This is a genomic window from Aliterella atlantica CENA595, assembly GCF_000952155.1.
Lineage (GTDB): Bacteria > Cyanobacteriota > Cyanobacteriia > Cyanobacteriales > Chroococcidiopsidaceae > Aliterella > Aliterella atlantica.
Genome location: NZ_JYON01000002.1, coordinates 173,014 through 288,356, shown reverse-complemented (window position 1 = coordinate 288,356; position 115,343 = coordinate 173,014). Strand labels below are relative to the sequence as shown.

105 protein-coding genes and 1 tRNA gene (1 of these 106 running past the window's edge) are annotated in these 115,343 nt (G+C 42.1%); 73 read left to right on the top strand and 33 right to left on the bottom strand.

The window, feature by feature from the left end; genetic code table 11:
* Nucleotides 1-34: 34 nt before the first annotated feature.
* Complete coding sequence (locus tag UH38_RS26645; protein ID WP_160295928.1) at nucleotides 35-205, bottom strand: hypothetical protein; 171 nt, start codon at nucleotides 203-205, stop codon at nucleotides 35-37.
* A 135-nt stretch (nucleotides 206-340) separates the two neighbouring features.
* On the opposite strand from UH38_RS26645, the gene UH38_RS03820 reads away from it, so the two are divergent.
* Nucleotides 341-1,891: a YcjF family protein gene (locus UH38_RS03820; RefSeq protein WP_045053286.1), complete on the top strand. Its 1,551-nt coding sequence runs from the start codon at nucleotides 341-343 to the stop codon at nucleotides 1,889-1,891.
* Between the two features lie 37 nt (nucleotides 1,892-1,928).
* Here UH38_RS03820 and UH38_RS03815 read toward each other — a convergent pair whose 3' ends face one another.
* From UH38_RS03815 to psbO, 4 genes are all read right to left on the bottom strand, one after another.
* Entirely contained in the window at nucleotides 1,929-2,201 is a 273-nt protein-coding gene (locus tag UH38_RS03815; protein ID WP_045053285.1) for a hypothetical protein, read from the bottom strand.
* Complete coding sequence (locus UH38_RS03810; protein ID WP_052672241.1) at nucleotides 2,201-3,265, bottom strand: hypothetical protein; 1,065 nt, start codon at nucleotides 3,263-3,265, stop codon at nucleotides 2,201-2,203. The genes UH38_RS03815 and UH38_RS03810 overlap by 1 nt, the downstream gene beginning before the upstream one ends.
* 408 nt (nucleotides 3,266-3,673) lie before the next feature.
* A complete protein-coding gene (locus tag UH38_RS03805) occupies nucleotides 3,674-4,459 on the bottom strand; it encodes an RNA polymerase sigma factor SigF (RefSeq protein ID WP_045053284.1) in 786 nt (261 codons plus the stop codon).
* Nucleotides 4,460-4,858: 399 nt separating this feature from the next.
* Entirely contained in the window at nucleotides 4,859-5,695 is an 837-nt protein-coding gene (gene psbO, locus UH38_RS03800) for a photosystem II manganese-stabilizing polypeptide (protein ID WP_045053283.1), read from the bottom strand.
* A 543-nt stretch (nucleotides 5,696-6,238) separates the two neighbouring features.
* Between psbO and UH38_RS03795 the strand changes: the two genes are divergently transcribed.
* On the top strand, nucleotides 6,239-6,604 hold the full coding sequence (locus tag UH38_RS03795) for a hypothetical protein (protein ID WP_045053282.1): 366 nt from the start codon (nucleotides 6,239-6,241) through the stop codon (nucleotides 6,602-6,604).
* Here UH38_RS03795 and UH38_RS03790 read toward each other — a convergent pair.
* Nucleotides 6,601-6,840 carry a DUF4327 family protein gene (locus UH38_RS03790; RefSeq protein WP_045053281.1) on the bottom strand — a complete coding sequence of 80 codons (240 nt, stop codon included), beginning with the start codon at nucleotides 6,838-6,840 and terminating at the stop codon, nucleotides 6,601-6,603. The genes UH38_RS03795 and UH38_RS03790 overlap by 4 nt on opposite strands.
* Nucleotides 6,841-6,852: 12 nt before the next feature.
* Nucleotides 6,853-7,218, bottom strand: a complete 366-nt coding sequence (locus UH38_RS03785) for a hypothetical protein (RefSeq protein ID WP_045053280.1) — start codon at nucleotides 7,216-7,218, stop codon at nucleotides 6,853-6,855.
* A 224-nt stretch (nucleotides 7,219-7,442) separates the two neighbouring features.
* Between UH38_RS03785 and UH38_RS03780 the strand changes: the two genes are divergently transcribed.
* Complete coding sequence (locus UH38_RS03780; protein ID WP_045053279.1) at nucleotides 7,443-7,736, top strand: hypothetical protein; 294 nt, start codon at nucleotides 7,443-7,445, stop codon at nucleotides 7,734-7,736.
* Here the strand turns inward: UH38_RS03780 and UH38_RS03775 are convergent.
* Together UH38_RS03775 and UH38_RS03770 are read right to left on the bottom strand one after the other, a co-directional pair.
* Nucleotides 7,733-8,404 carry a response regulator gene (locus UH38_RS03775; RefSeq protein ID WP_045053278.1) on the bottom strand — a complete coding sequence of 224 codons (672 nt, stop codon included), beginning with the start codon at nucleotides 8,402-8,404 and terminating at the stop codon, nucleotides 7,733-7,735. The two genes, UH38_RS03780 and UH38_RS03775, sit on opposite strands and share 4 nt — an antisense overlap.
* A 3-nt stretch (nucleotides 8,405-8,407) precedes the next feature.
* Nucleotides 8,408-9,919, bottom strand: a complete 1,512-nt coding sequence (locus UH38_RS03770; RefSeq protein ID WP_045053277.1) for a sensor histidine kinase — start codon at nucleotides 9,917-9,919, stop codon at nucleotides 8,408-8,410.
* A gap of 191 nt (nucleotides 9,920-10,110) precedes the next feature.
* Between UH38_RS03770 and UH38_RS03765 the strand changes: the two genes are divergently transcribed.
* Entirely contained in the window at nucleotides 10,111-11,544 is a 1,434-nt protein-coding gene (locus UH38_RS03765; protein WP_045053276.1) for a bifunctional orotidine-5'-phosphate decarboxylase/orotate phosphoribosyltransferase, read from the top strand.
* A gap of 136 nt (nucleotides 11,545-11,680) precedes the next feature.
* Here UH38_RS03765 and UH38_RS03760 read toward each other — a convergent pair whose 3' ends face one another.
* The 4 genes from UH38_RS03760 to UH38_RS03745 form a co-directional block, all read right to left on the bottom strand.
* A complete protein-coding gene (locus UH38_RS03760) occupies nucleotides 11,681-14,149 on the bottom strand; it encodes an ATP-dependent Clp protease ATP-binding subunit (RefSeq protein WP_045053275.1) in 2,469 nt (822 codons plus the stop codon).
* Between the two features lie 274 nt (nucleotides 14,150-14,423).
* The gene (locus tag UH38_RS03755) at nucleotides 14,424-15,122 is read right to left on the bottom strand and encodes a pirin family protein (RefSeq protein WP_045053274.1); all 699 of its coding nucleotides are present in this window, start codon (nucleotides 15,120-15,122) and stop codon (nucleotides 14,424-14,426) included.
* A 131-nt stretch (nucleotides 15,123-15,253) separates the two neighbouring features.
* Nucleotides 15,254-15,700 carry a MarR family winged helix-turn-helix transcriptional regulator gene (locus UH38_RS03750; protein WP_045053273.1) on the bottom strand — a complete coding sequence of 149 codons (447 nt, stop codon included), beginning with the start codon at nucleotides 15,698-15,700 and terminating at the stop codon, nucleotides 15,254-15,256.
* A gap of 65 nt (nucleotides 15,701-15,765) precedes the next feature.
* A complete protein-coding gene (locus UH38_RS03745) occupies nucleotides 15,766-16,632 on the bottom strand; it encodes a hypothetical protein (RefSeq protein ID WP_045053272.1) in 867 nt (288 codons plus the stop codon).
* A gap of 358 nt (nucleotides 16,633-16,990) precedes the next feature.
* Here UH38_RS03745 and UH38_RS03740 point away from each other — a divergent pair, with 358 nt between their 5' ends.
* From UH38_RS03740 to trhO, 5 genes are read left to right on the top strand one after another with little or no spacing between them, the layout of a single operon-like run.
* Nucleotides 16,991-18,016 (top strand): extracellular solute-binding protein, encoded by a 1,026-nt coding sequence (locus UH38_RS03740; protein WP_045053271.1) that lies wholly within the window; start codon nucleotides 16,991-16,993, stop codon nucleotides 18,014-18,016.
* Nucleotides 18,013-19,653 (top strand): ABC transporter permease, encoded by a 1,641-nt coding sequence (locus UH38_RS03735; protein WP_045053270.1) that lies wholly within the window; start codon nucleotides 18,013-18,015, stop codon nucleotides 19,651-19,653. The genes UH38_RS03740 and UH38_RS03735 overlap by 4 nt, the downstream gene beginning before the upstream one ends.
* Nucleotides 19,646-20,695 (top strand): ABC transporter ATP-binding protein, encoded by a 1,050-nt coding sequence (locus UH38_RS03730; RefSeq protein WP_045053269.1) that lies wholly within the window; start codon nucleotides 19,646-19,648, stop codon nucleotides 20,693-20,695. The genes UH38_RS03735 and UH38_RS03730 overlap by 8 nt, the downstream gene beginning before the upstream one ends.
* Nucleotides 20,696-20,746: 51 nt before the next feature.
* The gene (locus tag UH38_RS03725) at nucleotides 20,747-21,214 is read left to right on the top strand and encodes a hypothetical protein (protein WP_045053268.1); all 468 of its coding nucleotides are present in this window, start codon (nucleotides 20,747-20,749) and stop codon (nucleotides 21,212-21,214) included.
* A gap of 45 nt (nucleotides 21,215-21,259) precedes the next feature.
* Complete coding sequence (gene trhO / locus UH38_RS03720) at nucleotides 21,260-22,150, top strand: oxygen-dependent tRNA uridine(34) hydroxylase TrhO (RefSeq protein ID WP_045053267.1); 891 nt, start codon at nucleotides 21,260-21,262, stop codon at nucleotides 22,148-22,150.
* Here trhO and UH38_RS03715 read toward each other — a convergent pair.
* Nucleotides 22,125-22,799: a class I SAM-dependent methyltransferase gene (locus UH38_RS03715; protein ID WP_045053266.1), complete on the bottom strand. Its 675-nt coding sequence runs from the start codon at nucleotides 22,797-22,799 to the stop codon at nucleotides 22,125-22,127. The two genes, trhO and UH38_RS03715, sit on opposite strands and share 26 nt — an antisense overlap.
* Nucleotides 22,800-23,007: 208 nt before the next feature.
* Between UH38_RS03715 and UH38_RS03710 the strand changes: the two genes are divergently transcribed.
* The 31 genes from UH38_RS03710 to UH38_RS03550 all read left to right on the top strand — a co-directional run bounded on the left by UH38_RS03710 (nucleotide 23,008) and on the right by UH38_RS03550 (nucleotide 65,020).
* A complete protein-coding gene (locus UH38_RS03710; protein ID WP_045053265.1) occupies nucleotides 23,008-23,547 on the top strand; it encodes a vitamin K epoxide reductase family protein in 540 nt (179 codons plus the stop codon).
* Between the two features lie 187 nt (nucleotides 23,548-23,734).
* Nucleotides 23,735-25,090 carry a TrpB-like pyridoxal phosphate-dependent enzyme gene (locus UH38_RS03705; protein WP_045053264.1) on the top strand — a complete coding sequence of 452 codons (1,356 nt, stop codon included), beginning with the start codon at nucleotides 23,735-23,737 and terminating at the stop codon, nucleotides 25,088-25,090.
* Between the two features lie 1,568 nt (nucleotides 25,091-26,658).
* Complete coding sequence (locus UH38_RS03700) at nucleotides 26,659-27,084, top strand: hypothetical protein (RefSeq protein WP_045053263.1); 426 nt, start codon at nucleotides 26,659-26,661, stop codon at nucleotides 27,082-27,084.
* Between the two features lie 141 nt (nucleotides 27,085-27,225).
* Entirely contained in the window at nucleotides 27,226-27,747 is a 522-nt protein-coding gene (locus UH38_RS03695; protein ID WP_045053262.1) for an acyltransferase, read from the top strand.
* A gap of 77 nt (nucleotides 27,748-27,824) precedes the next feature.
* Complete coding sequence (locus UH38_RS03690; protein ID WP_045053261.1) at nucleotides 27,825-30,608, top strand: N,N-dimethylformamidase beta subunit family domain-containing protein; 2,784 nt, start codon at nucleotides 27,825-27,827, stop codon at nucleotides 30,606-30,608.
* An 11-nt stretch (nucleotides 30,609-30,619) separates the two neighbouring features.
* Nucleotides 30,620-31,603: a hypothetical protein gene (locus UH38_RS03685; protein ID WP_045053260.1), complete on the top strand. Its 984-nt coding sequence runs from the start codon at nucleotides 30,620-30,622 to the stop codon at nucleotides 31,601-31,603.
* Between the two features lie 56 nt (nucleotides 31,604-31,659).
* Complete coding sequence (locus tag UH38_RS03680; RefSeq protein WP_082065296.1) at nucleotides 31,660-32,784, top strand: Gfo/Idh/MocA family protein; 1,125 nt, start codon at nucleotides 31,660-31,662, stop codon at nucleotides 32,782-32,784.
* On the top strand, nucleotides 32,781-33,893 hold the full coding sequence (locus tag UH38_RS03675) for a DegT/DnrJ/EryC1/StrS family aminotransferase (protein WP_045053259.1): 1,113 nt from the start codon (nucleotides 32,781-32,783) through the stop codon (nucleotides 33,891-33,893). Before UH38_RS03680 ends, UH38_RS03675 begins: the two co-directional genes overlap by 4 nt.
* Complete coding sequence (locus UH38_RS03670) at nucleotides 33,890-34,912, top strand: hypothetical protein (protein WP_045053258.1); 1,023 nt, start codon at nucleotides 33,890-33,892, stop codon at nucleotides 34,910-34,912. The genes UH38_RS03675 and UH38_RS03670 overlap by 4 nt, the downstream gene beginning before the upstream one ends.
* On the top strand, nucleotides 34,905-35,885 hold the full coding sequence (locus UH38_RS03665; protein ID WP_045053257.1) for a methionyl-tRNA formyltransferase: 981 nt from the start codon (nucleotides 34,905-34,907) through the stop codon (nucleotides 35,883-35,885). The genes UH38_RS03670 and UH38_RS03665 overlap by 8 nt, the downstream gene beginning before the upstream one ends.
* Nucleotides 35,875-36,849: an SDR family NAD(P)-dependent oxidoreductase gene (locus tag UH38_RS03660; RefSeq protein ID WP_045053256.1), complete on the top strand. Its 975-nt coding sequence runs from the start codon at nucleotides 35,875-35,877 to the stop codon at nucleotides 36,847-36,849. Before UH38_RS03665 ends, UH38_RS03660 begins: the two co-directional genes overlap by 11 nt.
* Nucleotides 36,842-38,008 (top strand): DegT/DnrJ/EryC1/StrS family aminotransferase, encoded by a 1,167-nt coding sequence (locus UH38_RS03655; protein WP_045053255.1) that lies wholly within the window; start codon nucleotides 36,842-36,844, stop codon nucleotides 38,006-38,008. The genes UH38_RS03660 and UH38_RS03655 overlap by 8 nt, the downstream gene beginning before the upstream one ends.
* A gap of 28 nt (nucleotides 38,009-38,036) precedes the next feature.
* Nucleotides 38,037-39,668: a glycosyltransferase gene (locus UH38_RS03650; protein ID WP_045053254.1), complete on the top strand. Its 1,632-nt coding sequence runs from the start codon at nucleotides 38,037-38,039 to the stop codon at nucleotides 39,666-39,668.
* 51 nt (nucleotides 39,669-39,719) lie between these two features.
* Entirely contained in the window at nucleotides 39,720-40,766 is a 1,047-nt protein-coding gene (locus UH38_RS03645; protein ID WP_045053253.1) for a hypothetical protein, read from the top strand.
* A gap of 669 nt (nucleotides 40,767-41,435) precedes the next feature.
* The gene (locus tag UH38_RS03640) at nucleotides 41,436-43,115 is read left to right on the top strand and encodes an ABC transporter ATP-binding protein (RefSeq protein WP_235355045.1); all 1,680 of its coding nucleotides are present in this window, start codon (nucleotides 41,436-41,438) and stop codon (nucleotides 43,113-43,115) included.
* A gap of 160 nt (nucleotides 43,116-43,275) precedes the next feature.
* Nucleotides 43,276-44,439, top strand: coding sequence for a glycosyltransferase family 4 protein (locus tag UH38_RS03635; protein WP_045053251.1), 1,164 nt, complete (start codon nucleotides 43,276-43,278; stop codon nucleotides 44,437-44,439).
* A 55-nt stretch (nucleotides 44,440-44,494) separates the two neighbouring features.
* Complete coding sequence (locus UH38_RS03630) at nucleotides 44,495-45,190, top strand: class I SAM-dependent methyltransferase (protein ID WP_045053250.1); 696 nt, start codon at nucleotides 44,495-44,497, stop codon at nucleotides 45,188-45,190.
* Nucleotides 45,191-45,281: 91 nt separating this feature from the next.
* Entirely contained in the window at nucleotides 45,282-46,340 is a 1,059-nt protein-coding gene (locus UH38_RS03625) for a glycosyltransferase family 2 protein (RefSeq protein WP_045053249.1), read from the top strand.
* 30 nt (nucleotides 46,341-46,370) lie between these two features.
* Nucleotides 46,371-47,504, top strand: coding sequence for a glycosyltransferase family 47 protein (locus tag UH38_RS03620; protein WP_045053248.1), 1,134 nt, complete (start codon nucleotides 46,371-46,373; stop codon nucleotides 47,502-47,504).
* A 99-nt stretch (nucleotides 47,505-47,603) separates the two neighbouring features.
* Nucleotides 47,604-48,881, top strand: a complete 1,278-nt coding sequence (locus tag UH38_RS03615; RefSeq protein ID WP_072044878.1) for a glycosyltransferase — start codon at nucleotides 47,604-47,606, stop codon at nucleotides 48,879-48,881.
* 23 nt (nucleotides 48,882-48,904) lie between these two features.
* Complete coding sequence (locus UH38_RS03610; RefSeq protein ID WP_235355044.1) at nucleotides 48,905-49,990, top strand: glycosyltransferase family 4 protein; 1,086 nt, start codon at nucleotides 48,905-48,907, stop codon at nucleotides 49,988-49,990.
* An 18-nt stretch (nucleotides 49,991-50,008) separates the two neighbouring features.
* Complete coding sequence (locus UH38_RS03605; RefSeq protein ID WP_045053246.1) at nucleotides 50,009-51,304, top strand: glycosyltransferase; 1,296 nt, start codon at nucleotides 50,009-50,011, stop codon at nucleotides 51,302-51,304.
* Nucleotides 51,305-51,363: 59 nt separating this feature from the next.
* A complete protein-coding gene (locus UH38_RS03600; RefSeq protein WP_045053245.1) occupies nucleotides 51,364-52,275 on the top strand; it encodes a phytanoyl-CoA dioxygenase family protein in 912 nt (303 codons plus the stop codon).
* Nucleotides 52,276-52,366: 91 nt separating this feature from the next.
* A complete protein-coding gene (locus UH38_RS03595) occupies nucleotides 52,367-53,398 on the top strand; it encodes a glycosyltransferase family 1 protein (protein ID WP_144405615.1) in 1,032 nt (343 codons plus the stop codon).
* A 384-nt stretch (nucleotides 53,399-53,782) separates the two neighbouring features.
* Complete coding sequence (locus tag UH38_RS03590) at nucleotides 53,783-55,015, top strand: hypothetical protein (RefSeq protein WP_144405614.1); 1,233 nt, start codon at nucleotides 53,783-53,785, stop codon at nucleotides 55,013-55,015.
* A gap of 246 nt (nucleotides 55,016-55,261) precedes the next feature.
* Nucleotides 55,262-56,506 (top strand): glycosyltransferase family 4 protein, encoded by a 1,245-nt coding sequence (locus UH38_RS03585; protein WP_045053242.1) that lies wholly within the window; start codon nucleotides 55,262-55,264, stop codon nucleotides 56,504-56,506.
* Nucleotides 56,507-56,694: 188 nt separating this feature from the next.
* A complete protein-coding gene (locus UH38_RS03580) occupies nucleotides 56,695-57,918 on the top strand; it encodes a glycosyltransferase family 4 protein (RefSeq protein WP_235355043.1) in 1,224 nt (407 codons plus the stop codon).
* Nucleotides 57,919-59,376: 1,458 nt separating this feature from the next.
* Nucleotides 59,377-60,081 (top strand): tectonin domain-containing protein, encoded by a 705-nt coding sequence (locus UH38_RS03570; protein WP_235355042.1) that lies wholly within the window; start codon nucleotides 59,377-59,379, stop codon nucleotides 60,079-60,081.
* Between the two features lie 659 nt (nucleotides 60,082-60,740).
* Complete coding sequence (locus UH38_RS03560; RefSeq protein WP_045053239.1) at nucleotides 60,741-62,936, top strand: GumC family protein; 2,196 nt, start codon at nucleotides 60,741-60,743, stop codon at nucleotides 62,934-62,936.
* 613 nt (nucleotides 62,937-63,549) lie between these two features.
* Nucleotides 63,550-64,461, top strand: a complete 912-nt coding sequence (locus UH38_RS03555; protein WP_082065294.1) for a WecB/TagA/CpsF family glycosyltransferase — start codon at nucleotides 63,550-63,552, stop codon at nucleotides 64,459-64,461.
* 229 nt (nucleotides 64,462-64,690) lie between these two features.
* Nucleotides 64,691-65,020, top strand: coding sequence for a hypothetical protein (locus UH38_RS03550; RefSeq protein ID WP_045053238.1), 330 nt, complete (start codon nucleotides 64,691-64,693; stop codon nucleotides 65,018-65,020).
* Nucleotides 65,021-65,199: 179 nt separating this feature from the next.
* Here UH38_RS03550 and rpsN read toward each other — a convergent pair whose 3' ends face one another.
* Nucleotides 65,200-65,502: a 30S ribosomal protein S14 gene (gene rpsN, locus UH38_RS03545; protein ID WP_072044877.1), complete on the bottom strand. Its 303-nt coding sequence runs from the start codon at nucleotides 65,500-65,502 to the stop codon at nucleotides 65,200-65,202.
* Between the two features lie 125 nt (nucleotides 65,503-65,627).
* Between rpsN and map the strand changes: the two genes are divergently transcribed.
* Together map and UH38_RS03535 are read left to right on the top strand one after the other, a co-directional pair.
* Complete coding sequence (gene map, locus UH38_RS03540) at nucleotides 65,628-66,404, top strand: type I methionyl aminopeptidase (protein WP_045053236.1); 777 nt, start codon at nucleotides 65,628-65,630, stop codon at nucleotides 66,402-66,404.
* Between the two features lie 466 nt (nucleotides 66,405-66,870).
* Nucleotides 66,871-67,674 carry a sulfite exporter TauE/SafE family protein gene (locus UH38_RS03535; RefSeq protein WP_235355041.1) on the top strand — a complete coding sequence of 268 codons (804 nt, stop codon included), beginning with the start codon at nucleotides 66,871-66,873 and terminating at the stop codon, nucleotides 67,672-67,674.
* Nucleotides 67,675-67,683: 9 nt separating this feature from the next.
* Here the strand turns inward: UH38_RS03535 and UH38_RS03530 are convergent, their stop codons facing one another.
* The 4 genes from UH38_RS03530 to UH38_RS03515 all read right to left on the bottom strand — a co-directional run bounded on the left by UH38_RS03530 (nucleotide 67,684) and on the right by UH38_RS03515 (nucleotide 72,255).
* Nucleotides 67,684-68,643 carry a glycosyltransferase family 2 protein gene (locus UH38_RS03530; protein ID WP_045053235.1) on the bottom strand — a complete coding sequence of 320 codons (960 nt, stop codon included), beginning with the start codon at nucleotides 68,641-68,643 and terminating at the stop codon, nucleotides 67,684-67,686.
* A 2-nt stretch (nucleotides 68,644-68,645) separates the two neighbouring features.
* Nucleotides 68,646-69,353, bottom strand: a complete 708-nt coding sequence (locus UH38_RS03525) for a TVP38/TMEM64 family protein (RefSeq protein WP_045053234.1) — start codon at nucleotides 69,351-69,353, stop codon at nucleotides 68,646-68,648.
* 37 nt (nucleotides 69,354-69,390) lie between these two features.
* Complete coding sequence (locus UH38_RS03520) at nucleotides 69,391-70,566, bottom strand: hypothetical protein (RefSeq protein ID WP_052672238.1); 1,176 nt, start codon at nucleotides 70,564-70,566, stop codon at nucleotides 69,391-69,393.
* Between the two features lie 354 nt (nucleotides 70,567-70,920).
* Nucleotides 70,921-72,255 carry a pentapeptide repeat-containing protein gene (locus tag UH38_RS03515; RefSeq protein ID WP_045053233.1) on the bottom strand — a complete coding sequence of 445 codons (1,335 nt, stop codon included), beginning with the start codon at nucleotides 72,253-72,255 and terminating at the stop codon, nucleotides 70,921-70,923.
* A gap of 117 nt (nucleotides 72,256-72,372) precedes the next feature.
* On the opposite strand from UH38_RS03515, the gene UH38_RS03510 reads away from it, so the two are divergent.
* Both UH38_RS03510 and UH38_RS03505 read left to right on the top strand, forming a co-directional pair.
* On the top strand, nucleotides 72,373-73,563 hold the full coding sequence (locus UH38_RS03510; protein WP_045053232.1) for a DUF4336 domain-containing protein: 1,191 nt from the start codon (nucleotides 72,373-72,375) through the stop codon (nucleotides 73,561-73,563).
* A 155-nt stretch (nucleotides 73,564-73,718) separates the two neighbouring features.
* Entirely contained in the window at nucleotides 73,719-74,909 is a 1,191-nt protein-coding gene (locus UH38_RS03505; RefSeq protein ID WP_045053231.1) for a family 10 glycosylhydrolase, read from the top strand.
* A 29-nt stretch (nucleotides 74,910-74,938) separates the two neighbouring features.
* Here UH38_RS03505 and UH38_RS03500 read toward each other — a convergent pair.
* Nucleotides 74,939-75,010 (bottom strand) — tRNA-Thr (locus UH38_RS03500).
* A gap of 198 nt (nucleotides 75,011-75,208) precedes the next feature.
* Between UH38_RS03500 and argF the strand changes: the two genes are divergently transcribed.
* The 14 genes from argF to dndE all read left to right on the top strand — a co-directional run bounded on the left by argF (nucleotide 75,209) and on the right by dndE (nucleotide 89,255).
* Nucleotides 75,209-76,129, top strand: a complete 921-nt coding sequence (argF, locus tag UH38_RS03495; protein WP_045053230.1) for an ornithine carbamoyltransferase — start codon at nucleotides 75,209-75,211, stop codon at nucleotides 76,127-76,129.
* A 138-nt stretch (nucleotides 76,130-76,267) separates the two neighbouring features.
* The gene (gene lexA / locus UH38_RS03490) at nucleotides 76,268-76,873 is read left to right on the top strand and encodes a transcriptional repressor LexA (RefSeq protein WP_045053229.1); all 606 of its coding nucleotides are present in this window, start codon (nucleotides 76,268-76,270) and stop codon (nucleotides 76,871-76,873) included.
* Nucleotides 76,874-76,926: 53 nt separating this feature from the next.
* The gene (locus UH38_RS03485; RefSeq protein WP_045053228.1) at nucleotides 76,927-78,405 is read left to right on the top strand and encodes a DNA phosphorothioation system restriction enzyme; all 1,479 of its coding nucleotides are present in this window, start codon (nucleotides 76,927-76,929) and stop codon (nucleotides 78,403-78,405) included.
* 163 nt (nucleotides 78,406-78,568) lie between these two features.
* Nucleotides 78,569-78,733: a hypothetical protein gene (locus UH38_RS27045; RefSeq protein WP_200892269.1), complete on the top strand. Its 165-nt coding sequence runs from the start codon at nucleotides 78,569-78,571 to the stop codon at nucleotides 78,731-78,733.
* Nucleotides 78,730-80,796, top strand: a complete 2,067-nt coding sequence (locus tag UH38_RS03475; RefSeq protein WP_045053226.1) for an AAA family ATPase — start codon at nucleotides 78,730-78,732, stop codon at nucleotides 80,794-80,796. Before UH38_RS27045 ends, UH38_RS03475 begins: the two co-directional genes overlap by 4 nt.
* A 50-nt stretch (nucleotides 80,797-80,846) precedes the next feature.
* A complete protein-coding gene (locus UH38_RS03470) occupies nucleotides 80,847-81,050 on the top strand; it encodes a hypothetical protein (RefSeq protein ID WP_045053225.1) in 204 nt (67 codons plus the stop codon).
* A 16-nt stretch (nucleotides 81,051-81,066) separates the two neighbouring features.
* Nucleotides 81,067-81,384, top strand: a complete 318-nt coding sequence (locus UH38_RS03465) for a type II toxin-antitoxin system PemK/MazF family toxin (protein WP_326938665.1) — start codon at nucleotides 81,067-81,069, stop codon at nucleotides 81,382-81,384.
* A gap of 92 nt (nucleotides 81,385-81,476) precedes the next feature.
* Entirely contained in the window at nucleotides 81,477-81,629 is a 153-nt protein-coding gene (locus UH38_RS03460) for a hypothetical protein (RefSeq protein ID WP_200892267.1), read from the top strand.
* A 180-nt stretch (nucleotides 81,630-81,809) separates the two neighbouring features.
* Nucleotides 81,810-82,274 carry a DNA phosphorothioation-associated protein 4 gene (locus tag UH38_RS03455; protein ID WP_045053224.1) on the top strand — a complete coding sequence of 155 codons (465 nt, stop codon included), beginning with the start codon at nucleotides 81,810-81,812 and terminating at the stop codon, nucleotides 82,272-82,274.
* Nucleotides 82,275-82,291: 17 nt separating this feature from the next.
* Nucleotides 82,292-84,025, top strand: coding sequence for a ParB N-terminal domain-containing protein (locus tag UH38_RS03450; RefSeq protein WP_045053223.1), 1,734 nt, complete (start codon nucleotides 82,292-82,294; stop codon nucleotides 84,023-84,025).
* Nucleotides 84,026-84,036: 11 nt separating this feature from the next.
* Nucleotides 84,037-85,002, top strand: a complete 966-nt coding sequence (locus UH38_RS03445) for an HNH endonuclease (RefSeq protein WP_045053222.1) — start codon at nucleotides 84,037-84,039, stop codon at nucleotides 85,000-85,002.
* 99 nt (nucleotides 85,003-85,101) lie between these two features.
* On the top strand, nucleotides 85,102-86,673 hold the full coding sequence (gene dndC, locus UH38_RS03440) for a DNA phosphorothioation system sulfurtransferase DndC (RefSeq protein ID WP_045053221.1): 1,572 nt from the start codon (nucleotides 85,102-85,104) through the stop codon (nucleotides 86,671-86,673).
* Nucleotides 86,674-86,800: 127 nt separating this feature from the next.
* Nucleotides 86,801-88,780, top strand: coding sequence for a DNA sulfur modification protein DndD (dndD, locus tag UH38_RS03435; RefSeq protein WP_045053220.1), 1,980 nt, complete (start codon nucleotides 86,801-86,803; stop codon nucleotides 88,778-88,780).
* A gap of 76 nt (nucleotides 88,781-88,856) precedes the next feature.
* On the top strand, nucleotides 88,857-89,255 hold the full coding sequence (dndE, locus tag UH38_RS03430; RefSeq protein ID WP_045053219.1) for a DNA sulfur modification protein DndE: 399 nt from the start codon (nucleotides 88,857-88,859) through the stop codon (nucleotides 89,253-89,255).
* On the opposite strand, the gene recG is transcribed toward dndE, so the two are convergent.
* From recG to UH38_RS03405, 5 genes are all read right to left on the bottom strand, one after another.
* Nucleotides 89,242-91,725 (bottom strand): ATP-dependent DNA helicase RecG, encoded by a 2,484-nt coding sequence (recG, locus tag UH38_RS03425; protein WP_045053218.1) that lies wholly within the window; start codon nucleotides 91,723-91,725, stop codon nucleotides 89,242-89,244. The genes dndE and recG overlap by 14 nt on opposite strands.
* Nucleotides 91,726-91,745: 20 nt before the next feature.
* Nucleotides 91,746-92,543, bottom strand: a complete 798-nt coding sequence (locus tag UH38_RS03420) for a hypothetical protein (protein WP_045053217.1) — start codon at nucleotides 92,541-92,543, stop codon at nucleotides 91,746-91,748.
* Between the two features lie 182 nt (nucleotides 92,544-92,725).
* Complete coding sequence (gene tsf, locus UH38_RS03415; RefSeq protein ID WP_045053216.1) at nucleotides 92,726-93,388, bottom strand: translation elongation factor Ts; 663 nt, start codon at nucleotides 93,386-93,388, stop codon at nucleotides 92,726-92,728.
* A gap of 197 nt (nucleotides 93,389-93,585) precedes the next feature.
* The gene (gene rpsB, locus UH38_RS03410; RefSeq protein WP_045053215.1) at nucleotides 93,586-94,383 is read right to left on the bottom strand and encodes a 30S ribosomal protein S2; all 798 of its coding nucleotides are present in this window, start codon (nucleotides 94,381-94,383) and stop codon (nucleotides 93,586-93,588) included.
* Nucleotides 94,384-94,495: 112 nt separating this feature from the next.
* Nucleotides 94,496-95,422, bottom strand: coding sequence for a glycosyltransferase family 2 protein (locus tag UH38_RS03405; protein ID WP_045053214.1), 927 nt, complete (start codon nucleotides 95,420-95,422; stop codon nucleotides 94,496-94,498).
* 235 nt (nucleotides 95,423-95,657) lie between these two features.
* On the opposite strand from UH38_RS03405, the gene UH38_RS03400 reads away from it, so the two are divergent.
* A complete protein-coding gene (locus UH38_RS03400; protein ID WP_045053213.1) occupies nucleotides 95,658-96,857 on the top strand; it encodes an argininosuccinate synthase in 1,200 nt (399 codons plus the stop codon).
* Between the two features lie 44 nt (nucleotides 96,858-96,901).
* Here the strand turns inward: UH38_RS03400 and UH38_RS03395 are convergent, their stop codons facing one another.
* Nucleotides 96,902-97,534 carry a DedA family protein gene (locus tag UH38_RS03395; protein WP_045053212.1) on the bottom strand — a complete coding sequence of 211 codons (633 nt, stop codon included), beginning with the start codon at nucleotides 97,532-97,534 and terminating at the stop codon, nucleotides 96,902-96,904.
* Nucleotides 97,535-98,304: 770 nt separating this feature from the next.
* On the opposite strand from UH38_RS03395, the gene UH38_RS03390 reads away from it, so the two are divergent.
* On the top strand, nucleotides 98,305-98,652 hold the full coding sequence (locus tag UH38_RS03390) for an STAS domain-containing protein (RefSeq protein WP_045053211.1): 348 nt from the start codon (nucleotides 98,305-98,307) through the stop codon (nucleotides 98,650-98,652).
* Between the two features lie 132 nt (nucleotides 98,653-98,784).
* Here the strand turns inward: UH38_RS03390 and rpsF are convergent, their stop codons facing one another.
* A complete protein-coding gene (gene rpsF, locus UH38_RS03385; RefSeq protein WP_045053210.1) occupies nucleotides 98,785-99,111 on the bottom strand; it encodes a 30S ribosomal protein S6 in 327 nt (108 codons plus the stop codon).
* 143 nt (nucleotides 99,112-99,254) lie between these two features.
* Here rpsF and UH38_RS26640 point away from each other — a divergent pair, with 143 nt between their 5' ends.
* Together UH38_RS26640 and UH38_RS03380 are read left to right on the top strand one after the other, a co-directional pair.
* Entirely contained in the window at nucleotides 99,255-99,398 is a 144-nt protein-coding gene (locus UH38_RS26640) for a hypothetical protein (protein WP_160295927.1), read from the top strand.
* Between the two features lie 28 nt (nucleotides 99,399-99,426).
* Nucleotides 99,427-100,218 carry a fumarylacetoacetate hydrolase family protein gene (locus UH38_RS03380; protein WP_045053209.1) on the top strand — a complete coding sequence of 264 codons (792 nt, stop codon included), beginning with the start codon at nucleotides 99,427-99,429 and terminating at the stop codon, nucleotides 100,216-100,218.
* Here the strand turns inward: UH38_RS03380 and UH38_RS03375 are convergent.
* Both UH38_RS03375 and UH38_RS03370 read right to left on the bottom strand, forming a co-directional pair.
* Nucleotides 100,215-100,694, bottom strand: a complete 480-nt coding sequence (locus UH38_RS03375) for a Tic20 family protein (protein WP_045053208.1) — start codon at nucleotides 100,692-100,694, stop codon at nucleotides 100,215-100,217. The two genes, UH38_RS03380 and UH38_RS03375, sit on opposite strands and share 4 nt — an antisense overlap.
* Before the next feature lie 89 nt (nucleotides 100,695-100,783).
* On the bottom strand, nucleotides 100,784-100,981 hold the full coding sequence (locus tag UH38_RS03370; RefSeq protein ID WP_045053207.1) for a hypothetical protein: 198 nt from the start codon (nucleotides 100,979-100,981) through the stop codon (nucleotides 100,784-100,786).
* A gap of 372 nt (nucleotides 100,982-101,353) precedes the next feature.
* Between UH38_RS03370 and glyA the strand changes: the two genes are divergently transcribed.
* The 8 genes from glyA to UH38_RS03335 all read left to right on the top strand — a co-directional run bounded on the left by glyA (nucleotide 101,354) and on the right by UH38_RS03335 (nucleotide 110,291).
* The gene (gene glyA / locus UH38_RS03365) at nucleotides 101,354-102,637 is read left to right on the top strand and encodes a serine hydroxymethyltransferase (protein WP_045053206.1); all 1,284 of its coding nucleotides are present in this window, start codon (nucleotides 101,354-101,356) and stop codon (nucleotides 102,635-102,637) included.
* Between the two features lie 193 nt (nucleotides 102,638-102,830).
* On the top strand, nucleotides 102,831-103,871 hold the full coding sequence (locus UH38_RS03360; RefSeq protein WP_045053205.1) for a glycosyltransferase family 4 protein: 1,041 nt from the start codon (nucleotides 102,831-102,833) through the stop codon (nucleotides 103,869-103,871).
* A gap of 62 nt (nucleotides 103,872-103,933) precedes the next feature.
* Nucleotides 103,934-105,199, top strand: a complete 1,266-nt coding sequence (locus UH38_RS03355) for a competence/damage-inducible protein A (RefSeq protein ID WP_045053204.1) — start codon at nucleotides 103,934-103,936, stop codon at nucleotides 105,197-105,199.
* Between the two features lie 156 nt (nucleotides 105,200-105,355).
* The gene (locus UH38_RS27040) at nucleotides 105,356-105,496 is read left to right on the top strand and encodes a hypothetical protein (RefSeq protein ID WP_200892266.1); all 141 of its coding nucleotides are present in this window, start codon (nucleotides 105,356-105,358) and stop codon (nucleotides 105,494-105,496) included.
* A gap of 9 nt (nucleotides 105,497-105,505) precedes the next feature.
* Nucleotides 105,506-105,973, top strand: a complete 468-nt coding sequence (gene aroQ, locus UH38_RS03350) for a type II 3-dehydroquinate dehydratase (RefSeq protein WP_235355035.1) — start codon at nucleotides 105,506-105,508, stop codon at nucleotides 105,971-105,973.
* Between the two features lie 10 nt (nucleotides 105,974-105,983).
* Entirely contained in the window at nucleotides 105,984-106,817 is an 834-nt protein-coding gene (locus UH38_RS03345; RefSeq protein WP_045053202.1) for an ADP-ribosylglycohydrolase family protein, read from the top strand.
* Nucleotides 106,818-106,996: 179 nt separating this feature from the next.
* Nucleotides 106,997-109,438, top strand: a complete 2,442-nt coding sequence (locus tag UH38_RS03340) for an HD family phosphohydrolase (RefSeq protein WP_052672237.1) — start codon at nucleotides 106,997-106,999, stop codon at nucleotides 109,436-109,438.
* Between the two features lie 127 nt (nucleotides 109,439-109,565).
* Nucleotides 109,566-110,291, top strand: a complete 726-nt coding sequence (locus tag UH38_RS03335) for a DUF2996 domain-containing protein (RefSeq protein ID WP_045053201.1) — start codon at nucleotides 109,566-109,568, stop codon at nucleotides 110,289-110,291.
* A gap of 17 nt (nucleotides 110,292-110,308) precedes the next feature.
* On the opposite strand, the gene UH38_RS03330 is transcribed toward UH38_RS03335, so the two are convergent.
* Both UH38_RS03330 and UH38_RS03325 read right to left on the bottom strand, forming a co-directional pair.
* Entirely contained in the window at nucleotides 110,309-110,845 is a 537-nt protein-coding gene (locus UH38_RS03330) for an NINE protein (RefSeq protein ID WP_045053200.1), read from the bottom strand.
* Nucleotides 110,846-110,911: 66 nt separating this feature from the next.
* Nucleotides 110,912-111,103: a hypothetical protein gene (locus UH38_RS03325; RefSeq protein ID WP_045053199.1), complete on the bottom strand. Its 192-nt coding sequence runs from the start codon at nucleotides 111,101-111,103 to the stop codon at nucleotides 110,912-110,914.
* Here UH38_RS03325 and acsF point away from each other — a divergent pair.
* The gene (acsF, locus tag UH38_RS03320) at nucleotides 111,102-112,178 is read left to right on the top strand and encodes a magnesium-protoporphyrin IX monomethyl ester (oxidative) cyclase (protein ID WP_045053198.1); all 1,077 of its coding nucleotides are present in this window, start codon (nucleotides 111,102-111,104) and stop codon (nucleotides 112,176-112,178) included. The genes UH38_RS03325 and acsF overlap by 2 nt on opposite strands.
* Nucleotides 112,179-112,181: 3 nt before the next feature.
* Here the strand turns inward: acsF and UH38_RS26635 are convergent, their stop codons facing one another.
* Nucleotides 112,182-112,349, bottom strand: coding sequence for a hypothetical protein (locus UH38_RS26635; protein ID WP_160295926.1), 168 nt, complete (start codon nucleotides 112,347-112,349; stop codon nucleotides 112,182-112,184).
* A gap of 34 nt (nucleotides 112,350-112,383) precedes the next feature.
* On the opposite strand from UH38_RS26635, the gene UH38_RS03315 reads away from it, so the two are divergent.
* Entirely contained in the window at nucleotides 112,384-113,076 is a 693-nt protein-coding gene (locus UH38_RS03315; protein ID WP_200892265.1) for a hypothetical protein, read from the top strand.
* A gap of 18 nt (nucleotides 113,077-113,094) precedes the next feature.
* The gene (locus tag UH38_RS03310) at nucleotides 113,095-114,603 is read left to right on the top strand and encodes a hydroxysqualene dehydroxylase (RefSeq protein WP_045053197.1); all 1,509 of its coding nucleotides are present in this window, start codon (nucleotides 113,095-113,097) and stop codon (nucleotides 114,601-114,603) included.
* Between the two features lie 99 nt (nucleotides 114,604-114,702).
* Here UH38_RS03310 and UH38_RS03305 read toward each other — a convergent pair whose 3' ends face one another.
* Nucleotides 114,703-115,343, bottom strand: partial view of a choice-of-anchor X domain-containing protein gene (locus UH38_RS03305; RefSeq protein ID WP_045053196.1) — the final stretch only. The gene runs 1,255 nt beyond the window's last position; 641 of the gene's 1,896 nt are visible here — the last part of the coding sequence; its start codon lies beyond the right edge, outside the window; it ends in the stop codon at nucleotides 114,703-114,705.

Here is a 115,343-nt window from a genome sequence, read left to right as displayed (position 1 = left end):
AGGGAGACAAATGAAAATCCGCCCTCCACTACGTTCAAGGGCGGGGATTGAAACCCATTGACAGCGCCGATTGCATGGTGGAAGGATCTGCGCCATAGCTATTACTAAGTTGCTGCATAGTATTGAGGTTGCTATCTAGCTGACTTGTACTACCTTGCTGGTCTTGGCTATCTATGGCATTAATAATTTGGTCGAAAAGTCCCATCTTGTTTACGGTGTTACAGAATCTTTTTTAGATTACAGCGATCGCCAACCTTTAGCCAAGCGCAGAAAAGTATGTTCTGCGTTGAGAAAGATTAGAATTAGCATTATCCGCCGTACTTATTATTGATTGCTGTCAATGCCCCTATCGCGCCTACTGACGCTGATTATTGGTATAACCCTGATTTTGGGGTTAATGCTGTGGCTAGTTAATTCTTTGTACTGGCTCTACAGTTATATTGCTTTTACTCAGCCTTTTTTAGCTAATTTGCTGCTGTTGCTGCTAGTTGTCCTGATGGCAGCTTTAGTTACAGCATTTGTTTATTATGCTCTGCTATTTCGTGCTGGCGAACAAAAATCGCGCCGGAAACAGCGCCCAGCGCCGCAAATTCCGGCAGCTAAAACTGAAGCCGCAGGAGAGACTCTCAAAGCGATTAGGCAGCAAGTAGGACAAATTCAAGATGAAGTAGCAAGACAAGCCTTGCTGAGTCGTTCGCGGGAAATTGAAGCGACATTATCGCGCGGAGAATTGCAAGTTGTAGTTTTTGGTACTGGTTCTGCGGGCAAAACATCGCTAGTTAATGCCATTATTGGGCGGATGATTGGCAAAGTTGATGCACCGATGGGGACGACAGAAGTAGGAGAAACTTATAGCCTCAAGCTCAAAGGCATGAATCGGGAGATTTTAATTACCGACACGCCAGGAATTTTAGAGGCGGGTGTAGCTGGAACCGAACGCGAACAATTAGCGCGTCAGCTAGCAACGGAAGCAGATTTGCTTTTATTTGTAGTTGATAATGACCTGCGCCGCTCGGAATACCAACCATTAAGGACGCTAGCAGAAATTGGTAAGCGATCGCTAATTGTCCTCAATAAGACAGATCTATACACTGAAACAGACAAAGAAACTATCTTGGCGCGTTTGCGCGAACGAGTGCGTGCCTTTATTGGTACAAATGATGTAGTGGCAATTTCTGCCAATCCCCAAAGCGCTACTTTAGAAAACGGCGAAATTTTTCAGCCAGAACCGGAAATTATGCCTTTACTGCGACGTATGGCGGCGGTACTGCGGGCTGAGGGAGAAGACTTAGTTGCAGATAATATTCTCTTACAATCGCAAAGGCTAGGAGATGAAGCCCGAAAAATTATCGATTCCCAACGCCGCCGTCAAGCGGAAAAGGTGGTAGAGCGCTTTCAGTGGATTGGTGCTGGTGTAGTTTCTGTGACTCCTTTACCTGTTGTCGATTTGCTAGCAACGGCGGCGGTAAATGCTCAAATGGTTGTAGAAATTGGCAAAATTTACGGCTGCGAGCTAAATTTGGAGCGAGGCAGAGAATTAGCCCTATCTCTAGCCAAAACTTTGGCAAGTTTGGGCATTGTTAAAGGTGCAATTCAACTGTTATCAACAGCCTTGCAATTTAATGTGGCGACTATTGTCGTGGGCAAGGCAATTCAAGGAGTTACAGCCGCTTATTTGACGCGCATTGCTGGCAGAAGTTTTATTGAGTATTTTCGCCACAATCAAGATTGGGGCGATGGGGGGATTACAGAAGTAGTGCAAAGGCAATTTCAGTTAAATCGCCGCGACGAATTTATGCAAGAATTTGTCCAACAAGCGATCGCGCGGGTAATTAAACCTTTAACAGCAAAATCGCCTGCAGAAGTTGAAATCGAGCGGAGCGATCGATGATTATTAAACCTAGATATTTGCGTCTATTTTACTAGCTCTAATCGTCAGTACCATAAAGGTTTTGATAGTATTGCAAAATCGTTTCTATTTTGTCTCTACTACTTTGTAAGTTAGCTGCGGACAAATATTGAATTTGCAAACTTTCAACTTGGCTGTAGCTGTAATTAAACTCAGTAGAAGAAGCAGGCAGCAAATTTATTTTTACTCCCTCTACTTGAGATAAATGAGCCACAATTTCCCTATAGACTGCTAAAGATAAATTAGGAAAGCGAATTTCGTCTTGGGCTTGATTGGTTTGATGCTTTATCATTAATTAGCTTCTACGGCAGGCGTGTTAGGTGGTGGCGGTACAGAAAGGGCATCTGTAGTAATATTTTGCGGTACAAGCGAAGGATTTACTGCTTGCGTAGTAATAATATTTTGCGGTATAAGCGAAGGATTTACTGCTTGCGTAACAGGATTTTCTGGTACTGACGAGGGTAGAGCCGCTGTTGGCGAGGTTTGCCCGTTGTTTTGGTTTGCAGGTTGTTCGCCTACTGCTTTAGCAACTTCGACACCGAACTGCTCTAAAACAACCAAAGGTTCAGCACCTTCATTCATTTCTATTCTTTTTACCAGCACTTGCCCATTAGATAGTCTTTGTCCTACTTGAACGTAGCGGCTGGTTGGCTCATTAGGAACTTGAACAATCGCTTGAGTTGACTCGCCGATTTGAATTACACCCATTACTGTGACATTTTGGGCTAACTCTGGCGCTAATTGTACGGGTGGGGCTGGCGGTAGATTATTGCCTGGCAAACTTGAAGGCGGTGGAGGATTAAGTGGGCTGGTTGTATCTGAAGGGGTAGTTTGATTTGGTCTAGATTGAGTGCCTACACTAACTCTATTAGGATTTGAGCTTCGCGGATTATTAGCAGAACCTGAATTACGGGCTGCAACTGTTGAATTGGGTTGTCTGCGGCTAGAACCTGAACTTCTATTGGTAGAAGTATTAGAGGAAGCTTGCTGGCTATTATTGTTTGACGATGAGTTTGTGGGTGCTGCGCCTGTCTGGGAATTTGGAGGAGCGACACTAACTGGTATAGGTGTTGTTACTGGTGCAAACAGCGCTGCAAAAGGATCTCTTCGTCCTTTTGCTACTTGCTTTACTCGCTGATTGGCATTAGTCGGTTGAATTAAGCTTGGAGCTAAGTACGCAGTACCGCTAGGATTTTGAGCAATTATAGGCGGTTGCGGCTTTACGGGAGATGGACTTACTGCTACTGGCGGTGGAGATGATACTGGGCTAGCGCTTTGGGGATTGTCTGATGACCCACACCCAGTTATCGATAAAGCTATAATGCCGATTAGTGTAGTTGTTGAGGTTTTGAGCATATATTTACTAAGAGTTTCAAAATAATTTGACAAATTTAGATAACCGTTACTTACGCATACTTTATTTCAACCAAGAACTAGCTTTATTTCTACTTCATAAGATTAGTATTATAACTGTTACAGCTATCACAACGATTGTAAACTGTCTGCTATTTTACGACTAACTTAGTAACTTAATTACAACTGCCTAAATTTTAGTTATTGCCGTACCTTTAAACTATAAACTTGTTGACAATCTTGCAACTACTGAAGTTATAAACTTTCATTTGAACTAATCTAACGTCACTGAATATTTTAGTTACTTAATCTTTGTTAAGATCCTCAAAATTCAAGTTAATTGTTAGCTAAAATTATCTAAGCGATCGCACTACTTACTATTAATAACTACCCAGATCGCTGCGAGAAACATTACTCTTCAGGAACTAGCATCAACTGTTTGAGCGAAGCTAATCCTTGTTTGAGGCGACGAGAAACGGTAACAACACTAATACCCAAATGTTCTGCTACTTCTTTTTGGGTCAAATCGTAAAAGAAGACAAACTTCAATACTTCATGAGTCCGCTGTTCTAACTGTACTAAAGCATCTTGCAAGCGGATGCGATCTTCTTGCGCTAGTTGGAAACTAGAATACTGCCGATCGGGTACTGTATCCGCTAACGAACCAGAATCATCATCGCCTTCTTGATTGGGAGTATCCAAACTTAAGGGAGAGCGATTTGTCCAGGCTAATTTTATTTCTTGCCATTCAACAGCGCTAATATCTAAAGCCGCAGCGACTTCAGCATCGGTAGGTTGGCGGTTGTACTTTTCTCGTAAATTGCGGGAAACTCCTACTGCTTGCTGCTGCAAAGCTAACCACCGCCGAGGTATCCGTACCATTACCCCTTTGTCGCGCAGATAGTGTTGAATTTCGCCGCGAATATAAGGAATAGCAAAGGAACTAAAAGCAATTCCTTTAGACAGTTCAAACCTTTCAATCGCTCGAATTAAGCCAATACAGCCTACTTGTAATAAATCGTCGTAGCTTTCGGTGCATTGATTCGTCCAATAATGAGCCTCTTTCCTAACTAACCCGTAGTTGAGTTCGACAATTTCATTACGGATGCGTGCCGAGGGCGATCGCTGATACTCTCTAAGCAGTGTTGCGCTCTCTTGTTTGACTTCAACTTTAGTTTCGGTATAACTTAGCACCATATTGTTTCTTGTTACGTAAATATTGCAGCGTTACTACGGAGATCGGCACAAAGGCATACCGCATAATTTATACGGCAGCTAGTAAAAATTAAATTTTTCTAAAAGTATTGATAAACAGTTGTTTTTCGTGTTAGCTAGTTTCAGTTAATTGAAGTATTTCCTTCGCGGGTGCAACTGTTTCATGCTTAAGGGTATGAAATTCTCTATAGTCTTTACTACCGAAATTCCACTGAACTTTATTAAAGCTGACCTTTGTACTAGCGCAAAACTACTAGGATCGTCACAGTAGAACCTACGTACATAAAATATTTTAATACAAATAAAAAAAGGGCATTTCGCCCTCTTTGTCTAGCATTTATTGGATTGAATGGATGTCTCACATAACTAACTAAGACAGCTTTATGCTTGCGTTGGTTCGACGCGAGCGTAAAATAGACCGCGAATCTTGACTTCTTTAGCCTCGCTTGCTCCCAAATCTGTATCGGAAGGCTGTTCGCTCAGGAAAGTTCCAGCAATTTCACCAGTGTTGCTATCTACTTTGGCAATTTGCAGTGAAATAGTGCCTTGACCGACATCAGCTTGTTTAATATTGGCGCGGGCAAGTTCCTTATCATCAGCTTGACCAGGAAGAGCTACCGCATTATCGTAGCCCGCTGTTACGCCGCGACCTTTAGGATCGAGGAAAGCAGAACCTCGGTAAGAAGGAACTTTGAACGTGCCTTCAAAATCTGTCGAAGTATTAATGCTTGTTAAACCTGGTTGAGATTGGGCAACTAAGCCTTTGATTGTAAATAAGAAAGGTACTCGTTCGCCACCAGGTAATTGCACTGTAATAGCTTGGAAATCTAAACCATCTTCCTCAACAAAAGTTAAACTGCGATCTTCGTTAAGTTTGAGCGGTCCTTGTACTTGGTCGATGGTAGAAGTGTAGCGTGTCAACAATTTTCCGGCAATAAATTCCGCAGTTTGGCGTTTATTGACAGGTTCTTCTTTAACGAAGAAAGTAGTAGGTTCTAAGCACAGTTCAGCGATCCTATAATTTTGACTGCTGTCAAGGGCAATTGAACCGCGAGTTGTTTCTGCCATTTGCGGGCATTTGTTAGCAAGCCCTGTGCCGCGAATTTGATCGTAGGTAAGTACGTCTCTAGTCTCAGATGCCACACTAGCATCACTACAAGCAGTTAATATTCCTAAGCAAATAGCCAGGAATGCAGTAATTAAAGCGCGATACCTCATGGTCAACCTCAATGTTTAAACTCAATATCTAACCTAAAAACAGCCCTAATAATACAATTGAAAAATTCGGGCAAATATTGGATGCCTCGTTACCAATGGATATAGCAGTGCTTGCTGATGTTACCCGTCTTTGAATGTAAGGACGTGCGCCTAGCTAGCAGATGAAACTACATCCTCTGCAACCACTTTTACCTCTCCGTTGAACCTGTGTAATTTAGCTCAAGCGTTGTAGTTAGCAGCATGGTTTGCTTCAGACCCCAATACAAAATTTTACACGGCGATGTTACCTTTACCTTGAACGGCGTTTAGATTAATCTATTGGTTTAACCAAATAATTCGCGCATTCGCGCATTCGTAATTAAATTGGGTGCAAGCCCCCACTAAAATTAAAGATTTTAGTGGTCTGCAGTTAGTGGCGCTTTCTTGCCCCTACTGACTGCAATTACGAATTGGTAATTACGAATTGCCGCTTTGCGGCTTGACTTGCTAGTTTTTGATTTTATTGAGGTCAAGTAGTGACAGGAGAGCGAATAAGGAAACTCAATGGCTAAAAACACCGATCTTGAATCAAAACTAGCCGCTATTGCTACAGATGTAGAAGCTTTGGCACAAAGCTACCAGGGAGATAGTTTAGCTCTTTTGGCTGTGCTGCGACGCTTGGAGGCACTTCACAGAGAGATTCGTGAAGGGCTATTTCATGCCTCTTTGCCAGATAACCGTCATGGACTAGACTCACTACTTAAAGATATTGAGACTGAGGGCGGGTGGCCCTATATTGAGCGGATGAGGCTGCAAGCATTGTTGGTCAATCTGTCACGGACAGACGACCAAAATTCAGATGTAACGCCTGAAGCCATTGCACCCGATCGCAATATGGAAGCCGACTCAGATGGAACTACTAGCTACTAATCGTTACGCCATTCCTCACAGGTTAATAAATCGCCGATGCGATCGCGTAGTAAATATTCGCTCTTTTCTAGCTCGGTGGCAAAGTAAATCCAATCTCGCGGGGGAATGTACTGGCATAATACGCTAATTGGCTGCTGCCTGCTAATGATGCCTTTATGCACTAACTGACTTGCTTCTTCTTGGACTACTCTTAGAGAATATTGAGTTTGAAGACATGGCACTGCATTCAATAACATAGTTTTCATCCCCTAACTACTATGAATTTTGGAAATTAAGTTCGGTGATTTTGAGCCTTTGATTTTTGCTAATGCTGGTAAGTATTCCGGTTTGGGCGTTTTTATTCCCCATATTGTTGCTGGATGTCCAAGGCAACGTTGTCCCATAGCCCATAAATAAACATTAGGGTGAGTTTTCTGCAACCACTCGATCGCCTCTATGTATTGATGTTCGCTTAAGTGACCTGCCATCGCTTCTTCTGAAGTAATACAACCTGCGAGCAGGGCAATTTCGCATAGCGCTAAGTTTGCTCGTCGGTCTACCTCAGAACTCCATTGCTTAACTAATTGATATATCTTCTGGGTTGCGTCCACAAATTTTCCCGTTGCTGCACGCATTTGTTTGCTACAGCAACACATTATTGTTTGTTACGTAGCAACAAACACTATCAAATGGATAGATAAAGATATATGAAGGCGCGTTTGCGGATAGTTTAAATTAGCCAGTTGACTATCCACTCGGTTGTAGTTCTGGGAATATTTAAGCTTTATGCTGGATAGGTTGACTGAATATAAGTATTTGATGCCCTTTGGCAAATAAATCCTATCCGCTTGAATACAGTATGCCAAGGTATCGAATTGTAGTTATTGGCGAGAGCGTGCTTGAGGTGCAGCGCGTCAGTCGTTGCTGCTTGGCGCAAGGAATTGAAGTTTTTCCTTACTATGGAGTGCCGTCGCCAGAGGAAATTAGTTTGTTTTCTCCTCACTTAACTATCTTATGTTCGCTGCCTAATAGTAACTATCCCCAGATAGACAGTGCTTGCGTTGTATGGTCAGAACAACCAATCAATAGCCATCTCCATGTTATTTCTAACATGACAGAACTCTACAATATGTTACAAAGTTTACAAAATTAGATCAAGCCTTCACGGATTGCTTTAGCGGCGGCTTGAACGCGATCGTCAACGCTCAGTTTATTGAGAATCATTCGGACGTAGGACTTGACAGTGCCGAGCGAAAGATAGAGTTTTTGGGCAATTTCTTGATTGGAGTGTCCAGCAGCAATTAATGTGAGCAATTCGCGTTCGCGATCGCTTAATTCTGGCACTGAGTTATGAGCGGACAACTGGCTAGAAGTAACTGCAGGATTGAGCATACGGGAGACTTTGCGGGCAACTTGAGGAGCCAAATAAGCACCGCCATCTTGAATTAGTTGAATTACAGCAATCAACTGTTCCCATTCAATGCTTTTGAGGCAGTAGCCATCAGCACCAGCAGCTAGCATCCCCATGACCTGGGTATCGTTGTCAAACGCACTCAAAGCCAAAACTCTAGTTACCGAGCGATCGCTTTTGATTTGCCAAGTAGCAGTAATCCCATCCATCACTGGCAAATCGATATCCATCAAAATCACATCTGGTTGGAGTTGCACCGCCAGGTTGACAGCAGTAGCACCATCAGCAGCCTCCCCTACCACGTCAAAACCAGGTTCTAGGGCAAATTGACCTTTAATCCCTCGGCGCATCAAAGGGTGATCTTCAACTAACAATAGCCGCACGAGGCGATCGCCCCCGATCTCAGACATGGCTTATTTGTACTCCTGCACATTTCTAGTTGTGCTGCAACTTAAGCTTTGCGCCACAGGGAGAGTAAACCAAAAAGTGCTACCTCGACCAAAATTATTTTCCCCATCAATTACGCCCCCATGAGCCTCGACAATCTGACGGCATAAATACAGTCCCAAGCCTGCCCTGCCGCGCCGTCCGCGCCCCTGCATAAAGCGGTAAAAGAGCCTTTCTTTGTCTTTGGGTGCAATTCCCGAACCGCGATCGCATACGGAAACTTTGATGCGATCGTGCCAAGGAACAACCGCAAGCGTAATTTCTGTGTTGGGCGGGCTTACTCGAACGGCATTATCGAGTAGATTTTGGATTACTCTTTGAATTTCTAAGCGATCGCCGTACACAATCGGCAAAGATGGGGCAATGGCGCTAGCGAGCGCACAATTTTGCTGGTAAATAGCATTAATGCGAGCGATCGCTTGGGCAAAAATCTGTTCCCAGTCCAAAGCTTCCCAATGCAGGTTTTCGCTCCCAGTAGCTTCATAACGCGATACATCTACAAGGGCTTCTACAAGCTCGATTAAGTCTTCATTCGCTTGACGGTATTCTTCGAGAATTTCTTGCCAAGTGTCAGTAACAGTGCCAAAAGCACCGTTTAGCATTGGTTTTAGCGTATTACGAGTAGCAAGTAGGGGAGTACGCAGATCGTGGGAAAGAGCAGAAATTAAATCCTCAAGCTGTTTGGTACGCATTAAACTTGCTACTTGGCGTTTGCGGATTTCAGTTGCCATTGAGTTAAGATTGCGAGCTAATTGCCCAATTTCGTCAGTAGATGAGTATTTAAGTGGGGTTTCCATTTTACCAGCTTGCCAAGCTCCGCCTACCTCAATTAGATGACGCAAGGGAACTTCTACTTTTTTACGCAATAGCCACAGGTTAAAACATATTCCTAATAAGATTGCTAGTATGCTTAAGCCATCAATAACATTATCAATATGGTTAAGTTGGCTCAATCTCTGCTTGTGTCTTGTGAGAATGATGTCTTCATGTAGCAACATATTGCTGACGATCTTCCGCATGGGATCGAACAAAGTTTTCCCTGGTAGAGTAGTTTTGCTAGCATCACCATTGAGAACTTTTTGAATAAACTCGCTGTTCCAGATGTCATGAATGCTCTGGAGTTCTTCAAGCTGCTGAAGTTGAGTAGGATTATCTTGAACGAGCGTGCGTAAGCGGTAGAAAGTTTGCTGAAAGTCAATTTTCGCCCTTTTAAAAGCTACTAAAAATTCTCTGTCCCTAGTAAATAAATAACCGCGTATGGTTGTTTGTTCGTCTAGGGCAGTGCTAAGTAAATGTTCGGTTTCGCGTTCTACTAGCAAAGAATGCGCGATCGCATCAAATACCTGCCTATGCTGAACTTTGAGCAAAATACTCAAGCATTCTTGTCCAATTACCAGCAGCACTAGCAGCAAAAAGCTAGTGTATAAAGGTGCTAATAAACGATTTTTTAGTGGCGATCGCTCTAAAACCCGCAGCAATTAATGTTCTCTGTCTTGAGGAGGAGGTATTAGTTGCATTATCTCTTGCTGTGGTTGTTTATCAAATATGTAATGTTTTACTGTGTAGAAGATTACAGCTATATTTACTGCAAAAATAAAATAATTAAGAGAAATTGGCATCAGCCATTAAGGTTTTCTTAGGGTCGATTCACTTGCCTAGAGCCAAATTTATGAATTTTTTTGATAAGTTAAATGCAGCGATCGCCCGCAATCAAAGTTTGCTATTTGTCGGACTCGATCCTAATCTGGAAATGATGCCAAGTAGAGGAAATACAGTAAGCATTATTACTGATTTATCTGATTGGCTGCAATTTTTAATTGCTCAAACCAGCGATTTAGTCTGCGCCTATAAACCGACATTTGGATTTTACAAGGCTTTGGGCGCTCCAGGATTAGAGTTACTAGATCAGACTTTAAAAGCTATTCCTGCTCATATTCCAGTTATTTTAGATGCCAAACACAGCGACCTCAATACCAGCAGTATTTTTGCCCAGACTATATTTACACAATGGCGGGTAGATGCAGTCACTCTCAACCCTTATGCTGGGCAAGATGGGGTAGCACCGTTTTTAGTTTATCCAGATAAAGCTGTATTTATACTGTGTTGTACTTCTAATCCAGGTGCAATTGCTTTGCAGCAGTATCCTAGTAACGAGTCACCGCTTTATGTGCAAGTAGTCAAAGAAGCACGAACTTGGGGTACTCTAGAACAGCTTGGGTTGGAGGTGGGGACGACTACGCCTGATGTTATGGAGAGGATACGAGCGATCGCCCCAGAAAGAGTTATTCTTGCTCGTAGTATATGGGCAGAAGGCGGAGACTTAGGCAAAATTTTAGCAGCAGGCTTAAATAATAACGGCGACGGCTTACTAATTCCCGTTCCTCAAGATATGCTAGCTAGCACGCAACCAGCTAGCGAAATTACATCTTTGCGCGAGGAAATCAATGCAGCTAGAAATAAAGTTATTGAGTCAGCTTCTAGTTGTTCTATTTGGCTACCAGATGTTTGTCTGCTCAACCAGCACCCTTATCTAGACTTGATTTTGCAACTATACGATCTAGGTTGCATTATGTTTGGTGAGTTTGTGCAAGCATCGGGAGCAACTTTTCCTTATTATGTCGATTTACGCAAGATTATCTCTAACCCGCAAGTTTTTTCGACAATTTTGACTGCTTATGCAGACATTTTAAATACTTTGCAATTCGATCGCATTGCTGGTATTCCTTACGGTTCTTTACCTACGGCTACTGGTTTAGCGCTACGCCTCAATTATCCGATGATTTTTCCGCGCAAAGAAGTCAAAGCGCATGGAACTAGACGCGTAATTGAAGGTAATTTTCAACCAGGCGAAACAGTTGTAGTAGTTGATGATATTTTGATTAGCGGCAAAAGTGCGATCGAAGGTGCAGAAAAAATTGAATCTGTAGGCTTAAATGTACGCGATATTGTAGTGTTTATGGATCACGAACAAGGCGTTAAAGATCGGTTGAAAGAAAAAGGTTATCGCGCTCACTCAGTTTTAACTATTTCAGAAATTACTGAAACGCTGTATGCAGCAGGACGGATTGATGAGGAGCAATTTAGGAGTTTTGAACAAAATTAAAGTTTTTGTACCAACTTTGAGCGCGAACGCAGATACACGCAGATGCACGCAGATGAAAACCCACGCGGCGGGCGTTGCAGATGTTATATACCAAGGTACTAAAAAACCCTGGCATTGCTACCAGGGTTGAAATCTATTATGCGACGGTTGAAAGTACCAAATCTGGTTTCTCAGATTTCATTACTTTAACTTCACCATCTTCAACATCGACGATCGCATTATCGCCAGCTTTGAGTTGACCTGATAGCATAGCTTCAGCTAATGAGTCTTCTAGTAAGCTCATAATTGCTCTACGCAATGGTCTAGCGCCGTAGCTAGGATTGTAGCCTTGCTCGACTACAAGCTCTTTGAATAAGTCGCTTACCTCCAAAGTAATTCCTTGTTCTGCTAACCGATGAGAAACTTCTTGCAGCATAATGTCGGCAATTTGCTTGACTTCTGCCTTCTTGAGTTGAGTGAAGACAATAATTTCATCTAAACGGTTGAGAAATTCAGGACGGAAGTGATTTTTCAGTTCTTCATTAACTAGAGTGCGAATGCGATTGTATTGAGTCTCGGCTGCATTGTCCGAAAACTCGAAGCCAATTCCTCCACCGCCTTTCTCGATTACTTTGGAGCCGATATTAGAGGTCATAATTAACAGTGTATTTTTGAAGTCCACTGTTCGACCTTGAGAATCTGTCAGCCTACCATCCTCTAATAGTTGCAGCAGCAGATTAAATACATCTGGGTGCGCTTTTTCGATTTCGTCGAATAATAGCACTGTGTAAGGTCTGCGTCGTACTGCTTCTGTTAGCTGTCCGCCTTCGTCGTAGCCGACATATCCTGGAGGCGAACCAATCAGCTTAGATACTGTATGACGCTCCATATATTCAGACATATCTAGACGAATCATGGCATCTTCCGAACCAAAGAAGTAAGCCGCAAGTGCTTTGGTCAGTTCGGTTTTGCCGACTCCTGTAGGACCTGAGAAGATGAAACTAGCAATCGGTCTGTTGGGATTTTTTAAGCCTACTCTAGCTCTACGAATCGCCCGCGAAACCGCTGTTACAGCTTCTTCTTGACCGATTAAGCGCTGGTGCAAAGTATCTTCTAAGTGCAATAGTAGTTGCGACTCAGATTCAGTTAACTTGTTGACTGGTACGCCTGTCCAAGAAGAGACGATATGAGCTATTGCTTCTTCATCAACAATTACTGCTGCTTCTTGAGCGTTGTCAGTCTTGAGCGCTTTGAGTTGCTCGTTTATTTCGATTTCGCGATCGCGCAACTTGCCAGCTTTGTCGTAGTCTTGGGCTTGAACTGCGGTTTCCTTATCTTTGACAACTTGATGCAGTTCGGCATTTAATGTTTTAACTTCCGATGGCTGGTGAGAATTGGCTAAACGAGCGCGAGAACCTGCTTCGTCAATAAGATCGATGGCTTTATCGGGTAAAAAGCGATCGCTAATATAACGGTCAGAGAGTTTAGCAGCAGCAAATATTGCCGCATCAGAAATCTTGACTCTGTGGTGCTGTTCGTAAACAGAACGCAAGCCATACAAAATTTCGATAGCTTCTTCTACTGATGGTTCGCCGACCATAATTGGCTGAAAGCGCCGCTCTAATGCTGCATCTTGCTCGATGTGCTGGCGGTACTCATTTAAGGTAGTTGCACCCAAACACTGCAACTCGCCCCTAGCTAGTGCTGGTTTAAGGATATTTGCTGCATCCATACCACCTTGAATTGAACCTGCACCAACTAAGTTATGCACTTCGTCAATGACTAAGATGATATTTCCGGCGGCGCGAATCTCATCCATAATCGCCTTAATGCGTTCTTCAAAGTCCCCGCGATGGCGAGTACCTGCGACTAACGAACCTACATCAAGGCTAATTACCTGCTTGTCTTGTAAAATATCAGGGATATTGTTATCGACAATGCGCTGGGCTAATCCTTCAGCGATCGCAGTTTTACCAACTCCTGGTTCGCCAATCAATACAGGATTATTCTTCGTTCTACGACCTAATATCTGTACGGCGCGTTCGATTTCTTTTTCCCTACCAACTACAGGATCGAGCTTGCCTTCGGCTGCAAGTTTGGTTAAATTTGTGCCAAACTCGTCTAAAGTAGTTGTTTTACCTGTAAAACCCTTGCTTGGGGAGCTTTGCGAGTTTCTGCTAGCGGAGACTGGTTGTTTTTCCAATTCCCGGATCACAGCAGTGCCAACTTCGTCTGAGTCTACGCCTAGATTTTCTATGACTTTTACAGCTACACCTTCGCCGTCATCAATTAGTCCTAATAATAAGTGTTCGGGACCGATGTAGTTGTCACCTAGTTCGCGTGCGGCGGCAAAAGACTTGTCAAATACGCGCTTCATTTTGGGGGTAAATGGTATCTCAGCGGAGACGAAGCGAGATCCGCGACCAATGATTTTTTCTACCTCTACTCGTGCATTTTTAATGTTAATGCCCAAGTCATTTAATACTTTGGCGGCAATGCTAGTACCTTCGCCAATCAACCCCAGAAGCACTTGCTCGCTCCCCACGAGATTGTGTCCCAAGCGACGTGCTTCTTCTTGGGCTAGCATAATGACTTTTACGGCTTCTCTGTTGAAGTGTTCAAACATCGTGGGTTGCCCTCTTGTGGCTGGATAAAAGCAGATGAGTTTTAACTCATCTATAAATAAACTTTTATGTACTTTCTTGCTCTAATGTATCTACCTGTAGCTTAGTTCAGCAGTGGTGAGAGCCGTATGCGGGGGGGAGGGTTTGCCGTCTGGGGAGAAGGCGGGGGGAGCAGGGGAGGCAGGGAAGGTGAGGAGATTTAACCTACTCTATCTTCCTTGTCCCCTTGTAATTACGAATTACGAATTACGAATTACGAATTACGAATTATTTTGCTCATGCCAGGTCGAATAGTAGAATCTCCGCGCCTTTGTCTGTGCTGATGTCTAGTAGTTTAACTTGGCTTGCTGCTACTGCGTCTCCTGCTTGCAGGTGGTAGTCGTTTAACTTGGCTTCGCCTTGCGCTACTTGCAACCAAGCGTAACGGTTGGGGTTGAGCTTGTGGACAATGCGATCGCCTGCTGCTAATACGGAGGTGTATAAATCCACATCTTGATGAATTTTTACTGCGCCTTCACGTCCATCTTTGGCTGCAATTAACCGCAGCTTGCCTAGCTTTTCTTCTAAGGGAAAGGCTTTTTGCTCGTAACTCGGTGTTATGCCTTGCGTGTCGGGTATTATCCAAATTTGCAGCAAGTGAACTGGATCGGTTGCCGAATGGTTGAACTCGCTATGTGTAATTCCTGTACCCGCACTCATGCGTTGGGCTTCTCCAGGCTTGATTACTGCTCCTGTTCCTAAGCTATCTTTGTGTTCTAGCGCTCCTTCCAAGACATAGGTAATAATTTCCATGTCGCGATGACTGTGTGCGCCAAACCCTGCGCTGGGCTGTATCCAGTCTTCGTTAATTACGCGCAAAGCCCGAAAGTTTATGTGCTTGGGATCGTAATAGTTGGCAAATGAAAATGTATGGTAACTGTCTAGCCAGCCATGATTAGCATGACCCCGCTCTTTGCCTGGTCTTAATGTAATCATTTGTTTTTGCCTTTGCTAATTTTGTTTAGATAGCTATTTCTATATTTAGTTTAACATTAAATCATTTAAGTATTAGTTAAATATGTCTTTCTGTATGGTGGGATTTCACTACTAAATAGGTACAGTTACTACTATTCCTGTTTTCCTAAACGCCGACACAAACGCCCTAGTTCTGCTTGTTCGGTGAGGGTAAGAATGCTCATTTCTTTGACTACCGCAGCTACATGAGTAGGGAAAACTTCAGTTATTAGCTGCTTGCCTGTATCTGTGAGCGATACAGAAATGCACCTGCGATCGCCTACTTCACGATCGCGTTTTACTAACTGCCGCTTTTCTAAGTTGTCAATTACTAAAGTAATATTTCCACCGCTTTTAAGCAGTTTTTCCGCTAGTTCGCGTTGGTACATTGAGCCTAAGTGATACAAAGCTTCCAGTACGCCAAATTGAGTAACAGTCAATTTATGAGCGTCTAAGTGGCGGTGCAGACGAGTTGAGACTGATTCTGCTGCTCTAACTAATTTTATATAAGCGTCTAAAGCTGATATTTCTTCTTTTGTCCCTAGATATCGAGTTCCCATTAAATGATTTTATATTTAATTATTCAATGCTAATTTATCTATTAGCTTATCAAGTCTAGAGGCATTTACTCCTCTGAACTAGGGTATTTTTTCCAAATAGTCACTATTGTGCCTGTACCTTGCTTATCTGGAGCTAAAGTTAGGTATAGGGGCGTAGTGTTACTACCTTTTGGAGTTAGTTTATAAAGTCCGCCACCAGGCGCATAAGTACCAAAAGGCTCAACTTGGAAATTAGCGCTTGCTAACTGAAGGCGAAAGAACTCTTCAAAGACAACATCAGGGTTTTTATTCGGGACTTGAGCAATTTGCCCGACAATATCAGGGTAGGGCTTACCGTCAGCTTGAACAAACATTTCTGCAGCAGCGATCGCTTGGTTTGGTTGTTCTACAGCTTGCCAAGTTGGATCGATAGGTATGCCTTGAATATCTGCAATAGCAATTGGTTTACTGTTTGGACTAGGACTTACAGCTACGTCAAGGCTAGGAGTTGGATCGGCTATTTCTTCAGGAGGTGGAAGTAGTTCTTGCTTTTGCGGATCTATTTCTATTGCGCTTGGCGGTGAAAATGGCGCGATCGCTACTGGTTGCTGTTGAGGAGAGACAACTGCTGGAGTTGGCTTGCTAGCTGCGGGTTTTGCGGGCAAAGGAGTGGGTTGTGTGCTTGCTACAGGAGGTTTGCGTGGCGATCGCCTAGAAATTCGAGGTGCTAGTCGCTCTTTCTCGGCTTCGGGCGCAACTGTAACTGGACCAGGTGAAGTTTCAATTTGAGTTAGACGCACTAACTCTTCTGGCTTTTCTTCTACGACAGGCTTGGACTTTTGCTCGGTAGGGAGAGGAATTGCTAACAGCATTCCATGTACGCCTAACGACACTAACCACATTGGTTTCCATACCTGACGTAATGGCGCAGGTAAGTTTTTGCTCTCAATCATGCGGTTAATTTATCCTCCTACCTAGTCTACATACATTACTTCGACCTCAAATATATCGCTTGTCTAGGCTATATTTACACTTCTGTTGACCTATTGCCCACAGTAACGCTATATACTCCTAATAGCGATCGCTCTATATCCTTAATTGTTCTGGCGCTCTTAAACAGCCTAACTATAATTATTTTCAATTAACTTGAGGTATGGTCCAGGTAGAATTTATCTATCGCAACTAATACACTGTACTTATGCGCTCCGAACAATGTATAAAATTTGCAAACTTTTCTTAAATACGCAATAGCTTTAATGGTATTTATTTTAAAAGAAAAGCTTTCATCTTGACAAAGAGTTTTATTTACAAATGAAAAATAAGGGCTTGGTGTCGATAAAATTGAGGAAATTATCAGCAGCACTTACGGCTGTACTTTTAAGTTGGGGAGTAGGGCTAAGTAGCGAAGCGGCGGCAAAGACGCTGACTATCTATTCAGGAAGAGAAGAAAAACTAATTGGTCCCCTGATTGCCAAAGCTGAGAAAGATTTGGGCATGGATATTGAGGTACGCTATGGCGATACAGCAGAACTTGCGATCGCTCTATTAGAAGAAGGTAAAAATAGCCGCGCCGATCTATTTTTTGCTCAAGATGCAGGCGCTTTAGGAGCAGTAGCCAAAGAAAAGCGGACTTTACCAATTCCTGCTGCGTTGCTGGGTAAAGTAGATCCGCAATATCGCTCATCTACAGGGCAGTGGGTAGGAATTTCTGGACGGGCGCGGGTAATTGACTACAATACCAAGCTAGTCAAGCCTAGCGAACTACCGACATCAGTTGCTCAATTAACCGATCCTAAATGGCGCGGTAAAGTAGGTTGGGCGCCTTCTAACGGTTCTTTCCAATCATTTATTACCGCAATGCGCTTGCTCCAAGGCGACCAAAAAACACTCGCTTGGTTGAAAGCAATGAAAGCTAACGGAGCTAAGGATTATGCCAAAAATGCCGCGATCGTAGAGGCTTTGGGTAGAGGCGAAATTTCTTTAGGGCTATTGAATAACTACTACCTGTATCGGTTTAATAAAGATAATCCCAATTTTCCTGTAGCGCACCACTATACTCGTAGAGATGCTGGGGGTATGGTAAATGTCGCAGGTTTAGCAGTGCTAAATACTACCGACCAAAAAAGCGATGCTGAGAAGTTTGTTGCTTATATGCTCGGTACACCCGCGCAAACTTACTTTGTCAAAGAAACTAACGAATATCCATTAGTTAGAGGCATTCAACCATCGCAAAAACAAATTCCTCTCAATCAGCTTCAGCCACCGAAAATTAACTTGAGTAATTTGTCTGACTTGCAGGGAACTATAAATCTACTCCAGGAAGCAGGCGTATTGTGACGTTTAGGGCTGCTTCTCGACCGCCTTTATTTTTGATCGCTATTGCTGCAATTACAGCGATCGCGATCGCTGTACCTTTGACTTATTTAATAATTAGAACTGCGGGTGCAGGCACAGAAGAACTAATAAAGTTGGTGTCTCGCCCGCGTACCTTAACAGTATTGTTCAATAGTATAGGTATGGCAACCGCTGTAACTCTGTTGAGTGCGTTGATTGCCGTACCGATCGCCTTTTTGACAGCCAAAACAGATTTACCCTGGCGGCGGTTTTGGCTAATCGCCACAACTTTGCCCTTGGCAGTTCCGAGTTATGTTGGTAGTTTTGCCCTAATTGCTGCTTTTGGTCCGCGTGGTAGCTTGTTACAACAATTATTAGCTCCTCTGGGCGTGGAAGAACTACCAGAGATTTACGGCTGGTTTGGGACAATATTGGCGATTACGCTGTTTACTTATCCGTACCTGTTGCTAAGTGTGCGATCGGGGTTATTGTTAATCGATCCGGCAACTATAGAAGCAGCGAGAAGTTTGGGCTATAGCCAAGTTTCGACGTTTTTTCGAGTAGTGTTGCCGCAATTGCGTCCTTCGGTAGTAGCTGGTGGGTTGTTAGTTGCTTTGTACGCATTGAGGGATTTTGGCACGCCTTCTTTGATGCGGTTTGATGTGTTTACAAGGGTGATTTTTCAGCAATATCGATCGAGTTTTAATCGCAATCAGGCGGCGGCTTTGGCTTTGATATTGGTGGCTTTGGTGCTGGTAATTTTGTGGCTAGAGTACAAAGTGCGATCGCGCGGGGCTTATTACAGTCGGACTTCGGCGGCATTGCGTCCTCAATCGGCAATCAAGCTTGGAAATTGGAAGTATGTAGCACTGCTGTTTTGCGCGATTATAGTGGGCTTGAGTCTGGTTTTGCCTGTGGGAGTGACTCTGTATTGGCTGTGGCGGGGAGTTACAAGTGATAGTGCTGCTTATGGAACGGCTTCTTGGAGTGCGATCGCCCAGCCTGCTATAAATTCGATTGTAGGGGCGGGATTGGCGGCGATTTTGGCGACGATTTGCGCTTTGCCTGTGGCGATTTTGGCGGTGCGGTTTCCCAGTCGCTTGACTACGGCTATTGAGCGGTGTAGTTATATTGGGTTTGGGTTGCCAGGAATTGCGATCGCTTTGTCGTTGGTGTTTTTTGGCTCTCGCTATTTGCCTTGGTTGTATCAAACTTTGCCGATGTTGGTGTTTGCCTATTTGGTGTTGTTTTTACCTCAGTCGGTGGGTACGGTACGCAGTTCTCTGTTGCAGTTGCATCCACAGTTGGAGGAGTCGGCGCGGTGTTTGGGGCGAAATTCTTGGCAGACTTTAAGGGAAGTTACTTTGCCTTTGATTAGTCCTGGGGTTCTGGGTGGGGCGGTTTTGGTATTTTTGACGGCGATTAAGGAATTACCAGCGACGCTGCTACTAGCTCCGATTGGGTTTGATACTCTGGCGACGGAGATTTGGAAGGCTACGGAGAATGTTTCGTTTAGCGATGCGGCTGTGGGATCTTTGGCTATGTTGGTAGTTTCGATGGGGTCTAGTTTATTAGTGTTGGCGCAAGAAAGACGAGGAAAAAACCGCACAGGCACAGAGAGGGAGAAAGTTTATGGGTGAGGTAATTTTACGATTGGAGGGTGTGTGTAAGCGGTTTGCAGAAATGGGACCTAGGGCTGTTGATGGCGTGAGTTTGGAGTTGCAGCGAGGGGAAGTATTGGCGCTTTTAGGTCCTTCTGGTTGCGGAAAAACCACTTTGCTGCGGTTAATTGCTGGGTTTGAGGGACTAGAAGCAGGCTCGATTGAAATTGGCGATCGCCAAGTTGCGGGTGGTGGTTGTTCGGTTGCTCCTGAGTTGCGCTGTTTGGGCATGGTTTTTCAAGATTATGCTCTGTTTCCTCATTTGACGGTGGCGGAAAATGTTGGTTTTGGGTTGAAGAAGAAGGCTGCAGGGGAGACGGTTGCAGGGCTGTTGCAGTTGGTGGGGTTGGTGGGGTTGGACGAGCGCTATCCTCACGAGTTATCTGGCGGACAGCAGCAACGGGTGGCTTTGGCTCGTGCTTTGGCTCCTCAACCTCAGTTGATTTTGCTGGATGAGCCTTTGAGTAATTTGGATGTGCAGGTAAGGTTAAGGCTGCGGGAGGAGGTGCGCGATATTTTGCAGGCGGCGGGAACTGCGGCGATTTTTGTGACTCACGACCAAGAAGAGGCTTTGGCGATCGCCGATCGGGTCGCTGTGATGCGCTATGGTAAGTTGGAGCAGTTGGGTACGCCGCAGGAGGTTTATACTCACCCTGCTTCTCGTTTTGTGGCTGAGTTTGTGACTGGTGCTAATTTTGTGCCTGCACAGCGTCAAGGCAATTTGTGGGCTACTGAAGTAGGGTGTTTTGCTGTTTCTAATCAAATGGATGATAGCGATAAGGGCGATTTGATGCTCCGCGAGGAAGATTTGATTTTGGAACTGGAGGAAAATAATGCGGCGGCTACAATCCGCACTCGCCGTTTTTTGGGTAGAGAGTATCGTTACTGTCTGGTAACTCCATCGGGTAAGGAATTACACGCCCGTACTACTGCTCAAACTGCTCTACCTGTAGGCGCTAAGGTAAAGTTGAATGTCGATAGCGATGCTGTTAAGGTGTTTCCTGCTCGCGAGATGCATTGATATGTAGCTAGGATATTGATAATTAACTGCAAATTTGTCTGATGACTGTGCATGAGTAAATTATTAGATGTAAACCTTTCATGTGAAATATCCGAGCGCATTCATAGTAAAGCTACTAAATGTTTTGATAATGCTTACCAGGCTGCTCTACTAAGCGAAGAATATACTTATGTACAAGGCTTTTTAGTTCTGGGAAAAGGAGCTTGTACGATTGTTGAGTACAGTTGGCTGGAGTTGGAAGATAAAATTATCGATCCTACTTTGCCTCATCTCAACTTTGATACTCAGGAACTTTACTATTTCCCCGCTCAAAGCTTGAGTGTAAAGCAGCTTAAAGCAGTTATAGAAGAGTCTCAAGAAGATTACCCTGAAGATGACCCTTTACCTATTTATGGTGCTGCTCCTTATGAGTATTATGGCGATTTGATGTTGGGTGGTGTTGATTATTTAAGGGCTTATCAAGCAGCAGAAGCTAAGTGTCAGGAACTCGCAGGTACAGATCCGCATAGTCTAAACTAATAGAGCGATCGCTTTGCACCAAAATTTACCTAAAATACTGTGCAGATGACTCATGTTGTTGCCACATTTTATAAATTTGTTTCTCTGCCTGACTTTGATAAGAAGCAGCAACCTCTGCTGGCTTACTGCCAAATGCAAGGTATTAAAGGGACAATTCTGTTGGCAGCAGAAGGTATCAATGGCACAATTGCAGGTGCTAGCCAAGAAAGTATTGATGCTGTCTTAACTTTTCTTGCCGCTGATGCCCGTTTGGCAGATTTAGAATATAAATTGTCTTATGCTGAATCGCCCCCTTTTGAACGGATGAAGGTGCGATTGAAGCGAGAAATTGTCACGCTAGGATTACCGGAAGTCGATCCTAACGAGCAAGTGGGTACTTATGTTAGTCCTCAAGAATGGAATGCGCTAATTAGCGATCCTGAAGTCACTATTATTGATACTCGCAACGATTACGAAGTAAATATTGGTACTTTTACAGGAGCGCAAAACCCTCAAACTCAATCGTTTAACCAATTTCCTGACTATATTAACCAGAATTTAGATCCTACCAAACATAGAAAAGTTGCTTTGTTTTGTACTGGGGGAATTCGCTGTGAAAAGGCTTCGTCTTTAATGCTGTCTCAAGGTTTTGCTGAAGTCTATCACCTCAAAGGCGGTATCTTAAAGTATTTGGAGGAAGTCCCCGCTGATGAAAGTTTGTGGCAAGGAGAATGTTTTGTTTTTGATGAGCGAGTAGCCGTACAACACGGCTTAGAACCAGGAACTTATGAACTTTGTCGCAGTTGTGGTTATCCTATTTCTCAGGAAGATAAAGCATCTAGTAAGTACGAAGCAGGAATTTCTTGCCCTCATTGTTACGATCGCTTGACTGAAGAAAAAAGATTGCGCCAACAAGCAAAAATCCAACAGTTCAGGCAGAATAAGGACGTTTCCTAGCTAAAGTCAACCCATCTCCAATTGGGACTAAACTTAAGTCTACACGCGAATCTTGATGCAATTTCTGATTCAAGGAGCGCATTTTCTTAGTTCTATTATCTTGCACTTGAGGATCGGCAACTCGCCCCGACCATAAGACATTATCGATCGCAATTACACCACCAGGACAAATTAATTGCAGACATTGTTCGTAGTAGTGTTGGTAGTTGCTTTTATCAGCGTCAATAAAGGCAAAATCAAATGTATCTGTTTCCCCTGCTGCAATTAACCGATTGAGTGTTTCTCGTGCTGGCGCAACGTGCAAGGTAATCTTATCAACCATACCTGCTTTTTGCCACCAAGAACGAGCGATCGCTGCATATTCTGCATTAGCTTCACAAGCTACTACTTTTCCACCTGCTGGCAGGGCTAAAGCAATTACTAGAGAACTATAACCTGTAAATACGCCAATATCTAATGTTTTCTGCGCTCTGATTAACTGCACCAGCAATGCCATAAATTGACCTTGTTCGGGTGCAATCTGCATTTGTGCCATCGCTTGCAATGCTGTTTCTTGACGTAGTTGAGTTAATATCTCTGCTTCGCGCAAAGACACTGACAGCAAATATTCATACAAATGTTTTTCTAGTCCAATCGTTTGAACGGTCATAAGATTTTGTGTCAGATATTACTTACATTCTTTACTTTGTCCGAAAATAGCGAGTTTTAAGTCTTTCTAAAGCCAGTGGTACGCAGCAAGCCCAATTTTGAAAATGGTAGTTATTCTATTTGCGGCAAGCGCAAGGCATAACTTATATGCACCAAATGTATAGTTGCCCTGCGATCGCTCGTATATTTACTATCAAGGATTGCACTTTATGGAGCCAACACAACTAAGTCAAGAACTCAGGGAAGGAAAAGATCCTCACATGAGCCGCAGACGAGCAATTATTGGCTTGTCAATGTTAGGCGGTTCGATGGGACAAGTAGTTACTCTCTACCAAACTGGGATTGTCAAACACCTACCCGATCCTCCAGTACCAATATTTGACGCAGATAAAGTAGATGCATCCAATTATGCTTACAGTAGATTTAACTCACCTGATGGACCAATTATGGTGCTAAATTATGCTCTAACTGCCTGGATAGCTTCGGCTGGTGGTTTAGACAGAGCGCGACGCAATCCAATACTCCCGATCGCAATGGGTGTCAAAATTCTGATAGATGGAGTTGTCTCCGCCGAGTTAGCGCGTGAGGAATGGAGCGAAAACAAAGCGTTCTGCGAGTATTGCCAAGTTGCTACAGTCTGCTCCTTTGCATCTTTAGTGCTGGCTGCACCCGAATTTTTTACTGCTGCTCGGACTCTACTCGGACGTGAGGACAAAAATGCTGCAACTAATAGTACGCACTCATCATAAGTAATTATTTGTACTTGACTTTTAATGTCGCTATCGCCTACCAACAATAATTGGTGGGTTTTCTATATCACTATTAATATATTACCGAGGTGGATTAGTTAGGCAATCTCAACTAAATCCTAAATATATGTATGCTACGCGAGAAAAATTTCCGCGATAATGTGTCTTTGATACAGCACTTCATCTAATGGACACTATCAAGTACATCCTGTCTGAAGATCAAATGCCCTTAGCTTGGTACAACATCCAAGCCGATTTACCTACCCCCATGCCGCCAGTATTACATCCAGGAACAAAAAAGGCGATCGCACCTCATGACTTGGAACCTCTTTTTCCTCCAGAGTTGATTAGGCAGGAAGTAAGTCAGGAGCGCTGGATCGAAATCCCAGATGAAGTGCAAAGTATCTACCGTCAATGGCGACCAACTCCACTTTACCGCGCTAGACGATTAGAAAAAGCTCTCGATACTCCTGCCAAAATTTACTACAAATACGAAGGTGTTAGCCCTGCTGGTAGTCATAAGCCGAATACAGCTATCCCCCAAGCGTACTACAACAAGCAAGCAGGCGTAAAACGCCTAACTACAGAGACAGGTGCAGGACAATGGGGTTCATCGCTTGCTATAGCTGGTGCTTTCTTCGACTTAGAAGTAGTAGTGTATATGGTTAAGGTTAGCTATCAGCAAAAACCATATCGTCGCGCTTTTATGGAAGGTTACGGGGCGCGGGTTGTAGCTAGTCCTAGCGATGAAACTGAGGCTGGGCGGGCAATTTTACAAATGCATCCTGATAGCACTGGTAGTTTGGGTATTGCTATTAGCGAAGCTGTGGAAGTTGCAGCACAATGCGATCGCACTAAATATGCTTTAGGTAGCGTCCTCAATCATGTTTTGCTGCATCAAACTGTAATCGGTTTAGAAACTTTAGCACAACTAGAACAAGCAGGCGATTACCCAGACATTATAGTAGGTTGCACAGGTGGCGGTAGTAATTTTGCTGGAATTACTTTTCCCTTTATGGGGGCAAAACTGCGTGGCGAACAGCAACTTAAATTTGTTGCTATAGAACCCGCTGCGTGTCCAACTTTGACTAAGGGTAAATATACATACGATTTTGGCGATATAGCCCATCTCACGCCCCTGGTGAAGATGCATACATTGGGTAACTCGTTTGTGCCTCAAGGCTTTCATGCTGGCGGATTGCGGTATCATGGCATGGCTCCGTTGCTTAGTCATATTGTGGAACTAGGGTTGATTGAAACTCGCGCGGAACCACAACTTGGCTGTTTTGCTGCTGGTTTAACTTTTGCTCGTGCAGAAGGGATCTTACCTGCACCCGAAGCTAATCATGCTGTCAAAGGTGCGATCGATGAAGCACTGCGCTGTAAGGAATCAGGAAATAGCAAGACGATTTTGTTTAATTTGTGCGGTCACGGGCATTTTGATATGCAAGCATATATGGATTATCAAGCTGGCTTGCTGCGCGATACCGAATACAGCGCCGAGGAAGTAGCTTTAGCGCTTGCAGGTTTACCAGTAATGTAAAAAAAGCGATCTTCCTTATTAGGATCGATTTGAGTTTGATTAGAAAACAAGAGCTATTCTTGTCTTTATATTTTTATGCTTACCCAACATCTGACTTACTTTTGAATTTGTTGAGTAGTTATCTCATTCAATCTTTCAGTATAAATAGTCAAAGCAGTATCGTGGTGCAAGTTTGGAGAATAAAAGGAAGTACCAAATATTACATACCGCTTTTGCCTCGATTTCATCAATTGCTTGGAAACCCCACAAATTATTGATAATAATTTTTAATTGCAAAGATAGTATCTATTATGCTAGCCATTTCTCAAACAAGTTGTAGTTGTGAAAGATCGAGTTCAGTCAAGCAATTCACTTAAATGTATTGCTCAAGTTACTAGCATAGACTTTTTACTATAAACTTGGCGATCGCAGAAAGCTGGGCAATTAGTAAAAGCTAGTATCTGTAAATGCTTCAAGTCCATACTGGACAGTGAGGCGATGTCTAAAGTGGTTTCCTCAGTATTTTTCTTCGAGAACTACATAATTTTATACAATTTTAATATATCTTTAGTATAATTTTTAGATAAATTAGGTATAAAATAAATCTTTAAGATTGAAGAACAGTTGTATAAACTATGACTGCTATCATCATGGTTCATTGCAAGGCTAGCTAAACCAAAGCGATTGGCGAGCTATTTTTTGTCACTTTGCTAATACATTTTTAATATCTTTATATTAGTGAAGATTTAGTGTAGTTAAGATGAACTTATTGAATTTTTTAAATAATTGAAGTATTTATAATGTAATATTCAATTGCAAAGGTTTTAATTTAAAACTTAATTTAAGTGGAGGTCTGGGACTTTTATAAAAGTAAACAATATTTGTATATAGTGTTACAAGCACTCTAAACAGATTGTCAATAAAATTGTTAAACACAGCCTAAAGTAGGTGCTAGAAGTTAAGAAGTAATGCCTGTTTCGAGAAGAGTTACCATGTTTTACTAATTGCTTAGTACAGCAAGCTCTTTATAAATCAGCTTCTTAGCTAGAGTTGATGTTTTTATGATATGTCATCTACCTAAAGATAGAAAAATAGTTGCAACATTATAATTTTTGGTATATACTTGCACGTAGGGTAATAAATGCATCTTTGTTAAGCCTACGCATATTAGCAAATATAACTTTTGCAATGTGAAGCGACATACCTAATTTGGTGTAAAGCTAGATATTTTTCTCTAACGCTTTTCCAATTTTAGTCAAAGTTGGGTAAAGGCTACAAATTAATAATTCATTGCTAAACATAGAATAAAAAACTTGTCCAAAGGAGATTGCAGGTAACTAAGCATTAACTAAAAAATTATTTAGCGCTTTTTTACAGCAGTCTAAGATCGGGGAAATTTATTCTAGCCTTAGCGAGCCAATGCCAAGTGTTGCCATTAATTGGTGATGCTTTTTACAACACGCGCAAGTATAAAATTTGCTATTAAATTGCCAATAATAATTTAGTTATTAGAGGGGCTTCGACGGTCAGTTCGATCTCAGCCTCTCAAACGTAACCTTATTTACTTGTAAATGTGAAAGAGGTCGAAATTGCAGAAAAGGTGTGACAAAAATCGTAAGCGTTCTAAGCGCAGAGGTATCTACTGTCCTTTACATAATTGTTATTTATATAGCGTCAGTCAAAAGTATCCACTTTATGCTAATAAAGTAGAGCATTTGCAGCAACAAGGAGTAGGAAAACGTAGTGCTTTAATGCTGGTAGCAAATCAGTCAGCAGTCACTTTAAGTAACGCATGGTTAGAAGCATTTTGGTGCGAATCTTGCCAAGAAACGAACTGGTATCACATTCGTAAAGTCGATTCCACATATTATGTTTCAGCAGTTCCTCCAGAACTTTGGCAACGAGCGATCGGTGCAATAGATGCAGAAGGCAATCCTTCCGTAGGAGAGTTTACTCGGCGGCAGGCAAGAGCAGCAAGTTACAAGGCTGTGCAAGACATCAAGTTTATCAGCTAGTTTGCTTTTAATTAAAACTAATACATCTTAATTATTTGGCAATAGTCGATCTGGAGCTACTGCCAAATTTCTATAGCTTAAAAATTTTGAGACATAAATAGTAAAAAAATTCAGTTGCAGCCGTAAGCAAGGTGTAAATTAATGTCAGTTAATGATGACGTAGAATTAGGCGATCGCGTGAAAATATTTCATCCTGATTTAGTCAACCTTTATGGTTGCACGATTGGAGATGATACCAAGATTGGGACTTTTGTAGAGATTCAGAAAAATGCCACGATTGGTGCAAGGTGCAAAGTATCCTCTCATACTTTCATCTGTGAGGGTGTCATCATCGAAGACGAAGTATTTGTAGGTCATGGAGTGATGTTTACCAATGACCTTTATCCACGCGCAACTAATGAAAATGGCAGCTTACAGACAGAAGCTAACTGGTCAGTAATTAAAACATTAGTCAAGCACCGTGCCTCTATAGGCAGCAATGCAACTATTTTAGCAGGAATCACAATTGGAGAAAATGCTATTGTCGGGGCTGGGGCTGTGGTAACTCGTGACGTTCCTGACAACACCACAGTAGTAGGAGTACCTGCTCGAATTATCGGTAAGAGCGATCGTCCAAGCATTGAAAATCGCAGCTTGTTAAGTTCGGGCAATGCCTTAGATTAATTCAAAAAACATTTAAGTGTAATTCAAACACATTAAATCGAACATTCTTTTAGTGGAAAAGTGAGTATTTAAACATCATGACAGGGCTAATTGACAGTAATGAGGTACTTATAGCTCAAGCTCAAATCGAGCAGACATTATTTACAACCCAAGTACCACAAATATCAGACAAGACTGACAACGTTCCCTACGAATTGGGAATGAAGTTCCAAAGTACCAAAGCAGGTCAGATTAACGCAATTCGTTATTGGAAAGCACCTAGTGAGACTGGTACTCATGTAGGTAGAATCTGGTCGTCAACAGGTTCGCTGTTGGCAAGCGTTACTTTTACAAGTGAGACGGCATCGGGTTGGCAGCAGCAAGTTCTCAGCACGCCCTTAAATATTCAAGCCAACACAATTTATGTAGTTAGTGTCAATGTCAATCGCTACTACCCCTTAACGCAGAATGGATTAACAAGTTCAATAGTCAATGGCGACCTCAGTTCAGTTGCAGACACTAGAAATGGAGTCTACAATACCAGTGCTGGTTCCTTCCCCAGTAGTTCTTGGCAAAACGCTAACTACTTTCGCGATGTAGCCTTCGTTGCTAGCAATAATCCACCACCACCTTCTCCTACTGGCAACCAGACCATCTTCACAACTCAAGTGCCGCAAATTTCAAATGGCACTGATGGGGTTCCCTACGAACTGGGCATGAAATTTCGGAGTGTAAGGGCTGGTCAGATTACTGCTATCCGTTATTGGAAAGCGCCTAGCGATACTGGCGCCCATGTAGGCAAAATCTGGTCGTCAACAGGTTCTCTTTTAGCAAGCGTGACTTTCGCAAACGAGACAGCTTCAGGCTGGCAACAGCAAGTTCTCAGCACGCCCTTAAACATTCAAGCGAATACAACTTATGTAGTGAGTGTCAATATTAGCAGCCATTACGTTACTACAAGTAGTGGACTGGCAGCTTCAATCGCTAATGGAGACCTCAGTTCAGTTGCAGACGGTAGTAATGGTGTCTATGGTAATGTAGGTTCCCTGCCAACAAATTCTTGGCAAAACAGCAACTATTTCCGCGATGTAGTCTTCGCCGCTGGCAATTTTGCTACCCTAACTAAGGTAAGTGGAGACAATCAAACTGGTACAGCAGGGGCAGCCTTAGCTAACCCATTTGTAGTTCAAGTTAGAGATGGTGCTGGTAATCCCCAATCGGGAGTTACAGTCAACTTTGCAGTTACTAATGGCGGTGGTACAGTTACACCTGCTAGTGCAGTAACTAATGCCAGCGGGCAGGCAAGCACAACGCTGACTTTGGGAACTACAGCTAATGTAGCAAACACTGTAGATGCAACAGCTTCTAGTATTGGCAGCGTCACTTTTACTGCTAGAGGTACTGTAGCAAACCCCAACCCTATCTATTTAGAAAACCAAAATACTGGTACGACTAATTGGAAGCTTGTTAACCGCGCCAACGGTGAAATCGCTGGCTATGCCTCCGCAACCAGTGTCAACAAGGGAGGGACGCTAGATATTAAAGTGTCTCTGGGACAAGCTGGACAGTTTACTGTTGACGTATATCGGTTGGGCTATTACAGTGGCACAGGTGGAAGACTAATGGCAAGCAGCGGTCCACTTAGTGGCAGGACCCAACCCGCCGCCACCCTCGCTCCCAATACCCGCTTAGTCGAATGCAACTGGTCAACTTCCTACGTCGTGCAAGTAAGCACTAACTGGACTAGCGGGCTGTATGTTGCCAAGCTGACCGACCAGGCTACTGGCAAAGTGGCACACGTGTGGTTTGTCGTCCGCGATGATAGCAGCACCGCCAATATCCTATTTCAGAGCAGCGTTTCAACTGTTCTGGCATATAGTAATTGGGGAGGTTACAGTTTGTACGGCTTTAATAGCGTTGGCGGTCAGCGAGCTTTCAAGGTTTCTTACGACCGACCCTTTTCCCAAGCATCCTCTCAACAATCCTACGAAGCGGACACTCCCCTACGCTGGGAATACAATATGATTCGTTGGCTGGAATCTCAAGGATACGATGTCACCTACACCGACAATATGCAGGTACACGCCAACGGACAATTGCTGCTCAATCACAAAGTGTTCCTGTCTGTAGGTCACGACGAGTATTGGTCTAAAGAGATGCGCGACAACGTCGAGGCTGCTCGCAGTGCCAGAGTCAATTTGGGATTGTTCTCAGCAAATAGTTGTTATTGGCGAGTGAGGTTTGAAAATTCCACATCCGCATCCGGTCAAGTGAAACCCAACCGAGTGATGGCGTGCTACAAACAAGATTGGTCATTAGATCCAGTCGCCCAGCAACAGGGACCATCAGCAGCCACCAATAAATTCCGCAGCACCCAGAACCAGCGCCCAGAAAACGCCTTGTTCGGCGTGATGTACGGTAGCGATACATCTAATATTTACGGTGGTTACAATTACGTTGTCACTAACAGTACCGATCCTTACTATGCCAATACCGGACTCAAGAATGGGGATCAACTGTCTCTATTAGTGGGTTATGAATGGGATTTCATTGTGAATAATGGGTCTACTCCTGCGGGGCTAGTCACCTTATCTCAATCAACCGTCCAACCTGCTAGCGTGTTGCCCACCTTCGATGAACCGGCTGGAGAAAAAGGTCTGCCTGCTAACCAAGATTTCACTAAATCCCACTCAGTCCGCTACACAGCTAGTAGTGGAGCTAAGGTCTTTGCCTCTGGAACCATTCAATGGGCATGGGGGTTAGACAGCGATGATGTCATCCCTGCGCGGGCAGATACTCGCGTTAAGCAAATAACTGTCAATATCCTGGCAGACATGGGAGCTAGACCCCAATCTCCAGATGCCAACATAATTGTGCCTTAAGGAATATCTATATGCATATCAGACTAAAACGCAGGAGATTTGGTCAGCTAGCGCTAGCAAGCGCTGCTACAAGTGTACTTGCCAACCTATCGACTAAAACAGTTGCCCAATCGCAACTAAATATTTATGGCTTGCGTCTTACCCCAGCTAGCAGCAGTATAACCGCAGACTTAGCTGATGCAACATCCGCCAACACAACTCCTGGAATCATCTTGCAATCTGTAAATTTGGTCAGCAATCAGGAATTATCAACTACTGAAATTTCTGGACAAACTGTTCAAAATCAACAGGACGCTACTGAAACTGCGAGTCAAGCTTTTGTCATTAGCAAGCCATCCGAACGGGTAACTGGTTTTACTGCGCTATCAGATGGCACATTTATTGCTGCTGTTTCAGCTGCAACTAAAAAGGGTGAGTTTAGTCGCTTCATATTTTTCAGTGAAGATACAAAGAACTACAGACCAAAAGGCTTAAAAGCTAAAAAAATCAAAAAGCACAATACAGTTGAAAGCTTGCTAGCAATCCAAAATGACCAGCTTATTAGTGTTGTTAGTCTCAACCAAGGTCAACCCCCCTTTGAGCTAGCAGTTATCAATCTTAAATCAGGTCAAGTAGATTCTGGTGCTGCTTTGGCTTTACCAAACGTACCGTTGAATCATCGGTTTAGCAATCTTGCTCAATCTACAGATGGCACAATTTACGCTACCACTATGGACGCTGAAGGAGTGCCGATCCTTGTGAATTTAGATTTGCAAAACAGATCGCCACTCACTGGTAGAGGCAAGATTAACAAACTGGTGCGATTGAGCTTCAACAACACCTCTTTAAAAAGTGACGTGATGAGTCTAGCCTTCTCTCCATCAAATCAATTGTTTGCACTTGCCAATCCCCAGTATGAAAGTACAAATTCTCTATTTACCGTCGATTTGCAGACTGGCGAGCTGAAGTTCATTAGAAAGTTTGCAGTGGATAAAATTGCCTTTAAGAAAGCGTAAAAATTGATACCTGTTTGCATTTAATTGCGTAACACTATTTATGTAGTCGTGTTCTAATGACAAATACTTACAACAATACAAAGCAAAGCCTTGCTACTCCTAACCCGATCGCGGTAAGTACATCCAGATCTCAGCAAGAGCGCTCAATTAACACCATCAATATAGGCGTAGTAGGTTATGGCTATTGGGGACCTAATTTAGTCCGCAGTTTTGCTGAAGTGCCAGGATCGCAAGTGGTAGCTGTTAGTGACTTTAGCATCGAAAGGCTAGCTAAGGTGCAATCTCGGTATCCAGCCATCAAAGTCACGACAAATGCTCAAGACCTATTTGCCGATCCCGAAATTGATGCGATCGCGATCGCCACACCAGTCTCTACTCATTTCGATTTAGCTTTATCAGCGCTGCAAGCTGGTAAACACGTATTAGTAGAAAAACCAATGACCGTCTCTTCGGAGCAAGCAAAAATCTTGATCGAAGAGGCTAAACAGCGCAATCTGGTGTTAATGGTAGACCACACCTTTGTTTATACAGGCGCAGTGCGGAAGATGCACGAACTCGTTGCCACAAAAGCAGTAGGTGATATTTATTACTATGACTCTGTTCGCGTCAATCTCGGCTTATTCCAGCACGATGTCAACGTGATTTGGGATTTGGCAGTACACGATCTCTCAATTATGGACTACGTGTTGCCATCAAAGCCTTATGCTGTCTCCGCTACGGGTATGAGCCACGTTCCTGGCGAACCAGAAAACATTGCCTACCTGACATTGTTTTTTGAAAATAACTTGATTGCTCACCTGCACGTTAATTGGCTAGCACCAGTAAAAGTCCGGCGGACACTGCTCGGCGGTAGTCAAAAAATGATCAGCTATGACGACTTAGAGCCAAGTGAAAAGATCAAGGTGTACGACAAGGGAATTACAGTCAATGGCAGTCCTGAGAACGTGTACCAAATGCTAGTCGGTTATCGCACAGGTGATATGTGGTCGCCAAAGTTGGAGCTGACTGAAGCACTGCAAACTGAAGCAGTACACTTTATTCAATGCATCCAGCAAGGCGATCGCCCGATTACCGATGGCGAAGCAGGATTAAGAGTAGTCAGAATTTTGGAAGCTGCTACCGAGTCGATGAAAAAACAAGGTGCCTTAATAGAACTAGACAAAGCAAAGGTAGCAGCATGATTCCATTTGTAGATTTAAAGGCTCAGTACATCAGTGTCAAAGATGAAGTCGATGCTGCTGTGGCTCAAGTATTAGAAACAACCCAATTCGTCTTAGGAAAAGAGGTAGCAGCTTTTGAAAGGGAGTTTGCTAACTACTGCAACGCTGACTATGGTATTGCTGTTAACACTGGTACTAGCGCCCTACACCTATCTTTACTAGCAGCGGGTATTGGTCTTGGCGATGAAGTCATTACCGTACCTTTTACATTTGTCGCCACCGCAGCAGCAATTTGTTATACAGGTGCTACACCTGTATTTGTAGATATCGATCCCGTTTCATACACCATAGATGTAAAGCAGATTGAATCAGCCATTACCGAGCGCACCAAAGCAATTTTGCCCGTACACCTATACGGACAACCTGCTGACATGGAGCCGATTATGGCAATTGCTCGCCGTCACAATTTAACCGTAATTGAGGATGCCGCGCAAGCGCACAGGTCCGAGTACAAAGGACAAAGAGTTGGTAGTATCGGTGACTTAGGATGTTTCAGTTTTTACCCTGGGAAGAATTTGGGTGCTTATGGTGAAGGCGGCATGGTTGTCACCAATAATCCTGAATATGCTCGGACTATCCAAATGTACCGCGACTGGGGACAAGAGCAAAGATACCACCACGTTCTTAAAGGCTACAACTACCGCATGGAAGGTATGCAGGGTGCTATTTTGCGCGTGAAGTTGCGTTACCTAGATCGGTGGACAGAGGCACGTAGGGCAAATGCAGCACTATACGACGAACTATTGGCAAACTTGGATGTGAAAACCCCTGTTGTGATGCCTTACAGCCATCATGTTTATCATATTTATGCATTGCGATCGCCCAAGCGAGATTGGCTGCAACAGCAACTCAACGAACAAGGCATTCAAACAGGCATCCATTACCCAATTCCCGTCCACCTCCAACCAGCTTACTCAGATTTAGGCTATAAGAGCGGTGATTTTCCTCACTCCGAACAAGCAGCCAAAGAAGTCTTCTCTTTGCCAATGTATGCCGAACTCCAATCATCACAGATAGATACAGTTGTAAACACTCTTACTAGCTTGTTAGACGGAGTAAAAGTAGCATGAGCGATCGCCGTCCTGGCTTGAACTCCTACCGTCTTGTAACTTTAATGCGGCAAGCGATCGAGCGCTGCGACCTGCAACTGCATAATACCACCGTATTAACAGAAGCAGCAACCGGAGCCTATGCTGTTACACCTGTAATTGCGGCAATGGCAGGAGCCAAAAAGGTAATTGCTCTAACTCAGAACAGTCGTTACGGGACGATTGAGGATGTTATAGTCCAAACTCAGCAACTAGCGCAAATTGCCGGAGTTGAGGGGCAAATCGAATTTGCCACTAGCAAAACAGCAAACCTTGTTGCTCAAGCAGACATTATTACCAACAGCGGTCACGTCCGCCCCTTGGATGCAGAAACTATCGCACAGATGCAGCCAACAGCCGCGATTGGGTTGATGTACGAAGCATGGGAATTTAGAACGGAAGATTTGGATCTTGCTGCTTGTCAGCAGCGAGGGATTGCAGTAGCAGGCGTAAACGAACGACATCCTAGTGTAGATGTCTTTTCTTTTCTAGGCATCATGGCGGTCAAGCTACTACTAAATGCAGGGATCTCTGTTTATACAAGCAAAATTTTATTGTTGTGCGACAATCCTTTCAGTTTATTCATCGAGCGCGGTCTGGTCAATGCTGGTGCAGATGTCAATACTGTGACAACTTTGGCAGCAGCGCCTACAGACAAACAATTCGATGCGATTGTAGTGGCGCTGCAACCGCAAAACAAACCTGTACTCTCTGCCCAAGATGCACAAGCGATCGCCAAGTATTGGCAAGGGGCGGTAGTAGCTCAGTATTGGGGAGATATTGAGCGTTCTGCCTTAGCGTCTTATCATATACCTGTATGCCCAGAAATAGAACCGAAACCCGGACACATGGGCATTTTACCCTCAGCAGTAGGAGCAGAACCAATTATCCGCTTGCAAACAGGGGGACTTAAAGCCGCAGAAGTAATTTGGCGACAATCTTTGTTACAGTGCGATCGCGAATTCGTGCAACTGCTGTCCCAGGAGTTGGTATATGGTTAGCGTACTGCTGATCGGTCTAGGTTCGACTACCTTGAGCGCTTTAGAGTCTTTGCTAGCTAAATGCAACGTGCAAGGACTTGTAAGAAATGTCGATCTCGAATCTGATGCAGATGCTCCTATAGTTAGTCTAGCTAATGAAGTAGGAATTCCAATTTTCTCGGATGTCTCCCAGCAAAATATTAAATCGCTCGTACTAAAATTCAATCCAGATTGTGTTGTAGTTTCTTCCTACAACCAAATTCTGCCGCCGGAAATAACAGCACTGTCGACATTTATCAACGTCCATTATTCTCCTTTGCCTCATTATCGCGGTCGTGCTAATGTCAACTGGGCGATCATTAATGATGAATCTTGTGTAGGGATAACTATTCATCAAATTGTCCCCGACCTAGATGCGGGAAATATCCTGTTTCAGCAACTTATCCCATTGCACTCTGACGATAACGTAGCCGATCTATATGACAGATTAAATGAAATTCAACGCCAGTATTTAGCAGATACAGTTATTAAAGCTTGTCATGGTTACAAAGGAGTACCGCAAAACAATGCTGAAGCAACTTATTGCTGTACTCGCTTACCAGAAGATGGTGAAATTGATTGGTCAGCTTCTACTAGAAGTATCGACTGTTTGATTCGAGCTTTAGCTACTCCTTTTCCAGGTGCATACACCTACTTTCAGGGGCAAAAACTGCTGATCTGGTCAGCCAAAACAGTTAAGAAGCCTTCAAATTATGTAGGGCGAATTCCTGGGCGAATTATTGGTAGAGCTAAAACAGAAGGTTATGTTGATGTCCTTACAGGAGATGGAGTGCTGAGAATTTTTCAGGTGCAACTTGAAGGGAAAGAAAGGACAACAGCAGCAAATATAGTTAAGTCCGTTAAAAGCACTTTAGGCTTACGAGTATCCGATTTGCTTAATCGTATTCAAACTCTCGAACAGGAAAATTTAAGGTTAAAAGCAAATGCAAAATAAAAGAGTATTAATTACAGGTGGTGCAGGCTTAGTTGGTTCCCACATTGCCGATTTGTTAGTCGCAGAAGGAGCCGCTGAGATTATTGTTTTAGACAATTTTACACGCGGACAAAGGTCAAACTTAGCTCAAGCCCAAGAACGCGGACCCTTAGTAACTGTAGAAGGTGACATTCGCGATCGCCAACTGCTTGCCGATATCATGCAAGGTGTAGATATCGTTTTTCACCAAGCAGCAATCCGCATCACTCAGTGCGCTCAAGAACCGCGTCTAGCAATGGAAGTTTTGGCAGATGGTACTTTCAACGTCTTGGAAGCAGCAGTAAACGCCAAAGTTAAAAAAGTAGTTGCTGCCTCCTCCGCCTCAGTCTACGGCATGGCAGAAGATTTCCCCACCACAGAATCGCACCATCCCTACAACAATCGCACGCTCTACGGTGCAGCCAAAGTTTTTAATGAAGGCTTACTACGCAGCTTTTACGATATGTACGGCTTAGACTATGTAGCACTGCGCTACTTCAACGTCTACGGTCCTCGCATGGATATTTACGGCGTTTACACCGAAGTTTTGATCCGCTGGATGGAGCGAATTGTTGCTGGCGAACCACCATTGATTTTCGGTGATGGTAAGCAGACAATGGATTTTGTTTACATCAAAGACATTGCTAGAGCCAACATCTTAGCTGCTAAAGCTGATGTGACTGATGAAGTATTCAACATTGCTAGCGGTGTAGAAAGCAGTTTAAACGACCTTGCTTATAGTTTGGCTAAGGTGATGGGATCGGATCTACAGCCGCAATACGGAGCAGAGCGCAAAGTTAACGCCGTACAGCGTCGGCTGGCAGATATTCGCAAAGCAAAAGATTTGTTAGGTTTTGAGGCACAGGTATCTCTAGAAGAGGGATTGAATCAGTTGGTTATATGGTGGCGCGAACAAAAACAGGCGAAGGAAACGAGTAATGTCTGAGCAAATGCAAAATATCCCGATCGCCAAACCTTGGATAGGTGAATCAGAAGCAGCAGCAGCAGGAAGGGCGATTATGTCCGGCTGGGTAACGCAAGGACCAGAAGTTGCCGCTTTCGAGCAGGAATTTGCAACTTATGTCGGAGCAAAGCACGCTTGTGCTGTCTCTAATTGCACCACTGCTTTACATCTAGCTCTGTTAACCGTAGGCGTAGAACCTGGCGATGAAGTAATTACTGTCAGTCATTCTTATATCGCTACTGCTAATAGTATTCGCTATTGCGGTGCAATTCCTATATTTGTCGATGTTGAGCCGCACACTTACAACATCAATCCGACTCTAATTGAAGCGGCAATCAGCGATCGCACTCGTGCCATTCTCGTTGTCCACCAGATGGGGATGCCTTGCGACCTTAAAGCTATCTTAGCAGTTGCTCGTCGCTACAATTTGCCAGTCATAGAAGATGCAGCTTGTGCCATTGGCAGTGAAATTCTTTGGGATGGTCAGTGGGAGAAAATTGGCAAACCACACGGTGACATTGCTTGCTTTTCTTTCCATCCCCGTAAAGTTATCACGACAGGCGATGGCGGGATGCTTACGACTAATAATCTCGAATGGGACAAGCAGTTCCGTCTTTGGCGACAACACGGCATGAGCGTCCCCGATACTGTTCGTCACGGAGCCAAACAAGTCATTGTTGAGTCTTATCCGATGTTAGGCTACAACTACCGGATGACCGACATTCAAGCAGCGGTTGGACGGGAACAGCTAAAACGCCTGCCAGAAATAGTAGAGCGCCGCCGCTACTTGCAAGAGCGCTACCACGAGCAACTGTCAGATGTGCCAGGATTGAAATTACCTACCGAGCCAAATTGGGCAAAAAGTAACTGGCAGAGCTATTGCGTTCGCTTACCAGATGGGTGCGACCAACTGCCAGTTATGCAGGCGATGCTCGATGCTGGCATTTCGACCCGACGCGGGATCATGTGCGCTCACCGCGAAGAGGCATATCAAATTGAAGCTTGGTCTTGCGGTAGCGATCGCTTGTTAGAAAGTGAAGGCGCTACCGACCGCGCCATTATTTTACCGCTTTTCCATCAAATGACCGAGGCGGAACAAGATAGGGCGATCGCAGTGTTGAAAACTGCCACTCAAGTTTGAGTGGATTTAAACAGCAAAAGAAGATTGTATGGAGACATTAGCTAACAATACACTTAGAGTTTGGCAAGAACAAGGTCGCCAGCTAATTCCCCAAAATTTTGCGGAGTTTCGCCGCCTGCTGTTGCAAGCAAAAGACTTACAAGAGCGCGGAAACTACGAAGCGGCAGCCGTGTACGCACAGATCGCCGCCAACTACGCTCAATTGAATCATTGTGGTTTTTTCGTCAGCCAAGAGCTTGAGCAACTCTTGGTAAAGATCGGACGCGAGGCTATAACCAGCGATGTTTCGCGCAAAAATACCTCGTCCCATCAAACAGCAAGAAACATCCTCCATGTCTCTACTCATCTTGCTAATATTGGTGGCATATCTAGATTGATGTGGCGTTGGATTAAACAAGATAGTTCGCGATCGCACTGTGTTGCTTTAACTAGGCAAGCACTAAACCAAGTACCTGAGAACTTAAAAGAAGCCGTATGCAACAGCCAAGGTAATATTTATGCATTGGGCGATCGCAGTGGCGGTATTATCTCTCGCGCCAAAAGGCTGCGTGAATGTGCCGCAGCAGCAGATATTGTCGTGCTACATACCTGGGAGTACGATGTTGTACCCACAATTGCCTTTGCCAACAAAGAACAATTTCCCCCAATTATTTATACGAATCATGGCGACCATTGGTTTTGGGTAGGAGCTACTATTAGCGATGCAGTTGCTAATCTCCGCGAGTCTGGAAGGCTGCTTTCTGGGCAGCGCCGAGGTATAGAGGCAAAGCGTAACTTGGTGCTACCAACTATTTTAGAGCCAGCTTATCGCAAGTTGACGCGATCGCAAGCCAAGCAGCAACTAGGAATTGATTCCAACAGCGTCATGCTGCTGTCTATCGCCAGATCGGTGAAGTATAAAACAGTTGATGGCGTTAATTTTGCTGATGCTCATGTTGAATTATTGCAGCAATATAAACAAGCAATTTTAATTGTTATCGGTGCAGGTAGTAGTAACGAAGATTGGTCAGCAGCAATTGAGCAGACACAAGGAAGGATTATGGTTTTAAAAGAAACAAAAGATACTGCTGTCTATTATCAGGCTGCCGATATCTATGTAGACTCGTTTCCTTTTATTTCCATTACATCCATATTGGAAGCAGGTAGCTACGGCGTACCTGCAGTGAGCCGCTACCCGTACTCCTCTCTAGCGTGTGGAGTTCTTGGCTCTGATATGCCTGGTTTGGACGGGAATTTGATTCGGGTGCGCGATATCCAAGAATATACGGCAGCACTATCTGGCTTAATTGAAGATGAACAGTTCCGTCTATCTCTGGGGGAAGCTACCAAAATAAAAATTGCCCAAACTCATTGGGGAGATAATTGGCAAAGTGCTTTGAACGAGCTTTATGCTCATGTTGCGGCTTTACCCAGAAAGACTGCGACTTTAGATATAATTGATGAGACATCTGTAGGTGAGCCGGATGTCTTCTTACCAAGTGTTAATCAAACTAATGTAAAAACAGTTATGCATTGGCATATGCCGTTGCTGCCATTGCCACAGCGGTTAAGCTTATGGCTGAGTTTAGTCAAAAAATACGGTTTTCGTAATAATCCACTCAATACCTTAATGTCCGAAAAATGGCGATCGCACTATTACCAGTGGCGATCGCGCTATTAATTGCCTATACTCTCTTTACTAAAACGCTAAATTTTTAGTTGCACAAATCCTATGTGGAAAAACCTACCACCAATTTATTTTTATATTCCTCATAGCAAACTGCCTAGTGATGACTTACCGCAAAATGCTGATTCCTACTGGCAGTGGCAATGTTCTCAACACGCAATATCCCCCATGCAAAGTGGTGGCTGTTTTTGGACATTGCAAACATATCTTTATCTCAAAGATTATGGTTTTCCCTGTCAATTAGTAAAAACAATGCCAGATGAGGGAATTGTTTTAGCCCATCGCGATTTTCTTGATGACGCTATCCAGCCAGGTCCAAAATCACTAATTGTTTGTTTGCGGGCAGATGTAGATCGGCATCCTTACGCACAACTTCATGTCGTGCAAAATCCCTACCAAGCAATACCCAAGCGTTTCCTGGAACTGTGGGAAAGTCATTTTATTCCTCATTGGGCGCAATCTTCGCTAATTCCTCGCGACCCTCAACGTGGCGACACTTTTGAAAATGTCACTTTTATTGGCAATGAAGTCAATTTAGTTTCTGAATTTCGCGGGGATTTTTGGTACGAGCAACTCGATGCTTTAGGCTTAAAATTTCAGAAAAAACTCACTCATGATAGTTGGCACGATTACAGCGATGTTGATGTCATTTTAGCTATAAGAGAGTTTGGTCGAAAAAATTCCTTTAGTGGTAAACCTGCATCAAAGCTATATAATGCTTGGCACGCTGGTATTCCAGCAATTTTAGGCTATGAATCTGCCTTTCTAGCTGAGAAAAAAAGCGATTTGGATTATTTAGAAGCAGCTTCTTTAACAGAGGTAATTTCGGCTCTCAAACGGCTTCAAGACGATAAAGAATTACGTCGGGCAGTAATTGAAAATGGTTGGATGCGAGCTAAGGAAACCCAACCAGAGAAAATGATTAAAAAATGGCAGTATTTGTTAACAGACATTGCCTTCCCTGCCTATAAAAACTGGTGTTCGATGTCTCATTGGCAACAGCAGATGTTCTTCAAAGCTCGCCACTCATTCTTTTCTGTTCGCCCACTTTATTATAATTTGAAATCACAAATCTCCCAAATGATGACATAAGAAATATTATCATTGCGATATGATTTTTTTTTAGATTAATTGGATTGCTAAATGCTTTAATAACTTACCCAACAAAGATAGTTCTATAGTTAATATATTGCGGTTAGCTTATAAGCTTACATTTTGACATAAATTTATATATAAATCATAAATTATGTAAAAGCTATACTTAAGTATAAGTGACTAAAATATTCATCTTTGTTGATGATAGATTTATTAACAGCAACGTATGTTTGAATATTACCACTAATTTAGTTTCACCTTTCAGACAGCAAGTTACTTATTATTAAATGTAGCAGCACCAGAATATAAAAACTGGTGTTTGATGCCTAGCTGACAGCATCTATTCCATTGATGCGCGCAGCTCGTTTATAAAAGGTCGTCCAGCTTATTACAACTTGAAATCAACAGTATCTAGATTATTAAAGTAGAAAATCAGATATTAATGTATATTCGCTCGGATGAACATACTAAGTTATTCAAGTTAAATGTAGTTTAAAATTTTACTAGATCGCCTTAGCATTAAATCATAACTATATAAATGTAGTATTAATAATGAGTCAATTTTTATCTAAATTTTTATATATTACAAAAGGGCATCATAAATCATTTATAGGAATGATTTTTCTCTTTCTCTTTATCTCTGGTTTTGAAGTTTTCGGAACTGGGATGGTTGGATCGTTTATAGCGATCGCTACCAGTCCAAATTCAATCAAAAATAGTTATTGGTTAAATTTAGCGTATCAACAGTTAAAATTTAGCTCTGAGCAGCAGTTTTTACTTGTAATAGGCTTAGTAGTTATCATTGCCTTTTACGCAAAAGCATTTTTTAGTTTCAATGCTCAAAAAGTAGTTTTTGAATTTGGCTATAAGCTAAAAGGCGAACTATCTTACAAGCTTATGAAAGCCTATATTGAAGCTCCTTATTCCTTTCACTTACGTATTAACTCAGCAACACTGATTCAAAACGTTGTCACCTCAACAGATCAATTTTGCATCGGTTTAGTAATGCCACTATTAACATCTATCTCCAATAGTGTAATTATATTGGCATTGGTACTTCTTTTGGTTGCGACTGATATAACAGCGTTGATTTTCATTGCCATGATTTTGCTGGTTGCATTTGGTTTATTGCATCCAATGAAAGATCGTTTAGCACGTTGGGGTAAGGAAGGGTGGCAAGCTTCTCGCGAGATGATTCGTATTATGAATCATGGCATAGGTGGATTAAAAGAAACTCGCGTACTTGGTTGTGAATCCTACTTTGAGCAACAGATGGAGGAACAAACCAAGAAGTATGCTTTAAATCAAACTTTAGCTGCGGGTTATGGTAATCTGCCACGCTATGTAGTTGAAGCGTTTATGATTAGCTTCTTAATTGGATTTACGCTTTTCTTTATCAACTTTAGTCAGCAAGATAAGCAAAGTCTGACGGCAATTTTAGGAATTTTCGCACTTGCATCAATTCGTTTGCTTCCAGCTACAGGCAATCTAATTTCTGGAGTTAATGTAATTAGAACCAACATTCATGCTCTCGATCGCCTGTTTTTCGATTTTAAAGAATTAGAAAACAATAATCTAGCAGCAGATTTAAGTTGTCGTAAATGCTCTCCCGTTTCTTCATTAACTCGAAATGAACAAACAACTTATTTTAACAAACAAATTATTATAGACAGTATTGTATTTCAATATCCAGAAACTACAAAAAATGCACTAGATGAAATTTTCTTAACGATTAACAAAGGCGAGTCAATCGGACTAATTGGTAAATCAGGTTCGGGAAAAACAACTTTAGTCGATGTATTTTTAGGTCTTTTTAGTCCTCAATCAGGGGATATTACAGTCGATGGGATTTCTATATATGAAAATCTACGAAGCTGGCAAAATATGATTGGTTACGTCCCTCAGTCTATATTTTTGATTGACGATACCCTCGAACGAAATATTGCTTTTGGAGTTCCCGATCGCATAATTGACCGAGATAAATTAAAAAGAGCAATTGAAATGGCTCAACTAAGTGAAGTAGTAGAACAACTACCAAACGGAATCGAAACAATAGTTGGCGAACGTGGCGTGCTTTTATCTGGAGGACAACGCCAAAGAGTGGGGATCGCTCGCGTACTTTATCACGAGAGAGAAATTTTAGTTTTTGATGAGGCGACAGCAGCGTTAGACAACGAAACAGAACATCTTGTTACTGAAGCAACGAAGGCTTTGAGTGGAACAAGAACTATTATTATTATTGCCCATCGCCTTTCGACTATCGAGCATTGCGATCGCATTTACCAAATCGACCGAGGTCAAGTTTTAAGATCGGGTAGCTACCAGGAAGTTGTTCTAGGTCAATAACTAGATAGCATTAATTCATCATTCCCAAAAAATTGTGAAAAGCAATAATATGCACTCTGCCTTAAAGGCAGCAAGTGGTGAAGACTTCATTGATACAAACCTGATTTCGCCCTACAGCATTATTGCAAATTAATATCCTAAAATTTAAAATTCAAAAAGTATGAAGATAGCCTATGTAACTACCTATAATGCACGTAGTTTAAGAGGATCTAATGAGTGGTCAGGGACTGGGTATTATATTGCCCAGTCTCTTGAAAAACAGTCTCTTTCTGTAGAATACATAGGTCCTTTGAAAGAGCCTGTCACTTTGCATGGTGTTCCTAAAATCAAACGCCGCTACTACGAGCTATTTCATAAAAAGAATTATCAGCAAGATGCCGATCCTATAATCCTTAAAAGTTATGCAAGGCAGGTTGCAAAAAAACTGAATAACACAAAATCAGATATTGTTTTCAGCGCCACAGTCAATCCAATTGCTTACCTTGAATGCGATCGGCCAATTGTATTTTGGGCAGATGGAACGTTTGCAAATATCCAGAATTTTTACCCTCTATACACTCATCTGCCTCAACAGGTTATTAAAGACTGGCATCTGATGGAAGAACTGGCTTTACAAAGATGTAAGCTTGCTATCTATTCGTCCGATTGGGCAGCCAAGTCCGCAATCCATGATTACGGAGCCGATCCTTCTAAAGTCAAGGTTGTTCCCTTTGGTGCCAACATTGAAAGCGCACTGACTTTTGAGACTGTTAAGGACGCAATAGAGTCTAGACCTACCAATCGCTGTAAGTTATTGTTTATTGCGGTGGATTGGATCAGAAAAGGGGGAGACGTTGCTTACCAAGTGGCAAAAAAGCTGAATCAGTCTGGTTTGAAAACAGAGCTAACTGTTGTAGGTTGCCAACCGTTGCTAGAAGAAAGTTTGCCAGATTTTGTGAAGGCGCTAGGCTTTATCAGTAAGTCTACCAGTGAAGGGAAAACGCAGATTCAGAAATTATTTCTGGAGTCTCACTTTCTGATTCTACCAACGATAGCCGATTGTACCCCGATTGTATTTTGTGAGGCAAATTCTCTAGGGGTTCCCTGTTTATCAACTACGGTTGGTGGTGTTCCGACAATAATTCACAATGACGTGAATGGTCGGCTATTTGATAAAGATGCCAATATTTCTGATTACTGTAATTATATTACGGATTTATTTGCAGATTATTCAAAGTATAAAAACCTTGCTATGTCTGCGTTTCACGAATATGATTCGCGTCTCAATTGGAGAGTATGCGGTCAGAAAGTTAAAGATTTACTCAGAACGAGCGTACAAAACTAAACCAATTGTTAAAGTATTTTCAGTTGATTTTGAAGCAATTATTAGCGAACTTATTATGAAAAAAATTCTCTTAAACATATTGTCGCGTAATAGCCTATATTCTTTAAGCATAGATTGGCATTTTATTTGCTTAAGACTCCAGAATTATCTGTTCTTGAAAACTCCTAAAAAGATTAAAACAAAAGCTTCTTTTCTTAATATAGGATGTGGCGCACAAGGTCTTGACAGTGCAGAATGGTTCAACTTAGATGGATGGCCAGCAGAAGGAGTTGATTACGAATGCGATCTAAGGAGAAATTTACCTTTTGACGAGCATCGATTTTGGGGAATTTTCTCAGAGCATTTTTTTGAACATCTTGACCCAGCGGATGGAAGAAAATTCCTTGAAGAGTGTTTTCGGATTCTGCGCCCTGGTGGTATTATTCGTCTTTCTGTCCCCGATGGAGAGCTGTATTTAAAAAATTATTTGGAAAATCGAGAATGGATGCTCGAACTAATTAAATATCGAGGATGGATGCTTGAACCAGGAAAGAAATATCACACTCCTATGGAATTAGTAAATGACGTATTTAGACAAAATTTGCAACATCAGTATTGTTACGATTTTGAAACTATTTCCTTGCTACTTTCTGAAGTAGGGTTTAAAAACATTTCTCGAGTTGGCTTTTCTATTGGCTCCTGTAAACAATTGCAAATAGATCGAGAAGAAAGGCAAATGGATTCACTTTATGTTGAAGCAACTAAACATTAAAAAGAGGCTTGACAGTATTCATTCAGCTTTGTTTAATCAAGTCTTTTTCTGCCGCTCGCATTTGCTAAAACGTTAACTTGAGAACGATAGGATGAATGAGAATATAAGTGTTAGTGTAATCGTTAACAACTACAACTACGCTTGCTTTTTGAATGAGGCGATAGACAGTGCATTAAATCAGACTTATCCGCACGTTGAAGTCATTGTAGTTGATGATGCTTCTACAGATAACTCTCGCGAGGCGATCGCTAGTTACGGAGATAGAATTGTTAAAGTGCTACGCCCAGTAAATGGAAAGCAAGCTGCGGCTTTAAATGATGGTTTGGCGATTAGTCAAGGTGAAATTATCATCTTTCTGGATGCAGATGATTACTTATTTCCTCAAGCAATAGAACGCATCCTAGAAGTTTGGCGAGCAGAAACAGCTAAAGTACATTATCGCCTGCAAGTAGTAGATGCAGCGAACCAACCCCTAGGTTACTTCTATCCTCCAAGTACCGTACCTCTGGCGGAGGGAGAAGTATGGCCGCAGCTGATAGAAACAGGAGGCTACAGTAGCGTACCGATGAGTGGTAACGCTTACAGTCGAAATATATTGACCAAAGTATTTCCCATTCCAGAAGAATACAAATTAACAGCCGATGACTATTTAAATATTTCCATTCCCTTTTATGGAAAAGTCGAAAAGATCGAACAGCCTATAGGAGCTTATCGGATTCATAACAGCAATCAGTGGGCGCTAACTGAAGTTTCAGATAGTCGTTTTCGCCGCTTTGTTCGTCACGATATACAAAGCTACGCGCTGTTAGTGAAAAAGACAAATGAATTTAACGTCAAAATTCCTCAAGACTTAGAAAGACGTTCTGTAGGTCGTTTGTGGTCTCGTTTAGCATCTTTACGTCTAAACTCGGAAAAACACCCTGTTCCTGGGGATAATTCTTTGATTCTGATGTCTTGGGGAATTCATGCTTTGTGGAAATACTCCGATCACAATTTACCTAAGCGATTGATTTATAGTATTTGGTTTATTTGTGTAGGAGTGATGCCTTTACAAATAGCAAAGCTAGCTATTACCTGGCTGTACGCTCCTCATCTACGTCCCCAACCAATCGATCTTGTTCTCAAAAAAATTCGGATATTAGTAAGTTAATTTTGTCTACCTCTACTTAACAGGCTGAAAATGAAACTCAAAATCTTCTCCGATCGCAGTTATCTACCCACAATCCCCCTTCCCCGTACTCTAAAGTATGTACCAATCCTTGCTCCTTTTTGGGGTGAAATACCAGAAGACTCTAAACATTTTAAAACTGGACGGTTTGACAAGCTTGTAGAAACAGGTCATTCTTTCCTAGAAATGACTTCTTTAGAAGAAGCCGATATAGCTATTTTTCCTGCCCACTGGCATCTATTTAGCTCGGATGACACGTCCTATAACTTGGCTATTGAGTTTATAGAAAAGGCAAAAGAACTAGGAAAGCCAGTAGCTATCTTTTCACAAGGAGATTGGGATAGCGAACAAATCTTAGAAAATACCATCGTTTTTTATACATCATCTTTTCAATCTAGAAGGAAGCCTAATGAATTTGCAATGCCGGAATGGACTTCAGATTTTATTGGTCAAACCTTTAACGATCAAATTCCCATACGTGAAAAAATGGCAAAGCCTACAGTAGGTTTTTGTGGTTATGCACCGCCCCTGGGAGTCCCATTCGGTCTTGATAAACTCAAGAGATATTTACGCTTTTATGGAGATATATTAGGACTAACAAAAAAGTTTTTTCACACAACAGGTCATACTAATCGCGTGAAAGCTTTAACAAATTTATCTAGGAGCGATTTAGTAGAAACTAACTTTATTTTCAGGCAACACTTTGCATTTTCTAGTAAATTAGAGCTGGAAGATCCCGCTGAACTTGAAAGGCAGACTCAGAAACTAAGGTTAGAATATTGCCATAACCTAATTGATAGTGATTATGTTATTTGTTGTAGCGGGTATGAAAACTATTGTATCCGTTTGTACGAAACTTTAAGTTTTGGACGGATTCCAGTTTTTATCAATACAGATTGTGTTATGCCCTATGATTTTGCTATTGACTGGAAGAAATACTGTGTTTGGGTAGATGAAAGTGAGCTCTCTTCGATTGCAGAAAAGGTAGCTGATTTTCACAATAAACTCTCAGCAAAAGAATTTAGAGATTTACAGTACGAGTGTCGAAAACTGTGGGAAGACTGGATATCTCCTGAAGGTTTCTTTCGTCATTTATATCAACACTTAAACGAGATAGAAACACCTAAAACACCAATTCATTTTTAACAAGACAAAAATTTTGATATTTCAGCAAGGTTAGCGAAATACAATTAGCAAATTCCTTAAAAACTCACCTATCAAGTACAGCATTAACGTAGCATCATCATGTTTAAAACATCCCATAAATCGAGTGCTGTAAATTCTACTAGACTTCCAGATGCTTCGAGTAAACAAAACTCGACATTGCGCGTTCTGTTTGTCAGTCATGCCTACGTAGTTGGTGTAAATCAGGGAAAGCTAAATGCGATCGCCCAAACTGGTAACGTTGAAGTCGGTCTTTTGGCTCCGAGCAACTGGAAAGCATTGGAATGGAATCGACTCATCCCACTAGAAACCCCCTACTTCAATATCCGCACCTACTCGGCTCCTGTCTTGTTTAGCGGGCGTGGAGGAGCGCACATCTACGCTCCCTGGGCGCTGTGGCAAGTGCTAAATGATTTTCGTCCCGACATCGTTCAGGTAGAAGAAGAAGCATTCTCTTTGTGTGCATTTGAATTAGCTATTTGGAGTCGATTCACTGGCAAACCCCTAGCTATCTTTGGCTGGGAAAATATGGAGCGGCAACTGCCCCTTTTGCGTCGCTTGACTTGTCAGTTAGTTCTCAATACTGCTCGCTTGATGCTTTGCGGTAATCAGGATGGAGCAGAAATCGTGCGTCGTTGGGGTTACGCTGGCTTGCTAGAAGTCATGCCACAGATGGGCGTTGACCCTGAATTCTTTGCACCCCGCCAACACAAAACAGGTTCTAGCGATCGCCCATTCCAAATTGGGTTCTTCGGACGGTTAGCTCGCGGTAAGGGGATCGACTTGATTTTCGCTGCTGCTCGCCAGCTATGCGAACAGGGCTGCAACTTTCGCATTCTCATTTGTGGCGCTGGTTCCAGCGAAGCAGAACTGAAGCAGATAGCCCAAGAGCAAGCAATAGCAGATCGAGTCATCTGGCAGGGTGCTGTCTGTCACGAGCAAGCCCCAGAGGTCATTAGCGAATTTGACGTGCTGGTGTTGCCCTCCCGCACCACTCCTGAATGGAAAGAGCAATTCGGTCACGTCCTGATCGAAGCAATGGCGATGGGAATTCCGGTGATTGGCTCGTCGAGCGGTGAAATTCCTCATGCGATTGGGCGAGAAGACTTGATATTTGAGGAAGAAAATATTAGCGGATTGGCAGCAATCTTGAAGCGCATGATGCACGATCCAGACTGGAGACAAGAGGTAGGAAACTACGGCTTGGAGCGGGTAAATCAGATGTATACCCATCAACGCATTGCCGAAAGGTCGATCGCTTTGTGGCAAAAGCTGACTCCCCCGATTGAAAATCATGCTGCATTCACCACTTCGATGAAGGAACCAATACAGAATGAAGCAACAGGGGGATTGAACTGATGCGGATCGCGATCGCGCGCACAATGCCTGAATTCAGCATGGATGTCTATGCCGAAGGCTTGGTGTCAGGACTAAGGGCTATACGTCCTGAATGGGAGATTGTCGAACTATTTCCGCAACCGATAGATCGAAAAAGCCGTTCGTCATTAGTCAGAGTCAGAAAATACTACGAGCGGTTCTGGAATTTTCCCCGCCACGTCACGCAACAGGATACAGATATCGTTCATATTGTAGAAGCAGCAGAGGCACATATGGTCTATTGGCTGCGGAAAACAGCTAAACGAACTGTTGTGACGTGCCATGACTTGATTAACTATTTCTACTCAGACAACCGTGTTGCTTCAGTCCAATTGCCGATGGTCAGCCATCAGATGTGGCTTCATGCCATTCAAGGAATGCGCTATGCCGATCGCGTTGTTGCTGTCTCTGCTGCAACGGCTAAAGATACCGTTCAAATTCTCAATCTCGAACCGGATCGCATTCGTGTGGTTCCAAATGCAGTTGAGGCAGTATTTCAGCCTTTGCCAGATCGGGTGCAGTCAATTCGCCAGCAGTATGCTCTACAACCCAATACATTCTGTTTGCTGAATGTTGGGTCTGACCATCGCCGGAAAAATCTCCTAAACATTCTGCAATCCCTAGCAATTTTAAACCAGGTAGGCTTATCGTTTGTCTTCTGGAAGGTAGGTTCGGACTTTACAGCCGAGCAGAAAGACCTAATTCAACACCTGCAACTGGAACAAGTCGTGCGCTACTTAGGCAAACCAGACAGAGCTACCTTGGTTGATTTCTACAACGCAGCGGATGTATTAGTTTCTCCTTCCCTATTTGAAGGATTTGGCATGACATTGTTAGAAGCGATGGCGTGCGGTACTCCAGCGATTACATCCAATGTTTCATCAATGCCAGAAGTCGTGGGAGACAGCGGGCTTTTGGTCGATCCCAATTCTGTGCAAGCGATCGCGGATGCGGTGCTTCGTCTTTACAAAGATCGTACTCTCTATACCGATTTAGTAAACAAAGGATTCGCCAGAGTCAAGCCTTTTACCTGGCAAAACACGGCAGAGCAGGTCGCTACAATTTACGAAAAACTTTTGCAGCCTGGCTAGAGAAAGGAGGAAGTACCGATGAAAATTTTGTTATCTGCTTATTCGTGTGAACCAGGAAAGGGGTCAGAGCGTGGTGTTGGCTGGAATGTTGCCAAGGCAGTTGCTAAATATCACGAGGTTTGGGTGCTAACCCGACCGGATGAAGGCAAGGAAACCATTGAAACAGAACTGGCTCGTAACCCCGAACCGAATTTGCACTTTGTCTACTTCAACCTACCCATCTTTGACAGTATGTGGAAATGGGGGTTTGGTTTGATGCAACTACATTATTACCTCTGGCAAATTCAAGCCTATTTTGTTGCCCGTCACCTTCACCAGCAAATCGACTTCGACCTTGCCCACCACGTCACCTTTGTCAAATACTCGCGTCCCAGCTTTCTCGCATTCCTTCCCATTCCCCTACTTTGGGGTCCTGTGGGTGGTGGCGAATTTGCCCCGAAAGCATTTTGGCAAGATTTCAATCTCCGCAATAAGATTCATGAAATTGTTCGCTTGCTTGCTTGCTGGGTGTTTGAGTCCGATCCCTTTGTCCGTTTTACTGCTCGACGCAGTGCCTTTGTCAGAGCAACAACTCAAGACACGGCATCTCGAATCTGGAAGTTGGGAGCAAAGCAAGTGCAGGTTGAATCAGAGTCTGGTTTAGCTGGCGAGGATATTGCCCGTCTTGCTCAATTTCCCAGATCGGCTGCATCAGCTAGATTTATCAGCAGTGGCAGACTCTTGCACTGGAAAGGTTTCCATCTTGGTTTACGGGCGTTTGCTCAGGCTCAGATCCCAGATGCGGAGTACTGGATTCTGGGAGATGGTCCTGAAAGGAAACGACTGCAAAAGCTGGCTGATGATTTAGGAATCTCCAAACAAGTCAAGTTCTGGCAAAATCTGCCACGAGAAGAAGTTCTACAAAAGCTGCGTATGGGGACAGCACTCATTCATCCTAGCTTACATGACTCTGGTGGCTGGGTTTGTCTAGAAGCAATGGCAGCAGGGCTTCCCGTCATTTGTTTAAACTTGGGAGGACCCGCAGTTCAAGTTACCAATGATACTGGCTTTAAAGTAGCTGCTTCCACACCTGAGCAAGCTGTTCGAGAGCTATCGAAAGCAATTACTTGGTTAGCAGGCGATCGCGATCTGCAACAGCGCATGGGGGAAGCAGGACGCAAAAGAGTCAGAGAAAGTTTTAATTGGGAAGCTAAGGGGCGTGACTTGGCAAATCTTTACCAGGAAATTGTCACTCAATCTCAGCTTGAAGACCTACCGTTACAGTCGGCAGCAAGAACTACTTTTCTGAGCGATCGCTCCTCTTCTCACCCATAATTGCGATCGCTCTAATTCTTATACATAGCACATCTGAAACAGCGAAAGGAGATAATTTTATGGAACCAAAAAACTACTATCAAGAAAATGGCTATATTGTTTTCCGCAACTTGATTCCTATCGATCTAATCGATCGATTACTAGAGTTGTATACGAAAAAAATTGTTCTCTCCCGCTATCCATTCTTTCGACAAAGTACAAACCAGTATGAAGTTAATCGTTTAAATGAATTTGGTTATGTCGAACAGTCTTTCCTAGATATTCACGACTACGAAAAGTTTCCTGAGTTTAGCAATATTGCCAAGGAAATATATTGTGGCGATTCGATTCAAGATGCTCTACGACAAATTACGGGTTCGCATAGTTTTAATCTAATGCAAACCATGCTATTTGATGCAAATACTGAAACTCAGCCTCACCAAGACTGGTGGTATCTGGATACCGTTCCGAACGGGCATCTTGTTGGTTCTTGGATTGCTTTGGAAGATATCGACGAGCGAGCAGGAAGATTCTATGTAGTACCGAAGTCAGTTGAGAATCCTGACTTTCATAGCGATACTCCGAATTTATCCCATAGTGAGTGGTTGCAACGTATTAAAGCTTACGTTGATTCTAATCGGGACGATATTAAAGCACCTGAATTAAAAAAAGGAGATGTTCTATTTTGGAGTTCTAAAACCGTTCATGGCGCTTTACCAACTCAAGATACCCGTTGCTCTAGAAAGTCATTGACTGGACACTATATTCCATCAGAGTATAAATTTGGCAACCTTTTTACCACTAAAGACTACATTGCTTATCAAACTTATAAAGGCGTAAGTTTTTATCGCAATCAGCCAGACTATTCCTTAACTAATGTCGTTAAGACAAAGATTAAGAACTTTGCTTATGACTCTCCCGCTCTGTTAAAAATCATGCGACAAGTACAAGCAGGGTTGGGAAATATCAATGCCAAAGAAGTGAGTAAGTGACGGTTTAACTCATAAGCTACATCACAGTTAGAATTCTAGAAAATGAGAGCATATGATTATAAAACAAGTCACTAACCAGTACTTCGTCTGTTTGAAAGAATCTCCTCTCAGCCCAATTCCTTTGATAGATATTCAAGTAGAACGGCATCTGCCCTGCGACTGCGTGTACTTTGGTAAAGTCTTTGAGGCAATGGAGCAAAGGCTGAAAGTTGAGGGCTTAACAGTATATCTAACATGGGATGTCGAGCGATTACCATCCTACGGAGACAATGTAGTTGCTATTGTACTGGGAGATGAATTTAGCCGTATCCCCCGCTATATTCATCAGGTGCGGGCTGTTTTCAAAACTCTAAGTATGCAACCGATAATTGGTAGCAATTCCTTGCTTAAACCTTCTTACCTAAATCTGATGTCTTTCATGCAGTTTTTGCGGGTTTGGGTTGTTCGCACTCCAAGTTTACTAAACGCTTGGTTCCATCGCATAAAAAGCAACAAAGTTGCACCAATTTATGATGTTCCACTTGGCTACTACAATCAAGCAAGTTTACCAATTAAGCCGATTCTAGAACGCCAGTACGATTTTTTCTTTGCAGGTAGTTTGGTTACCGAATCTTATCCAATTTGGTCGCGGCGGCGGTGGTTGCGAAACCCAAAAGATCTTGCTCGCGCAGAAATGCTATCGGCTTTAGAAAAACTTCAAGCCAAGTACCCAGAATTCAAAATTGCTATAGGCACAACTGATAATTTTGGAGTAGAAGCTAAGTTTCCAAAAGATACGCGAAGCTACTCTGAAAAGCTAATGGATGCAAAAATTTGCCTTGCTCCGCGCGGCAGTTTGTTTGAAACGTTTCGTTTTTTTGAAGGGTTAAGATACGGTTGCATCATTATTACAGAAGCCTTACCTCATCGCTGGTTTTATCAAGGTTCTCCAGCCATCCAGCTATCAACATGGAGCGAGTTAGAACAGAAAATTACAAAAATAATGCAAAGCCCAGAACTGAAAGAATCCAAGCATGAAGCATCTATACAGTGGTGGCAAGCCAAGTGTTCGGAAGTAGTTGTAGGCTATTATATGGCAGAGCAAATTAATAAAAGTAATAGTAGTTTTGAAAAAGAGAAATAAGATAATACAAAACTCATTGATGCTTATGAACTAAATAAGAAATCATCATTTTTTATATTTTAATAATTTAATAAAAACAGTAAATACATCGCTTTTCAAGGACAACAGCAAGGGTTGAGCGACGTGAAAAATATTAGCGATTGACACAGTTATTTATGTGAGGATTTAGGCGAACTTCCAAATTTTACCTTGTTGCTTCAAACATTCATAATGGAGATCCCTGTTATGCATCCGCACTCACCTATAGCTAGGAAATCGAAGACAAAGGGATGGATAGGGAACTCAACCTTAATTATCATTGCCTTTTCTGTAGTTTTTTACTCCAGAATTTTTTGTTCAATTACTGGTGCTCCTTCAATTCTTAACCTCGCGCACTTCGCAATTGTGCCATTTGTTCTAGGGATTGTGTTATTTACAAGTCGGGCAAAGGATCGCAATCAGATTGCGATCGCATATTCTTTCATATTCGGACTTTTCACTCTTTTGGTTGTAGTATTTGCTAGTGCTTTGTGGAACAGTACGGGCTTAATCAATGCCATAGTTTCTTATATGATGCTGGGCGAACCATTCATGTTCCTGCTGGCGATCGTTTGCATTCCTATGTCCTATCAATCAATTACACGCATCAAGAAGTGGTTGCTGTGGTCAGCTTTAATTAACTTCGGACTTGCTGCTGCCCAAAAACCCCTAATTGATGCTGGAAAACTTTATGCAGAAGGATTTAATGGGACGGACGGATGCGGTGGAGTCTTTTTCGTGAGTGGAGCTGGGAACTATATATCTGCCTCGGTATCAGTTGCTTTTGCCCTATACTTTTTTACTGATAAAAAGACTTTTCCGCTCTGGATTCGTATAGCTGCTCTTGTAGCAGCCTTTTGGCATGTTTTATTTTCTGATTCCAAACAACTTCTACTTGCCTATGCTGTCGCCTGGGTTTTATTGATCGTGCTTAACACGAAGAATCTAGCTAAAACTATAAAACTTCTCAGTACGATTATTGTCGTCGGCTACGCCTTTCTTTGGTGCGTCCAAAACTTAGAAGCCTTTGCTAGTTTTACAGCTTGGGCAAGACCAGAACTTTACGGACCTGATGGCGAGGCTTGGTATGCCAAATTCTACTCGGTGCGATCAATTTTAGCCTATTATCAATCGCCGCTAAATTCGTTGTTTGGTCTAGGTCCTGGACATACAGTTAGTCGTCTGGGAGCATGGTTTTTGAGGGATTATTGGTCAATACTTGGTCCTCTAGGCGCTACTACTAGCCTAATTGGCGAGCAAGCAATTGAGTTTGTCAACAGTTTCTGGCTTTGTTATAGTTCTAGTCTATTTAGTCCTATATTTGGTTGGGCGGGACTTTGGGGAGATTTAGGACTTTTGGGTTTAGGAGCATATCTGTTTTTAACTTATTTAGCTTGGCAACACTTTGGTCTAAATGATTTTTTGCGAGTTACTTTACTAGCTGTTTTAGTCCTTGGTTGTATTTTCACTCAGATGGAAGAACCAGGGTTCATGCTTTCGATCGCATTTATGCTAGGACTGCCCTGGCAAGAACGGCGCTTGTTGAAACAAACACAAAGGGCTACTAAATCATCAAACCAAAAATGGGTAGCGACATAACACGAAAATTATCGAATATATGTTGCCAATCGCCAACGCTGTTTAGCTAGCAATAGAAGTTGATTATTGACTTGGTTAATTATGCCTACACAGAAATTGTGAATTAGGTAGAGCTTGGCAATGCCCAAATAAATGCAAATCCAGCCAGTCTATTAAAATTCGACTTTTCTTTAACTCAATCCTACTTCACTATCTCCGAAGACGCTCAAAATAATTCCTCAGCATATTGGTTAATTTAATACAAGTATGAATATTTTAATATCTGCTTACTCATGCGAACCAGGAATCAGTTCAAAATTGGGTATAAATTGGCATATTATTCGTGAGATTGCTAATTATCATCAGGTTTGGGTACTTACCCGACTGGGTAAAAGTTGGGAAGCAATTGAGACAGAGCTGGCACGCAACCCTATACCAAATCTTCACTTTGTTAGCGTCACTCTGCCCTTTTGGCAAGATATCCAGAGGCAACAGACTAAGGAAATGCAACTCCACTATTACCTTTGGCAAATTCAAGTGTATTTTGTTGCCCGTCGCTTACATCAGAAAATTGGTTTCGATCTGATTCACGATGTCAGCTTTGGGAATTACTTCAATCCTAGTTTTCTATCGCTGATGCCACTGCCTTTAGTTTGGGGTCCAATAGGTAGTGGAGAATCTGCACCAGCATCCTTTTGGCAGGATTTTAGCTTGAGAGCCAAAATCTACGAAATTGTCCGTAGCACTAAAGGCTGGCTAAAAGAGCGAGATCCATTCCTACATCTGACAACTAAAAGGAGTGCAGTAATTAGAGCAACAACTAAAAATATAGCTGAACGGCTCTACAAACTAGGTGCAAGTCAAGTGCAAGTCATACCAGAATCAGGGTTATCTGAGGAAGATATAGCACGTCTAGCTAAATATGAAATACCCGATGGGCAAACAATTAAGTTTATCAGTATAGGTAGACTCCAGCATTGGCAAGGCTTCCATCTGGGTTTACGCGCCTTCGCTCAGGCAAATCTACCAAATGCAGAGTATTGGATTGTAGGAGAAGGAGAAGAATTAAAGCGGTTGCAAATCCTAGCACAAGACTTGCAAGTTGCTCATAAAGTCAAATTTTGGGGTAAATTATCACGTGAAAAAACTTTGGATCTATTGAGAGATTGCCATGTGCTAGTTCATCCCAGGTTACATAGTTCTGGAGGATGGGAGTGTATAGAAGCAATGGCAGCAGGTCGTCCTGTTCTCTGTCTAAATTTGGGAGAACCTGCGATTCAAGTGACAAATGAAACAGGTATTAAAATTCCTGCAAATGAGCCTTATCAAGCTGTACGCGACCTAGCAGCAGCAATGCTTCAGTTAGCTAAAGAACCAGAACTGAAAATAAAGATGGGTCAGGCAGGGCAAGCGCGAGTAAGCCAACATTATAGCTGGAAGGTTATGGGCAAACAGTTGAACCAACTTTACACAGGGATTGTCCATCAGGCAAATACTCAAAAATCACTATAACTGTGCAAAGTTTGCAAGTTTTGTCGCATTAAAGATATCCTAATTTTTCAGCTAAATTACATCATGTAAATAATATTTTTTGTTTTAAAGAATGTTGTAAAACTCTTGTCCTCTTACCAGCCTTCCAATACTAAATATAATTCTCTGTAGCTGATATCAGACAAACTTTTGATAGCGAAAACATACATTTGTCAGAGCTACAAGCTGCAAGAGCTAAGTCTAATTTTGACAACCAATTTGATACATATAAACTTAATATGCATATTATAATTGTTGCTTTACACAGACCTTCAAAACCAACTGGTGTTTGCAGACATGCAGCAAATCTTGCTCAATGTTTAGCTGATACTAACGAAGTTGCACAAGTTACATTAATTATAGGAGCCTGGCAGCAGGACTATTTTGAAACATTATTTAGTTCTAAAAAAATCAAGTTGATTGGTGTAGATATTAAAAATAATTCGTTGATAAGAAATCTATGGTTTCTATTCGGTTTACCCGTCTTAGTCAACAGTCTGCACGCAGATATAGTTTATATGTCATTTCCATTTCCGTTTTTACGTCCGTTGTTCTCATTACCTGTTGTCTCTACAATTCATGATTTATATCCTTATGAAAATCCAGAGGTTTTTGGATATCCAAATGTCATATTTAACCGTTTATTTTTGCAGCAGTGTATAGCAAACAGTGATGGGCTTGCTTGTGTATCTAAATCAACACTTAGTAGTTTAAATAAGTATTTTCTTAATACTTGTTTAAGCAAGCATATCACTGTAATTTATAATTATGTTAATTTTAATTTAATTAGTTGCGAACAACCTAATAAAACAAATCTTAAGGAAGACGAGCCTTTCTTGCTATGCGTAGCTCAACATCGTAAAAACAAAAATATCGCTCTGTTAATTGAAACATTTTCTCTATTAAATAAACAGCAATATTTGTCAGATTCAACTAAATTAGTTATTGTTGGTAGCACTGGACCTGAAACTGACAGTTTGTATGCCCAAATTTCTGCTCTTTCTCTTCAAGAACGAGTGTTGCTAGTTAACTCAATACAAGATAAGGAATTATGTTGGCTGTATCAAAATTGTAAAATTTTTGTAGCTCCTTCTTCTCAAGAAGGTTTTTGTTTACCTCTAGCAGAAGCTATGTATTTTTCATGTAAAATAGTTTGTTCTGATATTCCTATATTTAAGGAAATTGGCTCTCATAGCTGTTCTTATTTCGATCTCAGAGGCGATGCTGTCAGTAATCTTTCGCAAGCTATTGTTTGGACTTTAAAACTACCATTAAATCAAACTAATGACGATTTTCGTTTCTCGAAATCCACTGTAGCTAGTCAATATCTTAAGTTTTTCTCTTCAATAACTAACAATGACACATTACCTCCATATTTTATGCAGCCAGAATAAAATAGCGTTCGTAACTTATAAATTTGAGCTTGCAATACTCAAATACGTCCAATCAAGATACAAAATATATATTTATACATAACATGGAGAAGAAAAGCAGGCTATTAGGTATTGACTTATGCCGAGGTTTAGCTGCTTTTGTAGTTGTTGTCGTCCATTCAGGTGATGAAACTTGGGGAGTTCCTGTAAGATACTGGGCATTACAATTTAGACTATTGTTTTATTTTGCTGTTCCATTTTTTCTAACTGTATCTTTCTTTTTTACAACTCAAAACTTCAGTAAAAATGTTTTTTGTCAATTTTAGAAAACGAAATTTCAACGCATCCTTATTCCCTATGCAGTTCGGAGTATATTTTATATAGTTTTTGGGGCAATTTTTTATCTACTTACTAATCGAAGCGATTGCCTTAATCAGTTGTGGCAAGCTCCAATTGCAGTTATCTTCTTTGGCAGTGCATTATATCATCTCTACTTCTTACCACTTTTGTTTTCAGGAGCATTATTAGTTTTCTTAACAAATAAATTACTAACACGCGAAAATGGAACTATAGCTATAGCTTTTCTAGCTGTTTTTAGTATCATTACTAATGAGATAATTGCCCAATCGGGTAATTTGTTTCAATTAAATTCTCCACTTGCATTTCCTAGCTTATTAAATTTACTTGAATACAATTCTATAAATTATCAGATAGCTAGATTCATATTAATGAAGGTTGCTTGGATGCTAAATTTTCTGTTGTACATATGTGTAGACCTAATTTTAAATTATTCGCTCGGACAGATTAACTAATCATTTAAAAAAAAAGCAGCATTTTGTGCTTTTTTACAATAGTTACAATTAAAATATATTTAGATAAGAGTTCATCATAGGTGAGTTAAGTCAACTTATTATAGCTTTTTTCTTGCTTACTTTTGGCATTTATCTGTTTCCTCATTTAACAGAAACTAAGATAATAAAAAGTATAGGTAACTGCTCCTTCGGCATCTATTTAATTCATCCGGTCTTGAAAAGAGTAATTGCAATCACTGTAGATTTTATACTTCCTCAAATTACTGTTAAAGTAACTGTTGTATCTATGCTGTGCTTTTCTATTTCCACGTTTTTGCTAAGTTGGCTAGTTGTACTACTACTGATGCAGAACAAACAAATGTCTAAGTATATGTTTGGAACCTAAATATACTTAATTGGCAGACATTGAAAACGCAGTAGGCGATTTCTACTTGTTATGTCATTAGTGAAACTCAATGCCGACAGGACCTTATATACTTGCGCGATCGCACAAGATCGAGGTAATAGTTAAGTTGCATGGCTGAAGTTATACCTCGACAAAGAAATCTTACCAAGCAAACACTCAATTAAATAGACAGTTTACTAAACCCAAACATTTATGATGCGCGTTCAATTACTACAAGCGCTGATCCCTGCAATCAGTCTGTCTGTAATAACTACCCAATGTATGAATCAAAAAGCACAGGTACAAAACTACTTCCCAGGAGCCTGTGCTACTGATATTGGAGTTGGCGATCGCGGTCTTCCTTGGGTATTGGGTTGCGGTCCACCAGTGGGAAAAGGCGACTATTACATATTCTCGTGGAACGGTTCAAAATGGGATATGATTCCAGGCGTTGCCGTGAGGATAGCAGTTGAACCAGACGGCACTCCCTGGATTGTAAATGGAGGAAACCAAATTTATAAAGGCAATGCCGATGGCGACTGGCAACAAGTTCCTGGATGTGCCAAAGATATTGCAGTCGGACAAGATAGCGCTGTTTGGATACTAGGTTGCAAATCAACTGGAACTGATGGCTTAGAAGTATATGCTCGCAGCGGTTCGGCATGGAATCTTGTTAGTGGTGCTGCTACTAAAATAGCTGTCACTCCCGATGGTACTCCTTGGATAATTAATGCCCAGGGACAAATCTATAAACGCAGCGCCAATAGTTGGCGACAGATTCCTGGATGTGCCAAAGATATTGGAGTAGGAGAAAATGACTCTGCTTGGATATTAGGTTGTACTTCTGCTGGTGCTGGTGGCTTTGAAATTCAATCTTGGGACGGTTCCAAGTGGCAGACGATTCCTGGTTCTGCAACTGGCATAGCAGTCGAAGCAGATGGCACTGCTTGGGTGATCAATGTAGAGGGAAAAACTTTTCGCCTATAGTATTTGTTCCCTGTCCCTAGTATGTTTATTTAACAACATTACTAACTTCAGCACCTCGAACACCTTGCTAGAAGCGATTTACCTTTGGTGCTATATCAAGCTTAAAGCTGGGTCGTACTATACCTCGATTGCGGATGCTCGAACGTTCAATCCATTTTGGGCAACGTGCGATACTTCTTGAGACAAAGCAAGCTATAACTATATTATACACTAGCAAGTGGTATCAAACATTACTGGAGGTAAAGCAGAGTTTTCATGTAGTTGCTAGCAGCCAGCGAGGCTATAATCAAGTTTTCAACCATACTTTCCTTATTCCTGTATTTAGCGATCGCGCTTGTTGAATCTGGCAATAACATTTTTGCAATAGCTTCAAGTATAAGGAATCTACAATTCCATAGCTTATTTTACAGATGTTGAGGCTGTAGCAGGTAAACCTAAATGCTCAGACTTCAATTTGCAGCTTAATTGGGCTATCGACACAAATAGAGAAATTCCTGGAATTATAGTAGGATTTGCAGGCAGCACTGCAGATATAGAGGCATACGAGCAGGGTGGGGTGATTTAGCAAACTAAGTCTAAGCTCAAGCTGTAATGCGATCGCCTCAGGTACGTCAAGAGCAGTAATCAAGTACAGTTGAACAAGTAGCCTCAATTTTAAAATGAGAAAAAAATACTCTCGGCAGTTATCAATTCAGCCCCATAGCAAGCAATCTCTACTCTCTGCTACAAACCAGTTTACAGAGGAAAATGAAGGTGGCTTAAACTTAGGCGAGTTGGTAGTAATAGTCCGCCGGAGGATAATGTTAATTATCGTTGGGACAAGTGCAATTGCTGCTGTAGCTGCGATCAAGGCTTTGGATAGTCCTCCCATTTATGTATCTAAGCTGGAATTGTTAACTGAGCCTGTCACTGCTGAAGACAAGGTAGTATCAGGAGTACAAGACGACGAAGATAAAGAGTCACAAGATAGTTCTGATAACAAGTTGGATGAAACCAAGCTCAAGGTTTTGCAAAGTGCAAAACTGATGTATCCGATCGAGCAGAAAGTTCAGATGTACTACCCAGGAAGCAGTACGCTGCAACTAGATGTCAAACTGCTGCCAAATACTCAAATTTTAGAAGTTAGTTATCAAGATCCCAACCCAGAAAAAGTTCGGTTTGTGCTTAGTACAGCAGCGGAAGCTTACTTAATCTATAGCTTGAAGGAGCGCCAAACAGATACTGATTTAGGGATTAAATTTGTTGAAGAGCAACTACCACAACTCCAGCGCAAAGTTACAGTCCTCCAAGAGAGATTAGAACTTTTCCGCCAGCGTTACAATATGGTTAACTCTGAAGCTCAAAGTCAACAGCTCTCCGAGCAACTCGATCAAATTGCTCAAAAACAGCAAGATTACCAAGCAAGATTAGTAGAAACTACAGCTTTCTACAATAGCTTGCAAAGTCAATTGCAACTGCAACCAGATATAGCAGAAGCAGTCTCAGCTTTAAGCGAATCTCCTCGCTATCAAAAGTTACTTAACCAACTCCAAGACGTAGAAACTGCAATTGCTGCAAAATCAGCTCAGTACAGAAGTGATAGCCCAAATGTCCAAGCCTTAACAACTCAAAAACAAAATTTACTGAGTTTAATAGAGCAAGAAGAACGCCGCATTGTTGGGGCTAAATTAGCTAATACAACCGGAGAGTCTCTAAATTTGGCTTCTCCAAATTCGGCTCGCCTGCGAGAAATTCAAAAATTGCTTGATGCTTACAAGCAAGTTCAGGTACTACAGTCCCAAAATCAAGCTATTAATATTGCTGAGAGTTCTTTAAGACAAAGGGTTAAACAGTTTCCAGGCATTGTTCGCCAAGAAGACGATCTAGAGCGACAATTGAAAATCGCCAATGATAATCTCAACCAGTTTTTATCCAAACGCGAAGAGTTGAGGATAGAAGCTGCTCAAAAGCAAGTGCCTTGGCAAATACTTACTCCGCCTACAGAACCTCAAAATGCCACGCCTAGTGTTAAACGCAATCTAATTTTGGGTATAGGTTTAGGCTTGTTATTGAGCATTGGTATTGCACTGGCAATCGACAAGCTCAACCACGTGTTTTACAACTCTAAGGAAGTCAAAGACCAAACTAAGCTGCCTATATTAGGAAAAATTCCTTTTGTTAAGTTTAATAAAAACGGCAAGCCTTTGCCTAAGTCTAATTTGGCTAATTTTTGGGAATCTTTTCGCTCTTGCTATGCAAATATTTACTTCCTGAGTTGCAATACGTCTATTCGCTCTTTGGCAATTGTTTCCGCAACGGCTGGAGATGGTAAAACAACAATCAGTTTACACTTGGCTCAAACAGCGGCAGCAATGGGTAAACAAGTGCTATTAGTAGATGCGAACTTGCGTACTCCTTGCGTTCATACAATGTTAGGTTTGCAAAATACACAGGGGTTAAGCAATTTGCTTGTTGAGGAACTTGATTTTCAAAAGGTTGTTAAGCAATTTCCTTCTAGTCTTAGTCCAGAAGATATTGCCGAGTCTGAAGCTGCAAAGACCAGATTGCTATTCGAGCAAAACTTATTTGTCTTGACTGCTGGTACCACTCCTCCAGATCCTTCAATTTTACTAGGATCTCCTAGAATGCAGAGTTTAACCGCACAATTTCATCAAGCATTCGATTTAGTTATCTATGACACTTCCCATTTACTTGATTTTGCGGACAGCAGCCTCTTAACTAAATATGTAGATGCAAGTATCTTGGCAGTAAGAATAGGTAAGACTAATCGTGCTGATTTGACGAAAGCAGTAGAACAACTAAGTTTCTCCTTTACACCAATTTTAGGTGCGATCGCTAACGCCACGCAATCATAAGCCGCTAAGTTTTACCTACTTAATAACAAATTGATATTTGCCAAAAGCTGTTGTAATTAAGCTTTAAACATGATATTGTTTAAACATTTGTTTTCGGCAACAAGTAAGGAAATTTTTGAGTAGATAATGTATTGAGAAAAATAATCAATAAAAATGAAAAACTTGCATTGTTAATTTTAATGATTGATGTTGATTGTCATCCTTCAAAAGATATATAGTTAATAATGAAGTTGAAGTTTAAAAGATCGGCTTTAGTTAAATAAATATTGTATGCATCTCCTAAGAGGTCAGCCTATACATTCGTGGGCGATCGCAACAAAATATTTATTGAATTTGATAATTGCATTTGTACGCTTCAAGCCTACTTGCAAATTATCCAAACTACATTAAGCTGAAGATGGCTGACTATTATTTAGTCAGATATCGTACATCAGTTTTTTAACAACTAAAAACTGTCTAAGTTCTTAACTATTTATTTATTTAATTAGTGCTAATTTGGCGTTTTTGTTTGTCATATAAAGAACATATTAAACTCAAAACTTTACGAAAACTTTATTTTCAAGTTTGAGAATAAAAATATAATGTCATATTAATAAAGACAAAGTATAAAAACATGAATAATATAAATGAAGTTACGATAGAGCGACAATTATTAGATCGAATAATTGACGAACAAAATAAAAATCAACACTTAGATACTTCAACCAATCTAGAATTAGAACCTGAGAATTTTTTTACACATCTAAATGTAATTGGCTCACCTGTCACCGCTTTACATTTTGAGTCCCAAATAAACTTAATATTTGAATGGGCGATGAGTAAGGTTAGCAAATTTGTGTGTGTTGCCAACACTCATATGCTCATAGAAGCTTATAAGAATCCTAAGTTTGCTGCTGTGTTGAACAATGCAGATATCGTCACTCCTGACGGTATGCCTTTAGTTTGGATGTTGAGACTAATGGGATCGCGTACGCAAAACCGCGCTGCTGGGATGGATATTCTTTTATCTATATGTAAATTAGCTCCGTTGCGGGATGTTAGTGTTTTTTTCTTAGGTTCTGAGGAAAAAACCTTAGAGCAAATGAGAAAGAAACTAGAACAAGAGTTTCCGGCTTTGCGGATCGCTGGTATGGAGCCTTTACCATTTCGTCCCCTTACACCCGCTGAGGATGAAGCGATCGTCCAGCAAATCAACGATAGCGGTGCGGGAATAGTATTGGTGGCGCTTGGGTGTCCAAAACAAGAATACTGGATGGATTTACACAAAGATAAAATCAAAGCTGTGATGATTGGTTTGGGTGGCGCGTTTCCTGTATTTGCTGACCTGCAAAAAAGAGCGCCTTGTTGGATGCGTAATTTAGGTAGTGAGTGGTTGTATCGATTAATTCAAGAACCAATCAGGTTATGGCATCGATATTTTTCCACTATTCCTATGTTTGTATGGCTAGCTTTGAAGCAACTAATAATACTTGTTTATGAAGATCTAACGAAAAGCACCAAATTAACAGTGACCAGTGACCAGTGACCAGTTAATCCCCATGCTTGAAAGAGCGGGGATTTAAATAATGAATCAATTCTTGATTTTCTACTTCTCTTAATTTGGGGCGCGAGCGAATGTGATAGAATACTCTATCCCAAAAGTCGCTTGGCTTGTACCTACTAACTGGTTAGTGTAGTGGTATAGAGCAGCGATCGCATTTGCTACGATAATGTAAAAGCAGTGCGAAAATTCTTTCCCCCGATCGCAAGTCAAAATGGCTGAACCACTCGAAGCTATTACTCTGCCCCCATCTCAAAACCCATTGCAAGAAGGCGAATGGTTGCAAGATGTTTTGCTCAAGTGGCTAGATGCAGAATTTTTGCCGGAGCAAGTCAACCAACAAATTGCCCAGCGGGCAGCGCAAATTTTTGTGCGCCAAAGAATGGAAGGAGAAAACGATTTAGGCTCTCTGGTACTGGCAATCGTCACTGAAATGCAAGCTTTTGACTTTTCTAAGAGCTTTTACGGCGAATTTGCGATCGCAAATGCTGTCAGCGATCTTTTGCTCGAAAGTTTAGGGATCGATCGCTGCTGCGGTCAATAATATACAGTAACCAGTGAGCGGTTAAGAAACAGTAACTAGCCTGTGTTAATTATCTGAAAGATTAACTATCTTATCATCAGCAGTTATTAGTTATCAGCTACTTAGATAAGAGTATTTTCCTCTTGCTCTTTTACCTGGTCACTGGTTACTGGTCACTGGTTAGTGGTCGCTGTTTAACCCTACCAGCTAGACTTAACTACACCTGGTAGCAAACCTTGGTGCGCCCACTCGCGAAAAACGTTACGAGATAGCCCGAAATCGCTGTAAACACCTCTAGGACGACCTGTAACCCAACAACGGTTGCGCAAGCGAGTGCGAGAACTGCTACGGGGTAGCTGTTGGATTTGTCTGTGTAACTCTAGCTTTTCCCGTTGAGTAGTAGCGCTTTCAAACTGTTCGATCAATGCTTGGCGCTTGTCAGCGTACTTGGCAACTATCTTTTCGCGCTTCTTCTCGCGCTCGATCATGCTCTTTTTAGCCATAAATCCTGCAATTATTTTTTGCTTCAAACATACAATTGTACATCTTTTCCAATCAAAAAAAAATGAAGACGCGATCGCACCAGAACGATAGCATTTATGTAGGCAAACAAAGGAAATAAGATTTCATGGGCAGCGAAACAGTAGTTCTTTTATCCCAAAGAGAATTAGCAAAAATGCGTCAAGCAGGAAAATTGGCAGCAGAACTCCTCCAGCACCTCGAACCGATGGTAAAACCAGGGGTAAGCACTCTAGAACTAAATGATGAAGCAGAGCGGTGGACGCAGGAACGCGGGGCAAAAAGTGCGCCTTTAGGCTATCATGGCTTTCCTAAGTCAATTTGTACTAGCGTTAATGAAGTCATCTGTCACGGCATCCCTAACGCCAATCAAATCCTCAAAGATGGCGATATTATTAATATCGATGTTACGCCGATTTTAGACGGCTATTATGGCGACACATCAAAAACATTTTTTGTCGGTACACCTTCACATACAGCTAAAAAATTAGTTGAAGTAACGCAAGAGTGTCTAAACAGAGGCATTGCCGAAGTTAAACCCAATGCGCGGATTGGCGATATTGGTGCAGCGATTCAAGAGTACGCTGAGGCACAAGGCTTTTCTGTAGTGCGCGACTTTGTAGGACATGGAATTAGTAATATTTTCCACACCGCACCTCAAATTCCTCATTACGGTACGCGCGGCAAAGGTAAGCGTTTGCGGGCGGGGATGGTATTTACAATCGAGCCGATGATCAACGAAGGGACTTGGGAAGCTGAGGTGCAAAGCGACAAATGGACGGCGCTGACACGCGATCGCAAACTTTCGGCTCAGTTCGAGCATACTGTAGCTGTAACTGATGAGGGTGTAGAAATTCTTACTTTGCTTGCCAGCCAATCTTTGTAGTTTAGTGGCGATCGCCTAAATTTTCAGTGCGATCGCGGTTGACTTTTAAGGTTTAGTAAGATGTACATCAGCAATTTACTTTATAGCTCAAACAAAGTTCCGCAAAAGTACCAATTACTATTTCTGTATATGCGAATTAAACTAGATATCGATTAACTACATAACAGTTAATTTTGACTCTAACGCTAATAAGCATTAATTAACGCTTTACAAACACCAGGGATGCATCTACCCAGGATTTAAAGCAGCTTATTAGCGCCCTATTTTTACAATTTAAAGCAATTTTTGCTAATGTGCGATCGCTACCTAAATAGCTAGATAATAACTAGAAGAGCTAATGAATCGCTGACTCTTCGTTGCTGCTAGAGACAGCACTATCGCAAGCTGGAATCAATTACGAACAATATGTTGTAAATAGACTTTGATTGCTAGCTCATTGGTGCAAGTAGCTTTTGTTAATTTCGCTATGATTAACAATAAAATCTTCGCGATCATGAGTACAGCAGAATTAATAGTTCTAGCCACTGGTGGATTAGTTTCCGGAATAATGGCTGGATTATTGGGGATTGGGGGCGGCGTTATTTTAGTTCCTATATTAGTAACTTTAAGCTATACACCTATTCAAGCTACAGCCACTAGCAATTTGGCAATTATTATTACCTCTGTTTCTGGTAGCATCCAAAATTGGCGCATGGGATATCTTGACTGGAAGCGAGTAATATACCTTGGCATTCCAGCCGCAATATTTGCTCAGTTAGGAGTATATTTAGCAACCAAAAGCCCGCCTTATATCTTACTGATTTTGTTTGGAATTTTATTACTAATTAATATCTACTTAGTGCAATGGCGCAATCGTTTAAAAACAAGCGATCGCGCTACCCAAACTACATTCAACCCGTTTATTGCCAAAATTACAACTGGAGGAGCGGGAGGATTATTAGCAGGCTTATTTGGTGTCGGTGGCGGTGTAATTATGGTTCCTTTGCAAATGTTGTTGCTCAAAGAAGAAATCAAGCTAGCCATTCAAACTAGCTTAGGCGTTATTGTCATTACTGCCATATCTGCTACCGTCAGACAAGCCTATGAAGGTAATCTACTGCTAATGCAAGGCATAGTTTTAGGCTGCGGCGGATTGATAGGAGCGCAGATTAGCACTCGCGCTTTACCCAAGCTACCAGATCGAGTTGTAAGCGTTATCTTCCGTAGCTTTTTAGGCATATTGTCACTTTATATTTTTTATCGCGCTTGGCTTAGTTATCAAGGCAGCTAGCACTTGAAACTACCGTCTTGCTGTTACCTGCTGATTAACAAAGCCGCCTACTTCCCCGACTGTATAAAGAGGTCTGCCTTTGACTTCTTCATAAATACGTCCTACATATTCGCCCAAAATTCCAACACAAACTAACTGCACCGCACCTAAAAAGAAAATTGCCATCAAAATAATTGTATATCCAGCCAAAGGCGAAGAAGGAGTAAAGATGCGCCAATATAGCACTAATAAAGCCATGATAATAGCTGCGATCGCACTAAACAATCCTACATAAGTAGAAAGCCGTAAAGGCACTTTAGAGAAAGATACTAAACCATTTATCGCCAACGCTAGAGATTTGCGGAAAGTATATTTAACATCTCCAGCAAACCGAGGATCGCGCTCAAACCTAATTGCAGTTTGCCTAAAACCAATCCACGATCTTAGCCCGCGAATATAGCGGTTGCGCTCTGGCATAGAATTAAGCACATCGACAACTTGGCGATCTAACAAACAAAAATCACCTGTATCAGTGGGAATATCGACATCTGCAAGTTTCTTGAGCAAGCGATAGAAACTGTAAGCAGTAAACTTTTTAAACCACCCTTCTTGGCGGCGTTGGCTGCGTTGAGCGTAAACTACTTGAAAGCCTTGTCGCCACATTTCTACCATATCGGGAATCAGTTCGGGCGGATCTTGCAAGTCAGCATCGAGAATAACAATAACTTGACCTCTAGCAAAATTCAAACCAGCAGTTACAGCAATTTGATGTCCGAAATTGCGAGCCAAACTGAGGTAACAAACGCGGGAATCGCGATCGTGCAAATCTCGCATCAATTTTAAAGAGCGATCGCGACTACCATCATTAATTAAAATCAGTTCTACCGCACCATCCATACGATCCATAACTGCACTTACACGGCGATACATTTCTGCGATCGTCTCTTCTTCGTTGTAGATCGGGATAATAAAAGAATATTTAGGGGACATATTTAGCGCTCCTTCAAGTCTTGACGATTAAGTTTTTCTGCTTCCAACTGTTCAATAGCTTTGGCAGGAAAAGTGCGACGGCGGCGATACCAAGTAGAAACTGCAACCAATACCCCTGTCAGTGCTAAAGCTCCTACCAAAGGCAAAACATCCCCTGTAGTAAACGCTTTTAAACCCGAACTGCCAATCAATACGAATGGTAAAACGCTAGGAATTGTACCAATAGTTGTACCCAAAACGTAATCTTTAAAGCTAATCGATGTTAGCCCGGCTGCAAAATTGACTAAACCATAAGGCATAATTGGCACTAAGCGAATGGCGAACATATAAAACAACCCGCCTCGACGCACTTCTGCATCCATCGCTTGCCAGCGTCCAGCAAGCCGTCTGGCTACTGTTTCCCGCCCTACAGTGCGCGTGAAAGCAAACGCAACAATAGCAGCGATAATTGCTCCCAAGCTAGTCCAAAGGGTGCCTAACCAAGGTCCAAAAATTGCTCCACCAGTAAGATTGAGGGCGGTTGATGGTAAAACTAGGACCGTAGCTACCACATATAAAGCAATATAAGCTATCGGCGCCCAAATACCTGCAGATTTCAGCCAAGCCTGAATTTGCGTAGGTTCAATCCCCCCAAGCAGATATATTGCTCCTCCAGTCGCAACGATGCAGAAAATTGTAAGTAGCAATATACCTATCTTCATTTTGGACATCCGCTTATATTCCTACCCATGACAAAATAAAGCTAACTTACGCTACCCATAGCCCCCAAGAAAAGCGCATAGAGAAGTATATAGCGATCGCTGCAAATAATCCCATAGTGGCGTAACCTATACGTGGGTGACGAGCTAGCAATAGCCCTAAAGCAAATGATAGCGATACAATCGCGTAGGAGTAGCGGTTGACAGAATTTACCACTGAGCCAGAGCTAAACAGTAATGCCAAAGAGCATAAGCCGTAAACAAAAGCAACGCGGGGTAACTCAGAGCGTGTCAGCCACAAAACAAACCCACCACCAAAAAACATCAAAACTTTAGTCATCGCCACAAAGCCTGTACTTAAGCCTTGATGCAAAGCTAAATCTCGAACAAATAAATTTATCCAAGGAGTCCAACCAGTACCATTTTGGATTTGCCAGCCTTTTTGAGCGTGGATAAATGCGAGCGGATTGCTAAAATCAATAGTACAATACAGTATAAATAGTAACAACCCGCCACTGGTAGCTATACCCGCAGCATAAGCGATCGGGCGACGACGTTCTTGCCAAGCTACTAAGAAGAAAGCCGGAATCAACGTTATTCCTGTAATTCTGGTTGCTGTTGTCAACGCTCCAAAAATTCCTGCTTTTACGTGCTGCTGGCGATCGAAGGCTTGTAAAGCTAAAGTGCTAAATAAGAGAAACAATCCCTCGGTATAAGTTACTGTTCCATATAAAGAAAACGGACACCAAGCTAGCACGGCTGTCGCCCATCTAGCCGATTTTACTCCTTGGCGCTTTCTTACCCAATGATATAGGACTAGCAATGCACCCAAAAATGCGACGTTGTTGACAATTGTTCCTGCTGCTGCAAAGGAAATTCCTAAACTCATTACAGCGCGAGTAATTAGGGGATACAAGGGAAAAAATGCAATTGAATGTTGAGCGTTATCGTCTGCGTATTGATAACCATAAGTGGCGATTTCGCGATACCAGTTACCATCCCAATCAGCAAAACGCTCCCATCCTGACACTACACCATTAAACTTCGGGTCGCTCAAAACTGCATCTGGTACAATCATTGGTGCGAATAAATACATCGCAGTAACAATTAGCAAGCGGCTAAACAGCCACATAGTGAAGACAAAAATAAAATCGTTTTTAAACTTTTTTTTCAGGTCGATCTTAATATCACTAGGCTTCGTTGGTGGAGCAACTATTGTTGGCATAAGCTAAAAATAGGATAGTCTCGATACAACTAATTTCTTTGAGTTAGGCAAGTATTTTTCGTTACCCTTGAGGACTGTCTTTGTACCAATACTTGCGTCAAGCTAATCGCAATGTTGCTAATTTACAAAAATATGAACTTTTGCTAACAAGTTAGCGGATATTTCCATACATTGCATTGATTTATATTTATGAAATTCAAAAATTTAGCGATAGCTTAAAGCCTAGCTGGATTAAAATGCTGAAAATACGTCAATCCTGCGCTCAAAATTTGCGTATCTATGAAAACTTTTTACAAAATGTAATAAAAGTCTAGCGATCGCAAATTTTAAGCAACTGCGTAGCGCACTAATCTACTACTGAGTTGGTTCTAACTTGTTAGCAATACCTTCGCAACCGCCAGGAATCGTCGCTCTAGTTTGTTCGCCACCCCAAGCACAGCAGTATTGTCGCACCGCTTCAGACATCCTTTGGACATCTGTAAAGTCGGCATCTTCTACAACTGCGCCTGTATATTCCCCAGTTTGATAATTGGGCGGTTGAGTACGACTGCGGGGACTAGCAGTTTCCGCAGCACCATAGAATAGCCGAGTACCTTTAAAGTCTGCACCAACCAACTTAGCATCGTATAAAATAGTCCGAGCCAAGTTAGTTTTGACTAAATCGCACTGACTGAGATTAGCACGCACTAAATTAGCTTCGCTCAGGTCTGTCCAGCGCAAATCCGTACCAGAAAGATCCGCTGCTGCTAGCATTACGCCTAAATCGATCACGCGCACGCCATAAAGCCGATCTTCTGCATAACCGCCATTACCGTTAAGAATCGCTCTACCTAAACGCGAATCCCTTTGCAACGGTGTCAGCAGCTTGGAGCGAGACAAAAAGCGGATAATTTTTGCTTTACCAGAGCCATCGACACTACTAAAAATAGCCGCAGTACGTCCTTCAGCGATCGCTCGCTCTTGGGGCCAATCTTCCAATAACCCCTGCTCGTCTAATACTAAATCGGAAACGCCTTGAAAGTAAGCATCAATTGTCTGCTGTTGAGTGATCAAATTCTGCTGCACAGTGAGCAAATTCTGCTGAATAGTTAAGTCTTTAGAAATAACGTACTGTCGCCAAGCAACATAAACAGCAATCACAGCAATTAAGATTTGCCCCAAAGCACCAAACCACTCAGCTAGCGTGCCAAAAGCATCCCAGTTGATTTGCCTGCCCCAAGCATAAATTTGGTTATTAATCCCTGTAAAGTTAAACAAGCCAACAACAGCAGCGGTTGCACCCAAAAAAGCGACAAACAGCGACCTTTCTTGCGGCGAAACCATCTCCGTTACTACTTTTTGCAACCAAGGGAAAATTACCGCCACAGATAGCAGCAAAGCTAGCAGCGTTCCAGCAACACCAATGAGGAAATTGTTGAGAACAAGCCCGATAAATACTAAAGCGATCGCAATTAAAGTGACAACTATAGCTCGCGGGCTACCAGTGCGATACTGAGTAAATTGCTGGTTTGTCGAACGAGCTTGAGACAAAGCAGCCAAGTTTTGCGGCGATTGCAGCGATGATAAAGCCGCCAAAGCTTGCTGGGCTGCCAGATCTGCCGTACTGATACCGCGATCGCTATTAGGCGATTCAGTTTCTTCTGGGCTAGGGGAGGGGTTAGGCTGAGATGAGTTGGAATCAATTGTCATGCTTTTATTTTGACAGCAGGCTGAGGCAAATAAAATAGTTTCAGCAATGGCAATTTGTCTGAGGTATTTTCAGTACCTCAACCTAACACGATCGTCCGAAAAACGTCAGAACTACTTATGCATTCTACTAAAGATTTTTCTTGGTCTTTTTGGTTCGCATTGCCAATATATCCTTTTAGCCAACGGCGGACAATCCGCAAAGAAGTTGTCAAAGATACTGTCTGGACTTTCGACCAACTTCAGGGCATCTTTTATGTAGTCGTACCTATCCGCATGACTGTTGTCAAGCTAGATGCAGGCGGTTTACTTGTCTATGCGCCCGTTGCACCAACTCCAGAATGTATCCGCTTTGTCGATGAATTAGTTGCCGAACATGGCGATGTGAAGTACATCATCTTACCTACTATCTCTGGGTTAGAACATAAAGTATTTGTTGGTCCTTTTGCTAGGTACTTCCGTAGCGCTCAAGTATTTGTTGCTCCCAAGCAATGGAGTTTTCCGCTTAATCTTCCTCTAAGTTGGCTAGGCATACCTGCTAAACGCACTTCTGTACTGCCTGCAGATAGCAGCCAAATGCCCTTTGCTAGCGAGTTTGAGTATGCAATTCTCGGTCCGATTGAACTTGGATTAGGTAGGTTTGCTGAAGTTGCATTTTTGCACAAAAAATCGCGCACTTTGTTAGTTACAGATATAGTCGTTTCCGTACCAGAGCAGCCGAGTGCGATCGTGCAGTTAGATCCTTATCCTTTGCTGTTTCACGCCAAAGACAATGCCGCAGATATAGTTACAGATACCTGCACTAATCGTTGCAAAGGTTGGCAGCGCATTTGCTTGTTTGCATTATATTTCAGCCCTAGCGTGCTGGAAGTACCTAAGTGGAGAGATGTATTTAGCAAGGCTTTAAAAGCTAGCGATCGCTCAAAAAAAGCCTATTTTGGCTTATTTCCTTTCCAATGGCGGCAAGATTGGCAGCGCTCTTTTGCCTCTTTGCGTCAAGATGGTCGGTTATTTGTAGCCCCAGTATTACAAGCTTTAATTCTCAACCGCGCTCCCCAAGAAACTCTCGCTTGGGCGGATATTGTTGCTAGTTGGGACTTCCAGCGCATTGTTCCCTGTCACTTTGATGCGCCGATCGCTGCTCAACCTCAGCAGTTTCGTCAAGCTTTCTCCTTTTTAGAACGCTCTGGTGTTGTTACAGATTTATCTAGCAGCTATCTCTTACCAGAAGAGGATTTTAAATTACTCCGACAACTTGATGTAGGACTGCAAAAAACTGGTATTGTCCCGCCTGCTGCCGATAAGTTGTAGCGAACAAGACAAATTTAGTACACACAATGTCATAAAAATTCTAAAATAATAACTTTTGGCAATAAATTGGGAATAAATACTTATACAATTGTTGTTAAGAGTAGAAGTGAACTAAACGATATTTGGTGTTTAGGGGTTGATTATTACTTAGATTTATGGTAACAAATTTTGCTTATTTAAGCTGGCGGCGATCGCTTCAACGTTTGCTGCCATTGTTATTTTTAGGTTCGCTAGTAGCAACATTGCTGTTAGGTAGTGGAGGAGCGATCGCGCAGTTACCACGCACCGAAATTCGTGGCGTATGGATGACAGTGAATGATAAAGATATACTCCGCGATCGCGCCAAAGTGCAAGAGGCGATGCAGCAATTGCGGCAGCTAAACTTCAATACAGTTTACCCCGTGATCTGGAATTCTGGCTACGTCATGTACGAAAGTGCAGTAGCCAAGCGCAACGGCATTCAACCTTTTGTCTACAAAGGATTTAACGGACAAGACATCATAGCCGACGTAACCAATCAAGCTCATCGCCAGAGATTGCTAGCTATTCCCTGGTTTGAATTTGGCTTTATGGCTCCCCCAACTTCAGAATTAGCAACATCTCATCCTCAATGGCTAACACAGCGTCAAGATGGTAGCCAAACGTCGATTAGCGCCGCTGGTGAAGTAGTATGGCTCAATCCCTTCCATCCGCAAGTGCAGCAATTTATTACCGATTTGGTGGTAGAGATTGTCAGTAAATACAACGTCGATGGCATTCAATTTGACGATCACATGAGTCTGCCTAAAGACTTTGGCTACGATAAATACACGATCGCCTTATATACTCAAGAAACTCAGAAAAACCCTCCTGCTAATCCTCAAGATCCAGAATGGACGCGCTGGCGGGCAGATAAAATTACTGCTTTTATGGCACAACTCAATCAATCTGTAAAAGCTGTTAGACCGAATTTAATATTTTCTGTATCTCCTGCTCCTTATGATGCAGCTTACAACTCGCACCTGCAAGATTGGCTTGATTGGGTACGTTTAAACATAGTAGATGAATTGATTGTGCAAGTGTATCGTCCTGACGTGCAAAGTTTTACCGCCAAAATTGCCCGCTCAGAAATCCAAGAAGCTCAACAAAAAATTCCTACTGGAGTGGGGATTATTACCGGATTAAGGACTCGCCCAGTATCTATAAGGCAAATTCAGTCGCAAGTAAGGGCTGCTAGAGGGCGCGGTTTGGGGGTTTCTTTCTTCTATTACGAAAGTTTGTGGAATCATGCTTCAGAGTCAGTTGCTCAAAGACAATCTGGATTGCAAGCACTTTTTCCTTCGCTAGCGCTTAGGGCAGCGAGATAAAGCGATCGTCTTTTAACTGGAAACAAAAAAGCTGGTGACAAGATTTGAACTTGCGACCGGCTGATTACAAATCAGCTGCTCTACCCCTGAGCTACACCAGCATAAGAGTCTAGTATAGCTAATTTATAACTTTTTGGCAAGCTGTTAGAGGAAATGTAATTGAGGAACAAGCAAGCAGCAAAAATGTTTGGTAATGTTTTAACACAGTCATTTTGTGACGCAGGTGAGTAAACGGGCAATAGTTTTCGCACTGGGTCAAAAAAGGCTCAAGAATTGTTGTTACTCATCACAATACAAGCATGGCAGCGTTGACAGGACGAGATTTATTGACTTTGGCAGATTTAACGGCTGATGAATTACAAGAACTGCTACAACTAGCAGCACAGCTAAAATCAGGCGAGTTAAACATCCGCTGTAATAAAGTCTTGGGCTTACTTTTTTACAAAGCTTCTACCCGAACGCGGGTTAGTTTTTCTGTCGCTATGTATCAATTAGGCGGACAAGTAATCGATCTCAATCCTAACGTTACTCAAGTAAGTCGTGGCGAACCTGTAGAAGACACGGCTAGAGTTTTAGACCGTTATTTAGATATTCTAGCAATTAGGACATTTGAGCAGCAACAATTAGAAACTTTTGCTCATTACGCCCAAATTCCAGTAATTAACGCACTAACTGACTTGGGGCATCCCTGTCAAATTTTGGCAGATTTATTGACTATTCAAGAATGTTTTGGCAGACTTTCAGACTTAACTTTGACTTATTTAGGTGATGGAAATAACGTTGCTCATTCTCTGCTATTAGGCTGCGCTATGGTAGGCATGAATGTAAGAATTGCGACTCCTAGCGAATATAAACCAGACTCCACAATTGTCGAAAAGTCGCGTGCTATTGCTGCCAACAAAATAGAAATAACTATCACCGAAGATCCCGTAACGGCTGCTAAAGATGCAGATATACTTTATACCGATGTATGGGCAAGTATGGGACAAGAATCAGAAGCATCAGCAAGAATACCTTTATTTCAGCCGTATCAAATTAACGAAGAATTACTGAGTATAGCTAAGAAACAAGCGATCGTTTTACACTGTTTGCCAGCCCATCGCGGCGAAGAAATTACTCACGAAGTGATGGAAGGTTCGCAGTCGAGAATTTGGGATCAAGCAGAAAATCGGATGCACGCCCAAAAAGCATTACTTGCAAGTTTATTAGGCGCAGATTAAAAATAGCGATCGCTTTTGGCTAATTTAGAGAAAAAACATAAATTTTTTAATTTTTCCCTTGATTATTTTGTCATTAAGGGCATTTTTGTAGTACGAATGTTCTAGAGGGATTTTTATATTACCGCCCTTTACATATTCATGGAACCGCTAACAGAAGCTCAAAAACAATTATATGACTGGTTAGTAGATTACGTCCGTACTCGCCAGCACGCACCGTCAATTAGACAAATGATGCAAGCGATGCAATTAAAATCTCCAGCGCCCGTACAAAGTCGTTTGGAACATTTACGAGCAAAAGGGTATATAGAATGGACAGAAGGCAAAGCTAGAACGCTGCGAATTTGCCAAAATATTCGCCAAGGAGTACCCGTATTAGGAGCGATCGCAGCAGGTGGTTTAATCGAACCATTTACTGACACTGTAGAGCATTTAGACTTTCTCAATCAATTTGTTCCACCTCAAACCTTTGCTTTAAGGGTAGTAGGAGACAGCATGATTGACGAGCACATTACCGAAGGCGATTTAGTGCTATTGCAGCCCGTACCAGAACCGGATCAACTCAAAAACGGCACAATAGTCGCCGCGATGGTAGACGGACACGGTACAACATTAAAGCACTTTTATCGGCGGGGCGATCGCGTTACCCTCAAGCCAGCAAATGTCAAATACCAGCCGATTGAAGTTGACGCAATACAAGTACAAGTACAAGGATCGCTAATTGGAGTTTGGCGCGGTTATAACTAATTAAGGTATTAAATATTACCTGCAATTATTTTATAGCCGCGTCCTCCATATAAATGTATCTAACGCAAAATCTAGCCAAGCGACTGCCTGTAGAATATCCCCAAGCGCCAAGGAAAAACTTACTCAAACTATTAGTTGCAGAACATAAAAGCAACTACCTTGTATCGCCGCCAGGATGTCCAAAAATACCGCCATCAATTCAACTAAGGCAGTATCAAGAACAAGCAGTCGCTAGCTGGTTTGCCAACCAAGGTAGAGGTACATTAAAAATGGCAACGGGTAGCGGTAAAACAATTACCGCCCTAGCTATTGCCAGCGAACTATATCAGAAAATAGGCTTACAAGTATTATTAATAGTCTGCCCCTACCGCCATCTAGTAAGTCAGTGGGCAAGAGAATGTGAAAAATTTAGCTTAAAGCCGCTACTAGCCTTTGAAAGCGTCCACAACTGGCAAAGCCAATTATCTAGCCAACTATACAACGTGCGATCGCACAGCCAACCATTTCTCACCATCATCACTACAAACTCAACCTTAATGGGAGGCTTGCAGACACAGCTAAAATACTTTCCCGAAAAAACCTTAATTATTGGAGACGAAGTACATAACTTAGGCGCACCCAAACTAGAACAAAGCTTACCCCGCAACATCGGCTTACGTCTAGGCTTATCTGCCACCCCAGAACGATATTTCGACGAACAAGGTACAGAATTTATATTTGACTACTTCGGTTCTGTCCTATCACCAGAACTAACATTACGAGATGCGATCGCTCAAGGTGCATTAGTCCATTATTTATATTACCCAATTCTCGTAGACTTAACAGAATCCGAAGCATACGCCTACGCCCGAATCACCACAAAAATCGGTTGGATACTAAGTTCGGAAGACAACAGCCCCAAAAACAACAATGCCCTGACAGCATTATTAATGCAAAGAGCAAGATTAGTAGGTGCAGCAGCCAACAAACTCCAAGCCTTGCGCCAACTAATGCAAAATCGCCTCGACACAACCCACACCTTATTTTACTGCGGAGATGGTACGCAAGAAGGAGCGATCGGCAAACAAAGCAGTCGCCAGATAGCAGCAGTAGTCAAACTACTAGGTTCAGAACTAGGCTACAGAGTCAACACCTACACAGCCGAAACATCCCTATCCCAGCGCGAAGAACTACGTAAACAATTTGCCGACGGAGACTTACAAGGCTTAGTAGCTATCAGATGCTTAGATGAAGGCGTAGACATCCCAGCAATACAAACAGCCGTAATTTTAGCCAGCAGTAGCAACCCGCGCCAATTCATTCAACGCCGAGGCAGAATTCTCCGCCCACATCCAGGCAAACAACGCGCCACCCTATTTGACACCATAGTAATGCCCCCAGAACTAGACAGACAAACCTGGGAAGTAGAACGCAACCTCCTCAAAAAAGAACTAAAACGCTTCATAGAATTTGCCGACTTAGCAGACAACGCCGGAGAAGCCAGAAAAACCCTAATAACCCTCCAACAACAATACGGACTCCTAGACTTATAAAAAGTCAAAAGTCAAAAAGATAATGTAATGCTTACTCCCATCATGGTTTGAGACATTTACTAACATCTTAACTATTACGCTTTTTACTATATAACCCAGCTAAAATAATAGCTTCTCTTTCCTCCCTTCCTTCGTGTCCTTCGCGTCTTCGCGGTTCGTCTTCATGAATGACATCAACAACATCCAACAACCAATAACCAGCGCCCCACCACAAATCCAGCAAATCATCGAACGAGTCTTACAAGCCGAAAAAGACAAACTCTACATGAAATTTCCGCGCAACATCAACGACGACATCCTCAAAATCATCAAGGAAGAAGTGCAATGAGATTGATGTCAATACAACTATGTAACTTCCGTCAGTTTTACAACAAAACCCCAGAAATCATCCTCTCATCAGGAGAACAAAACACCACCATAATTCACGGCAACAACGGTTCCGGTAAAACCACCCTACTAAACGCCTTCACCTGGGTACTATACGAAAAATTCACCGCAGCCTTTGCAGTAGAAGAACAATTAGTCAACAAAAGAGCAATTAGCGAAGCTGCAATAGGGCAACCAGTAGAATGCTGGGTAGAAATAGACTTTGAACACGATAATAAACGCTACCGCTTCAGAAGGCTATGTCGCGCCTACAGAAACCCAGACAAAGTAGAACACAGCAAAAGCGAACTATACCCATATATAGCTGGAGACGACGGGCGCTGGTTGCTATCTCAACAACTACCAGAAGACATCATCGGGCGAATTTTACCAGAGACATTGTATCAATACTTCTTCTTTGACGGAGAAAGAATTGAACGAATAGTTAGAGATGATAAAAAAACCGAGATTGCCGAAGCAACCAAAGAATTATTAGGCGTAAAAGTATTAAATCGGGCAATAGACCATTTAAAAGCCGCTAAAAGAACATTAGAAGACGAATTGAAAGCAATTGGCGACTCGGAAACTAGGAAACTATTGCGAGAACAGGAAAAACTAGAAAAGCAAATTGCAGATATTCAAGCACGCGATCGCGAAATTAGCATAGAACTAGCATCGCAAACAGAAGTCAAAAAAACAATAGGCGATCGCTTATTAGAACTAAGCGGTGCAGACGAACTACAACGCCTGCGCGACGAACTAGAACAACAGCGCAAAACTTTAAGAGAACAGCTAAAAACTGCCAAAGATGCGTTAAAAAGAGCAATTTCTACACGGGGTTATACAGTTTTACTATCAGACATAACAGCAGAGTTTAGAAATATTATCGATGGATTACGGACAAAAGGAGAACTGCCAACAGGAATTAAAAAACAATTTGTTGGCGACTTACTAAATCAGCAACGTTGTATTTGTGGTGCAGAATTAGTAGACGGAACTCATGCCCATCACTTAGTCCAATCTTGGTTAGATAAAGCAGGTTCTTCAGATGTAGAAGAAACAGCTATTCGCATGGGCGCGCAGGTAGATGAAATTGATAAGCAAGTACCTGAATTTTGGCAAGAAGTAGACAAACAGCAAGTTAATATTACCCATTACCGTAGTGAAATTTCCAGAGTTGAAACTCATTTAGACGACATTAGAGAAAAACTGAAAAACTACCCTAACGAAGACGTACAGCAATTACAGAAACGATTAGATACAACTGAAGAAGCAATTAGAGAATTAATTTTAGAACAAGGAGCAAACCAGCAGAAAACTGACGATATTAATGCAGAAATTGCTAGTTTAGTCAAGCAAGTCGCCAAGCATAAAATGAACGAAGATAGACAAGCATTAGCGCAACGCAGAATCACAGCAGCGCAAGATGCAGTTGAACGACTAACTGAAGTAAGAACACGCTTAGAGCAACACTTTCGCCTGCTATTAGAAAAGCGAGTACAAGAGATATTTAGTCAAATTTCTTTTACTCCATACATTCCCAAACTAAGCGAGAAATACGAACTAACATTAGTGGAAAATACAACCTGGCAAGAAGCAACAGTTCCAGCATCTACAGGCGAAAATCAAATACTTAGTTTATCATTTATCGGAGCAATCATCGACAGAGTAAGAGAATGGAGTGAAAACAAACTATTAATGGGACCAGATAGCAGTACATTTCCTGTAGTTATGGATTCTCCATTTGGCAGTTTAGACGAAATTTATCGACGACAAATTGCTAAAACAATACCTAATTTAGCTAATCAATTAGTTGTATTAGTAACTAAAACACAATGGCGGGGGGAAGTTGCCCAAGAAATGGCAAATAACATTGGGAAAGAATACATACTTGTCTACAATTCGCCTAAATTAGATTGTGAACAAGACTCAATAGAATTAAACGGCGATCGCTATCCATTAGTCAAGCAAAGCCCAAACGAATTTGAATACACCGAAGTCATAGAGGTAGAACGTAATGGTTAGTTCGTCTCCAGCTATAGACACAAATAAAAGGTTAAAAGTAGAGGATATTTATGCAAAGCAAAGATATTGAGACTCAGAATATTGTAAACCCAGCCGAATCAGATAGCGATCTCTGTACAGATGAAAACAAAAATCAACTGCTAACTAGCGACTTAGGATGGACAGCAGCAGAGATAGAAGAGACATATCATCGATTGAAGTCATTTAAAGATGACTGGGATGTACCTGGTATGGAAGCTTATGACGAAATATAAGTGAGGTGATGTAATTTTGGTGTTATACCCTAACTCAGATTTACTCAATTATAAGAAGCGCCCTGCTTTAGTAGTTCAGGCTAATGACGTAAATACTCAAATACGCCAACGTATCGTAGCACTAATAACTTCTAACTTAAGCAGAACGGGAGCAACGCGAGTAAGAATTTACAATAACAGTTCTGTATGTAAGCAGATGGGATTGGTGACTGATTCTGTAGTAATGGTTGATAATCTAGCTACTGTACAAGATCGAAAAGTAGACAGAGTAATTGGTGATTGTCCGATTATGGCGCAAGTCGATATAGCTTTGAAAAAAACGTTTGGTTTATAAATTATCCTTAGTACAGGTTGCTTGAGGCATTTCGTGAAGGATAGGCGATCGCATCTAAGCGCAAGGATTATTTTACCGCAGGTACGTTAGTTGTGTGGGATGTAGATGTTCTTAATGAGGAAGTTGTAAGGGTATATCGTGCTAGCAATCCCAAACAGCCGCAAATATATTATCGTGGCAATATGGCGGAAGCTGAACCTGCTTTACCAGGGTGGGTTATGGCAGTAGATGATTTGTTTCTTTAAGTGTGGGGCGATCGTATTTCTGAACAAATAAGCTTAGAAAGCAGCTAAACTAAAAATTGTATTGAGATAAAAGTCTATTCAGTACAAAGATTTGCTAAATACAACACTCATCGCGGTAGAGGAACAACTATTGTTCACTTACTAATACGCTAATTTTTTACAAAATCAGGTATCATAATAATGGCTGCGAACAGAATTAGAGTTGCAAAAGATAAAGCAACCTTAGTAAAAGATTTAATAGTATCAGATAATAAAACTGCACCTTTTCAAACTTATGCTGATGTAATAGCATTTGCAGCAGCATTAGGAGCAAAGTTTAATAAACGTTCGCCATTGGGGGAAATTTCGCAACAAGAACCAGCACCTATTGGACAAGAACATTTTTTGAGTAAAAGTTACGATGTTTTAATTAAACTAATAGCAATTATGGATAGTAGGGAAATAAAAATCTTATCTTATAATGAAGAATTTGATACAATGCGAACTCATTTATTTGAAGAATATGCTAACGGTGGACTGGAAATAATGCGAGAGGAATTACGAGGTGCAGTTGATTATACAGAAAGGCTTGCATTATTTTTAATATCAGAAAGATTTAGGAAAAAATCTGAACAAGTAAGTTTTGATTTAACAAAATTTTTATAAATTAATAATACTTTAAAATGTCTAAATTTAGATATAAAGCAGTTCGCATCAAGCAAACAAATTCTGGTGATTGGTTGGTATTATTCGCTGCTTCTGCTATAGAAATTGATATGTGGGCGGGAGTTCCACAAAAAAAGAAAATTGGAGAACAAGGTCAAGAAACTACTGGCTTCCAGAGAGAAGAGAATAAGAAACGTATAAAAGAAATTAGTGAATTCTATCGAAATGAACAAAATATAGTTCAGAATCCTTTGCTGTGTGCTTTACGCCAATATGATAAATGGGAGGTAAAATTTGAGCCAAGTGAAAGTGAAGATGATTTAGATGAAAATATACAGCATGGGTTTATATCGATTACTACTGACGAGCATGAAAAATATAGTTTGTTGGAACTTTTAAAAAGAGTAAAAGCGGATTTAGAGCGTAGAGTCCCAGAAATTTCTACTGAGCCAGTACCAGATAAACTGATTAAGGAGTTAAAGCAACGAGCCGCAATTGAAAAAAGTGTTCAGAACAATTTAGATGAATTACCTGAGCTTACCAATGAACAGGAAAACTCAGAAGATGAAGAAAGCTTAGGAATATCTTTGACTGATGAATCTCACATACTAGATTTTTGGCAAGAAATAGCCGCATATATTTGTGTACTAGATGAAATAAAAGATGATTTTGATGAAGATAAGTTTCTTGACTATTCCAAAGATGCAATCATATCATTTTTACGCCCAATAGTTGTTGTAGATGGACAGCATAGACTTCGAGCAGCCGTTACTTCAGCAAAAGCATTAGTTAATACGGATGATAAATATCAAAAATATATAGAGAATGCAATTATTAATGACAACCTTTCTCCTGAAGACGCTCAACAAGAAATAGAAACAAAAGCGGCTCGAAAACTTGCTATATCATTGTTAATGAATAACGATCCAGCAGAGCAAGTATTTCAATTTGTCGTTGTAAATCAGAAAGCAACACCCATAAAAGCTGCTTTATTAGGAACAATTATATCTACTAGCCTATCTAACAAAGAATTAGATAGGGTTTCAGTTAGGCTTGAAGCTGCTGGCATTAAGCTTGAAGAATCAAGAGCAGTCACCTTTATGACGAGATATCCGAAAAGTCCGTTCTATGGGTTGGTTGAAAGAGGTCTTAATTCTGATAACAAAAACAATCTCAAAGCAAATGTTCTGGGTTCCATAATAAGAATTTTTCGTGAATTAAAAGACGGTAAATTGTTCCATGACAGTGTAGATTATGCAGATAAATGGAAGCGTTCTTATCTACATGAATCTATGATTGTTCAAGAATCAAATCCTGATGACTACCAAGATGCTTTCGCATACTGGCGTAGTCTTGATGGTCCTTGGCGTGACGTATTTATTGCTTTTTGGACTTTAGTACGCGATAAATTATCTGATACTAGCGACAATAAAGAATGGAATTACTGGGGAGATCCCAAACGCTCAAATCTTTTCAATCATACATCATTAAAGATTTTGTCTGCTGATTTCTTTCAGTATTTGTGTGAACGCCGTAAAGGAATAGACAATGTAGAAGAAATTTCTATACTTGTTAACGAGTGGTTAGAGGGTGTAAATCTAAATTACTTCAATAAAGATTGGAACTTACATGGGGTTAAAAAGGATACTCCTGGAATTAGGAAACAGTGGTCAAAGCAATGGGTACAGTATAGAAAAGATCCTCAAAGATTGCCAAACTCAAATATATATAGGGTTCCACTCAGTCAATAAAATCTGAGCATATGGAATTTACAGAAATTATCTCTTTTCTTAACGCTACAGCAGACAAATTAGAAGGTTGTTGGGACGTAAACATCTTAAGCAATATTGCTAGTCAAAGAGTCCCAGATTTTGTGATGAGTGGTCGAGGTGCTTTACTCAGAGCGGATATAAATATGCTGTGGACTCAGTGGTTCATTGAATCAATTTGCGATCCAGAAATATTTGCTAATTCCTCTAAAGGTTATGCTTTTGTATTTACAGCAGTTCAGAAAAGAATACCATTTATTTTTCCTGAAATTCCCCAAAATGAGCGCAATGTGCTAGCACAATCTATTGCAAAATTAATCAATAAAGAAGTACAACGCAGAGAAATTAGAAAACGTAGCTCTATTACACTAGAGCAAAAAAAGCTTTTGTGGGATATTTCTGAATCACGCTGCTGGATCTGCGGTTATAAATTCACAAAATGGGCTGAAAATAAGTTTTTGGAATATACCGAGGGGGTAGAAGCAAAGCTTCCTTCGTTTGTTGACTATACAACGTTACATGGTCTTACACAGCGAGATATTTGCATCGAAGTGGATCATGCCGTACCTTTTTCAAGAGGTGGTGATGATCAAGACAATTTGCGTCTAGCCTGTGGATGGTGTAATTCTCACAAAAGCGATCGCGTTTCTCTATATAGTGTCTCTGAAAAACCCAGTGTAGTATTGCATTCAAACCTAGGAAAACAAAGTGTCCCTCATCCATTTTGGGTCGTTCGACTTCTATCTGTCCGCAGACGATGCGAATACGAAGGAGGGTGCAACAAGTCCGTAGAGATTGAACAACTAACAGTATTGCCTAGACACCCTGAAGGGGCAATGAATCCTACAAACATACGTGTTACGTGCCTAGATCACGATATATTAGGCTCGAATCGATTAGTAAGTAGAAAGGTAGCCCAGCAAATGCGGAAAAAAAAAGAGGTAGACTATCAGCATTAAGGTTAGAATGGTTAACCCAAGGCAGTTACTAAAATGTTTTGCCGAGCATTAATACCCTAACTTAAATTAACTACCGTTTTTTTTCAGCAGGGCAAAGCAATGACAATAGCACAGCATTCAGAGTATAAGCAAGAAAAGCGAACTGTAAGCGAACTTATAGACGACATCCAATCTCTCACGCTTGAAATTCAAGAGTTATATTGTCTAGACGAAATACCTTGGATTATTGGATTTTCGGGAGGTAAAGATAGTTCTACAATATTGCAGCTTATTTGGAATGCAATTTCTGCTCTCCCACAAAAAAAAAGAACTAAAACAATCCATGTTATTTCTACAGATACGTTAGTAGAGAATCCGATAGTAGCGGCTTGGGTTACAAACTCTTTACACCAAATAAAACTTGCTGCTCAAGAGCAAAAATTACCAATAGAACCCCATCAACTTTATCCAAAAATTAAAGACACTTTTTGGTCTTGTTTGATTGGTAAAGGTTATCCCGCACCAAGACAACGTTTTAGATGGTGTACCGATCGACTCAAAATTCAGCCTGCTAATGATTTTGTTCGTAGTATAGTTCGGGATAATGGAGAGGTGATTCTTGTTTTAGGTATGCGTAAGGCTGAAAGTACCAAACGCTCAACCATAATGGAAAAGCATGAACAAGGACGCATTCGCGATCGCCTTAGTCCTAGATCGAGCTTGATAAACTCTCTTGTTTACACTCCAATCGAAGACTGGCGTAATGATGAAGTATGGTTGTACCTAAATCAGTATGAGAATCCTTGGGGACAAAGTAATAAAGACTTATTTGCCATGTACAGGGGCGCTACAGAAGACAATGAATGTCCTTTAGTCGTCGATACCTCTACTCCTAGCTGTGGTAGTTCTCGGTTTGGGTGTTGGGTTTGCACAATGGTAAGTAAAGATAAATCAATGGAGGCAATGATCCAAAACGACGAGGAAAAGGAATGGATGCAGCCTTTACTCGATATTCGTAACGAACTCGATATAGAAGACGATCGCGATCGCCGTGACTTCCGCCGCCTCACTGGTAACGTACAATTGTTTGAGCGCAATATCGATGGCGAAATATCTGTAGAACCAATCCCAGGACCTTATACTAAAGAATGGCGCGAAACTTGGCTAAGGAAACTTCTCACTGCCCAAACCCAAATTCGCCGCACTGCACCAGAACAAATGCGCGATATTACCCTAATTACTCCCGAAGAACTTAGCGAAATTAGGCGCATCTGGCTAGAAGAAAAACATGAATTTGATGACAGCTTACCCCGCATTTACCAAGAAGTTACAAGCGAAGTCTTCCGAGATCCTCGCCCTGGCGCTGATAGCAGCCTTTTAGGGGCTGATGAATGGGCGGTACTAGAAGAACTCTGTGATGATGATGCTATGCACCTCGAATTGATGGCAAAATTGCTAGATACAGAACGCCAGTATAAAACAATGGCAAGTCGTTCGGGTATCTACAATAAATTGGAGAAGTGTTTTGAAACAAGTTCTAGATCGCCTACAGAAGCGATCGCCAACGCCCACTATAAACGCGACTTAAAAGACGCGGCTGGTAAAGGTAATGTAGAAACTGTCAAACAACTAACTTGGGCAGATTTAAAGTTTCAGCAAAAAAATAATAGCGATCGCCCAGCCGACGGCTAACAAATAACTCAATACCAAAACCGCACCAGCAGGTATAAAATTCATATACATCTGCGGAAAATCTGTGGGGTAGGTTTCCTACCACAAAGTTTTTCAAGAGAGCTAGTTTTATTCGCCAAAACATCAAGTGATATTTCTCGAACTCGTACTAGAAAATTTTGGTCCTTATTGTGGGCGACAGGTACTAAATCTGCGTCCACAAACTGGTGGAGATTCACGTCCAATTATTTTACTAGGCGGTATGAATGGCGGCGGTAAAACAACACTAATGGATGCTATTCGTTTAGCACTTTATGGGCATCGCGCACAATGTTCTACCCGCAATAACTTAGGATATAGTGAATTTCTTAATCAATGCGTCAATCGCTATACATCCATAGGCGAACAAACTTGTATTGAACTTGCTTTTGAACATATTTTAAATAATGTCCAAGTGGAATTTAGAATCAAACGCACTTGGACAAAAAATCCTAAAAATGGTAAAGACAATTTAGGTATCTTAGTTGATGACTGGTCAGATAAAGCTTTAGCCCAAATATGGGACGAACGCATAGAAGACTTATTACCTTTAGGTATTTCTAACTTATTTTTATTCGACGGCGAACAGGTAAAAGAACTAGCCGAACAAGAAACACCTACTGATGGAGTTATTAATGCAATTAAAACACTTTTAGGCTTAGAATTAGCTGAACGTTTAGCTATTGACATTGATATTTTAGTCAATCGCAAACGTAAAGTATTAGCAGATGCCCAAGAACTAAAAACAATTGAAGAAATTGAACAAAAGCTAAATAAGCAAAAAGCAGCACATCAAGCCGCTAAAAAACAACTATCCATAGCACAGGATAATTTAGAAAAAGCGCAAGTATTGCACCATCAAGCTTCTGAGAAATTTTTATCAGAAGGCGGAAAAATTGCTAGCGATCGCAGCAAGTTAGAAACCCAGCTAAATTATGCCAACGATGCAGCTATTAAACAACGTCAAGACTTGATAGAAAGTGCTGAAGGTACATTACCACTGACTTTAATTTCTCCACTATTAGAACAAGCGCGATCGCAAGGACAAAAAGAATTACGCCAACAGCAAGCAAAAATTGCTCAAAATGTTTTAAAAGAAAGAAATCAACGCTTACTAGATTGTATTAATAAACTAGCACTACTACCAGAACAATTTAGTAAAGTAAAAGATTTTATTGAGGAAGAAGATCGAGAACTTGAACGAGATATCAAAATAGTAGAAGAATCTTGGCTATTAGCTGAGTTAAAAGTATTAAATCAGTTAGAAGGTATACTTTACTATCTGCCTAACGAGTTGAATAAAGCCCAAGAACAAATAAATAATATTAAACAGCAAGAAGAAGAGATTATTGCAATAGAAAAACAACTAGCAGCAGCGGCAGCACCAGAAACTCATGAGAAAATAACATTAGAAGTAAAACAAGCACAAACAAAACTAATTCAAGCACAAACAGATTACGAGACAACAAAAAAACATTGTGAAGAACTAGCCAAAGCAATAGACAAAACTATCAAAGAACTATCTGAGTACAGCGAACAAAACATAGACATAAAAAACGACGAACACATTATCAAAGCATCAACAAAAGTACAGACAACCCTTAAATTATTCAGAGAGAAACTAACACTACGCAAACTAAACCAACTAGAAACAGTAGTAACAGAATGCTTCCTCTACCTGCTGCACAAATCCGACCTAGTACATCGCATAGCAATAGACGCTAAAACATTTACCTTATCCCTGTACGACCTACAAGGGAAACCAGTACCCAAACATCGCCTATCAGCTGGAGAAAAACAACTACTCGCGATCGCTTTCCTGTGGGCATTAGCCAGAGTTAGCGGCAGAAACCTACCCATAGCCATAGACACCCCACTAGGAAGACTAGACTCATCTCACCGCAACAACCTTGTAGAAAGATACTTCCCCAACGCCAGCCATCAAGTAATCCTTCTTTCCACCGACACCGAAATCGGACAAACCGAACACCAACAACTGCAAACCAACAAAGCGATCGCCCAAGAATATCTATTAAAATACTCCCCAGGCGATCGTCAAACCACAATCCAACCAGGCTACTTCTGGTAGCTCCTCCTTGCTCCTTCTTCGCGTCTAAACGTTGCACTACACTGTCGCGAACGCGGTTCGTCCCTCTAAAAACCCTATGGAACCCCCAGTAAATCGAATCCAACTCTCCCAAACAGCCAAAGACCAACTAATCAAACTCAAACGTGCCACCAAAATCGACCAATGGAACATCCTCTGCCGCTGGGCATTTTGCCGTTCCCTAGCCGAACCCACCATTCCCTCACCAGTACCTATCCCCGCAGACAGCAACGTAGAACTATCTTGGCAAGTATTTGGCGGCGAAACCTCAGACATCCTGATCGTCGCCCTCAAACAGCGCTGTCACAACGACAACTTAGGCACAGACAAAGAAACCCTAGCCACCCAATTTCGCCTGCACCTCCATCGAGGCATAGGCTACCTAGCAGGCGATCCCAACCTCAAAAAAATAGAAGACCTCGTAGAAATCGCCCTGCAACCATCTAAGTCAAAATAGTGCCACCCATTAGCCTTTGATAGCGATACTCCAACTCCTTCAAAATCAATGACCAACGAGACAGAGTAGGATCTTTCGCCATCGCCTTCTCTGCCGCCTCTCTAGCCAACTCCAGTACCTCTCGATCCTCTACTAGACTTGCCAAAGTAAGATCCGGTAATCCTGATTGCCGCGTCCCCAAAACCTCCCCAGGACCGCGAAAACGCATATCCATCTCCGAGATAAAAAAGCCATCTTGAGACTGTTCCAACACCTTCAACCGCTGCACAGCAGTCTCAGTCTTAGAACTACTCATCAACAAACAGTAAGATTGAGCAGCACCGCGCCCTACACGCCCTCGCAACTGGTGTAACTGAGATAAACCAAACCGTTCGGCATTTTCAATCAACATTACCGTCGCATTTGGGACATCTACCCCCACCTCAATCACCGTCGTAGAGACAATAACTTGCATCTGGTTATCGCGAAACTGAGTAAGTGCTGCATCCTTATCTGCCGAACTCATCCTTCCATGTAATAATCCCACCTGAAACTGCGGAAAAATACTTTCTTGCAACCGTTGATGCTCCTCTACAGCCGCCCGAACATCTAATTTTTCCGATTCCTCAACTAACGGCAACACAATATATGCTTGCCTACCTTGGGCAACTTCTCGACTGATTAGATCGTAAGCATTAGAGCGTTCTTTCGCCGTCAGCACTGTAGTATGAATCTTTTGTCTTCCTGGCGGTAACTCATCAACTTGACTGACATCCAAATCTCCATGCAAAGTCAGCGCTAAAGTGCGGGGAATTGGAGTCGCTGTCATCGTCAATACATGGGGCGCATCCCCTTTTTGCTGCAACCTCGCCCGTTGTCCAACTCCAAAACGGTGCTGTTCGTCAATAACTACTAAACCCAACTTTTGAAAATTGACCGGATCTTGAATTAAAGCATGAGTACCAACTAATAACGGCAGTTCTCCCGTTTCTAACTGGGCGTGAATTTGGCGACGCTTGGCAGCTTTAGTCGAACCTGTTAGCAGTTCTACAGGCAAATGCAGCATATTAAACCAGCCCACTAATTTGCGGTAATGCTGTTCTGCCAATACTTCTGTAGGAGCCATCAAAGCCGCCTGATAGCCCGATTGAATCGCTGCTAAGATAGCTACCACAGCTACCACCGTCTTACCAGAACCAACATCGCCTTGTACCAAACGATTCATCGGTGCAGGTTTTTGTAAATCGGTAAGAATATCGTTAATAACTCTAGATTGAGCGCCAGTTAGAGTAAATGGTAATAAATTATAGAATTTCTCAATTAACTGACCTGTAGGAGCTAGAACAGCGCTAGTTTGTATCTGTTTAGCTTTATATTGGCGTTGCAATAAACCTAGTTGCAAATAGAAAAATTCATCAAATACCAAACGATGACGAGCGATCGCTAAAGTATCACTATCTGGAGGAAAATGAATATTAGCGATCGCATCTGTCAACTTTGCTAAATCGTAATGCTTGCGTAAAGCCGCAGGCAAAGGGTCTTTAATCTGCTTAACACAAGGTAAAGCCGCAATTACTGCTTGCCTTACCATATCAGCGCTCACCCCTTCTGTAAGCGCGTACACAGGCACTACTCGCCCAATCGTGAGCGAATCAATTGTATCTCCAGGGCTTGCTAGTATCTCTAACTCAGGATCTTCTAACGTTACCCCGTATTTATTCTCCTTTACTAATCCCGATGCAGCGATCGTTGCATCTGTAGGATAGCGGCGTTTTTGCTGTTCTTGCCAGCCGCGATTAGCATAGCGATTGCCAGCAAAGAAACGATTGATTTTGATCGATCCTGTACTATCTTTTAAAATCAGTTCCAAGATCGTTAACTTATTATTGCGAGGACTGCTAAAACAATTACAGCGATGCACTCTCCCCACAATTGTTACGGTTTCCCCAGCCTGCAACTCGCGGATATTTACCTGACGCGCATAATCAATATGATCGCGCGGATAGTAAAACAGCACGTCACGCACCGAATACAAACCCAAACGCTCTAAATAACCGCCTCTTCTTATTCCTACTTCGGGTAATTTAGCCAATTGTTGGTCTAGAGTAGGTGCAATCCGCTGATAAACTTCCGCAGGTTTAGACTGAACGATAGGTGTTGTTCGCGCTAACTTAGGCTTGGGAATATAAGGCTCTTTATCCTCTGGCTCTTTTTTTGCCTGCACAAAAGTCTTATGTATATACATCCGCGTTGCAGCTACCAAATCTTGCCGTTCTGCCAACGTCATTTGCGGATAACTAGCAAAATTTGCTGCCATTTCTTGCCAGCGACGGCGTTCTTCTAAAGACAATCCAGCAGGTGGTTTGCCAAAGCTGAGGCTAAGAAATTCGCTAAAACGGTATTGCTTGCCTACCAAGTCAACAAAGCCCCTTTCTGCCTCTACTGCTAGAGCTTTTTGCCATCGCAACCAATCTGGTGATTCTGTTTGCACTAGCTTCTCTCCATACAGCTTTATTCCTCAAACCAACTTGCTCGCCATGCAGCCTCAGCTTCAGCCACATCTCGCTCTCGCTGCTTTTTCTGATAGTCGCGCTCTATCTTACTTAATTGTGCTAGTAAATTGCGGATTTGATTGCGTCCAACCCTAACTGTTGCCTCAGCTAACTCAATTTCTACTAACCGTAAGTGAATAGCTGTAATCTGGGTTACTGTGGACTCTTGCGCCTCCTGGCTGTTATCAGTTTCTACTAACAAGTTTAATAGGTTAGGAGTGCCATTAATTGCTTCGGGAGTGGCTTCTAATGAAGTTGTAGCAGCCTCAAGTAAGGGGGAAAGGGGTAACTTATCCGGTAGCATTCCCGCTAGCTGGAGAACGCTATTTGACTTGCTAGAGAGCATTTTTACAGTAGATGCGATCGCTCTTTCTACTTGCTGTTGCCATTTTACTAACTCGATTGGATTCGCAAATCGTTCTTTTTTAGCAGGTTCTAAGTCTGCTTCCTCCTGCAAAAAGGAAAACTCCAAACTATCATCTGCTTCTGTATGCTCTAATAACCGTTCGGCTGCTTCTTGCCCTAATTTACGGATTTTTTGCTGTAGTTGCTGCCGCTCGTTTAAGGATAAGCTCGCAAACTTCTGGGGATATGCCTGCGTACACAATTGATAAGTTGCTAGCATTAGTTGCTTTGCTACTGCTTGCCCTAAAGCAGTCAGATAACTAATATAAGAGCTTTCTAGTTCAGTTGCGATCGCTCTTACCGCTTCTTCTATAACAGCAATATCTTTGTCAATTTGCTCAACTGTAGCCATGTTTAATTTCTTTGGGTTTTAAGGTAGGCAGGGGGAGCTAAAGGGGGTAGTGAGTTAATTTAATCTACGATCTATCAGTACAAATGTACTTTTCTATTTTAAAATAAGGATTCAAAACAAAAGCAGGTCAATTATTTTACGATTGACCTGCCTTTACCAAGACACACTAGACAGCAACTTTTCTACTGTTTGCCGCCCATTTGTGCTGCTACTTCATCAGCAAAGTTGCTTTCTTTCTTTTCAATGCCTTCGCCTAATACGAAACGAGCAAAGCGACGGACTTTGATATTTTCACCTAAAGTTGCGATGCTCTGCGTTACCAACTCTTCTACCGTGATACTTTGATCGCGGATAAAAGGCTGATCCATCAAAGTCATTTCCTTCAAACGCTTCTCAATCCGTCCTTGGACGATTTTCTCTTTGATATTTTCAGGCTTATTACCTAAATCATCCCGCCCCATTTCGATTTCTTTTTCTTTCTCAGTAATCTCTGCTGGGATATCTGCTACGGAAACATACTCAACATTCGGACACGCTGCAACTTGCTTGGCGATATCTTGTACCAGCTTCTTGAAATCTTCACCACGCGCTACAAAGTCAGTTTCGCAGTTTACTTCAACAAGTACGCCTACTCTACCGCCAGTGTGAATGTAACTATCTACCAAACCTTCGGATGCTACGCGCGTAGCTTTATTACCCGCAGAAGCCATGCCCTTCTTCCGCAGCCAGTCCATCGCTTTGGTAATATCGCCTTCATTTTCTTTCAGCGCTTTTTTACAGTCCATCATTCCTGCGCCAGTCTTGTCGCGCAGTTCTTTGACAACTTGTGCAGATATTTCCGCCATCTTGACTCAATTCCTACTTCAGTTACATTTATACCTTGCGCCAAAATTGCCAGGGGCAAAAACAATATTTGCCCTCTAGCACTTACTTTTTTGACCGAATAATTCGTAATTCATTGTTTCAAGCCCCTAAATTTATTTATGAGGTAACAATTACGAATTACGAATTAGTAATTACGAATTGCCGCCTTGCGGCTTGACTACTCCTCAGTTTCCTCGTCATCTTCAGGAATCAACGAATTTGTATATTCGCTTTCCTCATCGTCGAAGTCTTCTGCATCATCGTAATCTGCGTAATCATCTTCAGCATCTAGCTGTCCGTGACGACCTTCGTAAATAGCGTCTGCCAATTTACCTACTATCAGCTTAATTGACCTAATCGCATCGTCGTTAGCTGGAATAGGAACGTCAACTACATCAGGATCGCAGTTTGTATCTAACATTGATACAATTTCAATGCCTAGTTTCTGGCACTCTTGCACTGCGTTGTATTCCCGTCTTTGGTCTACTATGACTACAACATCAGGAATCTTCCGCATCGTCTTGATGCCACCTAAATATTTTTGCAGCTTCGTCATCTCGCGGCGCAACATGGAAGCTTCTTTTTTCGGCAACAAATCTAGCGCCCCGCTTTCTTCCCGGCGTTCCAAATCTTTCAAACGTTCGGCGCGAGTTTTGATTGTTGTCCAGTTAGTTAGCATTCCACCTAACCAGCGTTGGTTGATGTAATGCGCTCCACAACGGCTAGCTTCTTGAGCAATAATCCCCGCAGCTTGACGCTTAGTACCAACAAACAAAAACTTCTTACCCTGCTCGGCAGATGTCCGCATATAATTGTAGGCATCATCCATCAATTGAGCAGTTTGCACCAAGTCGATGATATGAACGCCATTACGGGCAGTATAGATGTAACGAGACATCTTCGGATTCCAACGTCGGGTTTGATGCCCAAAGTGAACCCCAGACTCCATCATTTGAGCCAATGAAACTACTGGCATATTTTTTACTCCTAATTCGGGTTAATCCTCCATCCAGGCGTATTTCTATCATTTAGAAACACCCGAAAAAACTGGATGTGCGAGTTTAGACAACTCTTCTAGTGTATCACAATTAGCTGTTGTTTAGTTGCGAGTAGGCTGCATAAACGCCTTTGACGTTGTACCAGTTAAGGAAAATTCGGGCAAGTTCTAATGCGAGTTGGGGTTTATTTTGGTCGATTAACCACTGCAAAAAAGGAGCCATTGTCCGCTCGTTCAATAGTCCATTTACCGAAAGTATGCCCCATAACAGCCGATGCAGCCAAGTCATTTGTACCATCATCCTTACTTCCCAAGTAGGATGTTTTTGGTAGAATAAAACGCCCATGCGTCCGCGTTCGATTTCTTTATCAATTAAATTAGGAATTTGCGCCAAAGCAAAAGGTGGATGCCAGTGATAACCTACAGCATCGGGGCATTTAATAAGTTTTAAGCCTAATTGCTTGAGCCTTACACCTAGTTCTAAATCTTCCCAACCATAAAGTTGAAAACGAGTATCAAATAATCCAGCTTTGTCTAACCAGTGGCGAGAAATCGCTACATTGCCAGTGGCAAAGTAAGCAGCCGAAAAATCTGTAACTTTGTAAGGTTCAGACGTAGGATCGTCGAAATTGCAAGTATTAATTACCCGCCCGTAGGTAAAAACGCGATCGCTATCTGCCTGAGTTAGCGCCTCAGCGTGAGCTTGCAAAAAGTTTTCTGTAACAACTAAATCGCTATCAATAAAAATAATTGTATCGCCGCTAGCCTTTTCTACACCTAGATTACGAGCCGCCGCAGGTCCTTGATGGTTTTGCAAATGCGATCGCACATGAGGAAATTCTGCCGCTTCCTCCTGCAACCAATTCAAAGTACCATCAGTGGAACCATCATCTACCAAAACAATTTCATAGCCGCTAATGGGGCTTCCAGAAGGAATCTGTTGGTTCTCTAAAGCCCTCAGACACTTCTGTAAAATCGGCAAACGATTGTAAGTCGGAATTACAACACTAAAAAACACGCATCTCCCCCCTTTGAGTCCACTTTGTTTAGTATGTCATTTCGGCAGGTAAGGGAAGCAGGGGAAGCAGGGGAGGCAGGGGAAGCAGGGGAAGATAATTACTTCTGTATTCTGTCCTCCTTATCTCATCTGCAAACATGGAACTATTTTTCCAAAATTTGTACTGTTGCTAACAAGAATATGCCTCAATTAGTTGGATAATATTGACTCGTTGTTTTGCTGGATTAATAAATTCATGGGTCGTGCTACTAAAGTCGTGCTGGCATATTCTGGTGGAGTAGATACTTCCGTTTGTATTCCTTATCTCAAGCAGGAATGGGGCGTTGAAGAAGTAATTACCCTTGCAGCAGATTTGGGACAGGGAGATGAACTAGAACCAGTTCGGGAAAAAGCGCTCAAGTCTGGTGCAACCGAGTCTTTAGTTGTCGATGCTACAGAAAGTTTTGTCAAAGATTACGCCTTTGCTGCTTTGCAAGCAAATGCCTTATACGAAAATCGCTACCCCCTATCTACAGCTTTAGCTCGTCCTTTAATTGCCAAACTCCTTGTTGATGCTGCTCAAAAGTACGGTGCTGATGCTGTTGCACATGGTTGTACTGGTAAAGGTAACGATCAAGTCCGCTTTGATGTCTCTATTGCTGCTCTTAACCCCAAATTAAAAGTTCTCGCACCTGCGCGGGAATGGGGGATGAGTCGTGAAGAAACGATCGCCTACGGAGAACGTTTTGGCATTCCTTCCCCAGTCAAAAAATCTTCTCCTTACAGTATCGATCGCAATTTACTTGGTCGCAGTATTGAAGCTGGACCTTTAGAAGATCCCAAGCACGAACCTTTGGAAGAAATTTATCTGATGACCAAAGCGATCGCCGATACACCTGATGAGCCAGAATATGTAGAAATAGGCTTTGAAAAAGGCATTCCTACCCAACTAAACGGACGAGCAACGGCTCCTGTTGAACTCATTAAGCAGCTAAATACAATGGCTGGTAATCATGGAGTTGGGCGTATCGACATGGTAGAAAACCGTTTAGTGGGAATCAAATCGCGGGAAATTTACGAAACACCAGCTTTATTAGTTCTTATCCAAGCGCACCGCGACTTAGAAAGCCTAACTTTGACTGCTGATGTCACTCACTACAAGCGCGGAATCGAAGAAACCTACAGCCAAATGATTTACAACGGGCTATGGTATAGTCCGCTCAAAGGGGCGCTAGATGCTTTTGTGCAAAAAACCCAAGAGCGAGTATCAGGAACAGTAAAAATCAAACTATTTAAAGGCAATGCTACTATAGTCGGGCGCTGGTCAGACCAATCTCTATACACCCCCGACTTAGCAACCTACGGAGCAGACGATAAGTTCGATCACAAAGCCGCTGAAGGATTTATCTACGTTTGGGGACTACCAACACGTATTTGGTCGCAACAGAATCATTAATTTGAGAGACAAGGGGACAAGGAAGAACCTGCTCCCCCTGCTCTCTACTCTTCACTTTTCAATTCCTTCGCCTTACGCGACTCCAGCCAAGGTGGGATAAATATCCAGGCTGCAACTAAGGCTAAAGCTAGTAGTGTAAATTGACCTACCCAAGCAATTAACTGTTCTAAAGCAATAACTTTTCCTACAAAGAAGGCTAACGTTACCATTACCGCAGCCCAAACTACTGCTCCAGCAAGGTTATATACAAAGAATCGTCCGTAAGGCATTTGGGCGATTCCTGCTAGCAATCCTGAAAATACCCTGAGCAATGCGATAAAACGTCCTAAAAATACTGCTTTACCTGCATTCTCACTAAACTGGTTTTTGATTTCTTCTATTCGTTCGGTGGGAATACGCAAGAAGTTACCAAGTTTGAGCAAAAATGACCAGCCTGCGTATCTGCCAATCCAATAACCGCAAGTACCGCCGATTGTTGCACCACCAATAGCGCTAGCTAGTACAAACCAGTAATTTAGTTGACCGCTACCTGCTAGAAACCCTCCCACTAAGGTCACGGTTTCACCAGGAAGAGGAATACCAAGATTTTCAAGTAAAATTCCACCGAAAACTGCCCAGTAGCCGTATTGTTGAGCAATTTCTTGAATTGTCTCTAGTGAGATGAGTTCAGCCGACATTTAGTTGCAGCCTTTACAAAGGTTTACTTTTCTTTTATCTTGGCGTGAATCGATTAAAGGTGTCAACGCCTAGCGCTACACGTTTTCTTCCAGGTAAACAGAAAAGGCAAAAACGCGGAATTGATTACTGTGCGCGTGTATTTAGAAACTTAAACCTGAAACTTGCAATTAAGCTACATTTAATTTCTTGTTTCTAAAATATTAATTTGTAGTTAATTAAGTTTATCAATTTCTACCTAAAGGATGATTTATGTATATATAAGTCATCTCTTACTATTGTTTTTCTTAAGTTGATGTGCTGGGTATTACATATTTTAACTGAAAGATAAATATCTTACTTTATCAAATCTTTATATAAATCCGTAACACTGATAAAGATTCAGTAAATACCTCGGAAAATACTGACGAAACCATCTGCTTGTGTTTACATAAAGGTAATTAAGGCATAGGTTTCAGGGATTGTACGTAGATAAATTTGCAAGCGCTATTGAACAATAACGGTTTCTATTTATATACATTAACGTACATATTTGGAAATATTAATTATCCTAATGTTTCTTTGTTTTGAGCATCAATCAAAATCTCGAACAACACTAGCTTTATTTTGTAAATAGGTTAATATGAAGCTGAAGTAAAGAAAAGATGAATTTCTTAACTTGCTGTAAGCTTTCGCTAAATTAATAGCTTTCCAACCGACTAACGCAAAAGTCTATTTCCCAACTCCGGTTTTGTTTTATCCGGTTAAATACGTCAATTATCTAGTTACAACTATGACTGTTACCCAAGCATATCAATCAATTTTAGTTCAACCGCAGGGACGCTTAGACTTGCAGGGTGGTAAAGCTTTAGAAAAACAGTTAATCAACTTAGTAGCTAACGCCCAAGCCCTGTTGAGTGTCGATTTAGCTCATGTTGATTTTATGGATAGCTCAGGATTAGTAGCTTTAGCAAGATGCCTAAAAGTGGCTCGTCAAAATGGCTGTAGGCTGGTATTATGCAATCTACAAGCACCTGTTAAGCTGATCTTTGAATTGACTCAATTAGATGCAGTTTTTGAAATTTTTGATAACTATGATGCTGTTTTAACAACAGTTGAAAAAGTTAAAGTTGTGGCGTAGAGCGATCGCACTATTTTGCCCTATATCAATAAAAAACAGGTAGTTAGTATCGATACTAGCTACCTGTTCTATCTAGATTAAGCGGTCAAAGGAAAAAAGCGATCGCCTGCAATCTGCTGGTGCTTTTACAGATTATTCATCTGCATCTGCATCTTCCTCTGGCTGTTCGGAAACTTCCTGCTTGATTGTCAAGTAGCGAATTACTTCTTCACTGAGGCGCATTGAGCGCTCTAAAGGTGCGATCGCAGTTCCAGGACCTTGATAGTTCATTTGAATATAAACACCTTCCCTGTGTTTGCCAATTTCATAAGCAAGGCGACGTTTACCGCGATTTTGAATCTCGATTTGGTCTGCGCCTTGCTCTTGAAGGAAGGTTTGATATTTGCTAACTACTTGCGATACTTGCTCCTCGCCTAAGTCTGGACGCAAGATATACATAGTTTCATAAACAGTCTGCATGGGTGTTAGTCTCCTTATGGACAAATCGGCTGCTTCTCTTTTGAGTTATATAAATTCAGACTAGAAGCAACAAGGACTTACAATTCTATCAGATTGCCGCCTAAAATATTGAGCGCTGGCAATTATCAACTCCAGGCTAAAGTATGCTAGCAGACACCGTTAAATCTGATATATTGCAAGCAATTCTTTCTGTTTCCCTATCTATCTATCAGCAACCAAAGCACGCAACCCAAGCATTTAAAAATCAAAATATGTATCTGCAAATTCATTTTGATTTACCAGCCTAATTTTCAGGAAAGCAGGAAGTAATTATTTATGGCACAGCGCTACGTCCGAGTTCAAGATAGACAGGGACGAATTTATTACGGTTTGCTCCAACTCAACCAAGCAGTGCAATTACTAGATGCTCCGCCTTGGTTGCAAGGTCAACCAATGGAGATGCAACTAGAACCAAACAGCTACCAAATTCTTGCTCCTTGCGCTCCCTCAAAAATTGTTGCTGTCGGCAAAAATTACGCCGATCATGCAGCAGAAATGGGAACAGACGTACCTCCAGAGCCATTGCTGTTTCTCAAGCCATCTACAGCAGTTATTCCTACAGCTACAGCAATTGTTTACCCTCCTCAGTCGCAAAGAGTAGACTACGAAGGAGAGTTAGCCTTAGTAATCGGCGATCGCACTTCTAACTGTACCCCAGAACAAGCTCATACCAAAATTTGGGGTTACACCATCGCTAATGACGTAACAGCGCGAGATTTGCAAAAGAAAGACAGTCAATGGACAAGAGCTAAAGGTTTTGATACATTTTGCCCTTTAGGTCCTTGGATTGTCAGAGAACTTAACCTCGCCGCTAGCTTGCAAACTTTTCTCAACGACAACCCCCAACCCGTACAATCTGCAACTATCGACCAAATGGTATTTTCCCCAGACTTTGTTGTTTCCTACATTAGTCAAATTATGACTTTACAGCCAGGAGATGTAATATTAACTGGAACGCCCGTAGGGATAGGACCATTGCAAATAGGCGATCGCATCCGCGTAGAAATTGAGGGGATCGGTCGCTTGGAAAATACAGTAATTGCCAAGCAACCAAATATTATTAGTTAGCGCACTTGCATATGAACAGCATCAGAAATTGCTGGGATTTCTGCATAACGACCAATAGCTGACTGTACTACTGCATAACCAACTGCTGCTATCAAGCCTAAGAAAATAGTATTACTAAGTATTTCTAAGGCAAAACCCGTTCCTGGTAGTGGCTGGACAACAAATTGCAAAGCAAGACTGCACAGCACCAAAACAATATCGATTAAAATTGCCTGCATTGTATTGAAACGAATGAAATGAGCAATGCTTTCATTCCTAACTACCAACATAAACAAAGCAAAAAAGACAATCAACCCTGCAAAAGGAATACTAGAGTAAAGTAAGATAACAGGGTAAATAGGTGTAAATATTAGCCCCAAAGCTGGAACCTGTTGAAATAAATATCTGCCAAACATCAATCCTTCAACTAAAGGCAGCAAATAAGGTAAGCAAGCAAAAATTCGCTCTTTAACAGTTACAGACCCGCGCCAACTCATCTTGCGTTCTCCTTAAATAAAAGCCGATACGCTTAGGATAACGCAGCTACGAGGGTGATTTGTTATTAGCTAATATAGCAGCGCCCTAACTACTTAATGTCAGCAATAAGGAAGCCCATCATACACTCATATCGATCGGGCTGTTGAGCTAAAGATTTAGTAACTGCTTGACCGCAGCCGAGCTTACCTTGATGCCATCGGGGTTGACCGCTTTGAGTAGCCAGCAAACAGCCTTGGCAAACGTGCTGAGGGGCAAGAATTTGGTTGTCCATTAAAATCACTAACATCCTAATTCCTCCTGTGGAGCATCAATGCCGCTTAAGTCCATTTTATGTTATGGATTCAGGGATGTTGTGAGCAATAATACATAACTTTAACAGTGACCAAATAATTCGTAATTCGTAATTCGTAATTTACGGTTTTCCTCCCCCTGACCGCGCGGTCAGCTTTGCTGACTTTAGTTATGGGGTAACAAGGCGCTCATTGCTGCTTTGCGGCTTGACCATCGACTGTCTAGCTGCTGAGGGAAACTAGATGTTGGCAGCGTAAGCGAAAAAGTTAAGATGGTATATTCAGCAATGCAATCTGACGAACGATACACTCAACAGTTAGCTTGCTCAAAAACTTAAACATTATGGAATTTTTCAGGAATAATAGACGTGAGCCTAAGTAATTTAGATATTCTTGCCCAAAGCGACGCAGCGATCGCTGGATTAATTAATGACGAACTGCAAAGACAACGCGACCATTTAGAGCTAATTGCCAGTGAAAACTTTACCTCTGCTGCGGTATTAGCCGCTCAAGGCTCGGTATTAACGAATAAATATGCTGAAGGCTTGCCAGGTAAACGCTACTACGGCGGCTGCGAGTATGTAGATAAAATCGAACAGCTAGCAATTGACCGCGCCAAACAGCTATTTGGAGCCGCTCACGCCAACGTGCAGCCTCATTCAGGGGCGCAAGCCAACTTTGCCGTCTTCCTGACGCTGCTAGAGCCAGGAGATACAATTATGGGCATGGACTTGTCTCACGGCGGACACCTCACTCACGGCTCGCCTGTGAATGTATCGGGTAAGTGGTTTAAAGTTTGTCACTACGGCGTAAATCCCGAAACTGAGCAGTTAGATTACGACCAAATTCGGGAATTAGCACTGCAACACCGTCCTAAGCTGTTAATTTGCGGTTATTCGGCATATCCTCGGATTATTGATTTTGCTAAGTTTAGACAAATAGCTGACGAAGTTGGCGCATATTTATTAGCTGATATTGCTCACATCGCTGGATTAGTAGCAACAGGCTTGCATCCCGATCCTATTCCTCATTGCCATGTTGTGACCACAACAACCCATAAAACCTTACGAGGACCTAGAGGTGGGTTAATTTTGACAGGCGATCCAGAAATGGGTAAAAAGCTCGATAAATCAGTATTTCCAGGCACTCAAGGCGGTCCTTTAGAACACGTCATTGCTGGTAAAGCTGTAGCTTTTGGCGAAGCGTTAAAGAGCGACTTTAAAGTTTATTCCGCTCAAGTAATTGATAACGCTCATGCTTTAGCGACTCAATTACAGAATAGAGGCTTAAAGATAGTCTCCAACGGTACAGACAATCATTTGATGTTAGTCGATTTGCGCTGCATCAACATGACAGGGAAAGAAGCAGACAGATTAGTAAGCGAAGTTAATATTACAGCAAACAAAAACACAGTCCCCTTCGATCCGCAATCGCCATTTGTAACCAGCGGCTTGCGTTTGGGTACACCAGCAATGACAACAAGAGGCATGGGAACAAAAGAATTTGTCGAGATTGCCAATATTATTAGCGATCGCCTGCACAATCCCCAAGACGAATCTATCGCCCAAGATTGCCGTCAGCGAGTAGCCGCCTTATGTGCAGCGTTCCCCTTATACCCGCACATCACAACTTCCGTACCAGCTTTGGTCTAACTGTTGAGGGAGACAAGGAAGACAAGGAGACAATAGAGAAGTTAAAAATAATTATCTCCCCCTGCCTCCCCTGCTCCCCCTGCTCAAGAAAGCCCCTTCCCCCTTTCTTCCAACTGTGCTAATCTGCCTGCAATAGAGTAAACCTATGAAAATTTTGCGAGGCAGTGTTTTGTCTGGCAACTATTGATAGCAGATGCCTTATCAGCTTTATCACCTACTTGCCTTTCTCGTTTCTGCTTTAGTAGTTATTTGGACTACACCCCATGTCAAAACCATTGGCATCAAAAGCGGCAAAGTTGATAAACCCAGCGATCGCAAAGTCCACCAGCGCCCGATGGTACGCCTGGGAGGGGTATCAATTTTTCTTGGCTCTTTAATTGCCCTTTTGGTTGTTTGGTGGTCTGGAGGCTTTGGTATCCTTCCCACAGAGACAGAATGGGGAATCTGGGGCGTAATTTTAGGCGGACTTGCGTTTTTTGCGATCGGTTTGGCAGATGATTTATTTAACCTTTCTCCTTTTGTCCGCCTGCTATTGCAAATAGCATTTGCCACTTTAGCCTGGTACATGGGCGTGCATATTGACTTTCTCAGCATTCCTTTTGGCGGTTTGGTACAAATGGGCTGGCTGAGTTTACCCATCACGGTAATTTGGCTAGTGGGGATGGCAAATGCCATAAACTGGATTGATGGTTTAGATGGTTTAGCGGCTGGCGTTTCGGGGATAGCGGCTGTAGTCATGCTTGTCGTGACGCTATTTATGCAACAATCGGCTGCGGCTTTAATTGCGGCTGCTTTAGCTGGTGGCGCTTTGGCATTTTTGCGTTACAACTTCAACCCCGCGCAAATTTTTATGGGCGATGGTGGCGCTTACTTTATAGGCTTTACCTTAGCAGGCGTAGGGGTTGTGGGCTTAGTTAAAACTACTGCGGTTACAGCAGTGCTATTACCTTATCTAATTTTGGCTGTGCCGATTGTGGATATGTCAGCAGTAATTTTATTGCGTTTGCGTCACGGCAAATCGCCTTTTATGGCTGACAAGCGCCATCTCCATCACCGTTTGTTGCAAGCTGGTTTATCTCATCGGTTGACAGTGCTATTTATCTACGCTTTGACATTATGGGTTGGTAGTTTGGCTGTTGCTGTTGCTGGTATTCCTAGCGGTATTGCTTACGCCTTGGGTGCAACTTCGCTCTTAAGTTATGCTAGCTGGCAGGTATGGAAACACGCTCGCTAGAGCGCGGGAAAAGTTATTGATGACTCTTCAACTCAAAACTTAAAACTCAAAACTATTTTTAAATGAGTGCTGAAATTATCTGTGTCGGGACGGAGTTACTTTTAGGTAATATTCTCAATAGTAATGCTCAATATTTAGCTAACGAACTTGCTATGCTGGGGATTGCTCACTACTATCAGACAGTAGTAGGGGATAATCCTACTAGAATAAAGCAAGTTATCGAAACGGCAATTGAGCGATCGCCCACTGACCAAACTCTAGTTCTGCTCTTTACTGGTGGGCTTGGTCCTACACCAGACGACCTTACCCACGAAACTTTAGCAGAATATTTCGGTGTACCGCTAGCTGAACATCCCGAAATTATTGCCGATATTAGCCGCAAATATGCCGAACGCGGCAGAATAATGACTCCTAGCAACCGCAAACAAGCAATGCTTCCTCAAGGTGCTGATGTTTTGCCTAATATAGCTGGTACTGCTCCTGGAATTATTTGGACACCTCGCCCTAATTTAATCATTTTTACCTTTCCTGGCGTACCTTCAGAAATGCATCGAATGTGGCGAGAAACAGCAGTTCCTTATCTGCAAAGTCACGGTTTTGGGCAAGAAGTTATCTACAGCCGGATGTTAAAGTTTTGGGGAATCGCTGAATCTGCTTTAGCCGAAAAAGTAGCTCCTTTACTGGAATTAGCTAACCCTACAGTCGCTCCTTATGCAAGTTTGGGAGAAGTAAGACTGCGGATTTCTACTAAAGCTAGTTCCCCAACCACAGCCGAACAGTTGATGCAGCCTGTGGAACAAGAGTTAAAAAAAATTGCTGGCATTAATTATTTTGGCGCTGATGACGAAACCTTAGCATCAGTAGTAGGAAAGTTATTAATTGCCAGAGGCGAAACTTTAGGCGTGGCGGAGTCTTGTACTGGTGGGGGCTTAGGGCAAATGCTGACTACTGTATCGGGAAGTTCGGCTTATTTTCAAGGGGGCGTAATTTCTTACGCTAATGCAGTTAAAACTGCACTACTGAATGTTAGCAGCCAAGATTTAGAGACGCAGGGTGCTGTTAGTGCTACTGTCGCCGAACAGATGGCAAAAGGAGTGCGATCGCATCTGGCAACTACCTGGGGTATTAGTATTACAGGCGTTGCTGGACCTGATGGCGGTAGTGAAGCTAAACCAGTGGGTTTAGTGTATATTGGTTTAGCGCATCAAAGCGGTACTGTGCAAAGTTTTGAGTATCGATTCGGTGCTACCAAAGACCGCGCTTTAATTCGTCACCTCAGCAGTTGTACAGCCCTCGATTGTCTGCGTCGCCAGCTATTGAAGTATTAAAATATCCGTTCCTTAATATAACTAAACACTTCTTTAGTGAGATGAACTTGCTCGATAGCATTGTGATAAGCTTAAGATAAGTTTATGTATCGTAGACTTCCGTTTTATTTAGGGTAAGTTAGAACATCGGTAGTATTGTTAGGAGCAGTCGGCTCAATGGACTACATAGAAAAGGTACTGGAAAAGCTGAAAGAATGGGGACGCAGGCTAATTGAAACCTTGCTAGGACCAGAAGTGGAGCCAGAACCAGAACCAATACCTATTCCCGTAAATGATAGAGCGCGTCAAAGGCGCTAGTCCATAATTGTGCTGACACAAGACTTATTGTTTAATGTTTTAGTGCTGCATGGACCAAACTTAAATCTCCTGGGGCAAAGAGAACCAGGGATCTATGGCATGGTGACACTAGATGAAATTAATCGCTTGTTAGTGGCTGAAGGAGTCAAACTACAGGCGAAAGTTCATCATATTCAGTCAAACCATGAAGGTGCATTAGTAGATGCTGTTCAGGAGGCAGGTAAAGAATATCAAGGAATCTTAATTAATCCTGGTGCGTATACTCATACCAGCATAGCGCTTAGAGATGCGATCGCAGGAGTTAAAATACCGACAGTAGAAGTACATTTGAGCAATATTTATCAAAGAGAAGCTTTTCGTCATCATTCATATATTGCCCCAGTAGCAATCGGGCAAATTAGCGGCTTTGGCGCAGAAAGTTATCGCTTAGGGCTAGAAGCTTTAATTTATCATCTGAAAAATCAAACAAAAGCGTAAATAATTAATTATGCGCTATTCTCTCTCTAGTCAGTTTCGCGGCACTTTGTTGGGTGCAATGCTAGGGGAGAAAGTTAGCAAGCAAGTACCCTCACAAACAGCCAAATGCCTAATTCCGGCAATGTATAGTCTAATCGAGTTAGGCAGATTTGAGCCGCAGCATTGGCAAGAAAAATTATCAGTAGCATCAATATCTGAAATTGCGCCAACGATCGCAACTTTACCCTTGGCGCTGTTTTACCACGAAAACGAACTAAAACTAAAACAGAACTTATCAGCTAGCGCTGGCATTTGGCAAAACGAACCCATTGTACGAGAAAGCATTCTTAGTGTAGGATATGCGACTTCTCAAGTATTAAGCAAAATCAAACCCGCTCAATTAGTTCCCCACATTCTCAGCTTGATGGAAACGCCACAAACAGAATTAGCATATAAATTACAGCAAGTGCAGGAATTATGCAGCCAAGGAGCGAGTTTAGAACGCACTCTAACTCAAGTAACTACCAAAGAGGCGCTAACAACATCAATTGCATTAGGGTTTTATTGCTTTTTAAGCAGCCAAGAAGACTTTAGCCTGACTGTGAAAAGAGCGCAACACTTACAAAACCCACTTGCTAGCGCGATCGCTGGTGCATTGTCAGGAGCTTATAATAGCGCTATGAGCATTCCTAGCAGTTGGCAAGCCGCCCTAACAATAGAGCAAAACAGCGCCGAAAAAGAAGTGCTACAATTGTCAGATTCGCTAGTTGCAGTGTGGTCGGGAGTGTATGACTACGAGGTACATCCAGCGGAACTTGTCACTAAAACAGTTGTCGCTGCACCTCGCGTTATCCGTTGGCGTTAGGCAGCTGATTCTACTACTAGGGAGAGACTTTTCTCAAAGAGATAGAAAACTGTAATCGGATTTAGTTTTAAATAATAAATTAGCGATCGCAATTTCTAGGTAGTTATAGTGGTAAACCAACCTCAGTCACATCAAGCCCCAGATTTTACCAGTCACTATTTAAGCTGCACTCGTTAGTAATGAAAAAGCTGCGCTTGTTTCAGTTTCTAATGCCGCAGAAAGATAAAAGGCGACAGCAATTGCTCCGCTCTAACATGGAGAGCGAACAAAAAAAGTTTAACGTACCATTACTAGCATTTTTGCATCGAGCATGGGTAAAAGTCTCGTGCTGGCAGCAAAGATATCATTCGCAAGCTATTTTCATCTTTGCAGTAATTGCCCTGACTGTTGTCTTAGGACATCGCTTTTACAATCAACCTCGGCTAGCAGTAGGCACAATTGCACTGCAGACAATTACAGCACCTTATAGCGCTCGCGTAGAGGATGTAGAAACGACAAGAGCAGAGCGCAAAGCTGCGCGGAGCGTCTCCACACCTGTATTGGCAATTGATGAATCGATAAATAGGCAAGTACAAGCACAATTGCAACAAGCACTCGATTGGGGCAATGAAATTCGCTTTAGTGCAGGCGCTTTTCCGTTTGTGGAAACTTCTATGCTGTCAAAATCGGTTCAGCATTACCTCCGCAGTAGTTCGGAAACAAATTGGCAGTTAATCCTAGCAACTGTCAATAGTACAAAGAAAACTGCCCCATCTGCAGAAGCTTTAGTTAATAGCAAGCTAGCAGCAGCAAGTTTAGAACTTCAGTCTTATAGTTGGAAAACGTCACCAGAAAAATTATCAGAATTAATTGCTAAAGTTACTCAAGCCCGCCAGCAATACGCGGGGGCTAAGTCAAAAATTACTCAAGAGCAAGTTAATCGACCAAATTCATTCTACAAAGACGACCTGTTAGATTTATCAGATGAAGAGTGGGCGAAAACGCAAATATTGCTGCGGACTACTTGCGATCGCATTCTAACTCAAGGTATCTCCCCAGGGCTACAACCGCATAATTTACAAGCAGCAGTAAGCTTGCAACTAAAAGCACCAAACTTGCCAGATAGTGGCTTTTCTATCCCAACAACTGCCGAAACTTGGGCAAACCAGTTACTTAGTAGAATATTGCAACCAAACTTGATAGCTGATGTAGAACAAACTAAGCAACAAGCAGAAAAAGCGGCGCTAGCTGTAGAAGCAGTAATATTAGAAGTATATAAAGGCGAGACTATTGTCAAGGCGGGAGAAGAAATCACCCATCGAGATTTCGTTTTACTCGATCATTTCGATCTCAGTCGCCGAGAAATTAATTGGCAAGGCTTACTACAAATCGGAGCTTTTGTTACAGGAATAGTAGGGATTTTTGCTTTCATAGAGAGGCAATTTGGCTGCAACGTCAGACAACGCGATCGCACATTAGTATTGCTGCTTGCCCTCAGCACTGTCACAATTGCCATGTTGGGAGTAACTTATACTAGCTTGCCAGCCATCGGTTTATTATTAGGTAGCTTTTATAGTTGCCCGTTAGGAAGTATTGTTGTTGGGCTAGTAGCAATTCTCCTTACTGGCAGTTTAGCAATATCGGCAACACCTTTGCTCGCAGGGACAGCAGGGGGGTTACTAGCAAGCTTGCTAGCTGGAAGGATGAGATCGCGCGAAGAACTAGCCTTATTAGGTGGTGTTGTAGCCTTAGTTGAAGCGATCGCTTTTTTGCTGGTAGGCTCAGTTTTCAGTCAATATAAGCATGATTGGTACGTTCTTGCCCAGCAAGCAGGCTTATTCGGGCTTTCGGGACTTGCTTGGAGCATAGTCGCCCTAGGTTTAAGCCCTTATTTAGAACACGTTTTCGATTTGGTGACTCCTATTCGGCTAGCGGAACTTGCCAACCCCAATCGCCCATTATTAAAACGCCTTGCTACTAACGCCCCTGGTACATTTCAGCACACATTATTTGTATCTACGTTAGCTGAAGCGGCAGCTAAAGAATTAGGCTGTAACGTAGAGCTAGTTAGAGCAGGTACTTTTTATCACGATATTGGCAAATTACACGATCCGCTAGGATTTATTGAAAATCAAATGGGCGGTCCAAACAAGCACGACGAAATTAACGATCCTTGGCAAAGTGCAGAAATTATTAAAAAGCACGTCAGCGAGGGATTGGTAATGGCACGCAAACACCGCCTACCAAAAGCGATTCAGGCATTTATTCCCGAACACCAAGGCACGATCGCAATTGCCTATTTTTATTATCAAGCCCAGCAATTAGCCGCAGATAACCAAAACGAAATTGCAGTGAAAGAAGCTGATTTTCGTTACGAAGGACCAATTCCCCAGTCGCGAGAAACTGGAATTGTCATGCTCGCAGATGCTTGTGAAGCAGCGCTAAGAAGCCTAAAAGATGCGACATACGAAGAAGCTTTAGCAATGGTAAATAAGATATTGCGATCGCGCTGGCAAGACAATCAAATGGTAGATTCAGGACTAACCCGCAAAGAAATGTCGCGCATAGCCGAAATATTTGTCCAAGTGTGGTTGCAATTCCACCACAAGCGCATCGCCTACCCCAAAGCCACTAATAGTTGAGCGCAACAACTAATCAAACCCATAGAGCAAAGAATCTTTTAGACTTAGCTTGCTGTGGCAAAATAACTGTAACAGCCTTAAAAAGCGATCGCTTCCCCTCAAGCTAGATAAAGGAACAAACCTGATAATGGCAGAAGAAACAACTCCTAACGAACAAACAGCAGCACAAGCACCTAGAGGGAAGACTGCGGGAGAAGATGCGCCACCGAGTACCGTCGAGGAACAAGCACCTAGCATTGTTGAAGAACATCTCAAAAGTACATCTGAAGCGGCATCCACTGATATCCCGACAGCAAATGCACCCGATCCTACAGCCGTAAATCCCGAAGTAAATCCTAACGCGACTGGGGAAAAATCATCTACAGAAGTATCAACGCCAGACGAAACTGCTTCTCAAGACAAACCACCGAAAAAAAGTGCAGCAGCAGCTAAAGCCGCAGACGATAAACCAGCAGCTAAAGCAGCCAAAAAAGAAAAAGGACCAGCAGTTGAAGATAAACCCTTTGCTGAATTTGTACAACAAGACTACTTACCAGCTTTGCAAAAAGCACTCACAACCAAAGGCGCAAAAGACATAAATTTAAAGTTTGAAAAACAAAAAGTAGCGATCGCCGGATACAGTCAAGAGGAATGCTGGCAGATAGAAGGCAATTGGCAAAACGGGTTGCGTCAATTTAATGTCTACTTTCCACAAGAAAACATTCAAGGACAAAGAGCTTTTTCCTGCAACGAAGGTTCTAAACCAAGTACCCTAGAATCCTTCTTGATTGACGAGCGCAAAGTTACCTTAGATTTGCTGGTATTTGGCGTAGTGCAGCGCTTAGACGGGCAGAAATGGTTGAGTCGCAATTAAAAAGCGATGCCTTAACCCTACAATTCGACAAAATGATAGATAACCACTCCACTATCGGGGTGGTTTTCAATTGCTACATATTCGCTTTTGAGCATTTCTCTTAAAGTTGCTTCTACTTCAGCAAAACTTGCGCCTGTATCCATCACAGCTTGAGTCACAGAAAGTTTGCCACCGCGATTAGATGCTGCTTTGAGCAGTTTTACAATCAATTGTTGTCGGGTGGTTTTAGGATTAAAGACGCTAGCAGCAATTACAGGATCTTGTGTCGGTACGCCCACATCAGACATCCCCAACTTAGCTCTAATTTTGGTGTTGTATTCGTCAACCATGTTGGGAATCAACACTAAATCCATCAACTGCCCAACACCAAATAAACCAAAAGTACAAAGCCATAACAGCCCGCTGGCAATTTTGCCATTGTAGATACGGTGTAGTCCGTGTAACTGTAATAAGCACCCCAGCCAGAGAATATAGGAACTTGATACTTTCGTTTCAGGCTTTTGTTGCGGCTCAATTTCAGTCTCTAGCTGTTGTGGCTCAATTTGGTTAATCATTATTGTGTGTAGGAGGCTGCCTATTATAAATATATTTTGGCGTTACTACTTTACAAGTGACAACAGCTATTGATGCGATCGTTCCGCTCGTGCCACATAAATTAGTTGAAGATTAATTACAAAATTTGCTTTCGTGTTGCAACTCTTAACGTAATTAGTAAGAGCGATCGCGCGGGGCATTGGTAAACTAAATTGCATAAACAGCGTAATTAAAGAATTAGTACGATATCTTTGGTCAAGCGAGATTAGAAAAGACATGGTAGATTCTCTAACAAAACCAAGCTTTGAAGAAATGCGTCCTGGGGTAAAAGTCCCAGCCAAGGAAAACTTACTCACTCCTCGGTTTTACACGACTGACTTTGATGAGATGGCGCGGATGGATCTTTCGGTCAACGAAGCCGAGTTAAAAGCGCTTTTAGCAGAGTTCCGCACCGATTACAACCGCCATCACTTTACTAGAGATGCGGAATTCGAGCAGTCTTGGGAGCATATTGACGGCGAAACTCGCAAAATGTTTGTAGAATTTTTGGAGCGCTCCTGTACGGCGGAATTTTCCGGCTTTTTACTCTACAAAGAACTCAGCCGTCGCCTAAAAGATAAAAACCCTTTGCTTGCTGAGTGCTTTAACCTCATGTCGCGCGATGAAGCTCGTCATGCTGGCTTTTTGAACAAGGCATTATCAGACTTTAACTTGACTTTAGATTTGGGCTTTTTGACCAAGAGCCGCAAATATACATTCTTTAAGCCCAAATTTATCTTTTACGCTACATATTTGTCAGAGAAGATTGGTTATTGGCGCTACATCTTGATTTATCGCCATTTAGCAGCACATCCTGAAGATAGAATTTACCCAATTTTCCGCTTCTTCGACAATTGGTGTCAGGATGAAAACCGTCACGGAGACTTTTTTGATGCGATGATGAGATCCCAGCCGAAAATGCTCAATGACTGGAGAGCGCGGTTGTGGTGTCGGTTCTTCTTATTGTCAGTATTTGGCACAATGTATCTCAACGACATTCAACGTTCGGGATTCTATGCCTCAATTGGCTTGGATGCGCGGGAGTACGATAAGCAAGTAATTGAAAAAACCAATCAATCTGCGGGCAAAGTATTTCCAGTAATTTTGGATGTAGAGAAGCCAGAATTTTATCAACGCTTGGAAACTTGTACCGAGAACAATGCTAAGTTAACGGCGATCGCATCTGCAAATACGCCTAAATTCGTGCAAATATTCCAAAAACTGCCTTTGTATGTATCTAATGGTTGGCAGTTTTTGCGGTTGTATTTGATGAAGCCGATTGACGCTGCTTCACTTCAAGGCAAAGTACGCTAAATTTCAGCAGTTTGGCTCCGCAGTGGGTGGTTCTGCACTTTGCAGAGCCACTTTTTCTTGTAAATTTGAACCGCAAAGACACAGCCTAACTTTCCATCTTACATCTGCGTCCATCCGCACGGCAGGTGCTACAAGTCGGCAAAGCCGCTTTGGGCGTACTGCCTCGTCCATCTGCGTTCGCCAATCGATTCATGCAAAAAGTCGAATGAACTATTGGTTATTAGCTGCAATTTCTACAAATATTTGCTTATCTTTACCTGCATGGAGCGTACCGCGACCAGAAAATACTAACAATGCAGCCGAAATGCTGGATTTAGATCCGCAGATTATTGAAGATAGTCCAGTTTTGCAACGTTGGCAGCGTCAAATACCAAATATTTTAGAAGAAATTGAAAACGAGCCTAGTTTTCGCACTCGTTTGCGGCTAGGTTACTCTTACTTTCCCTCTCAAGAGCAAGCTGGAGGCGTGAATATTGGTATAGAGGATGTATTTATTGGGCGAAGTAGACTGACAGCTAGCGGAGAGTATCAGAGAGCTTTTGGAGAAGATTTTATTAACTATGGTGGAGACTTGTATTACTACTTGCGCCCTTTGGGTAGTTATGTAAATGTTGCGCCACTGGTAGGCTATCGACATTTGCAGACTGATGAATATTCAACAGATGGGGTTAATCTCGGTGCTAGGTTGAAATTAGTCCTCTCTCGCGGTGGTGCGGCGGATATTTCTTTGACTCAAAGTTGGGTTGCTCCTGGTACGGCTGAGGAAGTCGGATTGACAACGCTTTCTTTTGGTTATGCAGTGACTCAAAATCTGCGCTTATCTACAGATATCCAAAAGCAAAACTCCAGGCAAAGTAAAGATAGTAGGGTAGGAATTGTCTTAGAGTGGATGCCTTAGAGCATCAAGGGGTAATGTATGTCAACGGAAATGCGATCGCCTAAAGTAGTTGTAGTTGGTGCTGGTTGGGCTGGTTTGGGGGCGACATACCACTTAGCACAGCAAGGCTATGATGTAACGCTATTAGAAGCTGGGGCTTATCCTGGCGGCTTGGTAGCTGGCTGGAAGTCAAAAAGCGATCGCTCTGTAGAAGCTGGTATTCATGGTTTTTGGTATCCTTACAGTAATATCTTTTCTTTAGTAGATAAGTTAGGGATTCATCCTTTTACGCCTTTTACTCGTTCTTCTCAATATTCACCAGCAGGCTTAGAAGTCGAGTCACCAATATTTCAAGATTTACCTCAACTTCCGACACCGTTAGGCACTTTTCTCTACACTCAGTTTAAGCGCTTGCCACTAATTGACCGTCTTTCGGCTCTACCTTTGCTTTATGCTCTGTTAGATTTCGATAATTCTGATGAAGCTTGGCGGCGCTATGACTCAGTAACAGCCCGTGAATTATTCAAAGATTTTGGCGTTTCGGCGCGTCTATACCGAGATTCTTTTGAGCCGATGCTGCTAGTAGGTTTATTTGCACCTGGAGAGCAATGTTCGGCGGCGGCGGCTTTGGGAATGCTTTATTACTTCATACTGGCTCATCAACCCAACTTTGATGTAGTTTGGTGTCGCGGTACAGTTGGGGAAACTATCTTTCGCCCTTGGGTACAACGCATCGAACAAGCTGGAGGAAAGTTACTCGCCAATCAAAGAGTTAGCGATGTTATTGTTAGCGATACGGGTAAAGTGACAGGCGTTGTTTGTGGAGACAGAACTTTTGAAGCGGATGCAGTTATCTTTGCTGTAGGTGTTAGTGGAATGCAAAAAATTGTTAGCAATAGCCCTAATTTGCAAAAACATCAGCAATTTCGAGATTTAATGAATTTAAACGCAGTTGATGTAGTTGCAACTAGATTATGGTGCGATCGCAAAATCAATATTCCTCGTCCTTCTAATGCCTGTTTCGGCTTTAATGCAACTACAGGCTGGACATTTTTTGACCTCAACGCGCTACACGATGAATACCGCAACGAACCTGGAAGTGTTGTAGAAGTTGATTTTTATCACGCCAATCAGTTAATACCTCTAAGCGATGAGGAAATTGTGCCAATAGTGCAACGCGATTTAGCAACCTGCATTCCAGAATTTGCCACAGCTAAAGTCATTGATAGCAATATAATTCGCCTTCCAAGGGCAGTTACTCACTTTGCGCCTGGTAGCTATCAGTATATGTTGCCAGCTAAGACAAGTATCGGCAATGTATATATGAGCGGTGATTGGATTATTACTCGTCACGGCTCTTGGTCGCAAGAAAAGGCTTATGTGACAGGCTTGGAAGCTGCAAACTTAGTAATTTCTCAGTTTGGGCGTGGGAGTAAAGCGGCGATTATTCCTGTAGAAGCTGATGAGACGCATATTCAGATTGGGCGAAGTCTCAACCAAACAGTCCGCAACTTGGGTAAAATGCTACCTAACTTCTGGTTGCCTTAGAAAATGCGATCGCACTAAATCAGCTTGTCTTAAACAAAGCTATAAGGAAAAGGAATTAAATTTAATCCTTTTCCCAAATTGGGTTAACTATGAGTAGATTTATTTAGCTTTATTGTGTGGTACTTTGACTTCAGCCGTTGCTTGAGAAATATTACCAGCAGCATCGCTAGCTTTATATGTCAAAGTGTAAACTCGACCTGTACCAGTCCCAGAGCGTTCTGCGCGTAGGAATACTCGTCCATCTGGGGTGACTTTAATATCAGTTGCGGTATTGCCATCGCCTTTGACATTTTGCCCTTCATTGCTAGTAATTGATACTAAGCTGACTGCGGGATTAGGGTCGATATTATCGCTAACAGTAGTATTAACCTTAATTTCTACCATTTGATGATTGGGTGGATATAGTATATTTGGTGTAACGCTGACGCTTAGTTTTGGTGGTTCGTTATCTGGTGAAACAAAGCCTTCAAATTGCGAGGCGGTGAAGTTATTAATTGTTAATGCATCGCTGAGTCTTAACGATTGACCCCCACCATAAACAATTAGATTTTTGACATAGTAAGGACTATTAGCTTTACTACTGCCAATTGCTACGCCGTTAAATCGTAGCTTGACACTAGCATTGCCTGCACTTAAGGAATCGCTGCCAGAAGCTAGAGCAATTTGATTGTTATTTTGGTCTACTAGACTGGCGCTCCAGTTATAGTAGCCGTCTCTGAGGAGATTTGTAGCAATGTTCA

Excerpts from the sequence above, each read along its gene's own strand:
- UH38_RS03450 (WP_045053223.1), top strand. The coding sequence starts at position 82,292 with ATGTCTAAATTTAGATATAAAGCAGTTCGCATCAAGCAAACAAATTCT.
- UH38_RS03325 (WP_045053199.1), bottom strand. The coding sequence starts at position 111,103 with ATGTCTTTTCTAATCTCGCTTGACCAAAGATATCGTACTAATTCTTTA.
- rpsF (WP_045053210.1), bottom strand. The coding sequence starts at position 99,111 with ATGCAGACTGTTTATGAAACTATGTATATCTTGCGTCCAGACTTAGGC.
- UH38_RS26640 (WP_160295927.1), top strand. The coding sequence starts at position 99,255 with ATGCTAGCAGACACCGTTAAATCTGATATATTGCAAGCAATTCTTTCT.
- UH38_RS03355 (WP_045053204.1), top strand. The coding sequence starts at position 103,934 with ATGAGTGCTGAAATTATCTGTGTCGGGACGGAGTTACTTTTAGGTAAT.
- UH38_RS03560 (WP_045053239.1), top strand. The coding sequence starts at position 60,741 with ATGAGAAAAAAATACTCTCGGCAGTTATCAATTCAGCCCCATAGCAAG.
- UH38_RS03550 (WP_045053238.1), top strand. The coding sequence starts at position 64,691 with ATGGCTGAACCACTCGAAGCTATTACTCTGCCCCCATCTCAAAACCCA.
- UH38_RS03810 (WP_052672241.1), bottom strand. The coding sequence starts at position 3,265 with ATGCTCAAAACCTCAACAACTACACTAATCGGCATTATAGCTTTATCG.
- argF (WP_045053230.1), top strand. The coding sequence starts at position 75,209 with ATGGCAGCGTTGACAGGACGAGATTTATTGACTTTGGCAGATTTAACG.
- UH38_RS03680 (WP_082065296.1), top strand. The coding sequence starts at position 31,660 with ATGACAAATACTTACAACAATACAAAGCAAAGCCTTGCTACTCCTAAC.
- tsf (WP_045053216.1), bottom strand. The coding sequence starts at position 93,388 with ATGGCGGAAATATCTGCACAAGTTGTCAAAGAACTGCGCGACAAGACT.
- dndC (WP_045053221.1), top strand. The coding sequence starts at position 85,102 with ATGACAATAGCACAGCATTCAGAGTATAAGCAAGAAAAGCGAACTGTA.
- UH38_RS03745 (WP_045053272.1), bottom strand. The coding sequence starts at position 16,632 with ATGATTGAGAGCAAAAACTTACCTGCGCCATTACGTCAGGTATGGAAA.
- UH38_RS03470 (WP_045053225.1), top strand. The coding sequence starts at position 80,847 with ATGCAAAGCAAAGATATTGAGACTCAGAATATTGTAAACCCAGCCGAA.
- UH38_RS03510 (WP_045053232.1), top strand. The coding sequence starts at position 72,373 with ATGCATTCTACTAAAGATTTTTCTTGGTCTTTTTGGTTCGCATTGCCA.
- UH38_RS03765 (WP_045053276.1), top strand. The coding sequence starts at position 10,111 with ATGAATTTTTTTGATAAGTTAAATGCAGCGATCGCCCGCAATCAAAGT.
- UH38_RS03690 (WP_045053261.1), top strand. The coding sequence starts at position 27,825 with ATGACAGGGCTAATTGACAGTAATGAGGTACTTATAGCTCAAGCTCAA.
- UH38_RS03530 (WP_045053235.1), bottom strand. The coding sequence starts at position 68,643 with ATGTCCCCTAAATATTCTTTTATTATCCCGATCTACAACGAAGAAGAG.
- UH38_RS03740 (WP_045053271.1), top strand. The coding sequence starts at position 16,991 with ATGAAAAATAAGGGCTTGGTGTCGATAAAATTGAGGAAATTATCAGCA.
- UH38_RS03570 (WP_235355042.1), top strand. The coding sequence starts at position 59,377 with ATGAATCAAAAAGCACAGGTACAAAACTACTTCCCAGGAGCCTGTGCT.
- UH38_RS03445 (WP_045053222.1), top strand. The coding sequence starts at position 84,037 with ATGGAATTTACAGAAATTATCTCTTTTCTTAACGCTACAGCAGACAAA.
- UH38_RS03780 (WP_045053279.1), top strand. The coding sequence starts at position 7,443 with ATGCCAAGGTATCGAATTGTAGTTATTGGCGAGAGCGTGCTTGAGGTG.
- UH38_RS03710 (WP_045053265.1), top strand. The coding sequence starts at position 23,008 with ATGGAGCCAACACAACTAAGTCAAGAACTCAGGGAAGGAAAAGATCCT.
- UH38_RS03620 (WP_045053248.1), top strand. The coding sequence starts at position 46,371 with ATGAAACTCAAAATCTTCTCCGATCGCAGTTATCTACCCACAATCCCC.
- UH38_RS26645 (WP_160295928.1), bottom strand. The coding sequence starts at position 205 with ATGGGACTTTTCGACCAAATTATTAATGCCATAGATAGCCAAGACCAG.
- UH38_RS03515 (WP_045053233.1), bottom strand. The coding sequence starts at position 72,255 with ATGACAATTGATTCCAACTCATCTCAGCCTAACCCCTCCCCTAGCCCA.
- UH38_RS03625 (WP_045053249.1), top strand. The coding sequence starts at position 45,282 with ATGAATGAGAATATAAGTGTTAGTGTAATCGTTAACAACTACAACTAC.
- UH38_RS03455 (WP_045053224.1), top strand. The coding sequence starts at position 81,810 with ATGGCTGCGAACAGAATTAGAGTTGCAAAAGATAAAGCAACCTTAGTA.
- UH38_RS03730 (WP_045053269.1), top strand. The coding sequence starts at position 19,646 with ATGGGTGAGGTAATTTTACGATTGGAGGGTGTGTGTAAGCGGTTTGCA.
- UH38_RS03310 (WP_045053197.1), top strand. The coding sequence starts at position 113,095 with ATGTCAACGGAAATGCGATCGCCTAAAGTAGTTGTAGTTGGTGCTGGT.
- UH38_RS03330 (WP_045053200.1), bottom strand. The coding sequence starts at position 110,845 with ATGATTAACCAAATTGAGCCACAACAGCTAGAGACTGAAATTGAGCCG.
- rpsN (WP_072044877.1), bottom strand. The coding sequence starts at position 65,502 with ATGGCTAAAAAGAGCATGATCGAGCGCGAGAAGAAGCGCGAAAAGATA.
- UH38_RS03715 (WP_045053266.1), bottom strand. The coding sequence starts at position 22,799 with ATGACCGTTCAAACGATTGGACTAGAAAAACATTTGTATGAATATTTG.
- UH38_RS27040 (WP_200892266.1), top strand. The coding sequence starts at position 105,356 with ATGGACTACATAGAAAAGGTACTGGAAAAGCTGAAAGAATGGGGACGC.
- dndE (WP_045053219.1), top strand. The coding sequence starts at position 88,857 with ATGGAACCCCCAGTAAATCGAATCCAACTCTCCCAAACAGCCAAAGAC.
- UH38_RS03640 (WP_235355045.1), top strand. The coding sequence starts at position 41,436 with ATGGTTGGATCGTTTATAGCGATCGCTACCAGTCCAAATTCAATCAAA.
- UH38_RS03475 (WP_045053226.1), top strand. The coding sequence starts at position 78,730 with ATGAGATTGATGTCAATACAACTATGTAACTTCCGTCAGTTTTACAAC.
- UH38_RS03655 (WP_045053255.1), top strand. The coding sequence starts at position 36,842 with ATGTCTGAGCAAATGCAAAATATCCCGATCGCCAAACCTTGGATAGGT.
- UH38_RS03815 (WP_045053285.1), bottom strand. The coding sequence starts at position 2,201 with ATGATAAAGCATCAAACCAATCAAGCCCAAGACGAAATTCGCTTTCCT.
- UH38_RS03600 (WP_045053245.1), top strand. The coding sequence starts at position 51,364 with ATGGAACCAAAAAACTACTATCAAGAAAATGGCTATATTGTTTTCCGC.
- UH38_RS03420 (WP_045053217.1), bottom strand. The coding sequence starts at position 92,543 with ATGGCTACAGTTGAGCAAATTGACAAAGATATTGCTGTTATAGAAGAA.
- UH38_RS03485 (WP_045053228.1), top strand. The coding sequence starts at position 76,927 with ATGTATCTAACGCAAAATCTAGCCAAGCGACTGCCTGTAGAATATCCC.
- UH38_RS03705 (WP_045053264.1), top strand. The coding sequence starts at position 23,735 with ATGGACACTATCAAGTACATCCTGTCTGAAGATCAAATGCCCTTAGCT.
- UH38_RS03585 (WP_045053242.1), top strand. The coding sequence starts at position 55,262 with ATGAATATTTTAATATCTGCTTACTCATGCGAACCAGGAATCAGTTCA.
- UH38_RS03790 (WP_045053281.1), bottom strand. The coding sequence starts at position 6,840 with ATGTTATTGAATGCAGTGCCATGTCTTCAAACTCAATATTCTCTAAGA.
- map (WP_045053236.1), top strand. The coding sequence starts at position 65,628 with ATGGGCAGCGAAACAGTAGTTCTTTTATCCCAAAGAGAATTAGCAAAA.
- UH38_RS03400 (WP_045053213.1), top strand. The coding sequence starts at position 95,658 with ATGGGTCGTGCTACTAAAGTCGTGCTGGCATATTCTGGTGGAGTAGAT.
- UH38_RS27045 (WP_200892269.1), top strand. The coding sequence starts at position 78,569 with ATGAATGACATCAACAACATCCAACAACCAATAACCAGCGCCCCACCA.
- UH38_RS03360 (WP_045053205.1), top strand. The coding sequence starts at position 102,831 with ATGCCTTATCAGCTTTATCACCTACTTGCCTTTCTCGTTTCTGCTTTA.
- UH38_RS03755 (WP_045053274.1), bottom strand. The coding sequence starts at position 15,122 with ATGATTACATTAAGACCAGGCAAAGAGCGGGGTCATGCTAATCATGGC.
- UH38_RS03340 (WP_052672237.1), top strand. The coding sequence starts at position 106,997 with ATGAAAAAGCTGCGCTTGTTTCAGTTTCTAATGCCGCAGAAAGATAAA.
- UH38_RS03635 (WP_045053251.1), top strand. The coding sequence starts at position 43,276 with ATGAAGATAGCCTATGTAACTACCTATAATGCACGTAGTTTAAGAGGA.
- UH38_RS03345 (WP_045053202.1), top strand. The coding sequence starts at position 105,984 with ATGCGCTATTCTCTCTCTAGTCAGTTTCGCGGCACTTTGTTGGGTGCA.
- UH38_RS03335 (WP_045053201.1), top strand. The coding sequence starts at position 109,566 with ATGGCAGAAGAAACAACTCCTAACGAACAAACAGCAGCACAAGCACCT.
- UH38_RS03785 (WP_045053280.1), bottom strand. The coding sequence starts at position 7,218 with ATGCGTGCAGCAACGGGAAAATTTGTGGACGCAACCCAGAAGATATAT.
- rpsB (WP_045053215.1), bottom strand. The coding sequence starts at position 94,383 with ATGCCAGTAGTTTCATTGGCTCAAATGATGGAGTCTGGGGTTCACTTT.
- UH38_RS03685 (WP_045053260.1), top strand. The coding sequence starts at position 30,620 with ATGCATATCAGACTAAAACGCAGGAGATTTGGTCAGCTAGCGCTAGCA.
- UH38_RS03775 (WP_045053278.1), bottom strand. The coding sequence starts at position 8,404 with ATGTCTGAGATCGGGGGCGATCGCCTCGTGCGGCTATTGTTAGTTGAA.
- UH38_RS03670 (WP_045053258.1), top strand. The coding sequence starts at position 33,890 with ATGAGCGATCGCCGTCCTGGCTTGAACTCCTACCGTCTTGTAACTTTA.
- UH38_RS03645 (WP_045053253.1), top strand. The coding sequence starts at position 39,720 with ATGTGGAAAAACCTACCACCAATTTATTTTTATATTCCTCATAGCAAA.
- UH38_RS03630 (WP_045053250.1), top strand. The coding sequence starts at position 44,495 with ATGAAAAAAATTCTCTTAAACATATTGTCGCGTAATAGCCTATATTCT.
- UH38_RS03605 (WP_045053246.1), top strand. The coding sequence starts at position 50,009 with ATGAAAATTTTGTTATCTGCTTATTCGTGTGAACCAGGAAAGGGGTCA.
- UH38_RS03750 (WP_045053273.1), bottom strand. The coding sequence starts at position 15,700 with ATGGGAACTCGATATCTAGGGACAAAAGAAGAAATATCAGCTTTAGAC.
- UH38_RS03660 (WP_045053256.1), top strand. The coding sequence starts at position 35,875 with ATGCAAAATAAAAGAGTATTAATTACAGGTGGTGCAGGCTTAGTTGGT.
- UH38_RS03805 (WP_045053284.1), bottom strand. The coding sequence starts at position 4,459 with ATGGTGCTAAGTTATACCGAAACTAAAGTTGAAGTCAAACAAGAGAGC.
- UH38_RS26635 (WP_160295926.1), bottom strand. The coding sequence starts at position 112,349 with ATGGACGAGGCAGTACGCCCAAAGCGGCTTTGCCGACTTGTAGCACCT.
- psbO (WP_045053283.1), bottom strand. The coding sequence starts at position 5,695 with ATGAGGTATCGCGCTTTAATTACTGCATTCCTGGCTATTTGCTTAGGA.
- UH38_RS03695 (WP_045053262.1), top strand. The coding sequence starts at position 27,226 with ATGTCAGTTAATGATGACGTAGAATTAGGCGATCGCGTGAAAATATTT.
- UH38_RS03395 (WP_045053212.1), bottom strand. The coding sequence starts at position 97,534 with ATGTCGGCTGAACTCATCTCACTAGAGACAATTCAAGAAATTGCTCAA.
- UH38_RS03760 (WP_045053275.1), bottom strand. The coding sequence starts at position 14,149 with ATGTTTGAACACTTCAACAGAGAAGCCGTAAAAGTCATTATGCTAGCC.
- UH38_RS03795 (WP_045053282.1), top strand. The coding sequence starts at position 6,239 with ATGGCTAAAAACACCGATCTTGAATCAAAACTAGCCGCTATTGCTACA.
- UH38_RS03525 (WP_045053234.1), bottom strand. The coding sequence starts at position 69,353 with ATGTCCAAAATGAAGATAGGTATATTGCTACTTACAATTTTCTGCATC.
- UH38_RS03370 (WP_045053207.1), bottom strand. The coding sequence starts at position 100,981 with ATGTTAGTGATTTTAATGGACAACCAAATTCTTGCCCCTCAGCACGTT.
- UH38_RS03535 (WP_235355041.1), top strand. The coding sequence starts at position 66,871 with ATGATTAACAATAAAATCTTCGCGATCATGAGTACAGCAGAATTAATA.
- UH38_RS03375 (WP_045053208.1), bottom strand. The coding sequence starts at position 100,694 with ATGAGTTGGCGCGGGTCTGTAACTGTTAAAGAGCGAATTTTTGCTTGC.
- UH38_RS03675 (WP_045053259.1), top strand. The coding sequence starts at position 32,781 with ATGATTCCATTTGTAGATTTAAAGGCTCAGTACATCAGTGTCAAAGAT.
- UH38_RS03650 (WP_045053254.1), top strand. The coding sequence starts at position 38,037 with ATGGAGACATTAGCTAACAATACACTTAGAGTTTGGCAAGAACAAGGT.
- UH38_RS03390 (WP_045053211.1), top strand. The coding sequence starts at position 98,305 with ATGACTGTTACCCAAGCATATCAATCAATTTTAGTTCAACCGCAGGGA.
- UH38_RS03520 (WP_052672238.1), bottom strand. The coding sequence starts at position 70,566 with ATGCCAACAATAGTTGCTCCACCAACGAAGCCTAGTGATATTAAGATC.
- UH38_RS03555 (WP_082065294.1), top strand. The coding sequence starts at position 63,550 with ATGAATAATATAAATGAAGTTACGATAGAGCGACAATTATTAGATCGA.
- lexA (WP_045053229.1), top strand. The coding sequence starts at position 76,268 with ATGGAACCGCTAACAGAAGCTCAAAAACAATTATATGACTGGTTAGTA.
- UH38_RS03610 (WP_235355044.1), top strand. The coding sequence starts at position 48,905 with ATGCCTGAATTCAGCATGGATGTCTATGCCGAAGGCTTGGTGTCAGGA.
- UH38_RS03725 (WP_045053268.1), top strand. The coding sequence starts at position 20,747 with ATGAGTAAATTATTAGATGTAAACCTTTCATGTGAAATATCCGAGCGC.
- UH38_RS03615 (WP_072044878.1), top strand. The coding sequence starts at position 47,604 with ATGTTTAAAACATCCCATAAATCGAGTGCTGTAAATTCTACTAGACTT.
- acsF (WP_045053198.1), top strand. The coding sequence starts at position 111,102 with ATGGTAGATTCTCTAACAAAACCAAGCTTTGAAGAAATGCGTCCTGGG.
- UH38_RS03380 (WP_045053209.1), top strand. The coding sequence starts at position 99,427 with ATGGCACAGCGCTACGTCCGAGTTCAAGATAGACAGGGACGAATTTAT.
- trhO (WP_045053267.1), top strand. The coding sequence starts at position 21,260 with ATGACTCATGTTGTTGCCACATTTTATAAATTTGTTTCTCTGCCTGAC.
- UH38_RS03665 (WP_045053257.1), top strand. The coding sequence starts at position 34,905 with ATGGTTAGCGTACTGCTGATCGGTCTAGGTTCGACTACCTTGAGCGCT.
- UH38_RS03820 (WP_045053286.1), top strand. The coding sequence starts at position 341 with ATGCCCCTATCGCGCCTACTGACGCTGATTATTGGTATAACCCTGATT.
- UH38_RS03505 (WP_045053231.1), top strand. The coding sequence starts at position 73,719 with ATGGTAACAAATTTTGCTTATTTAAGCTGGCGGCGATCGCTTCAACGT.
- UH38_RS03315 (WP_200892265.1), top strand. The coding sequence starts at position 112,384 with ATGAACTATTGGTTATTAGCTGCAATTTCTACAAATATTTGCTTATCT.